General features: G+C 30.4%; 98 protein-coding genes and 1 riboswitch. Of the genes, 26 read left to right on the top strand and 72 right to left on the bottom strand.

The window, feature by feature from the left end:
- Positions 1-589 precede the first annotated feature (589 nt).
- From ACVHXK_RS07210 to ACVHXK_RS07185, 6 genes are all read right to left on the bottom strand, one after another.
- On the bottom strand, positions 590-1,507 hold the full coding sequence (locus ACVHXK_RS07210; RefSeq protein WP_461205700.1) for a hypothetical protein: 918 nt from the start codon (positions 1,505-1,507) through the stop codon (positions 590-592).
- A gap of 41 nt (positions 1,508-1,548) precedes the next feature.
- Positions 1,549-1,698, bottom strand: a complete 150-nt coding sequence (locus ACVHXK_RS07205) for a hypothetical protein (RefSeq protein ID WP_461205699.1) — start codon at positions 1,696-1,698, stop codon at positions 1,549-1,551.
- 130 nt (positions 1,699-1,828) lie between these two features.
- Positions 1,829-2,086, bottom strand: a complete 258-nt coding sequence (locus tag ACVHXK_RS07200; RefSeq protein WP_461205698.1) for a class I SAM-dependent methyltransferase — start codon at positions 2,084-2,086, stop codon at positions 1,829-1,831.
- Between the two features lie 209 nt (positions 2,087-2,295).
- Positions 2,296-3,129, bottom strand: coding sequence for a hypothetical protein (locus ACVHXK_RS07195; protein WP_461205697.1), 834 nt, complete (start codon positions 3,127-3,129; stop codon positions 2,296-2,298).
- A gap of 73 nt (positions 3,130-3,202) precedes the next feature.
- A complete protein-coding gene (locus ACVHXK_RS07190; RefSeq protein WP_461205696.1) occupies positions 3,203-4,183 on the bottom strand; it encodes an AEC family transporter in 981 nt (326 codons plus the stop codon).
- A 280-nt stretch (positions 4,184-4,463) separates the two neighbouring features.
- Complete coding sequence (locus ACVHXK_RS07185; RefSeq protein ID WP_461205695.1) at positions 4,464-5,696, bottom strand: EAL domain-containing protein; 1,233 nt, start codon at positions 5,694-5,696, stop codon at positions 4,464-4,466.
- A 243-nt stretch (positions 5,697-5,939) separates the two neighbouring features.
- Between ACVHXK_RS07185 and ACVHXK_RS07180 the strand changes: the two genes are divergently transcribed.
- Both ACVHXK_RS07180 and ACVHXK_RS07175 read left to right on the top strand, forming a co-directional pair.
- Complete coding sequence (locus ACVHXK_RS07180) at positions 5,940-6,524, top strand: TetR/AcrR family transcriptional regulator (protein ID WP_461205694.1); 585 nt, start codon at positions 5,940-5,942, stop codon at positions 6,522-6,524.
- 113 nt (positions 6,525-6,637) lie between these two features.
- Positions 6,638-7,618: a DUF5692 family protein gene (locus ACVHXK_RS07175; RefSeq protein ID WP_461205693.1), complete on the top strand. Its 981-nt coding sequence runs from the start codon at positions 6,638-6,640 to the stop codon at positions 7,616-7,618.
- 149 nt (positions 7,619-7,767) lie between these two features.
- Here ACVHXK_RS07175 and ACVHXK_RS07170 read toward each other — a convergent pair whose 3' ends face one another.
- The 6 genes from ACVHXK_RS07170 to ACVHXK_RS07145 all read right to left on the bottom strand — a co-directional run bounded on the left by ACVHXK_RS07170 (position 7,768) and on the right by ACVHXK_RS07145 (position 13,669).
- Positions 7,768-8,406, bottom strand: coding sequence for a lactate utilization protein (locus tag ACVHXK_RS07170; protein WP_461205692.1), 639 nt, complete (start codon positions 8,404-8,406; stop codon positions 7,768-7,770).
- Positions 8,407-8,685: 279 nt separating this feature from the next.
- On the bottom strand, positions 8,686-8,934 hold the full coding sequence (locus ACVHXK_RS07165) for a (2Fe-2S) ferredoxin domain-containing protein (protein ID WP_461205691.1): 249 nt from the start codon (positions 8,932-8,934) through the stop codon (positions 8,686-8,688).
- A 5-nt stretch (positions 8,935-8,939) separates the two neighbouring features.
- A complete protein-coding gene (locus ACVHXK_RS07160) occupies positions 8,940-10,628 on the bottom strand; it encodes a [FeFe] hydrogenase, group A (protein WP_461205690.1) in 1,689 nt (562 codons plus the stop codon).
- Positions 10,629-10,632: 4 nt separating this feature from the next.
- Complete coding sequence (gene nuoF / locus ACVHXK_RS07155; RefSeq protein ID WP_461205689.1) at positions 10,633-12,507, bottom strand: NADH-quinone oxidoreductase subunit NuoF; 1,875 nt, start codon at positions 12,505-12,507, stop codon at positions 10,633-10,635.
- A 1-nt stretch (position 12,508) separates the two neighbouring features.
- Positions 12,509-12,985 (bottom strand): complex I 24 kDa subunit family protein, encoded by a 477-nt coding sequence (locus ACVHXK_RS07150; RefSeq protein ID WP_461205688.1) that lies wholly within the window; start codon positions 12,983-12,985, stop codon positions 12,509-12,511.
- Between the two features lie 351 nt (positions 12,986-13,336).
- On the bottom strand, positions 13,337-13,669 hold the full coding sequence (locus ACVHXK_RS07145; protein ID WP_461205687.1) for a PadR family transcriptional regulator: 333 nt from the start codon (positions 13,667-13,669) through the stop codon (positions 13,337-13,339).
- Positions 13,670-13,845: 176 nt separating this feature from the next.
- Here ACVHXK_RS07145 and ACVHXK_RS07140 point away from each other — a divergent pair, with 176 nt between their 5' ends.
- Positions 13,846-14,460, top strand: a complete 615-nt coding sequence (locus ACVHXK_RS07140) for a DUF502 domain-containing protein (RefSeq protein WP_461205686.1) — start codon at positions 13,846-13,848, stop codon at positions 14,458-14,460.
- A 222-nt stretch (positions 14,461-14,682) separates the two neighbouring features.
- Here ACVHXK_RS07140 and ACVHXK_RS07135 read toward each other — a convergent pair whose 3' ends face one another.
- Positions 14,683-15,882 (bottom strand): chloride channel protein, encoded by a 1,200-nt coding sequence (locus tag ACVHXK_RS07135; RefSeq protein ID WP_461205685.1) that lies wholly within the window; start codon positions 15,880-15,882, stop codon positions 14,683-14,685.
- Between the two features lie 309 nt (positions 15,883-16,191).
- Here ACVHXK_RS07135 and ACVHXK_RS07130 point away from each other — a divergent pair, with 309 nt between their 5' ends.
- Both ACVHXK_RS07130 and ACVHXK_RS07125 read left to right on the top strand, forming a co-directional pair.
- Positions 16,192-16,848 (top strand): GntR family transcriptional regulator, encoded by a 657-nt coding sequence (locus ACVHXK_RS07130; protein WP_461205684.1) that lies wholly within the window; start codon positions 16,192-16,194, stop codon positions 16,846-16,848.
- A 109-nt stretch (positions 16,849-16,957) separates the two neighbouring features.
- Positions 16,958-17,923 (top strand): D-2-hydroxyacid dehydrogenase, encoded by a 966-nt coding sequence (locus tag ACVHXK_RS07125; protein WP_461205683.1) that lies wholly within the window; start codon positions 16,958-16,960, stop codon positions 17,921-17,923.
- Positions 17,924-18,044: 121 nt separating this feature from the next.
- Here the strand turns inward: ACVHXK_RS07125 and ACVHXK_RS07120 are convergent, their stop codons facing one another.
- From ACVHXK_RS07120 to ACVHXK_RS07100, 5 genes are all read right to left on the bottom strand, one after another.
- Positions 18,045-22,433 (bottom strand): hypothetical protein, encoded by a 4,389-nt coding sequence (locus ACVHXK_RS07120; RefSeq protein ID WP_461205682.1) that lies wholly within the window; start codon positions 22,431-22,433, stop codon positions 18,045-18,047.
- Positions 22,426-23,130 carry a DUF6063 family protein gene (locus ACVHXK_RS07115; protein WP_461205681.1) on the bottom strand — a complete coding sequence of 235 codons (705 nt, stop codon included), beginning with the start codon at positions 23,128-23,130 and terminating at the stop codon, positions 22,426-22,428. Before ACVHXK_RS07115 ends, ACVHXK_RS07120 begins: the two co-directional genes overlap by 8 nt.
- On the bottom strand, positions 23,130-24,752 hold the full coding sequence (locus tag ACVHXK_RS07110; RefSeq protein WP_461205680.1) for a hypothetical protein: 1,623 nt from the start codon (positions 24,750-24,752) through the stop codon (positions 23,130-23,132). The genes ACVHXK_RS07115 and ACVHXK_RS07110 overlap by 1 nt, the downstream gene beginning before the upstream one ends.
- Positions 24,753-24,922: 170 nt before the next feature.
- Complete coding sequence (locus tag ACVHXK_RS07105; RefSeq protein WP_461205679.1) at positions 24,923-25,930, bottom strand: Wadjet anti-phage system protein JetD domain-containing protein; 1,008 nt, start codon at positions 25,928-25,930, stop codon at positions 24,923-24,925.
- Between the two features lie 191 nt (positions 25,931-26,121).
- A complete protein-coding gene (locus tag ACVHXK_RS07100; RefSeq protein WP_461205678.1) occupies positions 26,122-26,289 on the bottom strand; it encodes a FeoB-associated Cys-rich membrane protein in 168 nt (55 codons plus the stop codon).
- Positions 26,290-26,524: 235 nt separating this feature from the next.
- On the opposite strand from ACVHXK_RS07100, the gene ACVHXK_RS07095 reads away from it, so the two are divergent.
- Positions 26,525-26,920 (top strand): (deoxy)nucleoside triphosphate pyrophosphohydrolase, encoded by a 396-nt coding sequence (locus tag ACVHXK_RS07095; protein WP_461205677.1) that lies wholly within the window; start codon positions 26,525-26,527, stop codon positions 26,918-26,920.
- Between the two features lie 10 nt (positions 26,921-26,930).
- On the opposite strand, the gene ACVHXK_RS07090 is transcribed toward ACVHXK_RS07095, so the two are convergent.
- From ACVHXK_RS07090 to ACVHXK_RS07055, 8 genes are all read right to left on the bottom strand, one after another.
- Entirely contained in the window at positions 26,931-29,876 is a 2,946-nt protein-coding gene (locus ACVHXK_RS07090; protein WP_461205676.1) for a DEAD/DEAH box helicase, read from the bottom strand.
- A 260-nt stretch (positions 29,877-30,136) separates the two neighbouring features.
- Positions 30,137-30,712: a hypothetical protein gene (locus ACVHXK_RS07085; protein ID WP_461205675.1), complete on the bottom strand. Its 576-nt coding sequence runs from the start codon at positions 30,710-30,712 to the stop codon at positions 30,137-30,139.
- Positions 30,713-30,724: 12 nt separating this feature from the next.
- Positions 30,725-31,504 carry a creatininase family protein gene (locus ACVHXK_RS07080; RefSeq protein ID WP_461205674.1) on the bottom strand — a complete coding sequence of 260 codons (780 nt, stop codon included), beginning with the start codon at positions 31,502-31,504 and terminating at the stop codon, positions 30,725-30,727.
- 85 nt (positions 31,505-31,589) lie between these two features.
- Positions 31,590-32,405 (bottom strand): energy-coupling factor transporter transmembrane component T family protein, encoded by an 816-nt coding sequence (locus ACVHXK_RS07075; RefSeq protein ID WP_461205673.1) that lies wholly within the window; start codon positions 32,403-32,405, stop codon positions 31,590-31,592.
- 55 nt (positions 32,406-32,460) lie between these two features.
- Positions 32,461-34,125 carry an ABC transporter ATP-binding protein gene (locus ACVHXK_RS07070; protein WP_461205672.1) on the bottom strand — a complete coding sequence of 555 codons (1,665 nt, stop codon included), beginning with the start codon at positions 34,123-34,125 and terminating at the stop codon, positions 32,461-32,463.
- A 34-nt stretch (positions 34,126-34,159) separates the two neighbouring features.
- Positions 34,160-34,711 carry a phosphoribosyltransferase family protein gene (locus tag ACVHXK_RS07065; protein WP_461205671.1) on the bottom strand — a complete coding sequence of 184 codons (552 nt, stop codon included), beginning with the start codon at positions 34,709-34,711 and terminating at the stop codon, positions 34,160-34,162.
- Between the two features lie 147 nt (positions 34,712-34,858).
- Positions 34,859-34,961, bottom strand: a riboswitch (purine riboswitch).
- Between the two features lie 844 nt (positions 34,962-35,805).
- Entirely contained in the window at positions 35,806-36,495 is a 690-nt protein-coding gene (locus tag ACVHXK_RS07060; protein WP_461205670.1) for an LrgB family protein, read from the bottom strand.
- Positions 36,492-36,842, bottom strand: a complete 351-nt coding sequence (locus ACVHXK_RS07055) for a CidA/LrgA family protein (RefSeq protein WP_461205669.1) — start codon at positions 36,840-36,842, stop codon at positions 36,492-36,494. Before ACVHXK_RS07055 ends, ACVHXK_RS07060 begins: the two co-directional genes overlap by 4 nt.
- Positions 36,843-37,314: 472 nt before the next feature.
- On the opposite strand from ACVHXK_RS07055, the gene ACVHXK_RS07050 reads away from it, so the two are divergent.
- Together ACVHXK_RS07050 and ACVHXK_RS07045 are read left to right on the top strand one after the other, a co-directional pair.
- The gene (locus ACVHXK_RS07050; RefSeq protein WP_461205668.1) at positions 37,315-37,518 is read left to right on the top strand and encodes a hypothetical protein; all 204 of its coding nucleotides are present in this window, start codon (positions 37,315-37,317) and stop codon (positions 37,516-37,518) included.
- A gap of 22 nt (positions 37,519-37,540) precedes the next feature.
- Positions 37,541-38,104, top strand: coding sequence for a hypothetical protein (locus ACVHXK_RS07045; RefSeq protein ID WP_461205667.1), 564 nt, complete (start codon positions 37,541-37,543; stop codon positions 38,102-38,104).
- Between the two features lie 141 nt (positions 38,105-38,245).
- On the opposite strand, the gene ACVHXK_RS07040 is transcribed toward ACVHXK_RS07045, so the two are convergent.
- The 6 genes from ACVHXK_RS07040 to ACVHXK_RS07015 all read right to left on the bottom strand — a co-directional run bounded on the left by ACVHXK_RS07040 (position 38,246) and on the right by ACVHXK_RS07015 (position 42,781).
- The gene (locus ACVHXK_RS07040) at positions 38,246-38,803 is read right to left on the bottom strand and encodes a DUF1097 domain-containing protein (protein WP_461205666.1); all 558 of its coding nucleotides are present in this window, start codon (positions 38,801-38,803) and stop codon (positions 38,246-38,248) included.
- A gap of 22 nt (positions 38,804-38,825) precedes the next feature.
- Complete coding sequence (lsrF, locus tag ACVHXK_RS07035; protein ID WP_461205665.1) at positions 38,826-39,698, bottom strand: 3-hydroxy-5-phosphonooxypentane-2,4-dione thiolase; 873 nt, start codon at positions 39,696-39,698, stop codon at positions 38,826-38,828.
- A 17-nt stretch (positions 39,699-39,715) separates the two neighbouring features.
- The gene (locus tag ACVHXK_RS07030; protein WP_461205664.1) at positions 39,716-40,714 is read right to left on the bottom strand and encodes a dihydroxyacetone kinase subunit DhaK; all 999 of its coding nucleotides are present in this window, start codon (positions 40,712-40,714) and stop codon (positions 39,716-39,718) included.
- A gap of 17 nt (positions 40,715-40,731) precedes the next feature.
- Positions 40,732-41,043, bottom strand: coding sequence for a hypothetical protein (locus ACVHXK_RS07025; RefSeq protein ID WP_461205663.1), 312 nt, complete (start codon positions 41,041-41,043; stop codon positions 40,732-40,734).
- 43 nt (positions 41,044-41,086) lie between these two features.
- The gene (gene dhaL / locus ACVHXK_RS07020; RefSeq protein WP_461205662.1) at positions 41,087-41,689 is read right to left on the bottom strand and encodes a dihydroxyacetone kinase subunit DhaL; all 603 of its coding nucleotides are present in this window, start codon (positions 41,687-41,689) and stop codon (positions 41,087-41,089) included.
- A 159-nt stretch (positions 41,690-41,848) separates the two neighbouring features.
- Positions 41,849-42,781, bottom strand: coding sequence for a sugar-binding transcriptional regulator (locus ACVHXK_RS07015; protein ID WP_461205661.1), 933 nt, complete (start codon positions 42,779-42,781; stop codon positions 41,849-41,851).
- A 342-nt stretch (positions 42,782-43,123) separates the two neighbouring features.
- On the opposite strand from ACVHXK_RS07015, the gene ACVHXK_RS07010 reads away from it, so the two are divergent.
- On the top strand, positions 43,124-45,202 hold the full coding sequence (locus ACVHXK_RS07010; protein WP_461205660.1) for an EAL domain-containing protein: 2,079 nt from the start codon (positions 43,124-43,126) through the stop codon (positions 45,200-45,202).
- A gap of 206 nt (positions 45,203-45,408) precedes the next feature.
- On the opposite strand, the gene ACVHXK_RS07005 is transcribed toward ACVHXK_RS07010, so the two are convergent.
- Positions 45,409-46,038, bottom strand: coding sequence for a YesL family protein (locus ACVHXK_RS07005; RefSeq protein ID WP_461205659.1), 630 nt, complete (start codon positions 46,036-46,038; stop codon positions 45,409-45,411).
- 295 nt (positions 46,039-46,333) lie between these two features.
- On the opposite strand from ACVHXK_RS07005, the gene ACVHXK_RS07000 reads away from it, so the two are divergent.
- The 4 genes from ACVHXK_RS07000 to ACVHXK_RS06985 all read left to right on the top strand — a co-directional run bounded on the left by ACVHXK_RS07000 (position 46,334) and on the right by ACVHXK_RS06985 (position 51,694).
- On the top strand, positions 46,334-47,437 hold the full coding sequence (locus ACVHXK_RS07000; RefSeq protein ID WP_461205658.1) for an aldo/keto reductase: 1,104 nt from the start codon (positions 46,334-46,336) through the stop codon (positions 47,435-47,437).
- A 61-nt stretch (positions 47,438-47,498) separates the two neighbouring features.
- The gene (locus tag ACVHXK_RS06995) at positions 47,499-49,244 is read left to right on the top strand and encodes an ABC-F family ATP-binding cassette domain-containing protein (protein WP_461205657.1); all 1,746 of its coding nucleotides are present in this window, start codon (positions 47,499-47,501) and stop codon (positions 49,242-49,244) included.
- 336 nt (positions 49,245-49,580) lie between these two features.
- The gene (locus ACVHXK_RS06990; protein ID WP_461205656.1) at positions 49,581-50,924 is read left to right on the top strand and encodes an MFS transporter; all 1,344 of its coding nucleotides are present in this window, start codon (positions 49,581-49,583) and stop codon (positions 50,922-50,924) included.
- A 23-nt stretch (positions 50,925-50,947) separates the two neighbouring features.
- The gene (locus ACVHXK_RS06985) at positions 50,948-51,694 is read left to right on the top strand and encodes a PIG-L deacetylase family protein (protein ID WP_461205655.1); all 747 of its coding nucleotides are present in this window, start codon (positions 50,948-50,950) and stop codon (positions 51,692-51,694) included.
- A 117-nt stretch (positions 51,695-51,811) separates the two neighbouring features.
- Here ACVHXK_RS06985 and ACVHXK_RS06980 read toward each other — a convergent pair whose 3' ends face one another.
- From ACVHXK_RS06980 to ACVHXK_RS06915, 14 genes are all read right to left on the bottom strand, one after another.
- Positions 51,812-52,210 (bottom strand): molybdenum cofactor biosynthesis protein MoaE, encoded by a 399-nt coding sequence (locus ACVHXK_RS06980; RefSeq protein WP_461205654.1) that lies wholly within the window; start codon positions 52,208-52,210, stop codon positions 51,812-51,814.
- A gap of 226 nt (positions 52,211-52,436) precedes the next feature.
- The gene (locus ACVHXK_RS06975; protein ID WP_461205653.1) at positions 52,437-53,246 is read right to left on the bottom strand and encodes an SDR family NAD(P)-dependent oxidoreductase; all 810 of its coding nucleotides are present in this window, start codon (positions 53,244-53,246) and stop codon (positions 52,437-52,439) included.
- Between the two features lie 239 nt (positions 53,247-53,485).
- A complete protein-coding gene (locus ACVHXK_RS06970; RefSeq protein ID WP_461205652.1) occupies positions 53,486-54,361 on the bottom strand; it encodes a radical SAM protein in 876 nt (291 codons plus the stop codon).
- 224 nt (positions 54,362-54,585) lie between these two features.
- On the bottom strand, positions 54,586-54,963 hold the full coding sequence (locus tag ACVHXK_RS06965; RefSeq protein ID WP_461205651.1) for a winged helix-turn-helix transcriptional regulator: 378 nt from the start codon (positions 54,961-54,963) through the stop codon (positions 54,586-54,588).
- Between the two features lie 24 nt (positions 54,964-54,987).
- On the bottom strand, positions 54,988-56,844 hold the full coding sequence (locus ACVHXK_RS06960) for a monovalent cation:proton antiporter-2 (CPA2) family protein (RefSeq protein ID WP_461205650.1): 1,857 nt from the start codon (positions 56,842-56,844) through the stop codon (positions 54,988-54,990).
- 3 nt (positions 56,845-56,847) lie between these two features.
- Positions 56,848-57,456 (bottom strand): NAD(P)H-dependent oxidoreductase, encoded by a 609-nt coding sequence (locus ACVHXK_RS06955; RefSeq protein ID WP_461205649.1) that lies wholly within the window; start codon positions 57,454-57,456, stop codon positions 56,848-56,850.
- Positions 57,457-57,739: 283 nt separating this feature from the next.
- Positions 57,740-58,357, bottom strand: a complete 618-nt coding sequence (locus tag ACVHXK_RS06950) for a hypothetical protein (protein ID WP_461205648.1) — start codon at positions 58,355-58,357, stop codon at positions 57,740-57,742.
- A gap of 185 nt (positions 58,358-58,542) precedes the next feature.
- Positions 58,543-58,704, bottom strand: a complete 162-nt coding sequence (locus tag ACVHXK_RS06945) for a hypothetical protein (RefSeq protein ID WP_461205647.1) — start codon at positions 58,702-58,704, stop codon at positions 58,543-58,545.
- Between the two features lie 2 nt (positions 58,705-58,706).
- Positions 58,707-59,417: an HAD family hydrolase gene (locus tag ACVHXK_RS06940; protein WP_461205646.1), complete on the bottom strand. Its 711-nt coding sequence runs from the start codon at positions 59,415-59,417 to the stop codon at positions 58,707-58,709.
- Positions 59,410-60,888 (bottom strand): CehA/McbA family metallohydrolase, encoded by a 1,479-nt coding sequence (locus ACVHXK_RS06935; RefSeq protein ID WP_461205645.1) that lies wholly within the window; start codon positions 60,886-60,888, stop codon positions 59,410-59,412. The genes ACVHXK_RS06940 and ACVHXK_RS06935 overlap by 8 nt, the downstream gene beginning before the upstream one ends.
- Before the next feature lie 59 nt (positions 60,889-60,947).
- On the bottom strand, positions 60,948-62,294 hold the full coding sequence (locus ACVHXK_RS06930) for an extracellular solute-binding protein (protein ID WP_461205644.1): 1,347 nt from the start codon (positions 62,292-62,294) through the stop codon (positions 60,948-60,950).
- 46 nt (positions 62,295-62,340) lie between these two features.
- Positions 62,341-63,180: a carbohydrate ABC transporter permease gene (locus tag ACVHXK_RS06925; RefSeq protein WP_461205643.1), complete on the bottom strand. Its 840-nt coding sequence runs from the start codon at positions 63,178-63,180 to the stop codon at positions 62,341-62,343.
- A gap of 12 nt (positions 63,181-63,192) precedes the next feature.
- The gene (locus ACVHXK_RS06920) at positions 63,193-64,062 is read right to left on the bottom strand and encodes a carbohydrate ABC transporter permease (protein WP_461205642.1); all 870 of its coding nucleotides are present in this window, start codon (positions 64,060-64,062) and stop codon (positions 63,193-63,195) included.
- A gap of 140 nt (positions 64,063-64,202) precedes the next feature.
- Positions 64,203-65,000 (bottom strand): DeoR/GlpR family DNA-binding transcription regulator, encoded by a 798-nt coding sequence (locus tag ACVHXK_RS06915; RefSeq protein ID WP_461205641.1) that lies wholly within the window; start codon positions 64,998-65,000, stop codon positions 64,203-64,205.
- A 239-nt stretch (positions 65,001-65,239) separates the two neighbouring features.
- Here ACVHXK_RS06915 and ACVHXK_RS06910 point away from each other — a divergent pair, with 239 nt between their 5' ends.
- A complete protein-coding gene (locus tag ACVHXK_RS06910; protein WP_461205640.1) occupies positions 65,240-65,995 on the top strand; it encodes a gamma-glutamyl-gamma-aminobutyrate hydrolase family protein in 756 nt (251 codons plus the stop codon).
- Between the two features lie 59 nt (positions 65,996-66,054).
- Here ACVHXK_RS06910 and ACVHXK_RS06905 read toward each other — a convergent pair whose 3' ends face one another.
- From ACVHXK_RS06905 to ACVHXK_RS06890, 4 genes are read right to left on the bottom strand one after another with little or no spacing between them, the layout of a single operon-like run.
- On the bottom strand, positions 66,055-66,486 hold the full coding sequence (locus tag ACVHXK_RS06905; protein ID WP_461205639.1) for an RbsD/FucU family protein: 432 nt from the start codon (positions 66,484-66,486) through the stop codon (positions 66,055-66,057).
- Between the two features lie 15 nt (positions 66,487-66,501).
- Positions 66,502-67,779, bottom strand: coding sequence for a TRAP transporter large permease (locus ACVHXK_RS06900; protein ID WP_461205638.1), 1,278 nt, complete (start codon positions 67,777-67,779; stop codon positions 66,502-66,504).
- Positions 67,780-67,813: 34 nt separating this feature from the next.
- Positions 67,814-68,293, bottom strand: coding sequence for a TRAP transporter small permease (locus ACVHXK_RS06895; RefSeq protein ID WP_461205637.1), 480 nt, complete (start codon positions 68,291-68,293; stop codon positions 67,814-67,816).
- A gap of 25 nt (positions 68,294-68,318) precedes the next feature.
- Positions 68,319-69,383, bottom strand: coding sequence for a TRAP transporter substrate-binding protein (locus ACVHXK_RS06890; RefSeq protein WP_461205636.1), 1,065 nt, complete (start codon positions 69,381-69,383; stop codon positions 68,319-68,321).
- Positions 69,384-69,811: 428 nt separating this feature from the next.
- On the opposite strand from ACVHXK_RS06890, the gene ACVHXK_RS06885 reads away from it, so the two are divergent.
- The 3 genes from ACVHXK_RS06885 (at position 69,812) to ACVHXK_RS06875 (ending at position 73,184) form a co-directional block, all read left to right on the top strand.
- Positions 69,812-70,948, top strand: coding sequence for an iron-containing alcohol dehydrogenase (locus ACVHXK_RS06885; protein WP_461205635.1), 1,137 nt, complete (start codon positions 69,812-69,814; stop codon positions 70,946-70,948).
- A 101-nt stretch (positions 70,949-71,049) separates the two neighbouring features.
- Entirely contained in the window at positions 71,050-72,156 is a 1,107-nt protein-coding gene (locus ACVHXK_RS06880; protein ID WP_461205634.1) for a substrate-binding domain-containing protein, read from the top strand.
- Positions 72,157-72,419: 263 nt separating this feature from the next.
- Positions 72,420-73,184 carry an HpcH/HpaI aldolase family protein gene (locus tag ACVHXK_RS06875; protein ID WP_461205633.1) on the top strand — a complete coding sequence of 255 codons (765 nt, stop codon included), beginning with the start codon at positions 72,420-72,422 and terminating at the stop codon, positions 73,182-73,184.
- Between the two features lie 150 nt (positions 73,185-73,334).
- On the opposite strand, the gene ACVHXK_RS06870 is transcribed toward ACVHXK_RS06875, so the two are convergent.
- From ACVHXK_RS06870 to ACVHXK_RS06835, 8 genes are all read right to left on the bottom strand, one after another.
- The gene (locus tag ACVHXK_RS06870; protein WP_461205632.1) at positions 73,335-75,308 is read right to left on the bottom strand and encodes a BglG family transcription antiterminator; all 1,974 of its coding nucleotides are present in this window, start codon (positions 75,306-75,308) and stop codon (positions 73,335-73,337) included.
- Positions 75,309-75,496: 188 nt separating this feature from the next.
- Positions 75,497-75,814: a PTS fructose-like transporter subunit IIB gene (locus ACVHXK_RS06865; RefSeq protein WP_461205631.1), complete on the bottom strand. Its 318-nt coding sequence runs from the start codon at positions 75,812-75,814 to the stop codon at positions 75,497-75,499.
- Positions 75,815-75,961: 147 nt separating this feature from the next.
- Positions 75,962-77,026 (bottom strand): PTS fructose transporter subunit IIC, encoded by a 1,065-nt coding sequence (locus tag ACVHXK_RS06860; RefSeq protein ID WP_461205630.1) that lies wholly within the window; start codon positions 77,024-77,026, stop codon positions 75,962-75,964.
- A gap of 130 nt (positions 77,027-77,156) precedes the next feature.
- Positions 77,157-77,621, bottom strand: coding sequence for a PTS sugar transporter subunit IIA (locus ACVHXK_RS06855; protein WP_461205629.1), 465 nt, complete (start codon positions 77,619-77,621; stop codon positions 77,157-77,159).
- Positions 77,622-77,867: 246 nt separating this feature from the next.
- On the bottom strand, positions 77,868-79,586 hold the full coding sequence (gene ilvD / locus ACVHXK_RS06850) for a dihydroxy-acid dehydratase (protein WP_461205628.1): 1,719 nt from the start codon (positions 79,584-79,586) through the stop codon (positions 77,868-77,870).
- A 427-nt stretch (positions 79,587-80,013) separates the two neighbouring features.
- On the bottom strand, positions 80,014-80,358 hold the full coding sequence (locus tag ACVHXK_RS06845; RefSeq protein ID WP_461205627.1) for a hypothetical protein: 345 nt from the start codon (positions 80,356-80,358) through the stop codon (positions 80,014-80,016).
- A gap of 4 nt (positions 80,359-80,362) precedes the next feature.
- Entirely contained in the window at positions 80,363-81,631 is a 1,269-nt protein-coding gene (locus ACVHXK_RS06840; protein ID WP_461205626.1) for a DUF1576 domain-containing protein, read from the bottom strand.
- A gap of 222 nt (positions 81,632-81,853) precedes the next feature.
- Positions 81,854-82,987 carry a mannitol-1-phosphate 5-dehydrogenase gene (locus ACVHXK_RS06835; protein WP_461205625.1) on the bottom strand — a complete coding sequence of 378 codons (1,134 nt, stop codon included), beginning with the start codon at positions 82,985-82,987 and terminating at the stop codon, positions 81,854-81,856.
- Positions 82,988-83,351: 364 nt separating this feature from the next.
- Here ACVHXK_RS06835 and ACVHXK_RS06830 point away from each other — a divergent pair, with 364 nt between their 5' ends.
- Both ACVHXK_RS06830 and ACVHXK_RS06825 read left to right on the top strand, forming a co-directional pair.
- Positions 83,352-84,842, top strand: coding sequence for a CotH kinase family protein (locus ACVHXK_RS06830; protein WP_461205624.1), 1,491 nt, complete (start codon positions 83,352-83,354; stop codon positions 84,840-84,842).
- A 182-nt stretch (positions 84,843-85,024) separates the two neighbouring features.
- Entirely contained in the window at positions 85,025-85,279 is a 255-nt protein-coding gene (locus ACVHXK_RS06825; protein WP_461205623.1) for a DUF2642 domain-containing protein, read from the top strand.
- Between the two features lie 139 nt (positions 85,280-85,418).
- On the opposite strand, the gene ACVHXK_RS06820 is transcribed toward ACVHXK_RS06825, so the two are convergent.
- Positions 85,419-86,237, bottom strand: a complete 819-nt coding sequence (locus tag ACVHXK_RS06820) for a methyl-accepting chemotaxis protein (RefSeq protein WP_461205622.1) — start codon at positions 86,235-86,237, stop codon at positions 85,419-85,421.
- A gap of 493 nt (positions 86,238-86,730) precedes the next feature.
- Between ACVHXK_RS06820 and ACVHXK_RS06815 the strand changes: the two genes are divergently transcribed.
- Genes ACVHXK_RS06815 through ACVHXK_RS06805 form a run of 3 tightly spaced genes read left to right on the top strand, consistent with a single transcriptional unit; the run spans position 86,731 to position 89,032 of the window.
- The gene (locus ACVHXK_RS06815; RefSeq protein ID WP_461205621.1) at positions 86,731-87,612 is read left to right on the top strand and encodes a substrate-binding periplasmic protein; all 882 of its coding nucleotides are present in this window, start codon (positions 86,731-86,733) and stop codon (positions 87,610-87,612) included.
- A gap of 38 nt (positions 87,613-87,650) precedes the next feature.
- A complete protein-coding gene (locus ACVHXK_RS06810) occupies positions 87,651-88,298 on the top strand; it encodes an amino acid ABC transporter permease (protein WP_461205620.1) in 648 nt (215 codons plus the stop codon).
- Entirely contained in the window at positions 88,295-89,032 is a 738-nt protein-coding gene (locus ACVHXK_RS06805) for an amino acid ABC transporter ATP-binding protein (RefSeq protein WP_461205619.1), read from the top strand. The genes ACVHXK_RS06810 and ACVHXK_RS06805 overlap by 4 nt, the downstream gene beginning before the upstream one ends.
- A gap of 157 nt (positions 89,033-89,189) precedes the next feature.
- Here the strand turns inward: ACVHXK_RS06805 and ACVHXK_RS06800 are convergent, their stop codons facing one another.
- The 3 genes from ACVHXK_RS06800 to ACVHXK_RS06790 form a co-directional block, all read right to left on the bottom strand.
- Positions 89,190-90,338 carry an iron-containing alcohol dehydrogenase gene (locus tag ACVHXK_RS06800; RefSeq protein WP_461205618.1) on the bottom strand — a complete coding sequence of 383 codons (1,149 nt, stop codon included), beginning with the start codon at positions 90,336-90,338 and terminating at the stop codon, positions 89,190-89,192.
- Between the two features lie 129 nt (positions 90,339-90,467).
- Positions 90,468-92,339, bottom strand: a complete 1,872-nt coding sequence (locus ACVHXK_RS06795) for a sigma-54-dependent Fis family transcriptional regulator (protein ID WP_461205617.1) — start codon at positions 92,337-92,339, stop codon at positions 90,468-90,470.
- A 205-nt stretch (positions 92,340-92,544) separates the two neighbouring features.
- On the bottom strand, positions 92,545-92,850 hold the full coding sequence (locus ACVHXK_RS06790) for a hypothetical protein (RefSeq protein ID WP_461205616.1): 306 nt from the start codon (positions 92,848-92,850) through the stop codon (positions 92,545-92,547).
- A 247-nt stretch (positions 92,851-93,097) separates the two neighbouring features.
- Between ACVHXK_RS06790 and gshB the strand changes: the two genes are divergently transcribed.
- The 3 genes from gshB (at position 93,098) to ACVHXK_RS06775 (ending at position 97,088) form a co-directional block, all read left to right on the top strand.
- Positions 93,098-94,147 (top strand): glutathione synthase, encoded by a 1,050-nt coding sequence (gene gshB, locus ACVHXK_RS06785; protein WP_461205615.1) that lies wholly within the window; start codon positions 93,098-93,100, stop codon positions 94,145-94,147.
- On the top strand, positions 94,140-96,143 hold the full coding sequence (locus tag ACVHXK_RS06780) for a flavohemoglobin expression-modulating QEGLA motif protein (RefSeq protein WP_461205614.1): 2,004 nt from the start codon (positions 94,140-94,142) through the stop codon (positions 96,141-96,143). The genes gshB and ACVHXK_RS06780 overlap by 8 nt, the downstream gene beginning before the upstream one ends.
- Before the next feature lie 78 nt (positions 96,144-96,221).
- Positions 96,222-97,088 (top strand): mechanosensitive ion channel family protein, encoded by an 867-nt coding sequence (locus tag ACVHXK_RS06775; protein WP_461205613.1) that lies wholly within the window; start codon positions 96,222-96,224, stop codon positions 97,086-97,088.
- Between the two features lie 133 nt (positions 97,089-97,221).
- On the opposite strand, the gene ACVHXK_RS06770 is transcribed toward ACVHXK_RS06775, so the two are convergent.
- The 6 genes from ACVHXK_RS06770 to ACVHXK_RS06745 form a co-directional block, all read right to left on the bottom strand.
- The gene (locus tag ACVHXK_RS06770; protein WP_461205612.1) at positions 97,222-98,352 is read right to left on the bottom strand and encodes a GerAB/ArcD/ProY family transporter; all 1,131 of its coding nucleotides are present in this window, start codon (positions 98,350-98,352) and stop codon (positions 97,222-97,224) included.
- Positions 98,353-98,354: 2 nt separating this feature from the next.
- The gene (locus ACVHXK_RS06765) at positions 98,355-99,551 is read right to left on the bottom strand and encodes a Ger(x)C family spore germination protein (RefSeq protein ID WP_461205611.1); all 1,197 of its coding nucleotides are present in this window, start codon (positions 99,549-99,551) and stop codon (positions 98,355-98,357) included.
- A gap of 13 nt (positions 99,552-99,564) precedes the next feature.
- Positions 99,565-101,088, bottom strand: coding sequence for a spore germination protein (locus ACVHXK_RS06760; protein WP_461205610.1), 1,524 nt, complete (start codon positions 101,086-101,088; stop codon positions 99,565-99,567).
- Positions 101,089-101,292: 204 nt separating this feature from the next.
- Positions 101,293-101,511 (bottom strand): DUF4351 domain-containing protein, encoded by a 219-nt coding sequence (locus ACVHXK_RS06755; RefSeq protein WP_461205609.1) that lies wholly within the window; start codon positions 101,509-101,511, stop codon positions 101,293-101,295.
- Positions 101,512-101,544: 33 nt separating this feature from the next.
- A complete protein-coding gene (locus ACVHXK_RS06750; RefSeq protein ID WP_461205608.1) occupies positions 101,545-101,766 on the bottom strand; it encodes a hypothetical protein in 222 nt (73 codons plus the stop codon).
- Between the two features lie 256 nt (positions 101,767-102,022).
- Positions 102,023-104,482: a PAS domain S-box protein gene (locus ACVHXK_RS06745; RefSeq protein ID WP_461205607.1), complete on the bottom strand. Its 2,460-nt coding sequence runs from the start codon at positions 104,480-104,482 to the stop codon at positions 102,023-102,025.
- A 398-nt stretch (positions 104,483-104,880) separates the two neighbouring features.
- Between ACVHXK_RS06745 and ACVHXK_RS06740 the strand changes: the two genes are divergently transcribed.
- Positions 104,881-105,141, top strand: a complete 261-nt coding sequence (locus ACVHXK_RS06740; protein WP_461205701.1) for a chitobiase/beta-hexosaminidase C-terminal domain-containing protein — start codon at positions 104,881-104,883, stop codon at positions 105,139-105,141.
- Between the two features lie 336 nt (positions 105,142-105,477).
- Here ACVHXK_RS06740 and ACVHXK_RS06735 read toward each other — a convergent pair whose 3' ends face one another.
- The 3 genes from ACVHXK_RS06735 to ACVHXK_RS06725 all read right to left on the bottom strand — a co-directional run bounded on the left by ACVHXK_RS06735 (position 105,478) and on the right by ACVHXK_RS06725 (position 110,271).
- Positions 105,478-108,183, bottom strand: a complete 2,706-nt coding sequence (locus ACVHXK_RS06735; protein ID WP_461205606.1) for a hypothetical protein — start codon at positions 108,181-108,183, stop codon at positions 105,478-105,480.
- A gap of 211 nt (positions 108,184-108,394) precedes the next feature.
- Positions 108,395-109,600, bottom strand: a complete 1,206-nt coding sequence (locus tag ACVHXK_RS06730; protein ID WP_461205605.1) for a sensor histidine kinase — start codon at positions 109,598-109,600, stop codon at positions 108,395-108,397.
- On the bottom strand, positions 109,597-110,271 hold the full coding sequence (locus ACVHXK_RS06725) for a response regulator transcription factor (RefSeq protein WP_461205604.1): 675 nt from the start codon (positions 110,269-110,271) through the stop codon (positions 109,597-109,599). Before ACVHXK_RS06725 ends, ACVHXK_RS06730 begins: the two co-directional genes overlap by 4 nt.
- Between the last annotated feature and the right edge of the window lie 255 nt (positions 110,272-110,526).

Genomic DNA, 110,526 nt, shown 5'->3' with positions numbered 1-110,526 from the left:
CTTTACTAATAATTATATAATATTTTATTACATTTTTGGATTAATTTATCTCGAAATATTTTTACTCGTTAAAGCTGTACATTTTACTTTAGATATAACATTATATACTTTTGACCTTATCAAAATCAATGCATAAAATAAAAATTTCTATACAAAACCCACTAGCACTACTATTTTTAGCGTTATCCTCTACTTCATCATTACTAATATTTTCATCTTTACCTTTATTATCATTTAAAGTAAAGTAAATAGGTTCCACTTCTGAAAGGGGGCTTTTAACCTACGTAATAGTCAGTGACATATTCGCCTATATTTGACTTACCTCTCCAATAATTTAGTTTTACCATCTAGTTCAGTGAATAAGTCGTTAAGGATTTTGTTAATTACTAAATTTAATTATCACTCACGCTCTTTTAATATTTCCACCAATGAAATTTTCTTTAAATGTTTGCCTATCATATAATTAACAATCAAATACGACAAAGTAATAATTATGATAATAAACACGTATGACCTTAATGATAAATATGCATTCATCCCAGCTGAAACATTAGACACCATAAATGGATATACTTTATTTATAATTATCTTACTTAAAGGTACCCCTATAATAGTTGTAACAACTACCGTATAAAACGCACTCCCAAGATATATCTTTTTCTATATCTAATTCAACATCCGACATTAAAGTATTATAATAATCTTCGTCTATTTCAAATAATTCTCTCATATTATTAATATCTATAAACATATAAAGTCCACTTGCAAAGTTTTCAATTCCCTTTATATTAAATGTATAATCCTTATCTTCAAGATTATCTCTTAAAATTATTTTGTCCCCTACTTCGTAACCAAATTTGTTGGCAACAGAGTTTGATATATATATATCCTTTTTCCCTCCTTCTAGAGAAAAATCAAAATAAGGATTATCATCTTCTATTCCTTGCAGCGACACTTCCATTTCTGATCCTGTCATATCATAATACACATCAAATACTTTGGTATAAGCCACATAAGAATTTTCTGGTACATTTTTTTCTGGATAATTCAAAATGTATAAATAGTTATAATTCACATCTGATATTGTATTTTTCACATAACTATCAACAGACCCATAAATACAAAAGCCAAAAACCATCAAAAGTATAGCAATAAACAAACCAACGAACATAGTAATGTTTACACGTACTTCTCTTATAAGTTGTCTTATCCGATAACGATTAATAAATCTCATATTTTTTAAATCTACATTTGCAAATTTATGTTGCTTTTTTTCTCTGCGTAGTAATTTTAATGGTGCTAATGAAAGTTTACCATTTATAACAATCAAATTAACTAGAGTCACTATAATAATAGGCAAAATCATAAAATGTTTAAGCAACTCTTTCTTTACATATCCTAAAGAGTATAATGCACCAATAACAGAGCTTTCTTTTTCAATACTGTGAATTACAAAAACAGAAATCATATAAGCAAGTAATATAATAATAATAACCCCTGCAATCAAAGCCCCTATTTTATTGATAAAAGCATCATCTTTACAACTTGTTATTCTTTGATTACTTCTGCTTCTAAAAAAGATACTAGATTACCATATTTACTAAGTTCATAAGTAATTTCATTCATACTTAAATTTACGATTTTTTCTTCATCAATCTCTAAATCTATCAAGTTATCTTTTAATTTTTCGGCTGTCATTTCACCCTTCAAAAGATAACAAGAATGATTAAAAAAGACAGAGCTCCATAACTCTTTTTAATCTCCTTAACTTCTAAAAACATATAAACCCTTCCTTCAACATAGCTTTGTTATGCTAACATTTTATTATCTATTTAACAGATACAACTTCCATCTTTTTAGCAATTCTACAAACCACATAATCTATTGCTTCCACTCTCTCAATTTTATCCGCTAAAAGTAGAGCTATATTACCTGTGGCTGTCCCTATTTCTAAAATTTTCCCTTTAGGATCTACGTCTGTTGTAATTCCAATTGCAATTTCCTCGTACAAATTTTTATCCTTCTTCATAAAAACATCATAAATACCAGACATACGATTCCATAATTTTTTATCATTACCACGCATTTCACTACCCCCCTTTTGAAATAATACCAAATCATTAATATTATCCCAACAATTTACATCCTCTTTAATTATAGTTATAAAAATACCTTTAGTCAATGAAAATGATTATCATTCTTGTTTCGAATTGCAATTTACTATAATAAAAAAATACATTACAAAACCCACTAGATTTAATCGCTAGTGGGTTCCTAAAATTTATATTTTGAGTACTAATAGCCACTGCCGTCCATGTATATTCCGTAGCCAATTTCAAACTCATCTTCATCAGTTTTATAGAGTTTTCGAAAACTTATAGTGCCTATTCCTTCTTTCATTTCTCTATCTTCATAATAGCTACTATCCATGTCTTCGTATCTTATAGTATAAATTTTTTTACCTTCATCTTCTTCGATTTTTTTTATAAAACAATTTAAAGTAACTTCATCACCATTTTTATTATTTATTTTTTGTTCCCAGGTGTTACCTACTTCTAAAGGCGTTTGAATTAACACAATTGAATCAAAATCAGAATCCATCATCATAGTTTCTTCTTTTTCTTGAGTCAATTTGCCATTTTCAATAATATATTTTTGTTTTATAGTATAATCACTCCCTGATTCTCCATCTGATAAATCATCAGCTTCTCCTTCTATACTATAAATTATTCTATTTTCTGTTTTTTCAATACTATTTAATGTAGCTACGTGTCCATAGTCCACTGAGCCATTGTAAATCCATTTGTACCCCTCTTTTTCAGGAAGCAATTTTGCAAGTATTTCTTGATTTTTAATATTATCATTATCTAAAGTTTCTTCTATGCTAGTATTATTATCTGTAGTGTTATCTTCCACTTCATCATTACTAATATTTTCATCATTACTAATATTTTCATCTTTACCTTCATTACTAGTATTAATATCGTTTTCTGAAGTTTTATTTGCCTCGTCTGTTACTTCATTTATATTGTCCGCAGTCTCTGAAGTATTATTACTACCATTACAAGCTACAAGTAAAAGGCATATAGCTATCAACCCAGCGTATAAAAATTTCTTTTTTCTAAGCATAAACTTCACTTCCTTTATAATATTTTATATAGAATATTATACCACCAATTATCCTATTATAGATTTATAATTATTAGCTCCCAAGGACACTCATCCAGAATGTAATAATAGGTAATAAAGTGATTACACACAACCCCGAACTCATTATGACAATATTACCTGCCAAAACAGGGTCACCTCCTAATTCGTTACCCATAGCAAAGCTACTAACAGCAGTAGGTCCACCTAGCAACACTATTATAAGAACAATATTCATAATATCAAAGCCTAATAAATACGCTGCAAAAGATGCTATCATAGGGATAATAATAAGCTTTATTGACACCACAACCATAGTTAATGTAAGTGATTTTTTAAATCCCTCAAAATGAAAGAAAGCCCCTATTGCAATTAACCCTAAAGGTGTGGCAAGACTTGAAGCCATATTTAAAACATTAACTAAAAATACTGGATAATCTTCATCAAATTTCAACCCTAATGCAGATGAAATAAATCCAAGTACAATACCTATAATTAAAGGATTTTTAATAATATTAAATATAATCTTCTTGTAACTACCTGAATCATTTTTCTTATCATTAGACGTTAATGCCAATATAGATAAAATATTAAAAGATGGTATAGCTACAAGGGTAAGTAGAGCTATATTAGCTACGACAGCATCACCATAAAGATTAAAAAGTATTGGATATCCAATAATAAGATAATTAGTTCTGAATCCACCTTGTATACATGTACCTAAAACATTAACTCCTTCTCTGCTTTTTTCTTTAAGAAACAATAGGAAAATAAGCTTTGTAAGATAATAAGCTCCCCAAATTGCAACAGCAGTAAATAACAAAAGTTTCAATTGAGTTGTACTAAAACTACTCTTCAAATCTATATTTGCTACTTTAGTAAATATCATTGTAGGCAGAAAAATTCTAAACACAAGACGACTAGCTTGATCACCAAAATCTTTTTTAATTATCCCTAGTACTTTTGCAACATAACCTAAAATAATCATAAAAAAAATAGGCATAACGGCATTAAATGCTATTTGAAACGGATTCATAATTTTTCCCCCACTATATTAAATTCATTCAATTTATAATATCTTATATCAATTTTAAAAATTATATTCACGTAGAATTTTAACACAAATACGATTTTGCTACAAGTTTGCTGCCCATTTAGAAATACTAGTGTACTATCATTTTATTTTGTTTGCTTATTTTGTTAATTTCTTTTGAATTTAATACCATTATATATGGAGGTAAAAAAATAAAATGTGATTGGAACCACATTCTACAAATCTTCGTTTCATTTTTCTATTTTAATATATTCCAAATTTATTATCCATCAAAATCAATGCACAAAATAAAACTTTCCCCTTCATTAGTAGTATATTTTTTTGAAAAAGTACAGCAAAGTTTTCCTGTAGCCATGGATAAATATGATTTAGACTGATAAACTTCATTATTATTTATAGTATTATAATAATAATGTTTAGTAGAATTGTTAGATCCTTTTTTAGCTGGATTAAAAATAGGATGTGTTTTTTCTATAATATTATTGTGTACCCCAACAGTATTACTTATTTGTATTCCACTTTTATTCATTATATATCCACATTGAATACATTCATAATTACTTAAGACATAAAAAAGTTCATTGTCATAATTACCTCTCGAAATCTTTACTAATCTATCTACCGCATAATTAAATATATCTAAAAAACTCTTGTTTCTTGAACGCTCGTTATTTATACATAACATATTGTATTTTCTAAATGTTTTAACTAAAGTTTCTACTAATTTATTAATATTTTCTAATTTATCTTTTGTAATTAAAACTGGTTTTAAAAAATAATATCCTTGGATTGCATTGCCACCTAATTGTAGAACTTTAAGCGCTTCTTCTTCAGTTTCAACACCTTCCACTATAATTACAGCACCTAATTTATTAGATAACTTTACTAAAGATTTCAAAACTTCTTGATTATAATAGTTATTATGAATGTTTTTAATCAATGCCCTATCTATTTTTATAATGTCTGGAAAAACAATAGATAGTCTATTTAAATTTGAAAAACCTGCACCAACATCATCAAGGGCAATTAAAAATCCATAGTCACGATATCTCTTAATGAACTTCTTAAGAATTTTTTCATTTCCACATTGTGATTCATTTACTTCTATAATTATCCTCGAAGGCTCTATATTATACCTCTTAACACTCTGCAATAGATAATTAGAATCAATACATTTTTCTAAAATAGATGTATCTATATTTAAAAAAAGAAGAATATCCTCATCTTCCTTATATAACTTAGAAAATGAACTTAAAGCTTTTTCCCTACAAAGCCTATCTAATTCAAGATTAAGATTTTTCTTCTTAGCTTCTTCAAAAAGTAATATTGGGGCAATAATTTCACCACTTTTCCCATCAGTACCACGTGACAACGCTTCAACACCTGTGACAGTATTACCTGAAATAGACACAATAGGTTGAAACATAGTAGTAATTAATTCTTTTTCGATAATTTCCTTTATATTAATTTGTTTTTCTTCAAAATATTTCTCCATATTTCCCCCTATATTTCTCTTTTTATAAAAATATATCATTAAATTAACATCTATTCAACTATTTTTTATTGATTTAATAAAATTTGCTATTCTATTTTAATAAAATAGAAATCAAAAATTGCCCAATTATTATTGGTTTGAAATTCTTTTCTTGACGTATTTTGTAATTCTCTGATATTATTTTATAAAGAGATATGGCTGATATTTCGCTTCATCACTAGACATAAATCGGAGGAACAGTTTATGAAACAATATGCTAAAACTGCAATACTCAATTCCTTTAAAACCCTACTAAGGGAACAATGCATAGATAAAATTACAGTAAAAAGAATTTGTGAACATGGTGCAGTGAATAGGCAAACTTTTTACTATTATTATCCCGATATTAGAGCTATATTCAAATATATGATTACAGAAGAACTGTTTGTAGAAATAGCACAAAATAGAACCATTGATACCTGGCAAAATGGATTTTTGGCTACTATGTATTATCTAAAGAAAAACTCAAAAATGATTTTACACATATACTATTCTTCTTATTGCCATGAGGCTAATGCCTATTTCGTAAACTTTTCCAATAAATTGCTTAATGATGTAGTAGAAGAATGTGCTCATAAAGCCAATGTACCTCTAGATGAAAAAGATAAAATGTTTATTGTTAATTTTTATACGCATGCATTTAATGGATTGATGCTAGATTGGCTAGTAGGTGGAATGGACGACCCTCCAGAAGTTATACTACGAAAGCTTCTACTAATCATAAAGGGTAATATTTGTCACTCAGTAATTGCTTTTGCAAAAGAATCAGCAGAAGAAAATTTAATATAATTATATCTAATAAATCCAATCAGACACTTTCATTTATCTGTCTATTGTATATCCCCTTAGAGAAATCTTATAATTAAATTGTTGTTATATATTATATTTTTAGGGGGTATTATATGTTTATTTTTAACTACTCCGAAGGTGCATCTACATTCGGTGTATGGGGAGTTTGGATATTAGTTTTTGCAGCACTTTTTGGTTTAAATGAAATAACAAGAAGATATAAGTATGTTGGTTTTTTCTTCTTTGTTGTTTTGCCAATAGGACTTTCCGTATTATGGTTTACAGTTTTAAAAGATACAACTTATACAGACTGGTTCCATTTAGCAAAAGTTTATTCTTGCACTGCTGGATGTATAGGCTTCTGGTGTATTAGACACCTTAAAGGTAAAAACAAGTCTACAGGTAAAGAATGGAAATTGTCTGAAAAAAAATGGGCGTTGTGTTTTCCTCCACTAATTCTCGCTGTTAATATCGCCGAAGCAATAGTTCGTGATTTCCAGATTGGCACGCAATATCAAAGTGGTGGAATGTTAGCAGATGAGGCTATGTATGTTATTGGCGGTTCTTGGAATTTTATGAATGGTATAGCTGGTATATTAAACATAATTGCTATTACAGGCTGGCTTGGAATTTGTATACGAAAGAAAACAGCTAAAGACAGTAGTATGGATATGTTGTGGCCTGATATGCTATGGTTTTGGATAATAGCTTATGATCTATGGAATTTCGCTTATACTTACAATTGTTTACCAGATCATGCTTGGTACTGTGGATTTGCCTTATTATTAGCTCCAACACTTTGTGCTTTTACTATTGGAAAAGGTGCTTGGTTACAACATCGTGCACAAACTTTATCCATATGGTGTATGTTTGCACAAACTTTCCCTGCATTCATTGATAAAGGTGCTTTTGCCGTTTCTTCAACTCACAATACTGCTCCTCTTTTTGCTTTTAGTTTAGCTGCTTTACTTGCCAATATAGCTGTGTTTGTATATATGATTTATAAAGTAGTTAAGACAAAGAGAAATCCTTATCTTGGTGAACTTTATATAGATTTGAATAAATATAAAGAAGTAAAAAATCTTGCACAATAATAATTTTTATAGTATAAAAAAGCCGAGAGGAAGTTTATTCATCTCGGTTTTTTTCAGTATTATCTGCTAAAATTTCAGTATCTTCAATTAAAAATTCAGTATTCTCTCATGAAGTCTAAGTATTACTCTCATTGTATACGATTTTAAATCTAATACCCTACCTCATCAGCCACAATAATGATAGTAAACCTATCATCAAATTTTCCACCTTGATTAACTACTGACATGTAATTACATATTCTTCCAGGTACCATGCAATCTTCACATTTACCAGTTTCCACACAAGGAGCTTCATGATTAATTCTCTTTGCGTTTAAAGGTGCAATTTTTCTTATCCTCTTAATAGCTTCGTCTAAATCCTCCACTACTTTATTAACTCCAGCTACAACAATAACCTTCTTAGGCCCAAAAATCATACCTGCTGCTCTATTTCCTGAACTATCCATATTAACTAATTCGCCATTTCTTGTTATTGCATTAGTTCCAGTAACCAAAAAATCTGCCAGCAATGACTGTCTCATAATTTCCACTCTTTCAGGCCAAGGTAAATCTTGATATCTGTCATATAGTTTATAGTCTTCACTTCTAAATATAGATAGTAAGTCCATTTCTCCTAAAGTAACAGAACCACCCATGGCAATACTTGAACCTTTAGGTATCAAATCTAAAACTTTTTCTCTTGCTTCTTGCAGATTTTCTACTACAATAACATTATACTTTTTTTCTATTAGTATTTTCGCTATTTCATTAGCAGTGCAGTCATAGGACCATTTTTTAGTTTTATCCATATTTCACCTCTCTATATACAGTTTAAAACTTGTTTAACAAATCTTCAATTGTCAAATCCACATAACTTTTAATCAATTTTCTGTTAAAATTACACAATTCTCCATTATACCGTTACTATCTATTAATAAAGATTCTATAAACTATCTTCTGTATTTTAAAAGGATTTATTTTTGCATCATATAAATAAGTTTTACGCATATAAACCCCACTAACAATAAAAGCTAGTGGGGTTTTTGGGGGGTTTTTGGGGGGTTATCGGTGGTTATTCCCACCTGTAGCTAACTTAACCTTGGTAATACATTCTCTTTAAAAAATTTCCTTGCAGTTATTCCTGTAACTGCGTATATTTCACCATCATCTATCTTTACAGAAACTCCTTCGGTGCACTTTCCTAAACAAAATATTGCTTTTACTACTACTTTATCAGAGAGATTCTCCTCTTCTATTATTTGCTGAAAAGTATTGATAACATTGTATGAACCCTTAACGTGACAAGCACTCCCTACACAAACGTGTAAATTTGTCATAAATATTACTCCTCTCCTTTATAGTTTACATGCAATAATTCGTGGACCTTTCCTTTTAATACTCCTGAATATAGCGACATCATTAAAGGATTTTCTTCAGAACGCTTGATGCTACTCATTTTATCTGCTTTATATAATCCTTCACTACGCTTTAATTTTCCTTCAGCTAAAGCAAATGGTTGACCTGCTCCACATACGCAACCGCCAGGACATGCCATTACTTCAACAAAATCATAATGAGCTTCGCCAGACTTAATTTTCTTGACTAAATTGTCTGCATTTCTAAGTCCACTTACTATGGCTATCTTAAGTTCACGGTCTCCTACAGTTACAGTAGTTTCTTTAACGCCTTCCATACCTCTGATTCCTTTAAATGCAAGAGTACGAAGACCTGCAGTAGATTTATCATCCATTACTCTACGTACAACAGCTTCAGTCACTCCACCTGTTACTCCAAAAATAACTCCCGCTCCACTACTCATACCAAAAGGCATGTCTACAGCTTCTGGCTCAATTTCTGAAAATACAATGCCAGCTTCTTCTATCATTTCAATAAGCTCTACTGTTGTAATTACATAATCTACACTCTGCTCACCATCTACTTTAAATTCATCTCTTTTAGCTTCATTTTTCTTTGCTGTGCAAGGCATAATGGCCACTGACACAATTTTCTCCTTTGAATAACTATAATGCTCTTTTATTACAGAAGAGAACATCTGCATAGGCGAACGACAAGTTGATACATTATTTAATAAATCTCTATGATTTTTTTCAACATAACTTACCCAAGCAGGACAACATGAAGTAAATAGAGGTAATTTTTCATTTTCTTCGAGTCTTTTTAGAAATTCATTTGTTTCCTCTAGTACTGTAAGATCAGCTCCAGTAGATGTATCAAATACTTGATCAAATCCCATTCTCTTTAGAGCTCCTACTATTTTGCCCATTACATTTTCGCCAATTTCTTCGCCTAATTTTTCTCCAATGCCCACTCGTACAGCAGGTGCTATTTGAACCATAACCTTTTTATTATTATCGCTTAGCTCTTTCCAAAGGCCCGTTTTATCTCTTTTAACAACAATAGCTCCTGTAGGACAAACTGCTGCACATTGGCCACAACCAACACAATTAGATTCCGCTAATGGTTCATTGTAAGCAGTTCCTACAGTCATTTTTGATCCTCTTTTTATAAAATCAATAGCCCCTACATTCTGAACTTCATGACATACCCTTACGCAATCGCCGCATAAAATACATTTACTTTTATCTGTTACAATACAAGATGAAGAATTATCTATTTGATTAATTTTGGCAGTATTTTCGAACCTAATTTTCTTTACTCCAAATTTATGAGCTAGGTCCTGAAGCTTACAGTGTCCACTTTTTTCACAAGAAGTACAATCACTACAGTGATTTGCAAGCAGTAATTCAAGAATCATTTTTCTATGTTTACGTATCTGAGCTGTGTTTGTATATATTTTCATACCTGCTTTAGGAGGTGTAGAACATGAAGCCATCATACCTCCCCACTCATTTTCTACCATACACATGCGACAAGCTCCATAAACTGAAAGCTCCGAGTAGTAGCAAAGAGTTGGTATTTCAATTCCTACTTTTCTTACTAATTCAAGAATATTTTTTTCTCCTTTAATCTCAACAGGCATGTCGTCTACAATCATAAACTGTCCATCCATATTATTAATCCTCCTTTATAGCTTTAAATGCACAAGCTTCTATACAAGCGCCGCACTTAATACATTTATCTTGGTCAATAGTAAAAGGTTGTTTGATTTTACCTGAAATTGCTCCTACAGGACAAATCCTAGAACACTTTGAACATCCTATACAGGTCTCTTTTTCTATATATATTGTTTTAAGCTTCTGACAAGTTTTTGATGGACATTTTTTATCTACTATATGAGCTTCATATTCTTCACGGAAATTTTTTATAGTGCTAACTACAGGTAGTGCAGCTGATTTTCCAAGACCGCAAAGTGCTGTTGATGAAATTGTGTCCGCAAGTTCTAGAAGTAAATCTAAATCAGAAAGTTCACCTTGTCCAGAAACTATTCTTTCGAGAATTTCAAGCATTCTCTTAGTTCCTTCACGGCAAGGAACACATTTACCACAAGATTCATTTTGAGTAAATTTCATAAAAAATCTTGCAACCTCGACCATACAAGTATTTTCATCCATTACCACAAGACCACCAGAACCTATCATTGCCCCAGCTTTTTTTAGTGAATCAAAATCTAATGGCAAGTCAAGGTCTTTTTTTGTAAGGCAACCTCCAGAAGGTCCTCCTATTTGGACAGCTTTAAATTCTACACCATCTCTCATACCTCCGCCTATATCAAATATTATCTCTCTTAGCGTTGTCCCCATTGGAACTTCAATGAGTCCTGTATTTTCAATATTTCCTGTTAACGCAAAAGCTTTTGTACCCGGACTATTTTCTGGTCCAATTGATTTGTACCAATCTGCACCCCTGTTAATTATGAATGGAACATTGGCAAAGGTTTCTACATTATTAAGTACTGTTGGTTTTGCAAATAGTCCCTGCTGTACTGTTCTTGGTGGTTTTACTCTAGGCATACCTCTTTTTCCTTCAATAGAAGCTGTAAGAGCACTGCCCTCACCACATACAAATGCACCAGCACCTCTGTTTATCTTAAAATCAAAATCAAAGCCTGTCCCAAGGATATTCTTACCTAAAAGTCCACAAGCTCTAGCACTAGCAATAGCCTCTTTAAGCCTACTTACTGCAAGTGGATACTCAGCACGAACATATATGTATCCTTCCTTAGCTCCACATGCAAAACCTGCTATCATCATCCCTTCGAGTACTCTGTGAGGATCTCCTTCCATTATACTTCTATCCATAAATGCACCTGGATCACCTTCATCACCATTACAAACAATATATTTATCTTCTGCTTTTTCTTTTTTAACGGAAGCCCATTTGCGACCAGTTTTAAATCCACCGCCGCCACGACCTCTTAGATTAGAATCTTGTATTTGACCTATAACCTCATCAGCCTTCATTTCAAATAAAACTTTTTCTAATGCAGAATATCCATTTACAGCAAAATATTCTTCTATTGAAGTTGCATCAATGTGCCCACAATGTTCAAGTACAAGTCTAGTTTGCTTTTCATAGAAAGGGATTTCCTCTTGCTTTTTATGTATCTTACCATCTTTTTTATAGGCAAGTCTCTCAACACATTCTTCCTCTATAATTGTCTTTTCTAATATTTCCAAACAATCTTCTTTTTTTACTTTAATATATAAATAGCCCCATGGTTCAATTCTCACTAGAGGACCCATTTCACAAAATCCATGACATCCACTTTTTTTAACACCCACTGATTCATCATGAGGTTCTTTTTCAAGACTTACTGCACAATTAATATTTTTTTCTTTCATTAGCTTAATGAACTCTTCATGTATTTCAAGGGCTCCCCCTGCAACGCAACCAGTACCAGCACAAATGATAATCCTTTTAGTTTGCTTATTAAGGCTCTCGCTATACGCATTTATAACATTATTTAAATCCTCTCTATTAAGAAGCATATTATTTTTCCTCCTTAAGTGTTTTTAGAAGTTCTGAGGTTTTGTCTGGTGTCATAGCACCGTAAACCTTGTCATTAACAGTAATAACAGGTGCAAGTCCACATGCCCCTAAGCAAGAAACCGTTTCTACAGTAAACATCAAATCCTCTGAAGTAGGTTTTTCTTCGGAAAGATTTAATTCTTTTCTTAGTCTTTCTAATATAGGTATAGACTTTCTTACATGACAAGCAGTTCCATCACAAATTTTTATAACATACTTACCCTTTGGTTCTAGAGAAAAATTATCGTAGAATGTTGCTACACTATATATTTGCGCCCTACTCATTCCTAACTTTTCGGACAAACGCGAGAATATCTCTTTTGGTAAATACCTGTATACATCTTGTGTATCTTGCAAAATTGCTATAATATTCTTAGCTTCAAACTGGTGTTTTTCTAATATCTTGTCCAATTGACCATAATCAAACGGGTTCTCCATTATAATACCTCCAATTACATTGTTAAATTATTGACATGTCTATATATTACTATAATATACTACTAATCGCAATAAAAATGATAAATTATTAACAATATTTTTTATGACTACAAATCACTTTTAAATATACAATAGCATCTTATAATAACCATATATGGATATTTACATATTATTTATTTAGATATAAAAAACTTCATAATTGTATACAATTTACAATATCATCTTGCAAATGGATTTTTTTGATATTTTTTTAACATTCCAAGAGCAACTTTAGCTTAAACTAATTCTATACCCAATTAAAAACACCAGCTCTTCTATATAGAGAACTGATGCTTCTAATAATTTCTTTATTCATGCTCTCCCCCCTGTGAATAAATCAACTATTTTCTTTGTTTTTTCCCACTCTTCACAGTATTTATAATATCTTTCTTTTCCTAGTTCAGTTAAATGATAATACCTTCTTTTACTACCACCATTAGTATTATTTGAATAATACGATTCGATTACTTGCTGTTTTTCTAGTCTTCTTAAGCTTGAATATAGGGTTGTTTCTTTCATATCATATCCGCCCGTTCTATTAAATATAACTTTTGAAATATCATAACCATACATATCTTTTTCTAATAATAGGCTTAAGATTATTGTATCTATATGTCCTCTAATAAAATCACTACTAATTTCCATAGTTCACCTCTTTACTATGTGAGACGTGGTAATTTTAGTATAGTTATAATTACTACGTGTGTCAAGGTAATTTTCTACTACCCCTAAATGATTGACAAAACCATTTGTCCATTTATAATATACTTAGGGGTAGTTGTTATTACGAAATATTACACATAAGGGGTTGTATTAATTAAATGATAAAGCACATTAAAAATAACTTTTTAACAGGATTAATTCTTCTATTGCCTATTTTTTTGACACTATGGATTTTAACAAGCATATTTAATACACTAGATGCTATTCTTGGTACATTAGTTACTAGATTATTAGGTTTTAAAATTCCTGGTTTGGGTTTGATATTAGTTATTGCTTTGATACTGGTTGTGGGATTAATTGCTAACAATGTGCTGGGTAAAAAAATAACTGAAATGGTTGAGAGGATGTTCGAAAAGGTACCTATAATAAAAGCTATATATTTGCCTATTCGAGATATACTAAAAAACTTTTCCAATAAGAAGTCTAACAATTTTAAAAAAGCAGTATTTGTAGAGTTTCCAAAAGAAAATATTTTAAGTATTGGCTTTATTACTAAAGAGGATATTACCTTTGAAGGTGAGCTAAAAACTGCAATCTTTATACCAACAACACCTAATCCTACTAATGGTTTTTTAGTATACTTGAAAAAAGGTGATTATAGAGAACTAGATATTCCCGTTGACGTAGCCTTAAAATCTATTATCTCCCTTGGTTCATTTTCCCCTGATATTATGAATTCTTGTGGGAAAAAAGATATTAATACAGATCGCTGATAAAGTAGAAACTTTATCCTATAAATAGTAATATAAACATCATCACTATTCTAAAACAGAGCCTAATAAAAAAATCATCATACTATTAAAAAAGCTGATGAATTCTGCAATTATAATAACAGAATTCATCAGCTTTGTTGTCATTTATATTTTAATACTGTCTAGGACTTTTTTTGTATCAACTATAATTCCATCACAGTAGTTGACCATCAAAATAATAACTTACATAGCAAGCAATTTTTGCTTAGGGTAAATTGTTTTATTTCCATTGCAAGAATAGGATACTGCACATACTAAAAAGAATATTGGAAGATATTCATATCCAAAAACTTCAACTCCAATAAAAACAGGAGCTAATAATGTATTAGTGGCACTGCTAAAAACAGCTGCATATCCTAAAGCAGCAATTAACATTACTGGTAGTCCAAAAATTCCGGCTAAAAACACACCTAAAGAAGCACCAATAGCAAATAATGGTGTAACTTCACCACCTTGATAACCCGCTGCTAATGTGATAACTGTAAGCAATAATTTGAGTATCCAATCATAAGCATGTATTGTTCCTCCATTAAAGCTATAGGAAATTAAATTTACACCAAGACCAGAATACCTACCTGAATATAATAAAAGTGAAACAATACTTATTCCTATTCCAAAAATCACTGCCCTTTTAGCCGCATCAGGTATTTTATTTGAAAGCGTATCCTTCAATTTATGTAATAGCGTTGAAAATAATCTCCCAGCAACACCAAAGGCTAGTCCTATCAATAGCAATTTAATAAAATTTTCAGGAGAATATTCAATTACATCTGTTAGATTTACAGTAAACTTTTCTAGCCCACATAAGGCACTTGTAATATAAGCACATAATGAAGCTAAAATTGTTGGAATGAGGGCTTTATATCTTAATTCACCGGCTACTAAAACTTCTAATGCAAAGAAAACTGCTGCCATAGGTGTCCTAAATAATCCCGAAAAACCAGCCGCCATACCAGCTACAAGCATAATTTTAGCAATTTCTTTATCATTAAAAAACAACCCAATTCTATGGCCAATAGTTCCCCCTATTTGCACAGAAACCCCTTCTCTACCTGCACTTCCTCCAAAAAGGTGTGTCATCCAAGTTCCTACCATTACAAGTGGGATCATTATAAGTGGAATTTCTCTATCAATACCATGTCCAGCTTCGAAAACAAGTACCATACCTTTAATACTTTCTCCACCCCATTTTTGATATGATTTAATAATTATGTATCCTGCAAGTCCAAGAAATGGAATTAAAAACATACTATGGTCATATCTAAAATTTGTTATTGCAAGCAAAATACGCCCAAAAAATGCCGCAATTGCGCCTGTTATAATTCCAGTAATGCATGCTGCTGCAATGACTTTTATAATATTTACTAAACGTTTATACTCCATGGTTTTCTCCTATTCAATATTAAATTAGTTTCTAATTTTCCATAAAAAAATAACCAACAACTTTATAAATATTGAAGTCATCAGCACTAAGCGTTTATTATAATACTTACCAAAGTAAACCTTCATTATCAGTAAAATATTATCATATCTAATTTTATGTGTCAATTTCACTCTAAAGAGATTTTTATGGTGCCTGGCACCGAATAAATATTTGCTGCCAAGCACGTGATATTCATATTTGACATATTATCAGTTAAATACTATAATTTATCTAAACTGATATATCAGATATCACAAGGAGAGATATCTATGAAAAATACTAATAATCTTATGACACAATCCCTTCGTGACCAAGTGGTAGATATAATTCGAGGTATGATAATGGATGGAGAATTAACTTCAGGCCAAAAAATAAATGAAAGAGAAATAAGCTCAAAACTTGGCATTAGTACAACTCCCATCAAAGAGGCCTTTCGCACACTTCAAGCTGACGGGCTTATTATAGTCAAACCCCGTAGTGGAACTTACGTTGCAGATTTCTCTAGAGAATCCCTGATGCAATTAATGTTTCTTCGAAGCTCAGTAGAAGGTGTAGGAGCTAGATTCGCAGCTGAGCATGCAAAGGCTAAAGAAATTACCTCTATGCAATTACTTTTAGATGAAATTGCTCTTCTTCTTGAAACAGAAGGAAACGATGAACTTATTATTAAAAAAAACAGTAAATTTCACGAAATACTACACAGTTCTTCTGGTAACGATTTTGTTTTGCGAATAATTGCCAATGTGAGTTCCGTTGAATCAGCCCTTAGAAGGCTAAATGTACACGATAAAGATCGTGCCATAGAATGTTTAAAAGAACATCAATTTATCTTAAATGCAATAAAAGCTAAAAATGCTGACAAGGCTGAAGAGCTCATGATTAAACATATACGTTCTTCTGCTAAATTTATAGTTTCAAAAAAATAGCCCCCTTATCAAATGGATATACAATGAGAATTGATTATTACAGTGCAATATGTAAAAATCACGAGAAACAGCTAGTATTACAATTAATTTAATTTTAGGAGGTATCATTATGAAAAAAATTAAGAACTTGCTTTGCGCTTATCCAGTACTAGATGAATACAAGGATGAAATTCAAAATCTTCTACCAGATGCTAAAATCCACTACAAAGACTTTTTATGTGATTCTAAAGAACTTGCAGAAGATGCCGATATAATCTTCGGTAATATTAAAACCCCAGACTACATAAAAAATAACAACAACCTACAATGGGTACATCTAGCCTCTGCTGGAACAGCAAATTGGAGTACTGAGCTTCCAGAAAATGTACTTCTTTCTAATAGCACAGGTGCATACGGAGAAGCTGTAAGTGAACATATGCTTACAATGACACTTGCCGTTATGAAATGTCTTCCATACTATGCAGAAGGTAAAGCAAAACACCACTGGCAGGACAGACGATTTGTAAAAGGTATAATGGGTAGTCGTGTGGTAGTATTCGGTTTAGGCGATATTGGCTGCGAATATGCAAAACGTATGAAAGCGCTTGGAGCTTATGTTATAGGTGTTCGTCGTAGTGATACTGAAAAGCCTGAATATATTGACGAACTACGTCTAACAGAAGACAGTGACGAGCTTATAAAATCTGCTGATGTTATCGCTATGTGTCTTCCAAAAACTCCAGCTACAATCAACTTTATGAGTAGAGAACGTATTGAATCTATGAAAGAGGACGCTATTTTAATTAATGCAGGACGTGGTGATTCAGTTGATGAAGAAGCACTTATTGAAGCCTTAAATGAAAACAAAATTTTTGGTGCTGGTCTAGATACTTTTATAACAGAACCACTTCCAGAAAACAGTCCTTTCTGGGATTGTCCTAATTTAGTTATTACTTCACACTCTGCCGGATTCTATACACTAAGAAAAACACAAGAGAACGTATGCGAAATATTTATTGAATCTTTAAAAGATTTTCTTGCAGGCAAAGAGCTATCAACTTCAGTTGATCGCATGACTGGATATAGAAAAAAATAATAGATTTTAGTAAATAAAAATATAAAAACTCTGATATGATGAATTGTTTCATCATATCAGAGTTTTTTTGTTACATCTCATTCGCAATAACATATGTATGAGTATTGCTCAAATTACAATATTAAAAAAGCCGTATCTGTTCTTCTTCTATTTTAAGCCTTGATGACACAATTACCTCTGTCTCATCATCGCCTTTCACATGGTCACTTACTAAATATTGAGTACCACTTCTTAATTTTGATTGAACAAGATTTAATACATATATATTATCAAATCTATTGTAAATAGAATCTCCACCTAAACCAGACAAACAAATTAATTGAGTATTACTTTTCTTTGCAATATCTATCAAAGGTTTTAATAAATGAGCTGAGCTTGTTTGAGCAAAAGGATTATCCATTATCAATACTTTTCCCTCTTCTTTTCTGCTAAATATGCTACTTTCGTCTTTTCTCATATAACTCATCAAACTTGAAAGAATAACAAACGCAGAAAGGAAACCTTCTCCCCCTGAGTTTTTAGATACATCGTTCCAACTTATTTGTCTTTGTTTATCTTCTTCTATTTTATAAAGCTTAATATTAATTGAACTAATAGATACCACTTCATCATAAAGCTTAATTATATTAATATTATTTCCTATTATATCTTCTATATTTTCATTTTTCTCTAAGGTAACAATGCACTGATTTCTCAATTGCTCAATATAATCCTTCAATCGAATTTTATAAACCTCTTTATTTTCTTCCCAATCAGTAGTCGTTATATTAAGCATTTTGACTCTTTTACTATGAATTGTAATAGTTGAGTTACTATCTATTTTGCCTATATTTTCATGTATATCCTTTATATATTCTAATAAATTTTCTAAAATATTTTCTTCTTCACTTTCTATTAATTCCAAATCATAAGCAATTTTCCCTATAAGCTTATTATAAGAATCTTGTATCATCAGTAATTGCTCTTTAAATTCTCTTGGTTTAGGCACTAAATTTATTAAATTTTCGATAGGTTTTTCAAAAAAATCTTCTCGTCTAAACTCTTCTTTATTTCTTATTCCAAACATTTTTTTCTGAAGATTACTTTCTTTCATAATTTCTTCACTTTTAACATTGGTTAAATCTCTTTTAAGCTTACCTACAGTTTCATTTAGATTATTCAAGTCAATTTCTAATTGGACTTCCTCTTTAATTTCTAAATTATTGTATTCACTTAAATTGTTCAAATTACTATTTATATTACCATTTAAACCAATTACAACCTTTTTCTCTTTTGTTTTTTCTTCAATTTGGATTTTTAATTTTGTCTCTTCTTCAAAATAATTTTTTTCATAAATCAAATTCCTATCTTTAGGCTCTTCTTTTTCAAATTTACTTTTAAGTTTCTCATAAAATTTCTTTAATTCATCGTTTGCAATAGTTAATTGGCTTTTAATTTCTCTTATACCATCTTTTAAATTATTTAATGTTTCTTCTTCTTTTGTTTTATTATTTTCTATTTCCGTTTCTTTATAATAATCATAAATAATAGTTGTGTATTCTTTTTCCTCTAGTTTGTATTCTTGCACTCTATGAGTAAGCTCATTTTCAACTTGATTAAATTTTTTAGTAGCTTTCTCAATTCCTTGCTTTAATTCCTCTTCTGAACTATCAATCTCTTTTCTAAGGGATCTATATTCTGAAAGCAAATCTTCTTTATCCTTATCAATTAAAGAACCAGTTTTATAAACTTGAAATTCTAATAATTCATTAGAAATCCTACTATTTTCGCTACCATAATATCTTATTCTCTCTTCACATTCAGTCAATTCTTTTTCAATAATCTCTACTCTTTTTTGCTCTTTCTCGATTGAATCCACATTAATTTTTATTCTTTCCTCAATTTTTATAAGATTTTCTTTATTTTTCTTATATTCCTCATACTCTCTTTTTAAATTTACAAAATCTTCTTTTTCCTTTTTACTTTTTTCAATTTTCTTCTCTATACTTATAATTTCTTCTTTTGTATTTTCAATTACATTATCACAAGTTGCTAATTCCTTTTCCAAACTAATTTCTAGAACTCTTAGTTTATCTTTTTTCTCTCTAAGCTCCATAATATCCTTATTTAAATCTTCATAATCTTTAAAAGTTATAGTAAACTTTTTTATAAAATTTTTCTTATCATCATAAAACTTTATATCCACTTCTTTTGAAATTATATCATCTTTCGATTTATCTAATTCATTTTTTTTATGCTGAATTAATTTTTGTAATTCTTTTTCATTTAAAAGTCTATTATTAAAAGCTATCAAAAACTTCACATTATTTAAATCTAAAAGACCTTCTGCCCTTTTCTTTAGATTATCTCTTAGAACTTCTCTTTTTATTATCGGAATAGGAAAAGAAGTAAATACGTCTATAGGTTCTTTATTTAAAATATCTATTTCTCTAGAATCTAATATTATTGAGTAAGGAATAAAAGGATTCTTCTTAACATATTCATCATTCTCTTCAAAAGACAAACCATTTTTCTTAAGCCATTCCATACCATAGATTATATTAATATCTTTCTTCTTAAAATACTCAATAATCTCCTTAGGTAATTCTATTACCTTTCCTCCTTCGAGTCTGCGTAATTCTTCTTCTGCTTTATCACTTATTCTTCTAATCTTTATTTCATTATCTTTAAGTATATTTATTTTTCTCTCAAAAGCTTCTGCAATATCATTAGTTTCAAAGACTTTATCTTCTTCGAAATCTATATACTTTATTACCTGCTTCCTTTTCTCTATTTCTTCGTTTATAACTATTAATTCTTTATTTTTATATTCTAATTTGTACTCTGTAGAATTTAATTCTTTAGAATTATTTTCCTTTTCTCTTTTTTTACTTTTTAATTCTTCTGTTTTATTTTGCAGTAGTTCCCCTTGTTTTTTTCTTTCTTTATTTAAATTAATTTCTTCATTATTAATTTTGTTTTCAAACTTAATAATAATCTCTTCATCTAAAAAACCTGCTATATTCCTATATAAGTTTTCTCCATAATCTTTATTAAATTTGTTTTCCTCTTTAGAATAACCTTTCACTAGAGTATTCAATGTTCCTTGCTGCTTACTTAAATTTACCGCCTTATTTCTATTTTCTTTTAATAACCCTTGTGTGCTTTCTTTTTCTTGTAACAGAGATTTTTTTATTTGAATTTTATTATTCTCTTCTTCTTTTATTTTAATTAGCTCGTTCTTTAATATTTCTTTTATTGTATATGCTAAATCATTTATTCGAGGAGTAACGTCCTCATTTTTTTTAAACAAAGCTTCAAGCTCATACTCAAGACTTTGCAACTCTTCTGAAGACTCTTTGTATTCTTTATGTAATTTTGCACAAGAGAGTATATGCAGGCTCTTTTTCAATCTATGGAGAGTCTCTTCACTATCACTCAATAAATTCATTTGTTTTTGTCTATCTTCTTCTAATTCATCTACATAATTTTGTTTTTCATGAATATCTTTTGAAAGTTTTTCATATTGTAATTCTTTTACCTTGTCATATAAATCCTGGATATCACTCTCTATTTCCTTTAATTTCAATTCTCCCTTATCAATACTTTCCTTTAAAAACTCCATAACATTAGCTATTGTGTTTTCTATATTTTCCTTATTATCAATACTATTTAAAAAATCATCTAATGCTGTAAAAACTTCTTCTGACAATTCATTAAATAATTCAATTTTTTTCTTCTTATCAATATTATTTTTATTTTTTTTATATTGTTTAATATAGCCATCTAACAACTGAGCGAATTTTTTAATTCTGTCTTCTTCTTTACTAAGCTTATTTTCAATAGAAGGGAGAAACCAATCTTTAACTAAGCCTTCACTACTTTTAGCCTTTGTGAATAATTCAGATAGCCCGGATTCTTTTAAATTTATTTTTTTAATAATTGTTTCCCATTCTCTATAATTAATCTTATATTCTCCTAATTTGCTAAAATATGCTCTTGAAGTTACTGAGTTATTCATATCATAATAACTAAATTTAATATCCTCTTTTTTCTTTAAATCTTCAAAAATCTTCTTAGCATTAGCAAAACTTTTTATTACTTTACCATTATTTTTTTCTTCTATTATGGGAATATTATTAATATCATTTTCGTTTTTATCCTTATACTCATGAATGAAATTTATTATATCTAGCTTTGACCTAGAATCTTCATCAGAAGTACTAATTTTTTTCCTGACCATCATTCCATTTAATAGATATCCAGCTCCATCTTCTAAGATCCATTCCACTAGAATAAATGTAGGTGTTGAAGTAGTAAAATAACTGTCAAATGTTCTATCCTTTAAATTTCTATGCCTTCCTGTTAAAAAAGGTGCCATCATCATTTGTACTAGTACAGACTTCCCTCCACCATTTCTTAGATTTAAAAGTGTATTATCTCCTTCTAAGTAATAATTTTCATCATCAATTTTCATATTGTTATTATTATAATTTAAGTTTATAAATCTAATTCTATTAATTTTACTCATTGATTTCCTCCCCTAAAGCCATCAAAACTCTATGGTAGTTATTTTTATTTAGTAAATTCCAGTCCATAAAATTATCTAATTTTTTAGTGGTTTTTATCATATCATCCACTTGTATATAATAAATTAATCCTTGATCATCTAAAAATTTAAGAATTGTATTTACAAATCCCTCTTTAGTTGTTTTCGACGTACTCTTCTTATCACTACTTTTTAAAGCTTCAAATCTTTCAAGTATATTACTAAAAGCAATACCACCATTTTCATCATTATTTCTTTTAGTTCCATCATTTAAACGTTCCGTTACTGTATTTAAAAATTCTCCAACTTTTAGATAATCTCTCGATTTACTAGATAGCCCTTGTGAATTATAAAAGGTTACAAGAAGAGTTAAAATTACGAATTGTGATAAATAGTAGTCTTTATCATTGGCAGAGGATTTACACAAAATTTTCTTTAATTCTGCTTTTGAATACCCTAGAAAGTCATTCTCCTCATTTGGAATAAGATATATAACACCTCCATACTTTTTAACATAACACTCCGAAGCTTCACCCATTTCCTTTACTAACTGAGTTATATACTCATTCTCAGAGTACGCCTTATATAAATCAATTTCTTTTTCTCTAAGTTCGCCATGCTTTAGTAAATAATAATAAATTTTATTGCTCATCTTTATGTCATCTATTAAATAGCTCATTATAATCTCAATCCTCCTTTTGTAACTTTAAAGGAAATATCAGAACATATAAAATTTTTCATATCCCCTTTTTCATCCCTTAATCCCTCTAACTTTATATCTTCACTGTCCACAATTTTTTCTACTTTAATTATTGATATTCTTTTAAAATTTCTATTTGTGTTTACTATTTCTAAAATACTTTTATTTAATTGAAATTCAATTTCTCCACTTTCAATAATATTTTCTCGCTCTTTTTTAATTTCCTCTATATCGATAATTCTATTTTTAAGCATCTCTATTATAACTTCTCTAAAAATCTCCACCTCTGGTACAAAGCTACTTTTTAGAGTAGGACTTTCTCCAATCATTAAGTTTATTTCTCCTAAGGAGATACTGCTGCTCTCAATTGCAAACTCTAATATAGTTTCTATTACACCTTTGTACTTCTCTAATCTTTCAAGTTTCTTTTTATTCTGCTTTTCTAAAAAATCATCCTCATTAAAGGTTAAAACTTCATCATTTTCTATTTCATTTTCTTTTATTGTCTTTTGATATTCTAAGGCCTTATTCATATTATAAAGCTTTCTAGGTTTCATCCTAAATAGTGGTCTTAAAAACACTTCTATATTCTCTAATTTCTCTGGATTATCTAAAATTTTATTGTATACTTCGTTCTTAAAATTAAATCTTTCTATCAAAGTCATGCTTGCTATGTTTTCGAGTTCTTTGCCATAGATGTCCTTTAAATCAAAGTGTTTTATTAATATTCTTTGATTTTCATCTATTGTTCTACTCAAATATTTCTCGATTATCTTTAAATTATTTAGACTTTGTTTTTCATCTTTATTTAATTCCTGTATATGTATGTCTTTTTCAATGAAATCTTGAATTATTTCTCCTATGTGTTCTCTATGTAATGCAAATTTCTTTTTACTCTCTCTTAAAATTTCTAAATTTCCTTGCATGATTTTCTTATAATCATCTGTAGAATAACTAAGTGGATTTTCCCTAATCTTTCTAATGGCCTCTTCCATATTTTGCACTCTACTTCTCAGCCCGTTAAAAATACTCTTAATATCATCTACTGCTTTATCGTAGGAAGCCTTTTCTAAATGCATTTTAAAAACTATTTCTTGAATAGTTATTTTTAAATTCTCTTCAATTTCAAGTGTAGATAAAAGTAGATCATACCCTTCTTCCGTTAATGAATAAGAAGCTCTCCTTACTCCATCTAAATACTCCATTCTATTTTTCACAAAACTTATATTTATATTTTCATATTCTCCTAGTTTAAAATTATAGGCATTAAAATACATAGCTTTTCCTTCATCGCACAAAACTGCATTTACGATAAATATAGCTAATTCTTTACAATCCTCATAAGTGACCATCTTTTTAAAATGAAGAGAATTAACCTCATCAATAAAATTCCCGATATTATCAATGGTACATATCTCTTCTTTTAAGGATTGCTCCATTATATAAAGAAGCACAGCAAAAATTAAATTATCCTGCTCATACCCTTCATTAAAACCGTATTTTTTCCAAGTGCCTTTTGATATGCTATTTCTAAAAAGCAATGCATAAGCACCTATTTTCCTCATTCTTATATGGTGTGCATCTAAAAAACTAAGGTCCATACTTTCCTCCATTATAAAATTTTATTATTTACAGTCTTCTTCAGAAATCTATTAATTAAATAATAGATTTTGCGTAGAAAAGCATCCTTAACTTCACACTGAACACTATTATTAAAATAAAAGCTTTATCCTATAAATATCAACAATATTTTAAATCATATCCTATATCCTTAAAGATCTGTTATATTGATTATTTCTTGTGGAATGTACAAATCATTTTCTAATATCTCAATAATTTTTGCCCTATACTCATTACTAAAATTATCTAAAAAGATATCTTTTATGTTCCTATTTTGACCATCTTTAGTCTTTGGTAATTTCATCTTAATTTCTTCATATTTATTAATCATCATCTCATAACCTTTTATAAATGGCTGTACATTGTAATCCTCTATGAAAAGCTTATAAAATCTTTCATAAATAATAATACCTTCATAGTCCAAATCACCAAAATAATATAATTTATTATCTTTATTAGAAACATATTCTTCAACAGAGATCTCAAAATCACTAAAAGCTTTATTAATACTTTTTCCACCGCCATATATTAATGTAGTAATATTTTGTCCTAATATTTCATCTCCACCATTAATAAGATGTCTTCTCATTGTATAATAAGTATCCTTATTTTCTAAAATTAATATATTTTGTGGTGTCTCCTTACCCTTTGAAAAATATGCTAATGGCTCTGTTGTATCGTAGTAATTCAAATACTCTTGGTCTAGACCCAAATTTTTAATTATTACTTTTCCTTCTTCTTTTTGAATGAATTTTTCTCTTCCCCATATCTGAAAAGCTCTTTCATTCATAGAAATACTTACCTTTAATAATTCTTTTCTATTCATTATAAATTCATTTAACAAAAGAATATATTTTCTATATTCTTTGTATTTTTCCAAATGATTTTTGTAATAAGTTATATCTAATTTAGGATGTATTTTATAATTCAATTCTTCTAATAAATCACTCTGTTCTTTTTTTTCTTTAAGTACTCTATATTTTTTATATAAAACAGGAGTTTTCCCGTTTCCTCCACTATTTTTAACGGGAATTAGTTGTTTGTTTTCTACCATATCATTAATCAAATTGTATAATTCTATATATTCCTTAGCTCCAATAATCTTTTCTAACTCTTCTAGAGTTATTATTCTTTTCTCAATTTTTTTTAATTTATTCATAATTATACCCCTCTTTATAAAACTATTATACAATATTTTGCATAATAAATCTTTTTGTGTACAAAAAAAACAACTCCAACTGAGTTGTTTTTTAACTTATTTAAATACTTAAGTAAATCAAAATTAAATTTATATACATATTTTTTCAAAATTTCTATCCATTTATTTAAGTATTTGTAATTATTATATCCTTACTCTTTTTTATCCACGCCTTTATGGCATCTTGACTTTTGCTGGATTGAGCAATTGCCTGTACATCCTATACAGCTACCATTATTCACATCTTTTCTCGTTTTAGTAACTACCCACATTACTACAATTAATGCAACTATTCCTATTATTTTCCCAACGATATCCATATCAATATCAACCCCTTATATTATTTGTAATCGATTATTAACTAATAATATAATTCTATAGATAATTATTATCCATGTCAATAGTATCTGCTAATTTATAGCAATATTTTATAAATTGGTTCTATACGGTTAATCTTACTTTATTTATATTTAATTTCATTATCTTAATTTTGTTATAGAATATTTCGTAGAACATTCCACCAATCTATGATAATCTATTTCATGGGGTGATTAAATGAAAAAATATATCAAAGTAGTGGGTGCAATAATTGAGAATAATAATAATGAAATACTATGTGCTTTAAGATCTCCTATAATGACTCTACCTAACCTTTGGGAATTTCCAGGGGGTAAGATTGAAAAAGGAGAAGAAATTAAAGATGCTATAGAAAGAGAAATAAAAGAGGAACTGGATTGTGAAGTTAAATTTAAAGAAGTGTTTTGCCAGCATACTCATGAATATGATAAATTCATAGTAAATCTTATAACAGTAAAATGTAGCCTAGTGAACAGCTCGCCTAAAGCCTCTGAGCATTCTAAGCTAATATGGCTAAAACGAGAAAATCTCATTTCATTAAAATGGGCACCAGCGGATATCCCTACAGTAGAAAAGTTATATAAAAAAGTATAGACTATATTATCTATACTTTTTTAACAAACTCGACATACAGCTTAACTGGTATTCTATTTTGTAATTTCAATATAACTGTGATAGGTTTTTCCCCACTATAGCTTGTAGCATCTCCCTTCCCTATGTAAATAAAGGGTTGTATTTTTTTATCTATTTCACGGTATTTTCTAACAAATAAATGTAACTTTATTTTTCGCTCTTTATTCTTGATAATATCCTGTCCTGTACTTGAAGTTGTAGTCGTATTATTTTGAGTTTGCCATTGAAAGGTGTTTCTATCAATAAATTTATCCTTATAATTAATGCTATCCTTAATATCCTCTTCCTTGTGTAAATCAATAAATAAGAAGAACTCATTGCCGTTTTTCAGTAACCCTGACCCCCTGAAAGAGCTATGAATTTTTCTATAATTAGAAAGCAAGGCTGTATCTTTCATCGAATATTGACTATAAAGATTAAAGAAAGGAACCCCAAAATACTTTTCACCAAACTCCTTCTTATACCTATTAATCCCATAGTAAATAACATCCTGTATGTATCTTTTATACTCTTTATTGGCAAGTATATTCTTAAATCTATCACTAATAATCAAGCTGTTATCGACCATATCGCAAAGCCTAATTTTTCTAGATATCTCACCACTATCTAAATAGTTTCCATTTAAACATTCCATAGCATGATAAACACTATCCTTGTCTACCTCTGTAATATATTTTAAAATCTCATTTTTAGCTTCCTCAAAACTCACTTCCCCATTTTCCATGAGATAGTTTAATATAGAAAACTCATACATTCTTTTCAAAGGCAAATAACTAGATAAATCTCTTAAAATATCATAAAAATTATTATCACTTAAAAGTTTATTAAGTTTATCATCTTTTTCAATCTTGGTGACAAAACCTGGGTAAGTCTTTGCCTTATCTATAAATTTAATAGGGTCTGGAGCCCCTTCATACTTTATGTAATCCATCAAGTAAAATGGAATTTTTCTGCCATTCATTCCTTTAAATTTCAAAAATTCTTCTTTAAGATATTTCATTGTATTGAAGTTTTCGTTGTTTAATTGGTCAAGTATTCTTTCTGTAGCTATTCTATCCATTTGAATATTTGTACAACCAGGTGCGTTAGCAAAAGACGTAGCAACAGCCACCTTCAAGCTATCTTTATCATAAAATCTAGAACCACACAAAGCTATGGCAATTAAAAAAGCTCTATTATGGTTTCCTATAAAATCAAGGACCGTAAGGAAACTTTTATTTTTATACTTTCTAAGTCCTCTTCCTAATTGTTGAATAAAAATCACTGGAGAATTTGTTGGTCTTAAAAGCAATATAGAATTTATAGAAGGAATATCCACACCTTCATTAAAGATATCCACAGTAAATATCACTTTTAAACTATCTTTATCATTTTCTAATCTATCAATTATTTTCCCTCTATAATCAACACTATCTTCACCTGTCAAACAAATACTCTGAATTCCTCTTTTGTTAAATTCATCTGCCATATAGTTAGCATGTTCTTTATTTGCGCAAAAACCTACACTTTTAAGCTTTTCCCCATCATAGTCATAAAACTTCATTTTCTCAATTATGAAATCAACTCTTCTATTTACCATCAATCTCTTACTAATCTCAGCAACATTATCTAGATTAACATCTTCTAGGTCTATACCATCAATATCAGTAATACCAAAGTAATGAAAAGGAATAATAAGCTCTTGCTCAAGGGCCTCATTTAGCCTAACTTCAATAGCAATGTTGTTATTAAATATTTCAAAAATATCTTCGTTATCCCCCCGCTCTGGTGTTGCAGTCATTCCCAGAAGAAATTTAGGTTTAAAATACTCAATTACTCTCCTATAACTCGGACTACTTGCATGATGGGCTTCATCTATAATTATATAATCAAATTCTTCACTACTAAATTCATCAAAATGCTTAGTCATAGTTTGCATAGTAGAAAATAAATAATCTGACTCAATTTCTTTTGAATTTCCAGTATATAAACCCGTTGTTTTAAAGTCGTTTTTTAGTAAACTTGTAAATGTATCCTTAGCCTTTCTAAGTATCTCTTCTCTATGTACTATAAATAATAATTTATTAGGCTTGTACTCATTAACGTCAAAAGCAGACATATAGGTCTTACCCGTTCCCGTTGCTGCAATAGCAAGAGCTTTTGTATCCCCATGCTCCCTTAATCTATTAAGGCTTTTTATAGCTTTTTTTTGCATTTGATTTGCTCGTATTGGCTTATAGCCTATTACATCTTTTTTTAATTCATTAATAAATCTAGAATACTCTTCTAAAAATTCATCATCAACAATATTAGTTAAATTCCAGAGATTATCATATTCTCTTAATACATCTCTAATAAAAACATCATCTGCTTTAGATATAACCTGAACATTCCATTCAACATTGCTTTTAAGTGCGCTTTGAGTAATATTCGAAGAGCCAATAATCACCTTGTAGTCATATTTATTTTCAAATATATAAGCCTTTGTGTGAAAACCCACCTCTTTGTCAGTAATAAATACCTTTACATCTATATTTTCAAATTCTTTGATCTTTTTTAGAGCCTTTGGCTCTGTAAAATTCAAATATGTAGATGTAATAATCTTCCCCTTAATACCCCTGTCCTCCAGTTCCTTAAAATTATCTAGTAGAAGCTGCAAACCACTAAAATTAATAAAGGCTACACTAAAATAAAAGCTCTGACATTCACTTAATGACCTTTGCAATTCGTAAAGTAGATTGCTGCTGTCGTTATTGGTGATAAGCTTATTTTTATTGTCTATAGATTCAATGGCTAATTCATCAATTTCTTTAGGATAAAAAGCTGGCAATGATTTATTTAGTTGTCGTGGAGTTTTCTCTTGTTGTTGGTTTTGTAATTGTTCTAATTCCTTGTTAATGATTTTTTCCTCTTCTATAATAGCTTGCTGTTCTTTCATAATATTTCTCCAAATAAGTTTATATTTTTGAATATTGACTACTTTTATAATAATTACTTATAAATTCTATTACTTTCTGTGGCATAATTATTTTTCACATCATAATTTTTACATATTATGATTTTCTACAATATTTCATATTATAACTTAATTTTACAATACTATCCTTAAAAGATCAAAATTTCTTTATACAACAAAAAAGTCCTTAGAGTAATTTCTCTCTAAAGACTTTTCTATCTTTTTTTTCACTATATCATAATTTAAATTCTAGGAATAATTGTCTGAATTTTTTTAAGTCTTGGGGCTAACATAAGAACTACAAATGGTGTAAGCGCAATTGGTACAACGTCAGCAATACCAATCCAAATAACACAATACCAATAGTCAAGACCCGTAAAGAAAGATAATGACAAACTTGTTGCAAGAATCATAAGACAACCAAAAAGTACAGACCAAAACATAGATTGCCAAATAAATTTACTTTTATTAGCTATTAATTCATCAATAGTTTTTCCTCTCATCATAACTATAGCTGGAAGTGCAGCACTTAAAGCAACAGTAATACCATCCATTAATAAAGTATGTGGAGCAATAAAATATCCTCCTAAAAGAGACCATACAAGTGTACCAATGTAGCCTGCAAAAAAACCAGTTACAGGACCAAATAAGAAACCAATTACAGGTATAATAAATGCAAATGTTCTAAAATGAACAGCTCCTGGAATTAATGGTATCGGGCTACCATAAGCCCATAGTACTCCTGTTAACACACCAAAAATAACAAAGAAAATAATGTTGACAAAAGAAAAATTGTTTTTTAAATCTTTAATAGACATTCTTCATCTCTCCTAATAATTTGTATTTGCAAAAGCATCTATAATATTTTTAAGTTCTTTGACCGCATAGTCAAACAGCTTTTTGCCTTTTTCTGCAGTAGCGTAAGTAGGCGCACCTATTACTCCACTCTTAGTTACATCACTAGTCTTCCATCCAGCATTATATGGACCAAAAACTGTTACAAAATCATTATCTCTTAGACATTCTACTGGATCTTCATCCACTGCTAACTCCATATGTACCCTCTCAGGACAAGCATATAACATCAATGATGTTTCTAATTCGCAAGCATGAAATACTCCATAAGTTCCTGATTGTTTTAATCCTTCAAGTCCTTTATTCCAAAATGGTGTAAACCACCAATCAAAAACAAAAACATCCATATCAAAATCAATTCTCAAATCACGGCTTATCATATTTAGCATATCAGTATTACCACCATGACTATTTAGTAGCACAAGTTTTTTAAAACCACTTTTAGCTATTGCTTCTACAATATCATGAAGCATTGAATAATAAGTTTGTGTACCAAAAGTCAATGTTCCTGCAAATCCCATATGCTCATTACTTTTACCAATAAAAAGTTGAGGAGCAAAAATTAAGCTACCTTTATCAAAAGTCTCCTTTTCAATAAATTTATCAATTAGTGTTGATAAAATAATTGAATCGGTCCCCACTGGCAAATGTGCACCATGTTGCTCTGTAGCACCTGTAGGTAAAAATACAATTGCACTATCTTTGTCAATAGCTTCAATCTCATCTCTTGTTAAATTTCCCCATTTTTCAATCATTAATAAAATCCCCTTTCTGAAATTTTAAAAGTCATCCACAGTTTTTATATTTGTCATTTTACAATCACCTGTATTAAAATGAATTTTATAAGGCAATATAAAACTTAAATTGAAGTATTACAGTAATAATCGTTGTGATTACTACTCCTACAGAAAAAACAGTGTCAAAATAAGATGGCTTAATTATTTTATAAGAAGTACGGTTAACTTTAAAATCAAGTTTATAATAGTGCATTGCTAAAGAAATAGCATGTCCTTTCCCTAAAACTCTAAACAAAAGTGGCAAAGAAACAATAACATAGTTCTTCAATTTTGCCATTGCACCACATTTTTCTATCTCAAGTCCTCTTGAACTTTGAGCTTCCATAATAGTAGAAAATTCTTTTACAATTATCGGTATTATCTGAAAAATCAATCCTATTCCGAAAGCTATGGCATAGGGTACTTTCCAAGAACGAAGACCCAATATAATCTGACTAAAGTTTGTAGATAATATAACTGTATAAAAAGCAGAAATCATAAGAAAAATCCTCATAGAGAAAACTCCACCTTTATAAAAATCAAACCAATCTAAACTAAAGGTAAAACTATGATTAAAAAGTGAAAATCCAGTTCTATAAATTACAGGTCCTTCGTTAACAGTAAACATTCCAAGTACTAGCCATAATAAAAAAATGAAAAGTAAAAGGACTTTTATTTTTTTTAAAAGTACTAAAATGTATTTTTCAATGTGACTTATCATCCAAATGGTCATAAATACAGCAAATAAAAATAGTAAGGCAACACCACTTTTAACGAATGAAGTTAGTATTGACATCACAATAAAAAACGAAAACTTTGTTCTTGGATCTAATCTATGTAAAAAAGACTCTATTTCAACATATTGTAAAAAATCACCCATTGTTCTTCCCCCATATAATACTAAAATTTAATGTACATAAAATATAAAATCAACATCAGTTCAATCTATTAATTACTTCCTGTACAAAAGAATCAACGTCACAGCATATTTTAGAGAATCCAAAATATTTTGATAGTATTACTACAGGTGGCAATGTAATATTACTCTTCTCAAAAATATTACTGGAATTTGCTAATATCTGTTTTGTATCTTGAGTTAATTTAATTCCTTCATTCAATATAAGAAGTTCGTCAGAAATTTTAAACACAAGTGGAATTTCATGACTTATTATAATTACAACTTTACCTTTGCTAATTAATAGTTTTATTATATCTTCTAATTTGTTTTTTATATGGAGATCCATGCCAAGAGTAGGTTCATCAAGAATAACTACTTCTGCACTAGAAAAAAGTACCGATAAAATTGTCAGTAAATGTTTTTTACCCATAGATAGATTAACTGGAAATTCTTCCTTGTATTCTAATAAATCATAATCTTCAAGTACCTTTAATGCCTCTTCTTCACTAAACTCAACGCCCTGAGCTCTTGCGCAAAAGGTAAGTTCTTTATAAACAGTTTCCTCAAACAACATGTGCTCTGGATGTTGAAAAACTAAAATAATGTCCTTACTAATTTGAGCAACAGACTTTCCTTCTGTTTCATTTCCTCTATATTTAATGGTTCCTTTTGTAGGCTTGTACAACCCATTAAGATGCTTAACAAAAGTAGTTTTACCAGAACCATTTTGACCAAGAATAGAAATAACTTTACCCGTATCAAAACTTGCATCCACGTCTATTAAAGCATTAAAACCATCTTGGAATGTTTTACAAATTCCTTTTGCTTCAATTACTTCCTCCGAATTTATAGGATTAAATTCATTTTGCAGTTCTTTTTCTACACTTTCTTCATTTTTCTTAATAACTTTGCCTATTTCAAGCTTTGCCTCTTCCAAAGTATAAAATTTATTTAACCCTTCTATTTTTTTAGAAAGCTCCCTATATACCTCTACCTCTTGTGGTATAGTTACTCCAAGCTTTTCTTGTATTTCAAAATTGTTAAAAAACTCATTTTTATCACCATCAAATACTACTTCCCCATCAATCAATCCAACTACATGGTCAACAATATCAGAAAACCAATCTAAATTATTATCTACAATAACAGTAGATTGTCCTGTTGCTCTTAATTGGTTAAGAACAGATTGAATCATCTTTTTTCCATTTGGATCTAGCGAACTTACTGGTTCATCCATAATTACAATATCCGGTTGCATTGCAAGTACAGAAGCTATACAAACTGCCTGACGCTGGCCTCCTGAAAGGGTTGCAATTGAGCGTTTTCTAAGATGCTGTATATTTAATAGATTTAAAACATATTCAACACGTTCAACTAGTTCTTCATTATTTAGTCCCATATTTTCAATTCCAAAAGAAATTGCATCCTCTACACCATAACCAAATAGTTGGTTTTCAGGTGATTGACTAACTACCGAAATGCTGACTTCTTTTCCTACTTCAAATGAGCCTTCATATTCACCAGCAGCCATAAGAGTAGGAATTACACCACTTAAAATACTAGTCAATGTTGTTTTTCCGCAACCACTAGGACCTACAATTGCAGTAACTTGTGTTTCTTTTATTTCAAAACTTACATTTTTAAGAACCGATTTTGCATCTGGGCTATACTTATAACTAACATTATTTACAATAAAACTCAAAGTACTATCTCCTAACTTAATTTATTGTATTTTTTTATCTTGACGGCTTAACTTCAAATATTGGAAGTTTCTCGAGATAAATGATATCTTTCCTATCTGCTGAATTACCCTCTGCAAGAATAGCTGCTTTCCCCACTATCTTTCCACCAGCTTTTTTTACTAAAGACTCCATTGCTTTAATAGATTCCCCTGTGCTGATTACATCATCTACAATCAAAACACGCTTACCTTTAATTAATTCGCTTTCTTCTTTTTCCAAACATAAAATCTGTTTCTTTTGTGTTGTAATAGAATAAACCTCTGTTACAAAAGGTTCTGTCATGTATGGTTTGATACTCTTTCTTGCAACAAAGTATCTTTTCATTTCTAATAAACGTGCAAGCTCTTGTACAAGAGGAATTCCTTTTGCTTCTGCAGTAATAAGATAATCTACTTCAGGAATTTTTTCTTTTAATTCTTTAGCTGCATTAACTACAAGTTCTGAATCCCCAAGGATAACAAAACTGGCAATTTCAATGTGATCCGTAATTCTAATAATTGGTAGTTTTCTTTCTAAATTAGCCACTTTTAAATTATAATATTTCATATCAACTACTCTCCTTTAATAAAATTCCAAAAAGAAAAATAGACAGAGGGCTAGTGCTCTCTGTCTATTTATATAAACAACCTGATAATATACAAATCAAAAAAACCTCTATATATAAATCCTATAAAAATTCTTAAAATTAATACTTAACAGAAAAAAGAACACCATAGCGTAGGTAATTTACGGTTACCACGTAGAAACTTACATACCTTATTTATGTACTAATATGGTTTTTATTTTTCGACATATTTCGATTTTTAATTTAGCTAGATTATAGCATACCAATTTCAAAATATCAATAAAATCCATTTATTCTTATTATGCCATTTGAAATTTCTACACATATAAGAAATACTTTTCTACTTGCTATTATCAAATACTTATTCTGCTTGGTTTTTATAACCTCGAACCTGTTCTACATAACTTAAAGTAAAATATAAATGCACAAGCTAAAGCAAAAATTACTCCAACAATATTTAAAAATTGCACCAACAAAACCTTCCAAGTTGGCATAGGCATAAAATCCACAAAAAACAAAAACCCCGTATTGAGTTATAACCTCAATACGGGGTTTCTTAATTTTATGAGCAAGTACTTCCGCCCTCTGCTCGAACTGAAAATCCTCTTCTATACCAATCATTAGAATAATCAATTTCAAAGTCATCATATTCTTGTAACAAAAACTTTTCTGCCACAAATTCTAATTCTTCTGTAGAATAAACTTCATCACTTTCTTTTTGCTCATCCAGAGCAATTCCAAATGTAGGGCCACCTCAGCCAATACCTGCTATATATAACCTTATTTTATCTTTACTCTTTTCTTTTTTACTATCAATTGCTTTTTTTAGTTCTTCAATAGCCTTTTCTGAAATTTCAACATTCATAATAAATATCCTCCTTATTTCTAAATTAATACTTTATCTCCTAGTATCTAATATATTTCGAGTTTATTATTTGTTAAATAAAACTCATGATGCGTACCAAATTATGTTGCTATATATTCTTTAGTTTATTATACCCCTAAGGGGTATAATGAGTCAAGTACTTTCATTTAATAATTTTTCTATATGATTTTCGGTAATAAATTTTACATTTTAAATAAAAATTAGTATTATAGGTATCAATATAACAGTTGCTATTCCAGCAAGTCCTATTGCTACGCCACTCATTGCCCCTTCTACTTCTCCCATTTCAATAGCCTTTGTTGTTCCTAGTGCATGAGAAGATGTCCCTATAGCAATTCCCTTTGCTACTTTATCATTAATTCTAAAAACTCTGCAAACCCATGGACTTACAATAGCCCCGAAAATACCAGTAATTGCAATGCCAGTAGCCGTAAGAGAAGGCATACCTCCTACTTTGTTTGAAAGCTCTATCCCTATAGGAGTTGTGATCGACTTCGGCATTAATGATAGAAGTATATCCGATGATACTCCAAACAATCTAGATAATACAACAACACTCATTATTGCAGTAAATGAACCTACAACTATGCCCACTAGTATTGGTAATGCATTTGATTTAAATATGTCAAATTTTTTATATAATGGTACTGCCAATATAACCGTGGCTGGAGTTAGAAAAAATGATATAAAGCTACCACCTATATTAAATACTTCAAATGAAATATTAAACTTCAATAGAAAAGCAATTGATAGAATCATGCTAATTAAAAGTGGATTAAATATCTCATTTTTAATTTTTCTACTAATAAATAAACCTATTTCAAAAGTAACTATAGATAAAATAATACCAAATAAAGGTGTATTTATAATTTGCATCATATCTTCATCCTCCTTTTAACAAATTGAATAGTCCATCCTGTTACAACCATTGTTATTATTGTAGATAGTACGCAAATTAAAAATATTGCTACCCAATTGGCCTTTAATAAATCCAAATTGCTAATTAGCCCTACCCCTGCTGGTATGAAAAAGAAAGGTAAATAACTTAACAGAAAATCACTTAAATCTTCAATCATTTCTAATTTTATAATCCCCATTGATAATAAAATCAATAAAATAATCATACCAAGCACATTACCCGGCACAGGAAGATTTAAAAATTTAGAAATTAATTCACCCAAAAATGCTATGATAAGTATTATTCCCATTTGTCTTAAGTATTTCATAATTCCCCCTGAATTTATCTTTATTTGAAATCACTAGCCTTTATTATACTAAATGCTATTAGTCTAGACAAGCACATATCTCTCCACTTCCACTCCTATCTTTTCATTTTCACTCCTAAAATCGTTCTTTATTTTTACTGTTAAATTTAATCTTGACTATCAAAAAAAAAGGCATATAATTAAGTTAAATTTAATAATTTTAAATAAGGATATGAATACAGAGGAGTTGGTTTTATCGCAAAAAAGCCACAATTATATAGGATAATTCAAAGCATGACCACTATTTTGCTAAGTAATTAGCACTTGAATATTATTAATAATGCATAGGTATTGTTATTGTTTAAGTTCACCATATAGAGGTGATGTTTTTTTAATACGTAAATGTATAGCTAGTACAACTAGTACGCTGAAGTTAGAGAATCAATAAAATAAATATCTTATAAAAATGAGTACTAAATAAAGGAGTTTAGAAATGGTTACTGAAAGAGTTCTAGAATACGATGATTTAATAAAATTAAAAGAAAAACGTCGTGTATCAATGCAAAAGGGAAAAAAATCTTCCCCTCATGATAATTTCGAAAGAAAAAAGACCAAAAAAAATAGAAATATCAGAAAAATGCAGTATTCTTCTGATATGGATTATGACACTTATGGTTATAATTATGATTTAGATTAAAAACAAAAAACATGGTGATGTGATGAAACTTAAAGAACTAAAAAAAATATATAAGTACGATATTGAAAGAGAGCAATTCATTATTGATGTTCAATTAGAAGATTATCGTGATGCCTATAGTGACTGGGATTTCTCACCCTTTATCAATAGAGATCTCGATGATGATTTGACAGAGTATTTACTTGAATGTTCTTTTGAAATACCAATTAAATCTCCTATGATCATAAACTTTCATATATTAAATCAAAAACAAAATCCTGCAAGAGAAGAAAGAAGTATTAAAGGTATGTATAACTATTTTGGATATGAAATTAGGAAACTAAAAAACTATCGCATGAGGGTTTTACGTCATACGCTTACTTTTTTTATTGTAGGAACTGTATTACTAGTACTAGGATCTTTATTGGATGAAATTATGGCAAATTCTATTTTTACAAAAGTATTATCTGAAGGTTTCTCTATAGGTGGTTGGGTCATGATATGGGAAATGTTTTCTACATGGTTTTTTGATATCAAGAAAGTGACCCACAAAGTAAAACATTTTATTAAACTTAAGTCTTCAAATATAATATACACCTATTCTTAATGGAGTTTTAACCTAAAAACCATGAATTATTAACCTCAATTTTTATTACTAAAAGCCATAAAGCTTAGTTAGCTTTATGGCTTTCATAAATTACTCTTGATATTTTTATCTTTTTTCTATAAAATATAATTGAGTTTATATTTAAATGTTCGATTGAACAGAGTCTGTTACAGCAGGCTCATTTTTTTTGACTGAAGCTTCATACATTCCTCTAAGTGTAATTGTCACATATCCATAGAATAAACCAATTGCACAATAGATCAATTCAGTTGTTATTGCTGCCGTATAAGTAGCTCCTGGTACATAAGACATAAATCCAAAGAATACCCCTGATCCTATAAATACAGAAGGAACAAAATCTGCCCAAGGTACTCTTTCTAAAGAAATTACTGGTACAACAACTATAAACACTGCCAATGGAAATGCAAAGAAACCTAATGAAGCTGACAGAGCAGCGCCTATTTCCATTATCAAGATAGATGCTATTATTCCATTTACATAACCTATTAGGGCTTTCACTCCACCTTTAACATTACACCCTGCTAAGAAATATACAGCCCATGATTGGAAAGCAATCCAACCAAAACCAACATTATTTGCAGGTGGTACTAACGGACAAAGTAACTGGTCAACAATTTGAATTGTAAATGCAAGCAAAGCAACTATTACTGGAATCCATATAAATTTTTTAAAACTCATTACTAATAACCTCCCAATATACTTATTTTATATCTAAATAAAAAGCATAAGCTTCTTCAGCACTAGATCCTTCATGAACTACTTTCTTAATTGCTTGTATCATCGCAATAGGATTATCCGCTTGGAATACATTTCTACCCATATCCACACCAGCTGCTCCTTTAGAAATAGCATTGAAAGCAAGCTCAAGAGCATCTTTTTCAGGTATTTTCTTACCACCTGCAACAACAATAGGTACAGGGCACGCTGCTACTATTTTTTCGAAATCCTCACAGTAATAAGTTTTTATAATGTGTGCTCCCATTTCAGCAACTAATCTTACAGCTGTTAAGAAAAACTGTGGTGTTCTTGACATGTCTTTACCTACACCAATTACCCCTAACACAGGCACCCCATATCTATTACCCATGTTTACTGCTTGAGATACATTTTGAATTGTTTGACATTCATTTTCAGAGCCGATATATGTTTGAACAGCAATACATGATGCATTCATCCTAATTGCGTCTTCTATATCAACTGCTATAACTTCTTTACTAATATCCTCGCGAAGTACTGAACTTCCTGAAGATACTCTTAATGCAATTGCTTTTTCTGACTCAGGATTAATACAAGTTCTTAAACCACCTCTTGTTGCCATTAATACATCTGCATGTTCAGCTATTGGAGGTATTGTAACATCTAATCTTTCAAGTCCACTAGTAGCACCCATAATATACCCATGGTCAAAAGCAAGCATAATAGTTCTTCCTGATTTTGGATTAAATATTTTGGATAATCTATGCTTCATTCCCCAATCGTAATTACTTGACCCCTTTAAGAAAAACCCTCCATTTTGTATTTCCTTATCTAAATAAAATTCTTTTCCTTCTTTTATCGAATCTCTATCTGCCATTTAAATCTCCTCTTTCTCTATTTTTTAAAGTAAGGTGTATAACATGGTTTATTCCAAAGTTCTATCATTTCATTATCCATTCTTCCAATACATAATTGGAAACCACCAGCTTCTTGAACTGTTAGTATTTCTCCAACCACATTAGCTACCACTTCTATATTTTTTTCTTTTAGTAAGTTATAGCATTTTCTATAAACAATTAATTGCTCCATAAGTGTAGTTGCTCCACTACCATTTACTAGAACCATTGCTTTTTCTCCATCTTTCATTTCTAAATCTTTAACTAATGCATTTGCCATAATTTCAGTAGTTTCATCAGCAGATAATAATTTTTGACGTCCACCGCCACCTTCTCCGTGTTGTCCCATACCAATTTCCATTTCATCTTCACCTAAAATAGAAATCATTTCACCAGTTGATGGATGAGTTGCTCCTGTTGCTGCTACTGCAATTGTTGCCATATTATCAGCGAATTTTTGTGCAATTTCAGTTACTTCATCAAGACTCTTGCCCATTGCTGCAGCTGCTCCTGCAACTTTATATACTGCAAAACAACCTACAAGACCTCTTCTATCATGTCCATTTTCTCTAGTTGCGTTTGAAATATCTTCTTGAGTATTAACTCTTTTAACGTTTAAACCTTCTTTTGCAGCACGTTTCATAACCATATCACCAGTAAGCATGTCTCCAGCATGATTAAGAACTACAAACAAAACTCCTTTTCCTTTATCAGCCATTCTTATAGCTTCTAAACATGGTCCAGGGCCAGGTGCAGCAAATACATCTCCAGCAACAGAAATATCAATCATTCCTTCACCAACAAAACCACTTATAGCTGGCTCATGACCTGTTCCACCTAAAGTTACAATAGTTACTCTATCAGCATCTTTAAGTTTTTTATTAACTACTAATTTTGAATCAGTTAATTCTATTAAATCTGAATTAGAAAGCGCTAAACCCTCTAATAATTCTTGAGTAAGATTTGCTGGATCATTAATAAACTTTTTCATTTTCATTTTAAATTCCCCCTTAATTAATTAAATTGCATTAATTCTAAAACTGCGCCATCCATTTTAATGAAAGCTATTGTCAATGAATCATCTATGTCTAAAGGTCCGTATAAAAGTTCATAGTCATTAATATAAGCATCTAAGCTATCAACTTTGTATGCTATGTGTACGTTTTCAACAATATCCTTATGCATTGGTGTATCTTCCTCGAACCTTAGATATTCAAATTTCATAGGATTAGTATCTGGTGATTCTATATACACCTTTAATCCCTCAGCATACTCCTCCTTATCTCTAGGCTCTTTTACTGGTACGCCTATGTGCATTATTTCCATCTCATATCCCCCTTCTTTTTATTTGGCTATGCTTATGCAAAGCCTATTCATTAAGTCCTTTTGCAATTCCTACATAAAGTAAACTAAAGGAAACTGCTCCAGGATCTTTATGCCCAATACTTTTTTCTTTCAGAGATTTTGCTCTACCAAACTTCGCTAACATATCTTTAGTATTTTCAGCACCTTCAGCTGCTGCTTTAGCTACATCATCAAAACTAGCCCCATCTTTAATAAGCATTGTTGCTGGGTAGATAGCATCCATCATAGTTTTTTCCCCTGGTTTAGCTCCTGATACTTGTGAAAAATTTTCATATGCTTTTACAAGTAAGTTTCTAACTAACTCTTCTTCATTAGAGAATTCTTCTTTAGCTCCACTAGCCATACCTTCAAAGAATGAACCCCACAAAGGACCAGCAGAACCACCACTAATATTCATCAAATCCCAAGATAAGTCATCCAAAACATCTGCTAGATCTTCATCACCAGATAGATTGTTAACATATTCTTTAATTTTATTTGCAATCTTAGCCATAGTCACACCATGGTCTCCATCTCCTGTTGCAGAATCTAATTCAGTAAGATAATGAATATTTTCATCAATTAAATCTACTGCAGGTAATAATATCTTCTTAAGAATTGATTCCATCTTAAGTCCTCCTTTCATTAATTTAACTTTGTAAATATAATATAACATATGTCATAACATTTGTAAAGTAATAATTGCAATAATTTTTTATAAAATTAAAACACCTTCTCGAGGTGTTTTCCCTGTATAAATAATAGACTTAAATTATATATTATTATGCTATCTTTTGCCTAAAACGGCTTTTGCTTTTTCATCAGTAATAATTATATGAGTTATATATCCAGTCTTAAGTGCACCTAAAACTGCTTTTGTATTTATTTCAGAAGGACAAATAGCAATAACTCTTTTTACCTTACCTAAAATATTTTTAGGTATTTGAATTGCATAATCATCGTCACTATCGATTATCCTACCATCTTTGTCAAAAAAATAAGATAAAAGCTTACCTACAGCTCCTTCCTTATGCAGCTTATCTCCAAATCGTAGTGCTGTAGCCTGGTCAGGTACAGAAGGATATGCTCCAATTGTAATAACCACAGTATCTAAATTGTTCCACAGATTCTCTATTTCTCTATAATTGTCTGTATTAGTATATAGTTCCGACTCCTGCTCTGATGTAGGAAATGCAGGTGCAAACATAAATTTAGGTTCTAAACCTGTCTTTTCTGATAATTCTCTTACTAATTCAGTAGGATGATATCCTTTATTAGGAATACTGGCACTTCCTATTAGAGGTACTATTTTACCTTCATTTGATTTATCAATAATATCCTCTGAAATTCCTCCAATAACCTCACCAATTAAATAACCCCAACCTACCCCTAATACTTTAGTGTCTTGCAGGGATTCTTTTATAAATAAAACACTTTGATTTATTATAGATTTTTCTGTGACATAGGGTGAATTTGATGTAGGAACTACAAAACCGCCATGGATATTAAAAATATTTTTTAACTGATTAAGCAGCAGCGAATTATTTTCATAAGGTTCCTTAATTTTTATTTCAACAATACCCAAATTTCTCGCTTTAGTAAGCATATTACTTATAAGCGGCCTTGAAACACCAAGTTTTTTGGCTATTTGTGATTGATTCAAATTTTCTTCATAGTATAATTTAGCTACTTGAATAAGATTGCTAGTGTCATTATCCATTATGTCTCTCCTAACATTATTTTTGACATTTGTTTATAATTAGCTTACTTTATTTACATGTAAATGTCAATTTATAATCAATTACTATTATTCTTTACGAATTGATTTGATAATATTAACTCTATTGTATATAATTTAATAAAGTAGACATATGTAATTTTAAGTCGAAATGAATTTATTAAAAAGAAGGTGATTAAAATAAAAAGATTTAATAACCCTTTAAACAGAAATAACGCTAAGTATCCAATATCTGCTCTACTCATATCCGGTGTCGTTTTTTCATTACTATCCTTTTCTTTTAATCTCTATAAAAAAAATTTATATGAAGATACTTTCGAAAACTTGAAACTATATTCAATTGAATACACAGATTTTTTTGAGAAAGAATTTAATACTAACGCAATTTATATTAGTTTACTTGGTGATTTACTTATAGATTCCATTGATTACGAAACTGGTGAAATTGACAATGAAGATTTTTCAACTATTGTAGAAAAAAGTAATAACTCTGACAATATTATAGATTCTTTATATTATATTAGCAACATCACTGGTAACGGCATAAATCATACTGGCAATATTCCTTTAGAGCAAATGCAAACGGATTTCAGAAAAAGAACATGGTATATAAATGCTCTTTTTTCACCTGAGGTAACTATTTCTGAAGTTTATAATGATTTATCTACATCAAAACCCTGTATAACAATTAGCTACAAAATAGAAAGAGAGGGAAAAAAACTTGGTGTTCTTTCTGGTGATATATTTTTAGAGAATCTAACTGATTACTATTTTAATATCACCGAAGAAGATGATTTTTGTGTCAATGTAATTTCGCCAAATGGCAGTGTAATTTTCAACGAAAATAAATCTTCTGTTGGAAAATCTTTTTCTTCAGTATTTGATGAAGGAAATCCCACTAGTCAATTAATAGATAAAAACCTATCTTGGGAAAATATATTAGAAAACACTTACGGTGATGTCGAATTTATTAGTTTTATGAACGAACACGTATACAGTCACTATAATACTAGTAGTTTACTTGGTTGGAAAGTTTTTTGCATAGCCAAAAACTCAACTATTATAAAAGACTTAAACCAATTTCTATTAATTTCAATACTTATAGGCATATTATCTTGTTTTATTATAATATTAATTTTCTATCTTTATTTCAACTATACAGATAACTATGATAAAGCAACTGGTCTTATTAATCTAAATCAATTCTTTAAATATATAAAATTAAAATATTCATTATCAAAAAATATAAAATTATTATTTGTAAGCATAAGTAATTTAGATATTGTAAAATCCCAAATGGGTGATACCTCTGTTAACGATATATTAAAATCATATTCTAATGTTTTAAAGTCAATAGTAGGTAAAGAATCAAAAATAGCTCTTGGGAATGAGAAAATTTTTATTATATCCTTTTATACTGATAAGAACAAAGATGAGCTAAAAGAAATAACAAATAATATTATAAAAGAAGCAACATCCATAAAAGTTAAAACAAAAGATGATTTTTTATCTCTTGATTCTACATTCCTATTAATAGATTTTCCAATTAAACATATTAAAGATCTTAGTACTAATATTCAATTAGCTGAAAATATTATCCAAAAAAAGCAATCTAATATATCAGAGTTAACTATACTAAATTTCAAAGACTTAGTACAAGAATCTAATGATACGAATATAAAACTAAAAACTATTAAAAAAGCTATAAATAATGACAGTATTGTGCCTTTTTATCAACCTATTTATAATATTAATAAAAACACTGTAGCAAAATATGAAGTTTTGATGAGAATTAAAACTAATGAAGAGTATTTAGCTCCCTATCCATATATCTTGATTGCAGAAAAATTTAATTTAATTGATGAACTAGATATGATTGTCTTAGAAAAAGCACTGAAATACAAAACGGAAATAGATCCAATGGACAAATTGGTCTTTTCCTTCAATGTTTCTGGTAACTGTTTAAATGATGATTACCATTTAAGCAAAGCATCAGCTCTTATCGATAGCTATAAAATTAATCATAAAAATATAGAATTTGAAATAACTGAAACCAAAAGTATTAATAATCTAGACTTTTTAGTACAAACTATAACTAAATATAATGCCAAAGGCTACAGTTTCTCAATAGATGATTTTGGAGTTGCCTATTCAAACATTGAGTATATTAAAAGGATACCTTGTACTTCTGTAAAAATAGATGGTTCATTCATTAAGGATATCAATGTATCTAAAGAAAACTTATATCTAGCTACTGCTATGGTTTCTATGGCAAAAGCATATCATAAAAAGACCGTTGCAGAATTCATTGAAAACAGAGAAGTTCTTGATACCGTAAAAAAAATTGGTGTAAACTATGGACAAGGTTTCTATCTAGGTAGACCCTCACAATATATTATTTGAACTAAACTAATTTACTTAGCTAAAATTATAATATAAATAATATTCTAAAATATAACCTTATTGTTAAATACCCCCCACTTACTATGTTGAAGTGGGGGGTATTTATTTAATATTCCTAACAGAAAAGTTTATCCAGGCTATCAAAGTCCAACCGACCTCTTATTATTACCAAATTATACATATAAACAATTAAATATACTCATACTCTATTGCTCCTTGTCTACCTTGTTTTCTTCACTTGCTTCCTGAATTTTTTTAAAAATCTTTTGCATCATCAAAGAAGTTATATATGCATAAAGGCTCACTGAAACCATTATAAATATAGGTGCAATGTAGAGTATAAAACTTCCTACTAATAATAATGCTACTGAAGCAAGAGTTACGAGTGCGTACTTTATCCATAGCACAAAGGAAGTTTTAATTGCATTCTTTATTGTGATATGGAACCTTGATACCAATGGATATATGTATATATTTATAAGTACCAAATTTATTAGTAAAAATACTTGTATAATTACTATCCAATTTATTTTTCCAGCCATATCATACATAGTTCTAATATTGAATATTAAAAGTAGCAAAAGTAATAGAGATGCTACACCGATAATAGTTCCTTGTTTAAAGTTTTCTTTAAAACTCTTCCAAAAGTCTGCTATAACATAATATCCTTCTTTTCTAACCATCTTACCCGTTACTGAATATAGCGCAGTGGTAGATGCCCCTATAGTAAATATAGGTATTGAAAAAACAAACCAAAGAATATTTAGCAAAATTATGTCAAATACTGCTGTTCCTATACTAAAAAAGGCACTATCTACACCAAAAAATTCTTTCATACACAATCACCTCTAGTTTTCGTCAATTAGTCTTTTAATATGATTTTATACTATATTGTTTGTTTTTTCAAAATTATTTTATATATCCTAATAATACTGTAACATTATGCTTTATTTTTTTGAATAATAATTACCCATATCATTTATGTGAAATTATATGAAATATCGTTTTTTTGAGCTTTTACTAGAAATTTTTCTCTTTCCTATGTTTTAAACTCAAATTCACCTATTTATTTTTATAATATGCTATAATTTAAATCTATTAAGTATTAATTTATTAAAGGAGTGAAATATTATGTTATATAACACATATGGGAAAACTGGAAAGAAAGTATCCGCAGTTGGTTTTGGTGGAATGCGTTTTGATACCAATAAATCTATAGAAGAAAATGCTCAATTGGTGCGCTATGCAAATAGCAAAGGCATCAACTACTTCGATACAGCTCCAGGGTATTGCAATGACACAAGTGAACTAATATACGGTGAAGCATTCAAAAATATGCCTGGACAATTCTATGTGTCTACCAAAGGTATGCCAACAAAATTTGATACAGCTGAAAAAGCCATTGCTGCAGTTAAAAAATCTATAGAACGCTTAGGTGTTAAAAAAATCGATTTTTATCATATTTGGTGTATTAGAAAAAAAGAACACTATGAATTAGCTATGAAACCAGGTGGACAATATGAAGGATTATTGCAATGTCAAAAAGAAGGACTTATAGATCATATTGTTTTATCTTCCCACCAAACTGGAAATGAAGTAAAAGAAATCCTTGAAGACAAGAAGATTGACGGAGTTCTACTAGGTGTTAATATTTTAAACTTTCCTTATCGTTGGGATGGAGTTCAAACAGCCTATGATATGGGGTATGGTGTAGTTGCTATGAATCCTCTTAGTGGTGGTGCTATACCAAAACACGAGAAAGAATTAGCTTTCTTAACAGACGGAGATGAAACAGCCACTGAAGCAGCTTTACGTTTCATAATTTCATGTCCTCAGATAACTATAGCTCTAAATGGGTTTACTACAAAAGAACATATAGATACCGCTTGCCGAATTGCAGATGAGTCAAAACCATTTACAGATGAAGAAATAGAAGCTATAAGCAAAAAAGTGGGTGCTTCTATGAATGAAGCTTGCACCGGTTGTGGCTATTGCAACGTATGTCCAAAAGGTATTGCAATACCAAGCTTTATGCAAGTTTATAATGAAAAACATGTTTTTAATAAAACAGAAGAAGAAATGAAATCTATTCTTAGTAGTTCATACGATTGGGGCCTACTAGCCGGCAAAAAAGGAACTGCTGAAGAATGTATAAGTTGTGGTTTATGCGAGAGAGAATGCACACAACATTTACCTATTATAGAGAGACTTAAAGAAATTAGTAAATGGTCGTAAAACACATATTGAAGAGCTTATTTTTATAGTGTCTTTTCAAGTAATAAAGAGAGGTAATACTATGCTAAAAATTAATAACTTGTCTTACTCATTTCCACAAAAAGACCTATATAATAAGATTTCCTTTACATTAGAAGAAGGTCAACATTGCGCTTTTATAGGAACAAGTGGTAGTGGAAAAAGCACACTGATAGATATAATTATGGACCCAGAAAAATATACTTTTGATGGCGAATTAGAGATTGACCCAGATTGTAGGATTGGATATGTAAGTCAGTTCTCAGAATTAGACAAAACAAATGCAACTACAGTTTTAGAATATATAGGTGAAGAATTCATTAAGCTTCAAAATGAAATAACAAATATCTGTACCCAAATGGAAACATCTTCAGATATTGATTCTTTGCTAGAAAAGTACCAGCAAACCTTAGACGCATTCAATGCCATTGATGGCGATGATTTTGAAAGCAATATTAATAAAAAATTAAGTCTTGCAAACTTAACAAAGTACAAAGACAGATTGATATCTGAACTTAGTGGTGGAGAATTTAAGCTTATTCAAGTAATTAAGGAAATGCTTAATAGTCCTGGATTAATGATTATGGATGAGCCCGATGTATTTTTAGACTTTGAAAACCTTAATTCTCTTAAAGATCTAATTAATTCTCACAAAGGAATAATGCTAATCATTACACACAATAGATATCTACTTAATAATTGTTTCAACAAAATTATACACCTTGAAAATATGGAGCTCCAAGAGTTTGATGGAAGATATATTGATTATAACTTCTCATTACTTCAAACTAAAATCGAACTGCAAGAACTAGCTATTGCTGATGATGAAGAAATCAAGAGAAACGAAAAACTTATCCATAAATTGAGAGATATCGCAACTGATAGAACTGAATCTGCTAAAGGAAAATCTCTAAGAGCTAGAGTTAAAATTCAAGAGAGATTAGAAGCACGTAGAATCAAAACACCTTTTGTAGAGATTAAACAACCTCATATCAATTTAACTACAAACAATAAAATTGAAGAAACTATTGCTTTAAAAGTTACTGACTACAGTGTCTCCTTTGATGAGATGCTTTTAGAAGAAGTTAACTTTGAGATTAAATCTACTGATAAAGTAGCTATTATAGGTTCAAACGGTGCTGGTAAAACTACGCTGCTCCGAGAAATCTTTAAAAACACTAGTGATTCCATTGAAGTAAATTCTGATATCAAAATGGCTTATTTATCTCAAAATCAAGAAGAAATACTAAATGTTTCTAACACAATACTCCAAGAATTTTTAGATGCTGGTTTTGAAACTCATAGTGATATTAAGGACTATATTTTAGACTATGGTTTTGAAGGCGAAATCCTTAATGAAAAGATAGAAACTTTGTCCGGTGGCGAAAAGACTATACTTCAACTAGCTAAGGTTTCTGCTAGTAGGGCAAATTTTTTACTTCTAGATGAACCCACAAGCCATCTAGATACCTATTCTCAAATAGCACTTGAGGAAGCTATAAAAAAATATAATGGTGCTATTCTAATGATTTCTCATGATTACTACTCTATAGTAAACTGTATGGACTATGTTTTAATCATCGAAAATAAAACAATTAGAAAAATGCGCATGAAAAAATTCAAAAAAATGATTTATGCAAAGCATTTTGATAGAGACTATTTAGAACTCGAAGAAAAGAAAAAATCTATTGAAACAAAAATAGAATTAGCTTTAAAAAATACTGATTTTGAACTTGCACAAGTTTTATCTCAAGAATTACAAGAGCTAATTAAATTAATATACAACTAATATTTTTTTGTGATTAATATTTCCAAGTAAAAATCCAGTGCTCAATTCTGAAGCTGGATTTTTTTGTTTTGCTATATATTTTATTAACCTTTAATGGCATAGTGTTAAATGCTTCTGAGCAATGCTAGCTTACTTATAATACTTATTGAAAAAGTTTACAATAAGATGTATAATTTAGAAAATGATTTTCATATAAAAACATATTCTCAATATATTTTTATTGTAGCCAATAATTGGACAAGTCTAATTTAAGTTTTCTATAAATATATCAGCGAATAATTATTTTAAAAACATAAAAAACTGCAATTAAAAAAAGCAGGAAGGAATGGTTACTCTATGAATACAAAGGTATCGGCACAAGAACGAATTTCTTATACCGGTGGATTGCTAGGCCAAAATATGCTATACAATTTTATGGCTATGTTCATCATGTTTTTTTTCACAGATATACTAGGTATACCAACTAAAAGCGTAACAATCATTGTTGTAATCGCAAGTTTATGGGATGCTATTAATGATCCGCTCATGGGATTAATTACAGATCGCACAAATACAAAATGGGGTAAGTTTAGACCCTATTTGATTTTTGGGCCTGTAATAATTGGCATTACCACTATACTATGCTTTGCAAATTTTGGTGGCTCCAAAACAGGTACAATTTTGGTAGGAGCTATTTCTTATATACTTTGGGGAATGTCTTATACCGTATGCGATATCCCTATTTGGGCAATTTCATCTGTAGTTTCCCCTGACCCTAACGAAAGAAATAAGATGATCTCATTAGGTAAAATCGGAGGAACTATCGGTACTGTAATCGTGTCTGTTGGTAGTGTATCACTGTTAACTGCTATGGGTGGTGAGCGTACTTTAAGTGCCTATACTAAATCAGCAACTTTAATTGCTATTGTTGGATGTGTTTTGATGATTATAGCAGGTTTTACACTAAAAGAGCGAATTAGGCCTGCAAAAGAGGCAGTTCATTTCAGACAGAATATACATACAATTACTGATAACAAGCCGCTTCTAGCACTTATGGTCTCTTTACTTCTAGCAAATATGGTCATTAATATTCGTCAAGTAAGCCAAGTATACTTTACTCTTTATGTTTGGGGCAGCGCAAGTTATATAACTCAAGTTGGTATTAGCCTAATCATTGGCATGTTACTTGGATTAATTATCTCACCTAAACTTATTCAACATTTTGATAAAAAGAAACTCTTTATTGTTTCTTGCATAGCAGGAGGGCTATCGAGTGCTATTCCATTTATAGTTGACCCTGCATCTATCTCTTTAGGCCTTGTATTTTTAGGCATCAGTTTTGCTTTTACTGGTGTAATCTCTATTGTTAGTACAGCAATGTTAATGGATGCTATTGATTATTCCGAATGGAAATTAGGTTTTCGTGGTGAAGGAATTGTTTTTTCAACAAACACTTTTCTTAACAAACTTAGCGCTACAATATCAAAGGCTACTCTTGGTATTGCCATGACGGCCATGCATTATATTAAAAACATGGAAATTAATCCAACTATCCAATTCGGTTTCAGCTTAATCATGTATATTATTCCGGCGCTATGTTTCCTACTAACTATAATCCCTTTACTTTACTATAAAATGTCGTCTTGTCAAGTGAAGGAAATCCGAGAACAGCTAGAAATGCGACGTGTTGCTGCAAAATAAATTATTGAAAGGATGCTATATATATGGATATTTCTAAATTTTTCTCTCCACCTGATATTACAAACATTAAAAGTGCACTATGTATTCAGCCACACCCCGATGACAACGAAGTTGGTATGGGCGGTATAATAGCCTCTCTTGTTAAAAAAGGCTGCACAATACACTATTTGACCGTTACCAATGGTGACCTTGGACTGCTAGACGAAGCATTTACCCATGAATCTTTGGCTACATTTCGTCATGACGAAACCATTGCTGCAGGTAAAAAACTTGGTGTTTCAGAATTTCATTTTCTTAATTACCCCGACGGTTCACTAGAAAGTATACCTGAACTTGCCGGTAAAATTGCTGAATTGATACGTACTATAAAACCAGAAGCTATTTTTTGCCCTGACCCTTGGTGCACTTATGAAGCACATAATGATCATATCATAACTGGGAAAGCTGCTGCTCAAGCATTTATCAATAGCTCATTAATAAAATATCCTCGTGGCACTACAACTACACCTTGGCAAGCTGGCGCTATAGGATATTATTTCACAGCCAAGCCTAATACAGTTATAGACATTACAGAGACCTTCGAGGATAAATTCACTGCTCTTGCAGAACATAAGACACAAATCAACGATGAACTACTTGGACTCTTCAAACTCTATTTTCAAATGCGTGGTGAAAAACTTGCCTTAAATCAGCCATTTTCTCTAGGTGCAGGTCTTAAAGTTTTAAGTCCAATGCACATGCATTGTTTTGTTGAAGCCAGTGAAATTTAGAGAAGTACTTCATTATTAATTGTTTGTTTTTGCACATAAATAAGAACCTCTTTATTTCGAGGTTCTTTGTATTTTTTGTTTTTTATAGAAATGTTATTAGAAATAGCTACGGATACTTTAATGTTCTTTTTTCTCTATCTCTGTAACGCATTTTGTTTTGACTTTTTCAACAAGATATTGGAGAGCATCAATAACGTGTGGTCTAATATCCCCACCAATAAGTATATACATAATATCATCACCAACTTCAAGCATACCTTCATTAAACCACAGCCTTATATAATAGATGCCTTCCATTTCATATGTTTCTTTAATTGCTTCATCTACTTTTTCTTGATTAAAAGAAAATTCCATGCCATTAACTATTGAACCATCCTCAATACCAAGGCGTACCTTAGCTTTTGGTGTTTGTCTTACAACGCCATTATGAACTAAATACATACCGACTTGTAGTGCCTTTGGGTCCTCTTTAGCTTCTTTTAACCACTGATCCATTGATGGTGATATTTTTTTCATTTTTTATCCCCCCATGATTTTATAATAAACATAAGATTACTAGCACTTTTATCTATTAATGTGCCAGGTACTTTAAATGATATCCAAATTATTATATCATAAAATAACTACTCTGAAATTTAGCATTACAATTACTAAGACAAAAAACTCCATCATTAAATACCATACGCAGTTCTGTTAATTATATTTTATAAAATTTTAAATTTATCCATAATTGGTAAGTACCTTACCAATTAGTTAATACTTCCTCAATACAATTAACTATTTCTTTACGTTTACCCTCATCCAATGCATCAGGATGAGGGCTTGCAAATCTACCTGTATCATTGTCAAAATACTTTCCTGAAGCATCTTTGAATTCATCAGATAAAGCTGCACGGCTCAAAATATCTGCTCCTATTCTAAGATCATGACCTGCTGTACCATAGGCTTTCTTCACCATTTTACTTCCTAAAAAGGACTTTGGATTGACAGCAATCACTGACGGTCCTTCTACACCATTCTTGAAATCTTTTGCCATCTGAAATGACCACATAGTTAGAGCAAGTTTACTTTGTGCATAGGCATCACCATCAGACATTCTTCCACCTTCAGCTAGTATGCCTATATCTACCGGAGATTGAGCTGCTGATGAAAGATTAACAACACGACCTGATGCATCCATTATAGGAAGCAACAGTTTTGTCAACAAATATGGTGCAATTGTATTTACAGCAAAACGTAGTTCCAATCCATCTTTTGTTATTGTATCTTCTGAAACAAATACTCCTGCATTATTTATTAATACATCTATTTTATTGTATTTAGCCATAATAGTCTCTGCCATAGTTCTGATATCACCCATATTAGAAAAATCTGCAACGAATCCATCAATTTCTGCATCTTTATCTATATCCTGAAGTAATACTTTTACTCGTTCAACTTTTTCAGAGTTTCTTCCATGAACAACAACTTTATGTCCCATCTCAACCAACATTTTTGCTGTTTCCAACCCGATACCATCTGTACACCCTGTAATCAATATTGTTTTACTCATAATATCCTCCTTTTTTCTAACTATTGTTCAACTATTGTTTAACCATCGTTTAACTATTGTTTAACCATCGTTTAACCATCGCTCAACTATTGTTTAACTATTGTTTAACTATTGTTTAACTATTGTTTAACTATTGTTTAACTATTGTTCAACTATTGTTCAACTATTGTTCAACTATTGTTCAACTATTGTTCAACTATTGTTCAACTATCGTTTCCCCATCATTAAAAATCTTCACTCTAAATAGCGTCTCTTTCCAAAACACTATTTAATAAATCATCATCCAACTCCATAATTTTCTTATCGATTACGTCAAGGATTTCCTGTTTATACTTTAGTTGTGCACTAACAGGAACTAGATTATAATTATGACTTCCAAAAAAATAAGCATCCTCAAACTCAAGCAGACGTAGTAGCATTTTTTCTTCTTCGAGCTTCTCAAGTTCTGTACAATCTACAAATTCTCCTTTGTCACGCAAAACTTCTAGTTCACTTCCTTTTGTAACTGAAGTAGGCATAACAGAAACCATATACGGTGGGAAGGTATTAATAAGCTTAGCTGTTTCCTCTATATGAATTTTACCATTTCCTTTGCCTGCAACTCCTGTCATTAAAAGGGCATCCCATTCAAAACCTGCATCAGTGAGTTTTTTCAAGTTTTCATAAGCTTCCTCTTTAGTGAACCCTTTGTTCATCTGTTTTAGCGCCGGGTCATAAGCAGATTCTAATCCTATATGAAGCTGATTGTATTTCAGGCTTCTTAGTTTTTTTAAGTCTTCAAGACTTTTATTCTTTAAATTCTTAATAGAAGCATAACAAGTAATTGTTTCTATCTCTGGGAAGTAACTATTTATTTTTTCACCTATTTCAATCAATTTTGCCGTTGACAAAACAAAAGGTTCTCCGTTAACTAAGAATATTCTTTTTATGGAACGCCCTCTACTTTTGAGTTCTTGTAAATCTTCCTCAACATAATCCTTTGGTGATATAGAAAAACATGTATCTCTATACATTGTGCAAAAAGTGCACTTATTATGTGAACAGCCAACGGTTACCTCAAGCAGGTCTGTTGCACCTTCAACTGGATGTCTGTATACTTGTCCTGTATAATGCATAATATCTCTCCTTTTCTTACTTAATTTTTAAATGTTAATCTCTGTTTTACCATATAGCTGATATTTATGTTATTAATAAACAACGTTTTAATTTTAATGTTATTTTCAAGTCAGCTCTTACCCATATTATATTGAGGTACAGAAAGCAAAACAAGTACTGACTTTATTGTCAGTACCTTTTTTATGCCGTAAAAGAAAAAAACCGCATCACTTAAGGTACGGTTTTAACAATGTTCATCATTATATTTATTTTGAAACTGAATTTCACCATAATCGAAATCTTTATTGTAGATTTTTGCCCACTCACCTAGGTCAATTATAATGGGTGATAGCGTCTTACCTCTTTCTGTTAAAAAATATTCAACTTTAGGTGGATTCTCATGATAGTCTTTCCTTTCGATAATCTTATGCTCCTGTAGTTCCCTTAACTGTCTCGCTAAAACCCTTTCATTCACATCTGGAATCAATCTTTTAAATTCTCCGAACCGTATAACTGGGATATTACTTAGATGATATACAATAAGAGGTTTCCATTTCCCTCCAACGATATCCAATGCTAATTCGATATTACAATGAAATACCTTATTCTTATTGACTGCCAATTTAGATCCCTCATTTCTTCAATATTATTTATCAGGATTGATACCCGTCCACGCCTTGTCTAATTCTTCAGACTCCATTTCCATATCTAATGTCATTAGTTCTTCTAAATTTTCCATTTGTTGTTTATAAATTGAAATATAGTTCTCCAAACTTTCTTTATGTTTTTTATGTAATTCAGGTATCATATCATCATCGTGCTTTCTAAAAATACGCATAAGGCGATATGCATCATAAGGGTCTCTGCCAATAAGCTTAAGCACATCTTGCCCCATAGTAAGAGCAGTTCCAGATGTCTCTCTTCTAACCTGTGTCACATTCATATCCATAAGTTCATAAACCGAGCTCATATCTGATGCATTAGCTACAATTTTAAGATGAGGGTAATACTTATTTACTAATTCCACTAATTTTCTGGATATTTCAACATCGCTCATTGTAAGTATGAGAAGTTCAGCTTCCCCTGCACCAGCAGCTTCAAGCAAATCAAGTCTTGTAACATCACCATAATATACCTCAAAACCAAATTTTCTAAGAAGGTCTATCTTCGCTGCATCATGATCTAATATAACAGGTTTTACCCCTGCCGATAATAAAAAACGTCCTATATCCGTACCCAATTGGCCAAAACCGGCTAGTATTATTTTGTGTCCTGTTTCTTCTATACTATCCATTTCACCCTTTGTCGTTTCCTCTACTTTTTTACCATCAAATATTTTTTCATATATCTTGAATATTACAGGTGCAAGGAACATAGAAATTGCAACAGCTGATATAAAAGGCTCTGTTATTTCCGCTTGTAGTACACCATTTGTTCTTGTAAGTTGGAATAATACAAAAGCAAATTCTCCTCCCTGAGCAAGAGAAATAGCAAAAAATGATTTGTCTTTCTTCTCCATTTTAAATAAATGACCAATAATGAAAAGCACAATAAACTTTAAGACAATTAAACCTACTGTTATACCTAGAATCAACAAAATGTTATGTCCAATCAAAGTAAAATTAAGGCTTGCTCCTATGGATATGAAGAAAATTCCAAGCAACAATCCTTTAAAAGGTTCTATATCACTTTCAAGCTCATGTCTATACTCACTATCAGCAAGAACTACACCTGCAATAAAGGTACCGAGAGCAGGCGACAAACCAACTACAGTCATAAGCAGCGAAATCCCTACCACCATTGCTAATGCAGCCCCTACAAAAATCTCTCGTACATGAGTTTCTGCAATTGCTCTAAAGATTGGTCTACTTGCATACTTCCCAATTATAAAAACAGTAAATATAGCAAGAAATATAATAATAAGTTGAATATATCCCGGTAAACCCGTTATGTCAATCAACGCAGATTCTATATGCTCGCCTTCACTATGTGCGCCTGTAGCAAGAAGAGGCATTAAAGCAAGCATAGGTATCACTGCTAGATCTTGAAATAGTAATACTGAAAATATTGACCTACCGGCTGTTGTATTCATAAGCCCTTTTTCTTTAAGGGTCTGCACCACAATTGCCGTAGATGAAAGTGCAAGAATAAGTCCTACAGCAAGAGCTTGCTGCCATGGTAAGAAAATATATGAAACTAACCCAATAGCTATAGCTGAAAAAATCACTTGCGCACCGCCCATACCAATAATAGGTACACGCATCTCCCATAATAATGAAGGTTTCAATTCAAGACCTACTAAGAAAAGCATCATAACAACACCAAACTCTGTAAAGTGCATTACAGATTCAACATCTGCAATCAGTGAAAAACCAAAAGGTCCAATTACAATTCCTGCTATAAGGTATCCAAGCACAGAACCTAACCCAAGTTTTTTTGCAATAGGAACTGCTATTGCCGAAGCTGCCAAAAATATAAAAAGTTGCAATAAAAATAATTCCATTATCTATTCCCTCCTAATGATATTATCTAAATTTGCACTACAATACTTGACTTCTTTAGCTTTTTCCATATTTACACTATTTTCTCGCAAAGCAACGATAAATCTACGATAGTTTTCTGCATGTAACCTTACTTTTTCTTCTGGTAATCCTCTGTGGATGCCTAGTACTGTAAAAGGAGGAATCCAATCCATTTTACATAAATTCACCATTGCCCTATAAGGTGAAGTTAATTCTGCGAAGGTGAATAAATTATCTCCATCCTTCTGATAAGAACTATCATCACCACCTGCTGTTATTGCTTGAACTAATAATTTACCTTTTAATGCATTACCTTCCTTTCCATATGCCCAACCATGTTCCAAAACAAGGTCTTGCCATTCCTTTACAATGGATGGTGCTTGATACCAATAGAACGGATACTGAAATACTATAATATCATGTTCTTCACATAGCTGTTGCTCTCTCTTTACATCGATCATAAAATCAGGATAGTTCGCATAAAGGTCATTGATAGTTACCCCTTCAAGATTTTGTATTGCATTTCTTAGGGCTATATTAATTTTCGACTTCGATTTTGCCGGATGTGCAAAATTAATTAGAATCTTCTTCATTAGCATTCATATAAGCAACTGCCTACTTTCCTCCTTAAATCAATTACTCAATTTCAAAATGATAAATTAAGTTCTTAATCATATTATATGTTTATAAATAATATACAACAAGTACTTACTTTTTTGTCAGTAATATATTATGTAGAAATATTAGTCCTGTTTGACGCCTTACCACCTATGAATTATTTTATGTTAATAGATTTATAAAAATACAATAAAGTACTAAGAACCCCACAATAAGTCTCTATTGTAGGGTTCTATGAAAAATCTATTATTTATTTTTTTATTGTAATACAGAAAGTTTTTCATCCATATTTGCTAAACTATCATTCATATGCTCTAGTATTGAATCAAGAGCAGCTAAAACAGCATCTTTATCTCCAGCTTCTATAGCCTCTTGAAGTTCATCCCATGAATTTGCTGGTCTATCGTTGTCCTCGTCCTTAGCTTCTTTAGAACCATTACCTCTTCCATCTATTTTGTCACCTTTAGTTTCTTGCATTTCTTCTCTTGTGATTTCTCCGCTTTCAACCTTTTCTCTTAAGGCATCTCTTTCTTCCTGTAAAGCATCTCGGGAATTTGACAATTCTTCTTGTACTGCTTCGATTTCATCAATAGAACCAGGTACTAGTGCCTCTGCATCTTCTAGTATTGCAGCTTGAGTTTCTTGTCTTTCAATTCTTTTACCTTCCCTATCTTCAGAATTCAAAGAGCCACCTTTTCCACCTCTTCCGCCTCTTCCTTCAACTCCTTCTTGTCCTTCTCCTTGAGTCATTTGTGTAGTAGTTGTATCCCCAGTATTATCAGTTGAAGTAGCATTACCTGCTGCAAAAACAGTTGAAGATCCTAATATTGTTAAAGCGATTGTTCCCGGTATTATAAATTTTTTGATATTTTTCATTTTCAAACACTCCTTTTATTTTTATAGTTTTTTTAATTTCTAATTTCTAATTCGTATTATCTATGTTTTTTGGGGATGTATCTTATGGGTTAATAATAATACTAGAATATCAAGAAATTATGAAGATTTATAATTAATAAAAAAATTGTTCTAAATAAAAAAATATAAAACCAGAAAAAGTATCTTTATTTAACTAGTGGAATAATAAAAGCAACACAACCAAAGAAAAAAAACAATCCTCCAATAAATGCAACTATATTACTAGCCATAAAGCTATCATACATATACAAAATACTACATATAGTAAAAAGTATCCAACCACTAATGTGAAAATGCTTCTCCTTCATTTTTATAATCCCTTCTCTTTTATTATATCTATTAAAGATTTAACCAAAACCACTTTATCCCCTTCAATTTGATGCAATCTATTATATTCCGTATCAATTCCTATAAATTCCGCACCTGAAGCTTTTGCAAAATTGTAATCATTAACACTATCACCTACAATTAAAAGTTCATCTTTACTAATTCCTACCAGTTCACAAAATCTATCAGCCATGTCCGTTGAAGGTTTTGCTCTCATTTCACCATCATCTGCTCCAATAAATGAAAAATACTGAAATATTTTTGCCTGACATAAACTATGAACTGCTGAAGATTTGGTATCTGCAGTTGCAATACCTAAATAGTACCCTTTTTTATAAAAATAGTCTAATGATTCCGCAACACCATCTAGTAAATTGACATCAATGTCTGCAAAAATAGCTACTTTTTCAAATATATCAAAAATTTCTTCAAAAACATTATCATTTATATTATCAGCATCTAAATGCTTCACCCATAACTCAATTATTTTTCTAGTTGAAACATACTGAATTACGCTCTCAGGTAAAAATCCTTCTTCAGTATAACCAGATATTCTTTTCAAATTCTGTATTTCTTCCCTTTTTAAACCGATTAACTCTTCAATCTGCTTAAAAACTTCTTTCATTATTCCATGCCACATACTTTCAAATTCTATCAATGTTCCATCTTTATCAAAAAGAATTCCTTTAATCATTTATAAAATTAAACTCCTTTATCAATCTGTCTAGTTTATATATATCACTATTTCGGCGCCCTTTGTAAATTGGATTAATAAAACCAATAACATGTCCTTTTATATCATATAACCCAAATCTCAACCACCAATAGTCTATATCTTTCAATAAAGAAGTATTTTTAACTAAATTGGCTCTCTTATTCTCATTATTCATATTCACTGTTTTAATAACTTCTCCATTAAGTATAAATTTTCCTATATACTCTTCATGCACATACTGGCTCCCAAAATTTTTTATCTCCACATAGTACTCTATATTATCCGTAGTACGCACTTCCTCACCAGGTAGTATTTGTCCATTATTAATGATTACATCTAACTCTTCATAACGAGTAACATATGCATTGCCCTTTTTTATCCCTTCAATTACATTATCAACGGATAATCCATTACAAAATACATAAGTAGAAGGGTCACCATAAATGCTAGGTTGTTTTGCTCCTTCATAAAAATCATTAATTTTATTATGACTATCGCTACCTCCTATACCATAAATATTCCATCCTATATTCCACAGAAAATCTAAAAATGCCACTGCCTTATCATTGGCTTCTTGACTACTTGGATAAGTAGGATCACATATAATTTCAATGGTATTTATTTTTCTAATATCAAAATTTTTTTCAGTAAAACTCCATTGGTCTAAAAACATATGATTAATGGATATATTAGAATAAGGATGATGTTTCTCTACAACCTTATTCATTAATTCACTAGTATCCTTTATTTGGTGAATACAATCCCCAAACAAATCAGGTTCATTTATTCTATGAATGTTGATATGACCGCTTGGTAATGTAAATTCAAAAGATGGCACCATCAATATATCCATCTTATTAAATCCAAAAGGTATACAATTATGGTCTGTCAACGCCATAAAGTCTAACCCCTGCTGATTTAAAACATTTCTTGCTTCTTCTCCACTTTGAGCACCATCTGAATAGACAGTATGTCCATGAAAATCACCTTTATAATATCTTTTCTCTTTATTTATTATTTCATTAAAATTCAATAATTCACCTTGTTTATGGAACCAAGGTATTTCTTGGAATACAGATTCACTTAATTCCTTAATAAGCTTCTCTTTAAAAGATTTACTTAGAGATGTTTCGACAGTTAAACTAATACTCAACTCTTCAGTAATTTTATATGGTTCTAACATAACTACAATAAAATGATATACTCCATTTTTTAATGAATGTGCTAATCCATTCATAGTTGTTTTAACTTCACTATAATAAATTTTATTAATAAAATTATGATACCCATAGAATATTTCACCAATGAAAACATTTGAAGGATTGTATACTCGGATAAATGCATTCATTTCTTTAGAAAATTTAGCTTCAATAAATAATTCGTCTACACAATCATTTACCTCAATTGAAATTTCAATTATTCCTGAACCAATATCTTTTTTAAGTTCCAATACAATCACCACCTATACTATTTTAGAATAAATTAGGGAGCATACGCTCCCTAATTTTATTAGTTCAATTTATCTAATTCTCGTTGTGCTTCTTCCGCAGCTACATCAAGAGCTTCTTTAGCAGAAATATTTTCAATTTCAACTTTGTCTACAGCATCATTTAAGGCATCTCTAATTGCTCCACCAGTTGGGTCAATGAACTCTGGTATTGCATATTCATCGATTTGTTTTAATGCAGCATCTGCATCAGGATTTGATGCTAAATATTCTTGATAGGAAGATAAATCTAATACAGAATTTCTTACTGCTGCATAACCTGTAGCAATTGAGAATTTAGCTGTGTTTTCAGTATTTGTAGCAAAAGTTACGAATTCTGCCGCTCCTTTCTTTTGTTCTTCAGATAGATTATCACATTTAGGAATATAGTACATTAAACTATAAAAATATGGTGATGGATCATTATCCTTCCATCCAGGTTGATTCACTACTGCAAATTCATTTTTGTGCCCCTCTTCAACAGCATTTTTGACAGCATCTAAAGCAATTGCATAATCTCCTGGAGAACCTGTATATCCTAATGACTTACCATAAACCCAGTCATCCATTGTTTTATACCAATATTCCCATCCTTGTCCACCTGAATGAATTGTCATTATTTTATCTTCATGAATCCATTTACGAATTTGCTCTAAAACTTCCACCCATTCCTCTGAATTAATTGTTACTGTTTTACCATCTTCTGAAATATAATCTCCACCTATACTTGCTACTATATCTGCAATATTGTCAGGTCCCCACATAGGTTCCCATATATATTCAATACTATTAATATTTGTGTCCATTCCAATTATATCTTTGCTTAATTCAGCTAATGATTGCCACGAAGATAAATCATCAACATCTTTACCAGCTTCATCAAGAATTGATTTATTGTAGTACATTACCTGAGATGTGCCATAAGCAGGTGCAAAATACATCTTATCTTCCATAACTGCTGCCTTCATAAATCCACTAACAATATCATCCTTATCATAATTTTCAGGCATATAATCTTCAAAAGCTTCTACTAAACCTTTATTATAAAAAACATCATAAGAACCACCTGCAACTAATGCCGGTGTTTGTTTAGCCGCATATCCAGCCTGAAGTTTTTCATCAATTTCAGAATAACTCCCTATAACAACAGGTTTTACTACATATTTGTCTTGAGATGAATTGAATTCTTCAATAATTTCGTTCATTCCATCGCCTAAACCACCACCTAGTGCATGCCAAAATTCAACTTCTACAATCTCACCATTACCTGAAACCTCTGCTTCTTCATTTTCTGAATTGTTATTTGTAGCTGTTGTGCAACCTGTTAAAAACATTGTCACTAATAATATGATTGATAAAATTCGTTTCATTATTATTCCTCCTGGTATTTTATTTAACCTGTTTTAAATAATTCTTTTATTTTAAGCCACTATCCTGTTTTATTCCTGTAATAAACCACTTTTGGCAAATCATAAATACAATAATTACTGGTACAATGGTAACAGTACTAGCTAGCATTACCTCTGCCCAATTCATGCCATAGGCCCCATCTTGAATAAAGAACTGTCTTAACCCTTGAGATATGAGGTATTTCTCTTCACTTTTAACCATAATGCTAGGCCACATATAGTTATTGTATTGCTGAACAAAAGTCAGAACAAAAACAGTATAGAAGGCTGATTTATTTAACGGGAATACTACATGCAGTAATATCTTAAGGTGTCCTGCACCATCAATTCGTGCAGCTTCAATATAATCTTTACTCATCTTCATAAATGATTGTCTGAAATAAAATACTGCAAATACACTAGCTAAACCAGAAAAAATTAACCCATTTAGCTTATCCAACATTCCAATTCTAGCTAATATCACATATGAAGGAACATAAGTAACTGCTGCTGGCAACATATATGTTGCCATAACTAAGCCAAACAATTTTTCTGTATATTTATCTTTCATAAATACTATTACGTAAGTAAATAATGTTGCTACTAATATCATAAGTATTGCACCGAATACACCTACATAAAAACTATTAAAAATATATCTATCAAAATGAATATTTCCTAAACTTTCTATAATGATTTTAAAATCCCAATTATCCGGCAGTAGTTTATATGGTTCTTGCCATATTTCATTATTTGTCTTAAATGACCCTAATACCATCCAAAGGAAAGGAAAGATAAATATAATCGAAATACATATCAAAAAAATATGTTTTATAATATTATAAATATTATTTTTCCATCTATTCATTTATTTACTCCTCTACTCATAATGTACAAATTTGCGACTTGCATATGAACTAAGCATTGATAATACTAATATAATTACTAAAATTACCATTGCAACAGCATTAGCGGCTCCCATCTGAAAGTTCTGAAATGCCTTTTCATAATATAAATAAAGCAATGTTGTAGTACTTCCACTTGGTCCCCCCTGCGTCATAATTTGAATTTGATCATAAACTTGGATTGATGAAATTAAGTTTATAATAGTTAAAAAATAAGTAGTAGGTGAAATCAATGGTAATGTTATATGGAAAAATTCCTTGAATTTATTACATCCATCTAATGTAGCTGCTTCATAAGCGCTTTGAGGTACTCTCTCTAATGCCCCAATATAAAAAAGCATTGTCCATCCTATAGACTTCCATATTGTAAAAATAATAACTCCTAACATTGCTGTTTCCGAACTATGAAGCCACTCTAGTGGTTGAATTCCAATCAGTCCTAATAAAAAGTTTGCAAATCCTCTATCAGGTTCATATATCCAAGACCATACAAGAGCAACTGCTACAGTAGGCGTAATCCAAGGACTAAAGATAACCATTTGATAAATTTTAGACCCCATAAACTCTTTTTTAAATAATAGCGCAAATAATAATCCTAAAACTATAGTAGGAATAATTGTACCTATTCCAAAAACAAAAGTATTCATTAATGCATTAACAAAATCTGGATCAGTAAAAATATCTACATAGTTATACAACCCAACTATATTTATATTCGGAGAAATATAATCCCAATCGGTAAAACTTATTCCAAATGCTGTTATTAAAGGTATAATCCAAAACATAACTAAAGGAATCATAAACGGTAATAAAAAAAGTATTTTTGTTAATTTTTGTTTAGACATTTCTTATTCTCCTTTCCGTAATAAGATTATCAAAGTTATGTTAAGACAAAATTAAGACCAAGTTAAGTCCATGTTAATTCAGGATTTAATTTGGTCTTTTAAGATATTTATTTGGTTTTAATTTTGTTTTTCTCTTTTAACTACGCTTTTATATATTGTATACCTAATTTTTCTATATGATTTATCCAGTCCTTTTGAAAAGATTTATCTGTAATTATGTAATCTAGCCTTTTCCAATCTAGAACTCTATAGTTAGCAATTAATTCAAACTTTGATTCGTCCGCAAGAAGTATTTTTTTGTATGAATTTTTAGCTACTTTCTTTATAATATCATATGAAACTTCGTCTGAATTAGAAATACCACCGTTTATGTCTACAGCATCTACGGAAAAAATCATTTTATCAAAATTAAAATCTTCTATAGATCGGTCAAAAAAAGGACCAAACGTCGTAAGTATATTTGAATTTATCTGTCCTCCTGCAAATATGAGTTTGTGGTTATTTTCCCTAAAAATATGTTCATAGCCATCCATTACATACTTCATTAGAAGTGCGATAGATGGAGTCACCAATGTTATTTCTTTTTTTCTATTTAGAAAATTTAATAAATAAGATACTGTAGAGCCTGCATCAACATAAATGTAATCACCGTCTTCTAGTATGTCCACAGCCTTGTAACATATACGTTTTTTCTCTTCAACATTTATTAGTTTCTTTTCTTGATACTGATAACTTCTATTATATATTTCCTGTTGGTCTTTTTTAACACCACCGTGAATTCGCAATAGCCCGTAGTTATCTGCTAAATAATCAAAATCGGTTCTAATTGTTTCTTTAGTAACTTCAAATAGTGTTGCCATTTCGCCTATATAAGCTCTTGCCTCATTATTTACAATGTTTAAAATTTCCCGACGTCTCTTATCAACTTTCAATGACATGTTTAAACCTCCTAGATTATGAACACTACTCTATATTAATTTAACATCACCCTAATATAAAAGTATTGTAACATATTATTTTCAAGAAACTAATATTTAATTATATTTATGTAAACTATCAAGGCAAAAGTTTAATTACCTTTTTACCTAGAATAATTCGAATATAAGTTGATAATTCGAATGTTTTATATTATAATTCTCCGTATATTATCTCGCGCGAAAATTTTAAGGAGGAACATATGAAACCAATTATCGGAATTGTAACTAATTACGTAGAAGCCCATGAGTTCAAAGAGCAAAGAATTAGAGGTGTTGATGGGCAAGATATGTATATGTCCTCTATGGATTATCCAGAATCTATATATGCTGCAGGTGGTATTCCCCTTGGTATTATTCCAATAGATTCAGATGATTACCTTGATAGAATGATTGATGAAATAGATGGCCTTCTATTAACAGGTGGTGCTGATGTTAACCCTGAACTTTATGGACAACCTTTCAAAAAAGGATTAAGAACTGTAGATTATAAAAGAGATATTCTAGAAATGAAACTACTTAAAAAAGCATATAAAAAAGACATACCTATCTTTGGTATATGCAGAGGCTTTCAGCTTATTAATGTATTTTTTGGTGGTACTTTAATTCAAGATATAGATAACTATTTTGATACATCTATTGAGCATCTAGGGCTTATGGCTCCTAGATATTCATTTGTTCATAAAGTAAATTTAATTAAAGGGTCTAATATAAGAGACTGTTTTAACCAAGAAATAATTCAAGTCAATAGCTTCCACCATCAAATAGTTGATTCTTTAGGTAAAGACCTTGAGGTCAGTGGTATCTCAGAAGATGGAGTAGTAGAAGCATATTTCCATCCAAAAAAACCACACATTTTTGCAGTTCAATGGCATCCTGAAATGATGGCAAATATTCATAAAAAGCAGCTTAAAGTATTTGAAATGTTTATAGACTATGCTACTAATAAAAGCATATAAATAAATTCAGCTTCATGATTTACGAAGCTGAATTTTTCATTCTTTAAATAAGATACTCTTTACGATCTAATTATACCTTTTCGAATTATTATATTTGCAAATCTTTCGCTTTCACCTGTAGCAACAATAGCATAAGCCCTTGCCGCTCTATCATAAAAATCTTGTCTCTTTTCAAAATTTAATTCTATTGCAAAATCTTCAGTTGCATCCTGAGCGATTTTTTTATACTCATTAGAAATATCACCCTTATAATCACTATCTTTTGGTATCTCCATCAAAGTAACAGGCTCTTTCAAATAATCAAGTGGAAAAAGTTTTAACACTTCTTCTAATAAAGGCTTCACTCCTACACCGTCATATCTAATTAACCTTTTAGCATTAGATGCACCTGGAAAATTTCTATCTCCAAATACAATTTCATCTCCATGTCCCATCTCCATCAAAACCTTAACAAGGTCTGGAGAAAGAATTGCTGGTATTCCTTTTAACATAATACATCCTCTTCTCTACATCAAATTAGGGAAAAACATAACTATTTGTGGGAAATAAGTAACTATCATAAGTACAACTAACATCGCTATAAAAAACGGTATAAATGCCCTTATGGACTCTGCAATACTTATTCCTCCTATTCCACAAGATACAAACAAGCAAACTCCCACTGGCGGTGTAAATAATCCTATAGCCAAATTCATTATCATAATAATACCGAAATGCACTGGATCAATGCCCAATGATGTTACAACTGGCAATAGTATTGGCGTAAATATTATTACTGCAGGGCTTAAGTCTAGCCATGTTCCAACAAACAACAAAAGAATATTTATCATAAGAAGAATTAATAATTTATTAGTAGTTATTCCTAATATTAAATTAGCAAGCATTTGTGGTACCCCTTCACTTGCAAAAAGATATCCTAATGCACTTGCTGTTGCTATCATTATAGCAACCATACCTGTAGTTACCGCTACTTCTACAAAAATTCCGCCTATATCGGCTATTTTCAATTCTTTATAATATAACGTTCCTAACAAAAATGAATATAATGCTGCTATTCCAGCCGCTTCTGTAGGAGTAAAGAATCCTGTAATAATTCCACCTAAAATAATAATAATAGTCATTAGTGCTGGTATACTTTTTAAAACAATTTTAAAAGCATCTTTCGCAGGAATTTTAACATCAATCGGATAATCTCTTTTCCTAGCAATCCACCAAGTAACAGCCATAAGTGCTAATCCTACTAATATCCCTGGGACCATTCCGCCTAAAAACAATTTAGCAATAGATGCTCCAGATGCAACTCCATAAACTACCATAGGAATACTCGGTGGTATTAAAACCCCAATAGTAGATGAAGTAGCCGTTACTGCCACTGAAAAATCTCTATCATATCCATTATCAATCATTGTAGGTATTAATATTCCACCAACTGATGCAGTATCAGAAGTTGCAGAACCAGTAATTCCTGCAAAGAACATACTAGATACAATATTGATATAAGCAAGTCCACCTCTTAAAAATCCAACCATAACTCTAGATAAATTTATCAAATCTGTTGTAATACCACCAAGTGCCATAAAACGACCTGTCAAAATAAATAGTGGCACAGCAATCAAAGTAAAAGAATCCATTCCAACATACATTCTTTGAACACTGGCAATCATCGGTACCGCACCACCTGTGCAAATTATACCTGCCATTGCCGCAAGTCCTGTACAAATTGCAATAGGTACATTAAAAAACATCAAGAAAATCATCACTAAAAACGCTATTAAAGCTACCATTCTTATTCATCCTCCTCAATCAATTATTATAAGATTATTTCTTTAAACTTTTTTGTTTTAACAATTCTAGCAAGAAATATACGGCTAATATTAAGAACAAAAATCCCATTAAAGGAATAACCGCATAAAAATATGACATTGGAATTCTCATAACTGAAGATACTTGTTTATGCATAATTAATGATATTTTCATTCCATAATAGAATAAAATAGAACCAAAGCAAGCAATTATTAAGTAGATTACTACTTCGTTAACAAACCTGGCCTTTGGGCCAAGCTTGTTAACAAAATAATCAATACCTAAATGAGCTTTTTGTTTCATTGCCATTCCACTACCTAAGAAACAAAACCACATAAATGTTATACGTGCTAACTCTTCAGTCCATGAAAATGGAACCTTCATAAATGCTCTTGAGAATATTTGTAACAAAATAGTGAGTGCCATTATTACACCTATTATCTTAATTAAGTTACCAATTATTACATCATATAGTATGTGAATTAATTTTTCCATTTACATGTCCTCCTAAATTAGCTTTCTATTTCAAGAAAGCATCAATAATATCTTGTCCGATTTCTTCAGAATATTCTTCATATAAAGGTTGTAATGCTTCAACAAAAGATGCTTTATCTTCAACTTCTACTACAGTCATTCCTTCTGCTTCTAATGCTTCTAATGTTTCAACTAATCCATCAGCATCTAATTTTTGAGCATATATGCCAGCTTCCTCTGATTTTTCTAAAACTATTTCTTTAAGGTCATCTGGTAGGCTATCTAAAAAGTTTTTATCAAATACAATTGCATTTGGTGTACAGAAATGCTCTGTTAATGATAGGTAATCTGTAACTTCATATTCTTTTTCTGATAAAACTATAGCAGGAGAGTTCTCTGCTGCGTCAACAACTTTTGTTTGTAGTGCCATGTATCTTTCAGAAGCAGAAACTGGTACTGGAGTTGCTTCTAATAATTCCATAGTTCTTATCATAATAGGGCTATCCATAACTCTAATTTTTAATCCTTTAAAATCTTCAGCGCTGTTTATAGGACCTTTTGAGCTATAAACACTTCTTGGAGCTCTAATCATCCATCCAGTAACTACTAAATTAGATGCTTCTTCAAGGTTATCTGATAAAGTTTGTCCTATACCTGAATCTATTACTTCTCTCTCATGATCCATTCCTTTAACTATATAAGGTAAATCAAATACCATAAATGAAGTATCTAAAGAGTTTAAAACTGATGTATTAATTTCAGCTGCTTGTATACTTCCCATTTGTAAACTTGCTATATAATCTTTATGATCTCCTAATTGCCCACTATCAAATACTTGAACATCTATTCTTCCATCAGTTGCTGCTTCAACTTGTTCTTCGAAATAATAAAAAGCTTTTACGTTATTATCTTCAGAATTACTTGGAGAAGCCATTTTAATAACAAATTCTGCTTCTTTAGCTTCACCTTCATCTTCAGCTGTTTCAGTATTATCTGTTGCATCGTTTACATTTGCGTTATCATTAGCTGATGATCCGCATGCACTTAGTGATAATATAAGCATACTTCCCATAATCATTGATACAATCTTCTTTACCATTTTCTTTTTCATTATTTTTCAACCCCCTAGTATTCAGATACATGTTTGTAACATGTTCTAAGGCTATATTAACATATCCTGATATCGGTTGCAATACTAATTTGATTTTTTTTTAACTAAAAATCTATATTTTTCTAGCAATATTATTGGTCATAGGCTATATAATCATGCATATAATGTAAGTAAATTTCATATTGTTTTAAAAGCCTGCCTTTGGGCCCCTTGTAACGCTATACACCAATACCTTTTGTTCTTTTTATGTGTTATTTTCCACTTAATCTACTGACATGATAAAAGAATAAAAAATATTAAAATTGTCATTGACACCCCTCACTAGATGGTTTATTATGTAGATACATGTATCATATTATTTAAAACACCTGTATGCTATATGTATATACATATTGACTATAGGTAATTATAAAAGGAGATGTTTTAATATGGAATTACTAAACAACAGACAGGTTTTTTACGGGGAAAATACTATTAAAGAACTAACTACAATACTTAATACTAACAAACTAAAAAAAGCTTTTCTTACTATTTTTGATGCATCAAATAAAATATGTGTAGACATAATGGAAGATTTAAAAAGTAACGGTATAGATTATTTTTCTTATCAAGTAAATACCGAGCCCGATTTATTCATAATCAATAAAGGAAGAGATGCTTATCTAGAAAACGATTGTGATTGTGTTGTTGCAGTTGGAGGAGGAAGTGTTTTAGATACTGCAAAAGCTATAGGAATGTTGTCTACAAATGGTGGACTTATTGAAGAATACCAAATGGATGGTAAACAAGTTACCGAACTATGCCCTACTCTAATTTCTGTACCAACCACTTCCGGAACAGGCGCTGAAGCTACAAAGGTTAGTGTTATAACAAACAATTATAACAAATTAAAGAAAAGTGTTTATCACACTAATATGATTGCTGATATAGTAATTTTAGACCCTACATTAACTGCTGGCCTTAACAAAAAAATAACTTCTGCTACAGGTATGGATGCCTTAAGTCATGCAATCGAATCTTACGTTTCATTAAACGCAAACCATTTTTCTGAAATGGCCGGACTTAAAGCAATAGAATTAATAAACAAAAATCTAATTACATGTTGTAATGAACCTGATAATTTAGACGCTAGACTAGAAATGCTTTTAGGTAGCTACTTTGGCGGATGTGCTATTGCAGCTGGTATAGGAATTGCTCATATTATCGCGCAACCATTAGGTGCTATGTTAAAAATCCCTCATGGAGATGCATGTTCTATACTAATTACAACTGCAATGGAATTAAATCTTGAATACTCTACTAAAAAATATGTTGATATCTCTAAAGCATTAGATGTTTATAATCACGAACTTTCAGATTTGGAAAATGCTAAACTCGCTATAGAGAGAGTTAAAGAAATTAGAAGTGCGATCGGCGCTCCTGACAGTCTTACTCCATATTTACCAGAAAATCTAGATATGGATGAAGTTCTAGAAAATATTAAAAATTCTACAGGACACATAACTTGTAATCCAAGACCTGTAACAAACGATCTTTTAGTCGAAGCAATTAATATGAGTAAATAATTATCAAATAAAACAATTATGTTAATCATATAATAATAAATTGTATTTTAATATTTATTTTTGTATAATAAAATTAATGATATTTGGAAAGGTGTTCTTTTATGCGTAATGATAACCTAAGTAAAAAATACAGATATGTAGCTGTATACGAAGACTTGTTAGAAAAAATATACAATAACGTATTTACTATAAATTCTCTTCTACCAAGCGAAAGAGAAATAGGAACTATGTATTCTGTAGAAAGAACAACGGTACGTAAGGCACTAGATTTGCTTGTATCTGACGGCATAATAGTCAAACAACCAGGTATAGGAGCAAAAATAATTAGTAAGAATAAAACTTCTTCTAACAACGATGACTCCTCTGATAGTGATACAATATTGTTCTTTTTAGCAAAAACGAAAAATAACGCCGATAGACTTACTCAACCTTTCTATTCTTCATTGTTTTATTATATCGAAAATGAATTAAAGAAAAAAGGTTATAAAACTATTTATTCTACTATCAGCCCTGAAGACAACATAGAAGAGCTATTAAAAAAATACTCCTTTGCAGGAATAATTTTTGCTAGTTTTGGTGTAGAAAAAAACCATATTGATTATGTGGCTTCAACAGATATACCTTTTGTAGTAGTAAATAATGAGTATGACAACGGAGTACTTGTTATCCCAAATAATTTTTCTGGTGGATATGAAGCTACAAAACATTTAATTGATTTGGGGCATAAAAAAATCGGAGTTTTAAAAGGATTGCCTCAAGATAAATCTTGTTACTACAGATTCCTAGGATTTAGGGCAGCTTTAGATGAGTATGATATTAAATTTAACGAAGATTTTATTAGAACCACTACTTGGGAAGCAGAGTCTGGCTTTCTCCAAATGAAAGATATACTCTCTAATAACAGTGAACTTCCTACAGCAATATTTGCATTTAACGATGCAACTGCACTAGGTGCCATTAGAGCTATAAATGAGAAAGGCTTAAAAGTACCAGATGACATTAGCGTAATAGGCTTTGATAATATATCACAATCAGAATATATATTTCCTCAACTCAGTACCATAGATACTAATGTTAAAGCAATAAGCGAAACTACAGTTACAACTTTGCATCAAATAATAACAAATCAAGAACTTCATAATATGCGCATGGTTATCCCTGTAACTTTAGTACCTAGAGCTTCAACTGCAAAACCTAAGAATAAATAGCTTTATAAAAATTAAATGCTTTTATAAAAATGATGGCTATACAATTACTCGTAATTAGTATAAATGCCATCTTTTTTTTTAGAAAAATAATGTTTTATTCCATATAAAATTATCCTTTTTCCCAATAAATAAATTGAAATTAACCACAATTTCCTATATTATGATATTGAGAAATCAATACCATAATATAGAATAAATTATCATATAAAGATATGATGTTTTTATTGAAAGTAAAAAAGAATTCGAAAAGGGAGGAATATTAAATGTTTAAAAACAAACTAAAAAAAGCATTAAAAAATGGCGAAACAAAATTTGGCACATTTACAATGTTAAATTCTCCAGAAGTAGTAGAACTAATCGCTTTATCCGGCTTCGATTTTGTCATCATTGATACTGAACACGGTCCTGGAAGTATTGAAAGCTCAATAGGATTAATAAGAGCTGCAGAATCAAAAGGAATAACACCAATAGTTAGAATTACGGAACCTTCTACAACAACAATCTTAAGAAACTTAGATATTGGAGCCCACGGTATTCTAGTACCACAGGTAAATGATAAAAAAGTCGCAGAACATATAGTATCCTCAACTAAATACTTTCCTCTTGGTACTAGAGGTGTAACATTAGCAAGAGCTGCCGACTACGGAACTGGAAATGACCCTTTAGAATACTTCAAAAGTTCAAATAATGAAACAATGATAATAGTTCAATGTGAATCAAAGGAAGGATTAGATAACCTAGCAGAAATCGCTAAAACACCTGAAGTAGATGTAATATTCTTTGGTCCTTTTGATATGTCACAATCTTTAGGCATCCCAGGCCAATTATCTTCAGAGCCTATTGAAGAAGCAGCAGAAAAAATCCTGAAAATATGCAAAGAAAATGGCAAAGCTGCAGGAGTATTCGCTATGAATGGAGAGCAAGCCAAAATAAGAGTTGAACAAGGATTTCAATTCATTGCTCTTGGAATAGAATCTATATTCTTCTGCAATGCATTAAAAAAAGAATTAACTGTCGCAAGGAAATAGTTTAGAAAACTTCTATAAAAATCAGTAATCTTTCGTATCACCGATACATCGGTATTGATCACATATAACAGTCTTATACATGGTCTATCTCAAAACACACAATTGAGATAGACCATTTAAATAAAGTAAAAAGTATCGAATTGGACCACACTAACTTTCTAAATTATTTAACATACCTTCTAGTATTGTATGAGCTTTATCTGTACCTTTTCTCAAATTATGGATAAACTCTGTATCATCCATATTATCACTTAAATTTTTAAAGAACTTTCTTGCATACTTTAAATCTTTTTCAGTTAAACATATCATAAATATAAACTCAACTTTCTCCTTATCCCATAAAATTGGTTTTTTTAATATAGTTAGGGATACACAAGATTTTTCAACTTCGCTAGGTTTGCCATGAGGTATAACAATTCCTTGACCTACCTCCGTTGCCATTATATTTTCTCTTTCAATAACATCATCTTTAAATCCTTTATATATATATTGTCTTTTTTCTAAGCTTTTACATATATCATTAATCAATTCATTTCTATTAGAAAATTTTTTACTCCTACTGAATACTTCCTTTGCAATAATTTCTTTAGGATTTTTCGTATTCTTCTTTGCCTCAAAGATATCTATCATTCTCTGCACCTTGTTAATATCAACTTTTGTAAATAAAGGACTTATAATTAGTACAGGTTTATTTGTTTTTAAAGGTATTGTAGATATAATAATCTCAGCCTTTTGGTATTTTTCATCGAATAAATTTACTGATGAAGTTATTCCTATAATTTCTAATTCTTTAAAGCTTCTTTCCAATCTGGCTGATAAAAGTTGGGAAGTCCCTATTCCACTATGGCAAACCACTAAAATTTTTATTCTTTTTCTATTTCTTTCAATAGATGCTCCAAGATGCATAGCTATATAGCCAATTTCTGCTTCTGGTACTTTTACATCTAAGTATTTTTCAAACACTCTACTTGTAATCCAAGCTATTCCAAAAATATCTGGATAATTTATTTTTATTTCTTCTAATATTGGATTCCTCAAGGTTAATCCATATTTTAACCTATTAATCGTAGGTCTAAGATGGAGTATTAACCCGTTTAGCAAAATTTTATCCTCTTTTAAATTCATATGTAGGGCATCACTAGCAACTTGAATAATATTATTAGCAATTTCTACTTCTAGGTCCACTTCATCCTGATTTCCCATGGAAAAAGTCAATTCTGCTAAATCTTTTTCTCCTATTTTAGTTCCTATTATATGTAAGGTTATATATCCAATTTCCTGTTCAGGTATTTTAATATTAAAATTTCGCTCTATTTCTTCGCTTATTTCATTAGCACCTTTGAATTCTTTTGTTCTCTTTAATTTATCTAATATTTCCGAGGATAGCAATACGTCTTTACCACTTTTTATCCTTTTTATTGCTATTGCTATATGAATTATTAAACAAATATAAGCTTCTTGTGAAAACTTGAAGGAAAGCTTTCTTTCTAAATTGTTTAGACACTCTTCTAGTTTCAAATAATCTAAATTCATAAGTGTACGCAATTGATTCATAGTACTTTGGTCTATTCTACTTGTATATTCATATTTTGTTATAGGAACATGTTGAATTTCTTCCGATGATTGAAAAATCAAGCTAGCAATTGCATTTCTATAGTTTTTTTCCGTTCCAACTATATCTAATGAATGATTACTCTTTTTAACAAGCTCCAAGTCAAAATCAGTTATTTTTTCTTTTACATATTTTAAATCTTTATTAATTGTAGCCACGCAAACAAAAAGCTCATCTGCAAGTTTGCTAGCAGTAATATTCTGGTTTCCCATGAAAAGTCTTTTAAGTATATAGTTTTGTCTTCCTTCTTTGGAAAAAGGCTCTACACCGTCTACTTCCTTATTTAAACTTTGCAGTAATTGATTTTTATTTTTATCCGGCCCTTCTATTGAATTGCCTACTCCAGTTTTTTTATTTAACTTTAATCCTTCTCTCTCTATGATATCCTGAAGTTTATTTAAATCATTTCTTATAGTTTTATTTGATACATTTAGTTCTGACGCTATTTTAGCTGTAGTAATAGGAGCTTTGCTTTTTAATATAAGCATAGTTATTTTCATTAATCGGTCCATCGGTACCTCCTTTGCTGTAAGGATTGAAATATAATTTTGAAAACTTAAATTAACTCCTCCAGCGAACTTGAAAATATACTATATACAAAAAGAACCACCTCTATTAAAATTAAATGTGGTCTTTTTATAAATTTAACAAAATCTTTATTTTCGGTTAATATTTTACTTATTTATTTAACTTTATTTATTTATTTAAGTTTATTTATGTGTGCTATAACTTTATCTAATAATGGGTTTGTGTTTTTTATAATATCAGTTATCTTTACATTAACTACAGGTATACCATTAAATCTATCTTTGCCTTTTATAGCAATATCCTTTGAAAGTATAACTACATCTGCTCCCACTATATCTTCCTTAGTTATTTCATTTTCTATTCCAATTGAACCTTGAGTTTCAACTTTAACTTCATAACCTCGAGCTTTGCAAGCTTTCTCTAATGCTTCTGCTGCCATGTAAGTATGGGCAACTCCTGTTGGACATGCTGTTATCCCTAATATTTTCATATATATTATCCTCTCTTTTTTTAATTATAAATTTTTAACTATTTCTTTGAATTTACAACGTTTAATTAATCCAAAGACTTTCACAGCAATGGCAAGAAAGTCTTTGGATTAATTATATATTATTCATTGTATTATAGTAAAGTATTATTAGTTAAAATCTATTTCGATTTCTTCTGTAGTATTTTCTTCTACTTTTTCATCTCCAGTGTATTCCTTTTTCAAGAAATTAACCATTAATGCAGCTACTGCTACACCTACTACTACAGCTATAATAAACATAATTCTGTTATCTACTACAGGAAGTACAATCGGTCCACCATGTGGTGCGTGGTCTCCTACTTTTCCAATAGCTGCTATTGCTGCACCTACTGCTGACCCTACAACTATTGAAGGTATAACTCTTATTGGGTCTGCTGCTGCAAAAGGAATTGCTCCTTCTGTAATACCGATAAATCCCATTAAGAATGATCCTTTTCCTGCTTCTAATTCAGATGGTGAATATTTCTTAGGTTTTAAGAATGTTGCAACTCCCATTGCTAAAGGCGGAATACAGATAGCAACTGCTACTGGTCCCATTACTGTATATACTCCTTCTGAAATCATCGCTGCTGCGAATAAGAAAGCAACTTTATTAACAGGACCACCCATATCAAAGGCAATCATAGCTCCCATTACTACCGCTAATAAAACAGCGTTTCCTTCTCCCATTGTTTTAAGTCCTTCAGTCATTGATGCCATTAAACTACTTATTGGAGCTCCAACAATATACATTACTACACCAACAATTAAAGATCCTAAAAGTGGAATTACGAATATAGGCATTATTGCTCTTACTTGCTTAGGAACTTTCCATGTTTTCATCCATCTTGCAGCATATCCAGCTACAAAACCTGCTAATATACCACCTAAAAATCCAGCTCCTAATTCAGCTGAAAGTGCTCCACCTACTAAACCTGGAGCTAATCCTGGTCTATCAGCAATACCAAAGGCAATAAATCCTGCTAATATAGGAACCATAAGTCCGAAAGATTTTACACCAATATTAAGCATTTTACTTAAAGTCGGGTCAGTAACATTAGCACCAGTACCTGCTTCCACACCACTTAAAGCAATAGCTAAAGCAATAAGTACTCCACCAATTACAACCATAGGTATCATATAAGATACACCCGTCATGAGATACCCTCTTAAATTTTTCAATTCATTTTTCATTATTATTCCTCCCATTTAATTAATTATTATAATTTCAATTAAATATATATCAATTAATTTAGCTTCAATTTAAAATATCATATAATAAAGATAATGATTATCTTAAATAATAGCCATTTAATTAAATATTCTATTTTTCAACATTGTCCAATATTTCTTGTAATTCATTAATTAAAGCCTCTTCATCTTGAGTATTTAATAGCATTTCCCTAAATTCATCATTCATTAATTTTCGAGAAAGTGCTGCTAATATTTTTAAATGTTGATTTGATGCTGCTGCTTCTGGTATAGCTAGTAAAAACACTAAATTTACTAATGCCTCATCTGTATCATCCCATTTGATACCTTTTGTACTTCTGCCAAAAACCACAGAGGGAATTTTTACTGAATTACTTTTTCCATGGGGTATCCCTACTCCAAATCCTACAGCTGTACTCGTTAATTCTTCTCTTTCTAAAACCGCCTTAATGTATTTTTCCTTTTCATTTAATCTACCTTCGTTATATAACAAATCAGCCATGAAACCGATTACTTCAATTTTACTAGTTTCCTCTAAATTTAATTCAATCAAATTATCATTGATTATTTTATCCATATTCTCTGCTCCTTTTCTCGTCTAATATTATTGTCTAAATCTTTGTATTTAGTATTTCAATCTTTAAATCAATAATATCATACTATACTTAGGCTTATTGCTATTAGTATTACCAGATTGATGTGGTAAATAGTTATCCAAATTTAAATTAAACAAAAATCCAACTTCAAATTTTATGAAGCTGGATTTTTGTTTAATTACAGTTTTTTATTTATAACAAATTTTATATCTACGAAACGGTTTTTATTATTCTATATATGCACCCTTCATAGGTGAAACAGCCAATTTTGTATATATACCTAGTGTTCCAGATTTATATTTAGCCTCTGGTTTTACCCATTTTTCTTTTCTTGCCTTTAATATATTTTTAATTTCTTCTTCTGTCTTTTCTTCACCCTTTACTCCAATAATGTTCAGCTTCCTATTTGGAATATCTATTTCAATAAGGTCGTCTTCTTCAACAAGTGCAATTGCACCACCTTCTGAAGCTTCTGGCGAAACGTGTCCAATTGCAGGTCCTCTTGTTGCTCCTGAATATCTTCCATCAGTTATTAATGCTATAGTTTCCACTAATTCTGGGTCTGATGCAATAGCTTCTGTGGTATAAAACATTTCAGGCATTCCTGTTCCTTTTGGCCCTTCATATCTTATAAATACAGCATCACCAGGTTTAATTTCTTTTGTTAAAACTGCTTTCATAGCGTCTTCTTCACAATCAAAAGGTTTAGCTTTTAAAACCACATTCATTAACTTTTTAGAAATAGCTGAATGTTTAACTACAGAACCCTCTTCTGCTAAGTTCCCTTTTAAAATTGCAACTGCGCCTTCTTTTTGTATTGGATTCACTTTTGATTTTATAATATCTTCTGGTTTTAAGTTTAATTTTTCTAAATATTTATGGCAAGTTTCATAATATCCACTTTCTTTTAATTCCTCTAGATTCTCTCCTAAAGTTTTTCCTGTAACAGTCAAAACATCTAAATGTAAGAATTCTTTAATTTCTTCCATTACAGCAGGAACTCCACCGGCGTACCAAAAATATTCTGCAGGATATTTACCGCTTGGTCTTATATTTAATATATAAGGTATTTTTCTATGAATTTTGTCAAACATATCCGGATTGATTTCAATACCCAATTGATGAGCTATGGCAGGTATATGTAACAAAGTATTAGTAGAACCAGCTATAGCTGCATGTACCATTATTGCATTTTCAAAAGCTTTCATAGTCATAATTTCTGATGGTTTTATTCCCATCTCAACTAGTTTCAAGGCATGCTTACCTGCATTTTCTGCAGCAATTTTTAAATGTTTATCTACTGCAGGTATTAGTGCTGTACCTGGCATGGCCATTCCCAAAGCTTCTGCCATAACTTGCATAGTGGACGCTGTCCCCATGAATGAACAAGCCCCACAGCTTGGACAAGCATTATGTTTATAATATTTAAATTTTTCTTCTGTTATCTCTTTTCTTTCATACATAGCACTATAAGTTCCAATTTGCTCTAAAGTAAGCATATCAGGGCCAGCACTCATAACCCCTCCTGGTACTATAACTGTTGGCATATTTATTCTTCCAGCTGCCATCAAATGAGCTGGCATTGATTTATCACAACTTGTGATAAAAACCCCTGCATCAAAAGGTGTTGCATTAACTTGAAGTTCAATCATATTAGTAATCATTTCTCTTGATGCCAAAGAATAATTCATTCCATCATGTCCTTGTGCCTCTCCATCACACATATCTGTTACGAAATATTTTGCTGGTCGTCCACCTTTCTCAACTATTCCAGCGCAAGCTTTTTCTACTAAAGTGTCTAAATGGGCACTTCCAGGATGACTATGTCCAAAAGTACTTTCAACGATAATCTGTGGTCTACTAAGTTCTTCAATCTTCCATCCTGACCCAATTCTCAAAGAATCTATCTCTGGTGCTTTTTTTCTTAATTCTTGGCTTATTAACATTTTACCTCGCCCACCTTTTATAATTATAGTACAAATTATTAATACTTGTATTACAACTAATATATTTTCGCTACATATTTACTCTATATATACTGCAATATTGTTTTTATTACTATTTTTATATGTTTTATATATAAAATTTGTATTACAAATTCATTTTATAATGTAAACGTTGCTTTGTCAATATGTAATAACATGATTAAAGCATATTATTATTTTCAAAATAAAAAAGCCCCTAATTTTTTTATTAAAGGCTTTACTTTACAATATATTTTTAATGGCATCCAAAATAGTTTTATACTATCAACCTCAGTTATAAGTTTAAATTCTAAAATCTACATATAATTATCCTTGTCCAAAGTAAACATAGGTACTAATTTGTTAAAATAGATAATATTTATTTTCAGGACAACTCTGGAATTTTTCTTTATTTTTTATATCTTACTAATTTTATTTTAAACGAAGGACATTTAAATTCAATAAAAACTTCATCTACCATCATTCCAACTAAATTTAATTCTCCTCCTTTAATGTCTTCTCCTGCTAACTGCCAATAATATTCTTCCATTTCCCTTTGTCTTTGAACATTAAGCAAATCTTTAATTCTCTCTATTTTTTCAATACTGCAATCCACTTGATGTGACTCAGCAACTATAATAAAAGCATCTTCTTTATCTTCAATAGATATATTCATTTTCTTTGATGAATTTAAAAAACAAAAGTTTATAATTTCATCAACTATCTTTGCAACTTTTTGAACTTCATGTCTCATAAAATCAATCTCCCTTCTTGAAAGCATCTATAAGAGGTACTAATATGGCTGCAACAAGTCCTCCTGAAAAACCATTATTATATAAATTTATGCCTCCATGGACTACCCCTACATTCATAACAACTGACAAATGTAAAAAACCAGCCACCATTCCCATAATCGGACCATACTCTCCAGCTATAGGAGCCAGTGTAGTACCAAACAATCCAGCCAATATTACTCCAGTAGAATCAATATCCCATATTTTCAAAATAGCTGCTAGAAATACTCCAATCATAATAGGCAGTGCATTTTTAGGGTGTTTTCCAAAAGCTCCAAATCCAACAACCGTTAATAAGGCGCCAACAATAGGTCCATTTAATACTCCACCTAAAACTATCACATAAGCCAATGATATTATACCCATAATGCCCATATTTATATACGTTGTACCATATCCTCTAAGTTGTGTAAAATCAGCAACCAATCTTCCTGAAAATCTAAAAATTTTCTTGTATCCTTTAAAGGTTTTCCCATTAATAAAATATCCTAATACTATTAAAATAATAAATAGTATTAAAAAGAATATTTTCAAAAACAAATCATATTCAGTTGATAAAATATTCTGTGGTTCTATAACAAGGCCAAAACTTTTTAATAATGAGTTAATGAGCATACCTAAAATTCCTGCTGTAAAACCAAGATTATATAAATTATAACCATCATGAACTCTAAGCATATGAGATGATAACGGTGTTATAACAAAGCCTATAAATACCCCAACAAGTATTCCTATGGGCATGGAAATTTGAATCGGTAATTGTAATCCAAAAGCCATTTCACTTACTATTGGAGCAAGAGCTGTAGAAAACATAATAGCAACTAAAACATTTTTAAATTCAATTTTCTGATATCTAACATACAAATATCCACCTAAATATACAGGCCAAATATTAAATATATTTTTCCCGAAAAATGAAAATCCAGTTATAGTAAAAATAGCTGCAATAAAAGCTCCATTCACCTTCAAGTTTAATTTATATATTATAAAAATATTAATTGCAGATAACAAGGCTGCATTTACAAAAGTAGCCCCTATACCTCCTACTTCCAAATAATCTGTCAACAATATATCTGGTGCTAAAATTATGTCATATAGCCCTCCAAAAATATTAGCAGGAGTATCCAGTAAAAATGCCGAAATGATCAAAATTGCTGGTAAAAATGATAGAATTAATAAATTCTCTTTTCTCCCTATATTAATTTCTTTTGTATCTCTTTCTAACTTTTGCAATAAGTATCAGCCCTCCATATATCAAATATAAATTTAAAAGTTTATTTTAATTTATTAAACCATTTCTCTTACTTTTATTCAAGTTACACTGGCAAGTAAAAAAGCTTTAAAATCAAAAATTCAGCTCCAAATTATATCAAGCTGGATTTTTCAGTTTTGTTGGCAAGCACTTTTGGGAGTATTTAATACACGGTACCTTTCTAAATTTTGCAAGAGACCTTACTAAATCTTTCTTACAATGTCGTCTGCTAAATACTCTTTATCTTCTAGCCCTGAAAATTTTAGTACGGCTTCTTTTATACCAAATTTATCAATATAACTTTGTATTTCTTTAGCTTTTTCGTCTTTTTCATACTCGAAGGAATACCCTGCAGCTAATATAGTAGTAATACAACTTGATTCCAAATTATATTTATCACACAATTTTAGAAGAGTAATCAATCTATCATTGTAGCCTAATTTTCTAACAGGATCTCTTCCTACACGAGTAACTTCATCTTTAAGATATTTATTTTCAAATCTCTTAATTATTCTCTTTGAATATTCATTTAAATTTTCTGCTTCCTTACCATACTTATTTTTAAGTGCATGAATGGCTTCAGCATGATAACATAAAACAGTACTCTTAAGTTCACTATCCTTTATGGCTTCATGGATATACTTATAAGATTTTTTATATCCTAAATAAGCAGTAGCAGCATGTGCTCCATTTAGCAGAAAAAGTTTTCTTTCCATATAAAACTCAATATTATTAACGTAGCTTGCACCATTAATATTACTATTAACTTTTACTTTGTCTTTTTCAATATCCCATTCAAAAAACTTTTCAACGGCTACATCAATATCTAATTCCTTTTCTATCTCTATATTAGGCACTATTCTATCAACAGTACAATTAGGGAATCCTACAGTTTCCTCAACATAGTCTATAAATTCTTTATCTTCACCCTCTAATAGAGCTTCTTTTAAAATATTTGTCGCAAACAAAAGATTTTCACAAGCTATTATATCTAATTTAGAATTGTTTTTATCCATTTTATATCTTAATGCATCCTTTAGAGCCTTTGCAACGTACTTTAGATTATTTACCCCAACGGCAGTTGTTATCAAATCAGCATCTAAAACTGTTTCTCTTAAAAGCTCCATATCCTTCATATCTATAGCAGAAACATCTTTAATCGTCTCCCTCTCTATCTCATCTCCTACGGTTATTACAGAATATTCCTTATGCTCATTTATAGAATTTACCACTGCTTCATTTACGTCTACGAAAAAAACTTTATAACCAGATTTATTTATCAAATACCCAATAAATCCTCTTCCTATATTACCTGCTCCAAAATTAATAGCTTTCATAATAAACACCCCTTCATCAATAGTTTTAATTTATAGTTTAGCTTATAACATTAATTTCTTCATTACTATGATTTACATATTCAATTGCTTATAAACTTATTTCTTAAATTAATTATATCATAGTTTTTATTAATCGATAATAGTTATCATTATTTTAACTGAAAAATTCAACAATTATTAATAATTTATATATACAAACAAACGCTCTTAGTCTAACCCCAGAGTGAAACAATCAATATAGATTTTTTCTTTAAGCTTATTTTAAGGTTTATCCTTTATTATTTAACTAATATATCATTCAAATAATAAATGCTACCTTAAAAATTTAAAATATAATTCATAATAAAAAAGGAGAAGTGATAAAATGACTATTTCAAAGAAAAAGAGTGTATACTCATTAATACTAATAATGGCTCTATTAACATCTTTACTAAGTGTAGGATGCTCAAGCACTACAGAAGATACTACAAACACAGAAGTAACACAAACAACAGACCTAGCAGAAAAAACGGAAGAAACAGAAGAATCGGAAACTACTACACAAAATTCCAATCCAGAGGATGAAAATGCAACTGTGGACAGTGTAATTTTCCCACACGATGAAGTTGTAGATGTAAATATAGAAATTGATGAAGATGTATACCAAGGAATGCTTGATAACGCTACGGCCGAAGAATATGTTATGGCTGATATAACTTATAACGGATATACCTTCGACAGCATAGCTATAAGACCAAAGGGTAATTCTAGCTTAAGTTCAGTAGCTAAAAGTGACAGTGATAGATATAGTTTCAAAATTGACTTCAATTATTATGAAGATGACCAAGACTTTTTAGGCGTTAAAAAAATCAATCTTAATAATATCTTCAAAGACCCTACAATGATGGCTGAGTATATAGGATATGAAATGCTTGACGATTTGGATGCCGTAGCTTCAAAAACTACTTATGTTGCTTTATCTATAAATGGAGAATATTATGGTTTGTATTTAGCAGTAGAACAAGTTAATAATTCATTTTTAGAAGAAAATTTCGGCAATGATTCTGGTGAATTATACAAACCTGAACAAGGTGTAGGCTCAGATTTATCATATATCTCTGATGATGGTATGGATTATACAGGAATGGTACCTGACGATATGGACGAATATGATAACGCAGCTTTAGCAGATTTAATAAAAGCAATAGATACTGGTGAAGATTTAGATTCAATATTTAATGTGGATTCTTATTTAAAATATTTGGCTGTTAGTACAATGACTATCAATTATGATAGTTATCAAGGTGGAATGTTCCATAACTATTATCTTTATAATAACGATGGAGTTTTTGAATGGATTGCTTGGGATTTAAATGAGATATTTAATGGATTTTCAAAATCATCTGGTTCTGATATAGACGCAATACAGCACTTTATTGATGAGCCTGTATCAGGTGCAATGTCAAACTATCCACTAGTTGAAGCAATATTTGAAAATGAAGAATATGTAGAGAAATACCATGAATATCTACAAATTCTAACAGAAGGATATTTAGCAGAAGACACTATAAATGATAAAATAGAATCTGTTTACAATATGATAAAAGATTATGTTGAAGAAGACCCAAGTGCTTTCTTCTCTTACCAAGAATTTGAAACAGCTTTATTCGAAGATCAAGGAACCTCTTTAAGTTTAATAAGTTTTATAGAGGGAAGAGTAGAAAATGTAACTCAGCAACTTTCAGGAGAAATCCCTAGCACCAATGACGGACAGGGTAATGGTTCTAGTATGGGTAATGTAGGCGGAATACCTGGAGAAGTGGACGGAGAAGTGCAGGGACAAATGCCTCAAGGAAATAGGCCAGCGAGACAATAATAATTATGAAAACAGATAAATTTGTAGAAATCCAAATTTATCTGTTTTTTAGCTAATTTATTAATTCGACTAGGCTCATACTTCGTTTTATTACTATAGTTTTATAATGATTGGGTGTAACATTAGTTATCCTCTTAAATATTATAATAAAAGAAAACATTTTATTATTTAGGAGCTGAGAGATGAAGAATAATTGCTATAAAATCCCACCGTTTCAAAACAATCAATCTTTACAATACACAATAGAAGTAGAGCCTTATTTTACAGAAAAATTATGTGAAATGGTAGGTCAATCATTACTTATTGAAACCATTAGAGGAAACCTTCAAGGGGTCCTTGTAGATGTAAAACCTGACCATATCGTTATCAAATCCTATGATAGCGATACTATGTTTTATGTTCGCTTGAAGGAAATTGTTCAAGTAATGACGCTGTGATAACAAATTAGTCGCCTGTGTCTCCTTGCAAATACCCTTTTGGATAATAAATATTGGTTTTTATTCTTAAAAATTAACTTGTATCAACTAAAAAAATCCAGTCTCAAAATTTATGAGGCTGGATTTTTTGTATTGTCATTTAAAGTTTATGCGCAAATTCATTCAATTTATCTGCTAACTTAGATAATTCATTTATTTCTACAGTAATTTTTTCAGTACCTGCAGCTTGCTCTTGTGTTAAAGATCCATTTTTCTCAAGCATTTCAAATATTTGCGAGATACTTTTTTGAATTTCTTCTAGTACATAACCAATCTTTTTTACTGATGCATCACTTGAAACTGCAAGATTTCGTATTTCATTTGCTACAACCTCAAAACCTCTACCAGCACTTCCAGCTCTAGCAGCTTCAATTGCGGCATTTAAACCTAATAGATTAGTTTGTCTTGCAATTTGTTGTACATTTCTTACTATTTCATCAGTTTCTTTTGCCTTTGCTAAAGAATTATTAACATAAGAGAGCATCTCTTCTCCTGAAATTGCTATTTTATCAGCACTAGAAGATATTTGGGATGTTGAATTTGACATTTCATTTAAGGAACTTGCTAATGTTTTAATAATAGCATAAAGCTCTTCTTTGTCTTGAACACTTTTCACTGTAGCAATAGCTCCTACAATTTCTCCTTCTTCATCTTTAAGAGGAATTGCTGTAGCTAATGTGGACTCAACATCTTTTCTATTCGATATTAGAACCGTAACTTTTTTACTTTCCTTTATTGATTGAAATAATGCTAGGTCATCATTCAGTAATTGTCCTTCTGAAACACGTAGCGTAATATTATCACCTGGTATACACTTTATAACCTTTTCTGTATCACTTATTGCAACAGCTAAATCATCTTCAGTGAAATCGTTGACATAAGGTGCTATATCCATATATCTTTTTAGTAATTCGTGCATTATTCTTATACCCCCTAAAAATTTAATTAATTCTATATTGCTATCACTACGATTTTTATAAGTTTAAAATTATATTTAATTCAATTTAGACGATACTTTCACTTAAATTATATATAAATTAAAGCAATCTCATTTATTATATTCGACAATAGTTATGTATATCCTTTTCTTTTTAGCTTTGTTTTAAAAAATTGTCAATTTATAAGATATTGTTTAAATAGTTAGTTTTTATTTATAAAATATGGGCAATATTCAATTCATAATTTAGTATAGTTTCCAATCACTTTTCCTTTATTATGAAAACGTTTATCTAATTATATTTTTATTAACATATTTGCAGTTTTAGTGACTAATATTTGACAAATTAATAATTTTTGCTATAATATACTCATGCATTAACAATTATAAACTTAATTACAACAACAAAAACAAAGTGTTCTTTGACAATAAAAGGTTCAAAGAAGGCTCAATAAAATATCAGGAGGGATTTAGTATGAAATTAAAAAAATTAACAATTATCTTATGTATGGTACTAACAGCAGTATTTATGGTGACAGGATGTAGTGAGAAAAGTAATAATGAAGAAGTAAACACAGAAGCTTCTACCGAGAACGCTTCAGAGGAAACTTCAGAAGAACCCGAAGGCATTGAAGGTGCATTAGAAGGTGAAGTACTTAAAGTAGGAACTTCAGGATTGTTTGCTCCATTTTCATACTATGATGAAGAGGGAAAAACATTAATAGGTTATGACTTAGACTTTTTATATGCTTTGCAAGATATATTAGGATTTGAAATAGATAATGATACTGTTCAGGCAATGGATTATTCAGCCTTAACAACTTCTGTTGCAGAAGGTAAATTAGATATAGCTATGGCCGCTTTATGTGCAACAGATACAAGAAAAGAAGTTATGAATTTTTCAGATACTTATTATGATTCTGGTCAAATAACAGTTATTAATACAGAAAGTAGCCCAGAAGGAATTGATGGAATAGAAGCTCTAGCATCAGGAGACTTTTTAGTAGCAGTAGAAAAAGGAACAGCTTCACATTTATATGCTCAAGCTAATATTCCTGAAAAAAGTATTGAAGTTCACGATACAATTACAACTGCATATGAATCATTAGAACAAGGTAAAGTTGATGCACTACTACAAGATACACCAGGAATTGCCTTTTATATTAAAACAAAAGAAGGTACAAAGTTAGAAATGGTAGGAGACGAGTTTAACCAAGGTCAAGCACCTTATGCAGTAGCTGTTTCATTTGATGCCTCAGAAGAAAATGCTGATTTAGTAGATATATTAAATGAAGCAATTGAAGAATTAACAGCTAATGGTACAATGGATGAAATTAACACTAAATGGTGTAAGTAATATAACTACAGAAATAAAAGCGAATGGGATGTGATGACATGGAATTCTTAGAAATATTATTACCGATGCTATTTAGAGGATTATCTGTTACATTATTAATTGCAATTACAGGAATTTTACTTGGTTTTATCATTGGAGCATTAGGTGGCTATTCATTACAATGTGAAAATAAAATAGCTAAAACCATAGCCAATATATATATATGGATTATTCGAGGAACACCTCTTATTGTTCAAGCTTTATATGTATATTACGTTGTTCCGAGGATAACTCATATTGATTTATCAAGCAATATTGCTGGTATTGTAGTTATCTCACTTAATTCTGGAGCTTTTATTTCCGAAATTGTAAGAGGTGCTCTGCAAGGAGTAGATGATGGCCAAAGGGAAGCTGGTGCTGCCCTTGGGCTTTCAAAGAGGCAGATATTATGGCATTTAATAGTACCTCCTGCCTTTAAATCAATGCTGCCAGCATTATTTAATCAATTCATTATTACAGTTAAAGACACAGCATTGTTATCAGTGATAGTTGTAAATGAAGTCACAAAGCAAATACAAAATTATGCTGCATTAAGCTACAAAACTATAGAAGCTTATACAACAGGTGCTGTTTTCTACCTTGCATTAATTTCATTGCTTATTGTGCTTCAAAAATCTGTTGAAATGAAATTGGGAGGAACAAAATGATACGTATAGAAAAATTGTCAAAAAAATTTGGTGAATTAGAAGTATTAAAGGATATTAATGTAGACGTTGATGAAGGCGAAGTTGTTTGTATAATTGGACCTTCTGGGTCTGGAAAAAGTACCTTTTTAAGATGTATTAATCAATTAGAAAGCTCAACTTCTGGAAATATATACTATAATGACGAAAATATGATGGATAAATCTTTTGATATACAATTATCTAGACAAGACTTAGGAATGGTTTTTCAAAAGTTTAACTTATTTCCTATGAAAACCGTAATAGAAAATATTATGTTAGCACCCCTTTTAACAAAAGGTATTAGCAAAAATGAAGCAAGAGAAAAAGCAATGAAGTTATTAGAAAAAGTTGGATTAGTTGATAAAGCAGATGTAATGCCTCATGCACTTTCTGGTGGACAACAGCAAAGGGTTGCTATTGCAAGAGCACTAGCCATGGAACCTAAAGTATTACTTTTCGATGAGCCAACTTCTGCACTTGACCCAGAGTTAGTTGGTGAAGTTTTAGAAGTTATGAAAAACCTAGCTGACGATGGCATGACAATGATTATTGTTACCCATGAGATGGCATTTGCCAAAGAAGTAGCTGACCGTGTTATCTTCATGGATGGAGGATATGTTGTAGAAGATAATGTACCTGAAGAAATTTTCTCTAATCCTAAAAATAAAAGAACTAGATCTTTTCTATCTAGAGTATTGTTAGCAAAACCAGCCTAAAGGCTTCTAAGAAAGTGCTTCAATATCACTTGCTTTAATCAACAAATTTAATCGTTAAATATTCATATTTTTTTAAAAAAAGTAGCTCACTATGAGCTACTTTAATATCTTATCTATAACTTCAAATCTTTGATATTAGAAATATTTAAACCGGACTTTAAAAAACCTTCTTATACAACTCCATAATATCTTCTTTACTTGGTATTCTTGGATTTCCTGGAGTACAAGCATCCACCATTGCCAAATCCGCTAGAGTTTCAATATCTTTTTTATCTACTCCTAATTCTTTAAAATCTTCTGGAATTCCTACAGCTTTAGAAAGAGTCTTGATTGCTTCTATACAAGCTTTATTAGCTTCATCTGTATTCATTCCTACTGTATTTACACCCATAGCTTCTGCAACGGCTCTTAACTTATCCCCTGCTTCACTGACATTATACTCAGTTACATATGGAAGAATTATAGCATTACATACACCATGAGGAAGATCATAAAAACCACCTAATTGATGTGCCATTGAATGAACTATACCTAATCCACCATTGCTAAATCCCATTCCTGTTACAAATTGTCCATAAGCCATTGCTTCACGTGCCTTTATATCGCCTCCATTAATAACGGCATCTTTAAGACTAGCTGAAATTGCCTTTATAGCCTCTAAGTTAAACATATCTGTAAATGGAGTAGCTCCTTTTGTAATGTATCCTTCTATAGCGTGAGTCAATGCATCCATTCCAGTTGCTGCAGTCAAAGAAGCTGGCATACCCACCATAAGGTCTGCATCATTTACAGCTACAGTTGCAATAGAATTGGCATCAACTATTACCATTTTTACTTTTCTCTCTTCATCAGTAATTACGTAGTTAATAGTAGCTTCACTTGCTGTTCCTGCAGTTGTATTTATTGCAACAATAGGAATAGCTTTATTTTTAGTTTTATTTACACCTTCATAATCAACTATGTTTCCTGGATTAGTTGCTAAAATTGCAACTCCTTTACCAGTATCTTGTGGAGAACCTCCACCTATGCTTACTACAAAATCACATTGGTTTTCTTTAAGACATTGATATGCATCATTAACATTTTTAACAGTAGGATTAGGTTTAACGTCAGAAAAAACGCAATATTCGATATTAGCTTTATCTAATACTTCTAAAACTTTACCTACAACACCAATTTTCACTAGAATCTCATCTGTAACAACGATTGCTTTTTTTACATTTAATTTCTGAACTTCATTTGGAATTAATTGTATTGCTCCAGAACCCATTAAAACATTTGATGGAAAATAATACGCTTGTGCCATAATACCACTCCTCAATTTGTTAAATATTTAACTTCTACTTTAATTTTAACTTATTTTAAAAGCTTTACAATATTCCCTTGACAATAAAGTGTACACATTTTTGAATATAAAAAAGATAGTGTCCAATAATTAAACACTATCTTTTTTATTGATTTTCTTCAGTTTATTATATAAAGTCGTTCTGCTTATACCTAGTTTTTTTGCAGATAATTTATAATTGTAATTATTATTTTTAAGACAATTCTTAATAGCAATCTCTTCTATCTTATCAATTGTTAGTTGCTCTATTTTAAAATTAATAATTTCTTTTTCTGTATATTGGTTTTCCTTAAGAGTAAGGTCAAACTCCAATTCACCATTTAAACTAACTATTCTCTCTACAATTTTCTCAAGTTCAGTAATATTCCCTCCATAATTGTAGGAATATAAAACATCTAAAACTTCCTGCTTTGGTTGTACAAGTTTCTTTTTATGTCTATTAGATATTACTTTCAAATAATATGCTATTAAAGCTTTCACATCCGCTTGTCTTTCCCTTAATGGTGGAATATTTATAGGTATTACAGATAGTTCATAAAATAATTCTATATTGAAATTTCCAATCTCAACTTCCCTCTTTAAATCTATACTAGTTGTGCTAATTATTCTTGTTTTAATGATAGAGTTATTAGATTTCGTTGATTTTATATAATTCAATAATTTCTTTTGCACAGCTAAAGACATGTAATTAACTCCCTCAATAAGAATTGTGCCACTAAAAAACGAGTTAAGTTTACCTAAGTACTTACTTTTTCTTTCATCTATATTTTTATTATTTCCAAATAAATCATATAGCAATTCTTCTTCTGTCTTAATCTCACAATTTACTTCAACAAAAGGCATTTTTGATTTATTGCTTTCATTGTGAATTGCTTCTGCAAGCATTGTCTTCCCAACGCCATTCTCCCCTGTTATCAATATTGCAGAAGGACTATTGGCAATTTTTTTACTATATCGAATTATATTTCTCATAATACTATCTTCGCAAACCATATCTTTAAAGTAATAATTTGCTTGAAGGTTTGAATACTTATTCGCTATATGTATTATATCGTCAACAGTTTTTATTATCATTACATAACCATTAGAGGACCCGTCAATATTTATTATATAATGGCTGTCTATAACCATCTCCATATTAGATGATTTTAATAAAAAATGTTCATTTTCAAGTTCCTTTGAGTCTATTATATTTTGCTTAAATTGATTTCCTACAAAATAATCATATATGTAGTAACCTATAGCCATGGAATCTTTTAAAAATTTAGTTGCAAAGGAGTTTATAAATACTATTTTACCCCTTTTATCTGTAGTAACTATTCCCAAATTTATGGATTCAATAACTGAATTAGTTACTCTATTGGCTATGTCAATTTTCTGCAAGCTACTTTCATACAGAAGGTGGTTCTTTATTGAATTAACCGCTGCTACCACTAGCCCTAATGTATGCTTATGAACATTTTCTGAGTAACCATTTAAATTAACAAAACCTATTATTTTTTCATTTTGATCATGTATAGAAGCACAAGAACAAGTGAATTTATTAAAAATAAATAGAAAATGATCACTACCTTCCAATTGACAAGGTAAATCTTCACCTAAACAAACAGAAATAGCATTAGTTCCAGCGCTTTCTATACTCATATCAGCTCCAGTCTTCATACCATAACTTTCAGCCATTTCAACTATAGCATCGTCACCTACCATATGAAGAATTACACCATTTTCATCTAGTAGCTCTAGAAAAAAACCTGTGTTTTCGACAAAATGATATAATTCATATAAAAATGGCTCTGCTACCTTAATAAGATAGTTTTTCCTAGCAAAAATCTCAACTATTTCGTTTTGACTAACACTACATTTAATGTTTGTGTCTTCTCGTTTTAATCCAGCCTTCTCTGATTTTTTATTATAATAATCAATTACATTTGGTTTGATATGTGTTACCGATGAAGAATACATATAGACTCCTCTTTTCATTATTTAATAAATGATAAATTTATTCTAAAAAATTCCACAATCTTTCAATTTCTTTCTATAAATTTATAATATAATAATTTAAAACTATATTCAAATAGATTTCAAAAGGAAAACCCATATTTTATACGAACTTTTGTTCTTTTTTTAAGTAAATAAAAAGTACCTTCTATATCAATAAAAGGTACTATTATTTTGCTGCTTTTAATTTTGCTATATCTGCATAGTTATTTGCTGTAACTATCTCAACAGTTGACAAATCTTTTCTTAGTGCTTCAATTTCACCTTTAATATGTACTATATCATTAGCCATTTTATCGTGTTCAGCCTTATTTACCTCCGCTGAATGTTCTAGCGCTTTCACTATTTGATAAGTTTCATTTTGTTTTATTTTAACCTCTTTGATGTCACTCTGCATATTCTTCATGTCACTCTGCATATTCTTCATGTCACTCTGCATATTTTTCAATATTTCTAGTATTTCTTTTTCCACCATATCACCACCTACCAATATTATATCATATTATTAGTCATAAACTACTTTTAAATAATGGAAATTTTTATTCTTAATCTTATGTTGAAAACTACCAGCCTTAGCATAAAAATAATATTTAATTTGCTAAAAATTATTGTTTTGAATTTTCCAAAAATTTGATTGACGATAGGTATGTTATTCAATATAATTAATCCAAAGATATATTAGATTTTCAATTTATCTAACTAATAAAAGTGAGGTTAATTTTATGAATATTTGTTTTATAATTAATAGCTGGGATACTATAGTTCCAGAAACTGAGTCTACTTTAAGAATGATTCATGAAGCTTACAAAAGAAATCATAATGTAGGAATACTTTATACTCAAAATCTTACAATAAGAAATAATGAAACTTATGGATTTATGAAGATGATAAAAAAAGGTATTGTTGTATCAGAAAATATGGTTACATTTTATAAGAAAGTTCAATTTACTGAACAAATGTTACCACTAAAAGGCTTTGATGTTGTGTTTTTAAGAAAAAATCCTCCATTAGACAACTTGCTATTGAATTTCTTAGACTCAATTAATGATGAGGTTTTCATCGTTAATGATTTAAATGGACTTAGAAAAGCAAATAATAAACTGTATACTTCTACTTTTTATGATCCAGAAAATACATATATCCCTAAAACATATGTATCTAAAAATGTTGATTATTTAAAAAGGATAGTTTCTGAGAGCAAAGATTCAAAGATGATCCTAAAGCCCGTTGATGGTTATGGTGGAAGTGGAGTTATTATAATTGAAAAAGCAGCTACACAAAATTTAAATTCTCTGCTAGATTATTATATCAATACAGACAAAGGTAAAAAATACGTTATGCTCCAAGAGTACATTGAAGGTGCAGAAAATGGAGATGTAAGAGTCTTAATCCTAAACGGAAAAGTAATAGGTGCCTATAGAAGAATACCTTCATCAGATGATATTAGATCAAACATACATGCTGGTGGTTCTGCAGAAAAATATACATTAACTCATGAAGAGAAAGTTATATGCAATAAAATAGCAAAAAAACTAAAAGCAGATGGAATATATTTTGCAGGAATAGATGTTATTAATAAGAAGCTTTTAGAAGTAAATGTACAAAGTCCAGGAGGCATCGTAAACATAAATAAATTTAATAAAGTAAAACTTCAAAAGGATATAATAGATTTTGTAGAAGAAGTAGCTGAAGAAAAAGAAAATATGCTAAAAGAAAAATCTCATAATATAAAAAACAGACAATCTTCTAAAAACGAGGTAGATAATGCTTAAGCTATCCATTGAAGAAATAATAAAAAAAATAAAAAAGGAAGAGCTATTAGATGTAACAGTAGATGATGGGTCTTTTAGTATAGTTATTGAAAAATATGTCCCATTTATTTGTACAGCCATCCATAATGGTAGTAATTTTAGTAAGGAATTACAAGAGAAAAGTATTTTAAATAAACAAGATAGATGGAATGAGGAAGATCCTTTAACGGGAGATTTTATTGATTCTTTGCCTATCAATATAATTGTTAATGACTCTAGATATGAATATGATCTAAACAGAGAAGAAAAAGACTGTATTTATGATACAGCCTGGGGAAAACAAGTTTGGATTGAAAAACTACCTGAAGATATGAAGAAACAAGGAATAGAAAAGCACAGAAATTTTTACAAAGTATTAGATGCATTAGTTCTTAAAATCGAAGAAAAGTTTAATACTTGTATAATATATGATGTTCACTCTTATAATTATAAGAGAGATAAAGTTCACAATGAATATCCTGTTTTCAATCTAGGTACAGAAAGAATAAACACGCCAAAGAACCGCAGATATATATCAAAATTTATAAGTGAACTTAATAAAATTAAATTTGAAGACTTTGATAATCTAGTTGCTGAAAATGAAGTGTTTTTTGGAAGAGGCTATTTAGCAAAACATGTACAGAGTATTTATAGCAATACTATAGTAATGCCTTTAGAAGTAAAGAAAATTTACTGTAATGAAAACACAGGAGATATATATCCTAGTGTAGTCAATACCTTAAAAGAAGGTCTTAAAAATGCAATAATCACAAATTCTTTATATTATATAAATAAGGAAGCTAATACAAAGATAAAAAACAAAACTGATTTATTATCAAATATTGAAGACCCGATACTTAAAAAAGTAGATGCAAAGTTATATTCTTTGCTTAAAAACTTTGAGACACTAACTTATGTTAATCCAAAAAACTTAGAACGTTGCAGAAGGCAATTTTTCGATTCAGGATATAGGCATATTCCAGAGTTTAGTTATATACCACTTAAAGTAGATACTTACGATTTAAAGAAAAACTTATATGCATTACCCATTACAGACATCTCAGATGTATCAGTACAATTAATGTATAAAGAGATAATTAATGAATACTCCACTACCATAGATATGTTAACCTCAAGGGGAACTGAGGATTTCTTATATAATTCTATGAAATTATACGGTAAGCCAAGTAAGGATGACGTAAAGAATGCTAATTATGTTATACAATCTTATGGATTAGACGACGACGAGGATAAGAATTTAACTAAAGAAAAAGTATTAAAATTATTGAAAAATGAGATAGATAACTGGGGAATGGGTGGTAAGATTACCTTCTCAAAAAATATGGCAGCTAGAATTATGGTTAATTCATCAAAACGCACACTTGTAGTTAATGACAAAGCTAAATTTAATTCCAATGATATTAAATTGCTTTCTCAACATGAATTAGGCGTACATATGCTAACTACCATGAACGCTATAAAACAACCTTTAAAGTTTTTGCAATTAGGAACTCCAAATAATGTTGAAACTCAAGAAGGACTAGCAGTATTAGCTGAATGTTTGACTGGAAATATTCATATAAATAGATTAAAAGATTTAGCATATAGAGTAGTCGCTGTAAATTTAATGGTTAAGGGATATGGATTTAAAGATATATTCGAATATTTAATGGATGAGCATAACTTTGATAAAGATTCTGCCTTTAACTTAACTGCAAGAGTTATGAGAGGTGGCGGTTTCACAAAAGATTATATATACTTAAAAGGATTTATAAAAGTATATAATTACTATATAGAAGGAAATTCCTTAGAAGAATTGCTCATAGGGAAAACATCTTTAGAATATATTGATTTATTTAAGGAGTTAATTAATAGAGGTCATTTAAAAAAGCCTACATTTAAAAACAATATATATAAAGAAGGAGAACTTGATAATAAAATTATTGAGTATATATTAAAAAGCACAAAAAACTATTAATAATTATTAATGATAAGCTTTGAAATCTAAACAATTTCAAAGTTTTGATTTATACTTATATAACTGAAAGGGGTAAAAATGGAAGAGTTTTTAGAAATTATTGTCACTAGTCGATATAGCCTGAAGATAGTCTGGAGTTTAATGTGTTTAGTGATTGTTATAGTTATAGCAAGATTACTTAAAAATATCCTTTATAAGAGTATTGATGATAATAACAAATACTACCTAGTAAAACAAAGGATTAATTATATTATTGGTTTTATAATAATTATTATTAATGTCTTTATCTGGGCAGATGACTCTAAAAACCTAACAACTTATATTGGATTATTATCTGCAGGTATTGCAATTGCTCTTAAAGAGCTGATTACCAATATTTCAGGATGGCTATTTATAGAAGTAAGAAGACCTTTTGATGTAGGCCATAGGATATTGATTGGTGAACAAAAGGGCGATGTTATTGATAAAAGATTATTCCAATTTACCCTTATGGAAGTAAGTTCTGCAGAATCAGGGGAACAAAGCACCGGTAGAATAATAGATGTGCCAAACAGCTTTGTATTTGTTCATCCATTAACTAATTATACAAAAGGATTTGAATATATTTGGAATGAGATTAGCGTATTATTAACCTTTGAAAGCGACTGGGAACTAGCAAAGAAATTACTTAGAGAGATTGTAGACAAAGATACTAAAGTAATTACATCTGAAGTAGCAAAACAACTTAAGGATGCTACAAAAAAGTATATGATTCACTATAAAAATCTGACTCCAATTGTTTATACTGATGTAAAAGAAAGTGGTATTCAAATGACTATACGGTATTTATGTGCACCAAAACATAGGCGTGGTACTACAAATAATATATGGGAAGATATCTTGAAGATGGTTGACACCCACGAAAATATAGATCTAGCATACCCTACTAAAAGAGTGATAAATTAATAAGCAAACATAAATTCATATTTAAAACACAAAACCAACATCAAATACGATGCTGGTTTTTTTATATACAAGCTCTTAAATTTCCACATATATCGGGAAGTACCTAGTACCCTTGTGGGAGAACGTTAGTCATTTATTTATTGGGTAATAATTTGCTAGTTGCTAACAACGTTTTTCTCCTAAAAAAATACACAATAAGTACTATAGATGGAATAATAAAATTAACTGTAAAAATAATAAGATAAGCATAATCTTTAATCAGCGATTTCAATATCGCATAGTGAGAAATATTTGTTAGAAGAATAATAATTACAATAATAAAATTCATCGGTATGACAAATGGCTTATATGATTTGACCTTGAACACTTGTGCCATAATCATAGCGGCAGCCAGTATTGTAGAGGAAATTTTAAAAAAGAATACTATAATCCATCCAATTACATTAAAAAACTCTATTCGTTGAATAATATTAAATACATTGATTTGTTGTATACTGCTATAATACGGAAATTTCATTATTCTTGCAAGACCTACTCCAAGAACAGCCTGAGTTACTATGGTTATGAAAGTATTCGTCAATATAAAAGCACTAACTAAAATTATTAGTATTTTTGTAATGGAGTGGTTTTTAGTCTTTTTAACATAGGGAATAAACGAAAAGAAAAGAAAGCAATCGCAAAATCTAGTGGCATTATTAAAACAACTAAAAGTAATTTCAGAAATACTTGTATCACTTAGTATTGGAAGAAATACTTTAAAATCCATATTATTGAAATTTAAAATTGCATAAATTACGATTATAAAAAGTACAAATATAGTCATTGTAACAGCTGTTCTGCATATACACTGAAGACCCTTATATGTAGCATAACAACAAGGAATAATCATAAATAAAAGGATAGCATAATCTGGTGTTTCAGGTAAAACTGCTGATAACAAAAAATCTGATAGAAGCAAAACCGTTATTAATGAGATAAAAATCAAATAAATAGAATATACTACACTTACTAATTTACCTAATTTTTTACCTAGAATAACTTGATAATATTCATTAAAAGCCATATTTGGAAATCTACTTGACAAAATAAGCAAAGGTATAGCGAAAAATATAATCATAGGCCCTGAGAGTATATCTACAATCCATGCATCCTGATTTGCAGGTGCCATAGTTACTGTAGGCATAAAAGAAAATCCAAACAAAATACGATTTAATAAAATTAACGAAATTAGTTGAATTGCTGATATTTTCTCGTTTTTAACCATAACTATTTATTCTCCTTTGCTTCTAATTGTGAATTAGAAACTCCTGATTTCTCAATATTAGTTTTTACTGTAACTTCAATTTCTAAGTTAGAAAAATCTTCATTCCATTCGTTTTTGATTTCACTCCAATTTTCGGGGTATTTTCTGTGGATTAACTGACCAAATCCGAAAATATCTGTTTTGTATCCCTGTACTATTTTTATACAATCTTCAACTTCCTTTTTTATTATATCTGAAGTATTACGCTCAATTTGACTAATTGCTCGAATATTGGAAATATCTTCTTCTCCTGTTTCTTCTCCAATAACTCCACTTATTTCAATATCTACATATCCATAATAAACCTCATCCTTTATTTCTATATTCATTTTACTCTGAGCTTTAATAATTTCCACAGAGTTTATACCCTTTCTATCTGGTGATTTTGATACAATAACACCACTTTTTAATTTGCCCGTAATTAAATTAAAAGCTCTTGTTTCAATCCCATCAAGAAATCCCACTAACTTATCGTCTCTCAAAACAGCCGCCCCTTCTATTGAAGGTATATATTTTTCATTTTTCTTTTCATCTATTTTTAATTTATCATCACTTCTTTTTACAACTTCGATAACTCCTACCACCGGTTCTATTCCTTCTGCATAATATGCTTTTAAAAAATCTATTATTTTTACGGATACTCCCTTACCGTTATATATATTATTTTCATATAATTTTTCAATAAATAACGATGGTATTCCTTCCTTTCCACTATTGATCCCCATAACTTCATAAGCAGGGCTTCCTTTTGTAATTGTGAGATTTATATATCTTCTAAATTCATGATCTCTATTAACTATATCTAAATATTGTGCTAACCCTTTGTACGCCGCCTTTTCATTAAAGAATAAAACATTAGTGTGAGGCCAATATAACTTTTTGTCGAATTTTAATGTTGCATTTCTAATTGCATCCAAAATAGATGCTCCTTCACTTTGCAAATAAGAAACATTCTCTTGATCTGTTCCCTTCGTGTTTATACTTTTAGGTTCCATTATTTCATAGGAGAGTTTTACTTTATCTTCTTCTTCATCAATTGCAATAGCACCAACAATACCAAGTTCATTTAGTTCTTTTTTGTTCCAGCACCCAGTAGCAAATGATAACATAAAAATCATTAAAATAAGAAGACTTCTTTTTATAAAATAAGAATGCTCCATTTAACCACCTCCCTCAACTTTGCTTTCTTTTGTTTCTACCTGAAATAAACTCAGGTCTTTTTTTCATTGTCCATAAAGGGAAGCGAATAAGAAAGTCTTTTAATCCTTCAATATTTACAGGCGCCAAAGGAGATAAATAAGGGACCCCAAAAGACGTTAAAGAATTAGCATGTATTATCATTACAAATGTTCCAGCAGTTATTCCGTATATGCCCATACTTCCTGCTAATATCAGTAATATAAACCTATATAAGGTAACCATTTCATTAAGAGATGGTACTATAAAAGTAGCTACAGCTGTAAAAGCAATAACGACAATTAAATCTGCGCTCACTATCCCTGCCTGAACAGCAGCCTCCCCTAGCACCAAAGCTCCTACTATACTAACAGCTGAACCTAAAGCTTTGGGCATCCTTGTGCCTGATTCTTTTAACAATTCAAATGCAATAACCATTAATAGCGCTTCAAGAAATGACGACAAAGGTGTTCCTATATTTGCACCCGCCATAGTAAGCAAAAATACTGTGGGAATCATTTCTTGATGAAAAGTTTCCAGAGCAACATAAAATGCTGGAAAAAAAATGCTAGCAATAATAGCATTCATCCGTACAAACCTCATCACCGTTGCAATATATGGTCTACTATAATAATCCTCACTGGTGTGAATTGTTTCAATAAATAAATGTGGTACTGTAATCACCTGAGGTGATCCGTCACACAATATTGCCACTCTTCCCTCCAAAATCTTTGCAGCAACAATATCTGGTTTTTGTGTATTTCCTACTGTTGAAACAGGTGATATATGACTATCTTCAATATATTCCTCCAAAGATCCGGTATCTAAAATTGCATCAATATCAATGTTAGATAGTCTTTTCCTAACCTCTGCTAACACTTCAAGACTTACTATCCCATTTATATACACAATATTCACTTTCGTCTTAGTTTGCCTACCAATACTCATCTCTTCAAAAACAAGGTTTTCATTTTTAATCTTTCTTCGAATTAAAGCTCTGTTTATATTTATACTTTCGATAAATCCTTCCTTTGGCCCTTTGATTACCATTTCAGATGCAGGCTCGGCAACAGCTCTTTTTTCCCATCCAATACAAGAAATTGATAGTGCAAAGGTTACCCCTTCAATAAATATAATTGTATTACCATCTGCAATATTAGTAATAACTTCCGGCAAATCATTGATTTTTTTTGTATTTGTAACTGGAAACAGTTTTTTAATAGTTTCAAAAGTAAGGTCTTTATTAGTTTCTTCATTACTTGCTTTTAATATAAAAGGATTGATAATATCTCTATCTAGTATCTCCTTTTTCACAATATCTTCTATATAAATCACAAGAGCTTTCATGCCAGAAATCGTCTCGAATTCATAAAAAACAACATCTATACTATTGTTAAAGCTATTTTGTAATATTTTTTTATTCTGCTTAATATTATCCGATATACTATCCATATTGGCTTGTTTATTGTCTTTTGCTTTTTCGCCTACTTCGCTTTCTTTATTAATGTCTATTTTTTTCATTATATTATTTTCACTCCTGATTTTTCCTAAACAATATATATATTAATTTCCCCCATATTTTAAATATATATTCCGAAACAAGTTCATCGATTTTGTATCTAGAGTTTTTAAGAACATCCTATATATGAGAGGTACTGCAATATATCTGTAAATAAAAATAATTCAGCCTCAAAGTTGCGAGGCTGAATTATTTAGTATTTGAATTTAAAAATATTTTTCAAAATCATTTAAACTCTCCAGTTCAAAAATATCCACTAATATTATATCAATAACTCTATTTGATAAATTCTTGATTTTTTTCTCATCTTCCTCAGTAATATTACCAAATTTCTTTGTAAGCTGTTTTATTAGTATTTCTGATTTTCCTTCTTTAATTCCCTCTTTTATACCCTCTTCTCTTATCATTCTACCTATCTCTGTCATCTCAAACACGTCCTTAAACTTATTTTTACTTTTTTAATCTCCGAATTTTTCTAATAATGAATATAGTAATGTTACGCATTGTAATTTAGTATCACTATCCTTTATGTTTTCAGCTAGTTCTATGCTCTCTATTGCTCTTTTGTCCCTATTTACGCTACCTTTCATAAGTGGTAGAAAACTTAATGATAATAAATCTTCATCTGTGAGTTTTAATCCCTTTTCTATCTTCTTTCCTATTGATTGTTTGAAACTCAAAATGCAAATAATTATCATCCTCTGTATAAAATAAATAGTTTATTTTGAAAATCTACTTTTGACTGAAGCTCAAGCAAAAGTTCTTTAGTGCATGTATTATTTTTCTAATAATAAACAGATTAATTAAACAAAAATTTCATCTTTAAGGACACAAATCCAGCACCAAATACGGTGCTGGATTTCTATAAAATATTTTTTATACAAGTTCTTGAACTTCTACATAAAACGGGAAGTACCTGGTACCCTTGTTACATTTTTATTGAATAATTTCAACAAATATTTTTGCTATTCGAGGTTCAAATTGTATTCCTGCACATTTCTTAATTTCATCAATTGCTTCAGTTTTTGACATAGCTTTTCTATAAGTACGATCTTGTGTCATTGCATCATAAGCATCTGCAACAGATATTATTCGCGACAATAGCGGAATTTGTTCACCACTTAACCCTTGTGGATATCCACTTCCATCCCATTTTTCATGATGAGAAAGTATATAGCTTGCTACATGAGATAGTTCTGGTGTAGATTGTGCTATCCTATATCCGATTTCAGAATGTTTTTTCATCTCAATCCACTCTTCATCAGAAAGTGAACCCTTTTTAAGAAGAATCTGATTATTAATGGCTATCTTACCTATATCATGCAACATTGAAAATAGTTTAATTTGATTGAGTTCATCTTCTGATAAATTTAATGCTTTACCAATCATAATAGATATTTCTGTCATTCTAGTAGCATGTTCTTGTGTTTCGTGGCTTTTTTCATATAATGTACTTTTCATAGATTCAATAATTGAATTATGCATGCTTCTACTTTCAAGCAACTTACTGTTATACATATGCCTCTCTGCTATTTTCATTGTTTCAATGATAGATTCATTTATATTTTCTTTTGTTGCACATCCTAAAGAAATGCTATGTATAATTTCATCATTTCCTAAATCCAATTTTTCCTTTTGACATGCACATTTAATTCTCTTCTGGATTTCATTGACCGTCTTTTCGCTAGTTTTGGGTAATAATAAAACAAATTCATCGCCTCCCCATCTCACAGCAATATCTTCAGCACGACAATTATTCACAAATATATTTGCAATTGACTTAAGTAACTTATCGCCAGAATAATGTCCAAATACGTCGTTTGTAAGTTTTAATCCATTTACATCACCCATAATAATTGAAATAGGTAAATTACATTCATTGTCAATATCTTTTATGCATTTTTCAAAAAATTCTCTATTGAAAACCCCTGTCAATGTATCATGATAGCTTAAATACTCAACTTTTTCTTTGCTCTCCTTTAATTCAGTAATATCAGTTAATACAATAAATGTATTTCTTTCACCCATATAGGTTATCGTATCTGCAGATACTAATCCATAGAAATGATTTTCATCAGTTTTTATCTTTATAATTAACTTATCTACCTTGCCAGTATCCTTTATCATTTTTAATATCTTTTCAGCTGCCGTCATCTCATCTGAACTTAAAAAATCAATAAACCGCTTTCCGATAAATTTACTTTCATCAGCTTTAAAAATGTTTTTACATGCATTATTCACTTGTGTAATTGTCAAACTATCTGTTTTACATACCATAATTGGTGATGGATTACTGTCAAAAAGCCTTTCAAATTTATCTAATGCCGCTTGTTGAGCTGATAAATCTTTCGAAATACCAAACAAAACTTCTTCTCCATTCCAAATACCAGACCATATCCTTGTTTCAACTGGAATCAGTCTTCCTTCTTTAGACTGAAGTGGTAGTGGACAAGCATCCCTTTTCCCCATAATCATCATTCCAACTATTTCTTGTGCTTCTTCACGATATTGTTGTGGATGAAGTTCAAGAACATGCATACTATGTAATTCTTTTTCAGAATAGCCCAATTTCATTTTCGTTGCTTTATTGGTATATATTACATATCCAGCTTTATCCAAAATTATCAGTAAATCATCTAATGTATTGAACAAATCACGAAAATTAGCTTCACTTTCAGCAATCTTTCTTCTAGCTTCATTAGTCTCAGTGATATCATTCATTACAGTGAGAAGGTATTTCTGGTTTTCTATATCTATAGTATCAATAGAAAATAAGCCATCTAAAATATTACCCGTTTTAGTTCTTACTTTGACTTCATAATTATTGACCTTCCCATGCTTTTTAAAAGTGCTAAGAACTCTATTTCTGTCATCAATGTTCACAAACAAATTTAAATCAGATGATTTTGTCCCTATCACTTCTTCCCTAGTATAGCCTGTCTTTTCAAAGAATGACTTATTGGCTTCAATATACCTTCCCGTTTCAATCTCACTAATTGCCATTAATGATGAATTATCATTAAATGCTTTTGAGAATCGATTATTGGCGCTAACTAATTTGGATACATCTTTGCATATTAAAAATATTACTTTTTTGTTCTGCCATATGCCCGCTTCCCTCTTTGTTATAACAGGTATAACTTTATCTTTTCTAAGACATAACATTTCTAAACAAGAATCATCCTGCCCTTCAATGTTTAAAGAATTGCAATCTTTTTCTCCTTTGTTAAAAGCAAGGAGAAAGTCAGAAATTTTCATCTCTATTAATTCATCTTCCGAATATCCTAAAGTAGAAATTGCATATTTATTTGCAGCTAATATGTTTTCTTTTTCCCCTAATATAAAACATAAATCATCCAACATATTAAACAGTTGAAAAAATGAACTTTTATCCATACTCAACCTCCAATATTTTTCCTAAATTGCTTCAACAAGACTCATCCTTTGTTGGTTTATATTCTAATTATATATGATTTTCGACAAAATTTATAGCTTCCAATCATTTCTTTATCAACTATTCGATTAGATAACAAGTTTGTCGCCCATGTCTCCTCACAAAGACCTCCAGGGTAATAAACATTTCATTAAAATTGTAAGTATTTGTTCATACCACCCGATGGTATTTGTCTGACATTAATATGAAAGGTAATTCAAATAGATCTGTATATAAATTACATTCATTTTAGTTTAACTCCTTTCATAAACACATAAATTAATTGATATTTTTTAAGCTTTCTATATATTCATCTATTTCTATCCTTATAATATTTACAGTTGGCCCATATATTACTTGAATATATTTACCCCTAACGATTACATTAATTGATGGTTCCCAACCAACTGAAAAAAGTAACAAATATATATCTGAAATAGAAATTGCTGAGACAAGCACTCTGAAATATTTTGCAATAGACAAGGTTGCTGAGGTAACTCTTGATGCAAACAAAACCACTATAGTTCTTGGTAAAAACTCTGATAAATTAGCTGAAGTACTTAAAGTTCTAAGTGACGACGAAGGAATTAAGTGGACGTTCAATGGGGAAAATATCAAATAATCCTCTAGCGAAATTCACTAGGGGATTATTTATTGACTATTTTTCACCAATGCTTAATAATTCCATTATACTTAAGATAGTTTGTAGACTTACAATATTTTTCAAATTTTCTTTATACTTTATTAGTTACTCTTTTAACCATAAGTACATGATAAAATTGCCCTATCTATCTTTTTTATCATAATTTGGATTACTCACATACAATGCAAACCATTAAATGTGTTGAAAAAGCAGACGTTTTAGGTTAACCCTAAAACGTCTGCTTTTAAACTAATGGGTCAGTAGATAGATTTGTGTTTACACAAATCTATCTACTGACCCAGACTAATTTATTTATTACTCATATTTCACTGATGACCTGCCACTATCTGCATATGTGTCAGTAGGTAAATTATTTGCAAATGTAGTTGCGTTGTCAAGAATAACATTTCCTGCATTACTTGCAACTATAGCTGCATCTGTAGACGAGTTACCATCAAAGCTTGAATTAACTATTTTACCATAACTTCCTTCATAAACATAAAGCGCTCCACCGTTTGTGCCTGCTTTGTTATTAGTAAATGAACAACTGTCTACATAAACTGATGAGTAGATGTCTATCAATAGCTCCCATGAATCATCTATTAAATCGAAGTCTGTTTCATTTGGTACTGCTTGAGATGCACGGTCTATAACATATATTGCACCACCAGCTGTTTCTGATTCATTATTATCAAATATACAGTCTGTGAAAGTAGACATTGCACCGTAATCAGTAAATGCTGCTCCACCTTTATAGCTTGCATAGTTATCTGCAAAAGTACAATCTGTATAAATTGCATTAGTACCTGCCCTATCTAATGTAGCTCCACCATATTGTGCTGTATTATTTGTAAATGTACAATTATCATATACTGGATTACCGCCATGGTAAGTATAAGTTGCGCCACCTTCTTCAGCATAGTTATCATCAAATACGCAATTATAAACCTCTGTGTCAAATCCTAAAGTTGGCTCTTCGTCAGGTCTTACTCTGTTTCCTGCTAAGTAGTTCAGCAAACCGCCACCTTTATTATCATATACATAACCATCTATACCATCTGCGTATCCGCCTGTAATAGTAACTCCATCGATTATAGCTTCATCAGCTCCGATAAGAACATGATAGCTATTGTCAGTTTTTATTGTAGTATCACCAATTTCACCACTTAAAATAGTTTCATTGTTTTCATAATCTCTTTCATCAGCATTTGCTTCTGTTCCATCAAATCCACCATATACATTAACGCCTGATCTTAAAACGAATGAATCTTCTCTATTTTCACCTGTGTAATATATACCCTCTGCTACCCAAACATCAACATCTGTAGCATTTAATTCGTAAGCTGCATTAGCGTAATTTATAGCATCTTGTAATGATGTAAACGCATCTGCCCAACTGCTACCATTTCCATTACTAGTTGCATCTGCATCTACATATACAACTACTCCAATATCACTAGCATCCTCTGAAGCTACAGGATTTGTAAGGTCCATTTGAGTTGGCTCATCATTTCCTTCAATTGAATATAAATACTCAATTATTTCTTCATAATCTTCATCTGTTCTAGTTTTAATAATATCTGCATTAAATCCGATTTCTCCACCATCAATAGCTGCTGACTCTGCAGGAGAACCACTTTCTAAACTAAAGTCCATATTGTCTGCATCAACAAACATTGGGTCAGTATCTAATACAGCCTCACCATTATATCCACCTTGGACAATTGAGTATTCAACCTTTGGATTACACTCATTCCAGTTGTATACAGCAATTTTATCTTGGTCACAATAGTTACCCCATATGATAGAATCTATCAATATTGGATCATTAAATGGACCTGTTCCTTGATATAATGCAGCTCCAGCTTCACTTGCTGTATTATTATAGAATGTAGTGTTTGAAATTACAGGATTAGAAACACCATCATTACCTAAAGCAGCACCTGATTGTGCATAGTTATTAATGAATAAACAGTTTTCAAGTAAAGGACTTCCTCCGAAATCATTATAAATAGCTCCACCTTTACCATCTGTACATTCATTTCCGTCAAATATACAATCAATAAAAATCGCTTGTGACATCATATCAATAGAAACTCCGCCACCTCTTCCGACAGCTACATTATTACTAATAGTTGTATTAATAAATGTTGGAAGATCATCTAAGTCACCAGTTCCCATGATGTATACACCTGCACCTTTACCACTTGAGTTGTTAGTAATAGTACAGTTTTTAATTGTTGGTGCAACTTCCCAGATTATAATACCGTTACCGTTTGATGAAGATGAAGCATCTCCTTCTGTAACTGCATCTGGTGTAGAGTGACCTGTTGAAACGCTGTCACTATCTGACGAGTCTGACTCACCAGTTGGTAGTTCACTATCTGCGCTACCGTCGGTAGTTGGTGGCATCATTTTCTCGTCACTTTCTCCATCTGTTGGAGGTGTCATACCCTCTTGACCTTCTCCATCTGTTGGAGGTGCCATTTTTTCCTCACCAGCATCTTCTCCACTAGCATCTGAAGGTGGTCCCATCATTGTTTGAGTAAATGCACCGTCTGAAATTGTAAACCCATCAATTAGAGCATTAGCTGCAATAACTACTTTAACTGAATTATCAGATGAATCATCCTTAACCCCAATATCTCCTGAAAGAATAGTTACATTATTTTCCCAATCTCTTGCATCTAAACTTTTTTCATCACCTTCAAATCCACCATAAACTGCAACATCATCAACCATTGTAAAACTCACTGAAGTATCTTCATCCTCTGTAGGATAATATGTCCCCTCAGCAACCCAAATTTCATTGACATCAGTTGCTACTTCTAGTGCATCTTGTAATGAAGTATATGCATTATCCCAACTTGAACCATCATTATTTCCAGTAGCATCAGTATCTACATATATAACTTCTCCGCCACCAGTAGTTGCTGAATTCTCTGCACTATCTGTGCCGCACCCTACTAAGGTTACAAACAAACTGCAAACCATCAATAAAGAAATAATCTTTTTTTTCATATTCTTTTCTCCTTTATAAATAATAAATTATGTATTATATGATTAAACCACAAAAAGTAAGTTGAACTAATTTCAGGCACAATATCTACTGCATATTGAACATTTATGACACTATACATTGTGCCTGAAGTTCAACTAAAATACCTTTTGTGAAATAACCATTATATATATAATACATAACGAACCTTAAAGAAACATTGAAAAAATCACATTACCCTCGCAATGTGATTTTAAAAACAATATATTCATTTGGAATACTTTCTACATGAATCTTACCTTTATGCATATCTACTATATTTTTAACAATAGATAATCCTATACCATGTCCCCCTGTCTCTCCATTTCTCGAAGCATCAGCCCTATAGAATTTATCAAATATCTTATCTTTCTGCTCTTTTGTAACACCTATACCTTCATTAAACATTTCTATTATTTTAATATCACCTTTTGTATGAAGACTAGCTTTAATGATAGAATCCTTCTTTGAATACTTAATAGCATTTTCCATTAGTGCTCCTATCATTTTACGAAGGCCCTCTTCATAGCCCTTAAACATAATATTCTCTTCTATTGTAGTTTCTATACGATTTCCTTGCTCATACGCTATAACTTCTAGAGGTAATATAGTACTTTCCATTATATTACTAAGGTTAAAGGAAAGAAAAGTATAATTCTTTTGTTCTGTTCGTGCTAGTAGTAATAAATCTTGAATCAAATTACTCATCCTCTTTATACCTTCACTCATTGCACTTGTTCTGTTACTTTTGCCTTTTTCTATCTCTAACATATCTAGGTTAGCCGAAATAATAGATAATGGTGTCTTTAATTCGTGACTAGAATCGGAAATGAATCGTTTTTGTTTTTGAAAAGCTACTTCAACTGGTTTTGTGATGTATCTAGAAAGAATCGTAATCAGAATAAATAAAACTCCAACGCTTAGAAACCCAATGCCAATGGACAAGGATAGTAGTTTCTCAAGCATACCCTCTTGAACTACCGTGTCTGCAAACACAACAATATATCCATACTCTATTTTCTTCACCCGGTATCTATATCCTTCTATAGTACCGACAAAGTCTTTATTATTAATAATCTTATTTACAATCTCATCAATATCAGCCATAGGCATTTTTTCATCATTAAATATAACTTCACTTATCTCACCCTCAGATGTTACCTTAAGGGAAACTCCTTTAATCATTTGTATTTGACTAGGGGGACCATCGGGTCTGCCTACTATATGTTCTGACTCTATCAATTTACCATTATTATAAGTTATACTTTCAAGAAATGCATCAGTATCTTGTAATGCGATCTGTCCCATAAAAATGTTTATAGTTATAAATATAGCAGATAATAAGATAATTAGAGCAGTCATAGCAACTACAACAATTTTAATACGCATTTTTTTAATCATAACTGGTCCTCCAATGAATATCCCAGTCCTCTTGACGCCTTTATCTTAACATTAGAACGAATAAACTTCAGTTTCTTACGTACAAAAGAAATATATACTTCAACCGAATTGTATTCACCCTCATAGTTATAGCCCCATATTTTTTCAACAATTTTATCTTTAGTTATGATTTGTTTTGGATTTTCCATTAAGATTTCGAGTATTTGATATTCTTTCAAACTTAGCTTAACTTCTCCTTCATCTGTAGAGGCCTTTAAACATTCTTTTTCCACACTGAGGTCTGCAAAGGTTAATACATCTCCCGTAAAGATACCTTTCCTTCGTGTAGCCGAACGGATTCTAGCCATCAATTCTATTGTTTGAAATGGTTTTGTAATATAATCATCTGCTCCACAATCGAGGCCCATGACTTTGTCTTCTACCTCAGATATAGCCGTTAACATTATAATAGGTGTAGAAATTTCCTGCTTGCGTAAATTTTTCAGCACTTCAATACCATTCATTTTCGGCAACATAATATCTAAAATAATAAGGTCGTAAATGCCTGAAAGCCCGTATTCAAGTCCATCCTCACCATCATATACTGCATCAACGATATATTTATCTTTTTTTAGCAGTTCCATAACAATATCCGACAAAGACCTCTCATCTTCAACAAGTAAAATTCTCATCTGATATCTTCACCACCTTTCTCGTTTATTATAACAAACTATAAGGTAATTCTGTACCATTGAGTGGCCATAAATAATATTTATTTGCTTACAAAAAACAAAGACTAGTTCTCAGCGCTAGTCTTTGTCTTATACATTTATTTATTTGGCAAAACCTCTAAAAGAGGTTTCCCTTCATCTAAAGTACAATATCAGTAACAGTCTTCTCTTCAATGTAAGCAGAATCTTTAGCTGCATAATCACCAGAAGAAGTAT

Source organism: Clostridium sp. DL1XJH146 (assembly GCF_054819755.1).
The sequence above is the reverse complement of the archived record's forward strand: the minus strand, read 5'-3'. Positions and strand labels throughout refer to the sequence as shown.

Coding starts and splice junctions, on each gene's coding strand:
- gshB (WP_461205615.1), top strand. CDS start 93,098: ATGAATATTTGTTTTATAATTAATAGCTGGGATACTATAGTTCCAGAA.
- ACVHXK_RS06950 (WP_461205648.1), bottom strand. CDS start 58,357: ATGAAAAATATCAAAAAATTTATAATACCGGGAACAATCGCTTTAACA.
- ACVHXK_RS06770 (WP_461205612.1), bottom strand. CDS start 98,352: ATGGTTAAAAACGAGAAAATATCAGCAATTCAACTAATTTCGTTAATT.
- ACVHXK_RS06790 (WP_461205616.1), bottom strand. CDS start 92,850: ATGGTGGAAAAAGAAATACTAGAAATATTGAAAAATATGCAGAGTGAC.
- ACVHXK_RS06745 (WP_461205607.1), bottom strand. CDS start 104,482: ATGGATAAAAGTTCATTTTTTCAACTGTTTAATATGTTGGATGATTTA.
- ACVHXK_RS06755 (WP_461205609.1), bottom strand. CDS start 101,511: ATGACAGAGATAGGTAGAATGATAAGAGAAGAGGGTATAAAAGAGGGA.
- ACVHXK_RS07025 (WP_461205663.1), bottom strand. CDS start 41,043: ATGGAAATAATGCACATAGGCGTACCAGTAAAAGAGCCTAGAGATAAG.
- ACVHXK_RS07050 (WP_461205668.1), top strand. CDS start 37,315: ATGGTTACTGAAAGAGTTCTAGAATACGATGATTTAATAAAATTAAAA.
- ACVHXK_RS07120 (WP_461205682.1), bottom strand. CDS start 22,433: ATGAGTAAAATTAATAGAATTAGATTTATAAACTTAAATTATAATAAT.
- ACVHXK_RS07165 (WP_461205691.1), bottom strand. CDS start 8,934: ATGACAAATTTACACGTTTGTGTAGGGAGTGCTTGTCACGTTAAGGGT.
- lsrF (WP_461205665.1), bottom strand. CDS start 39,698: ATGGCAGATAGAGATTCGATAAAAGAAGGAAAAGAATTTTATTTAGAT.
- ACVHXK_RS07185 (WP_461205695.1), bottom strand. CDS start 5,696: ATGGAGAAATATTTTGAAGAAAAACAAATTAATATAAAGGAAATTATC.
- ACVHXK_RS06895 (WP_461205637.1), bottom strand. CDS start 68,293: ATGGAAAAATTAATTCACATACTATATGATGTAATAATTGGTAACTTA.
- ACVHXK_RS07160 (WP_461205690.1), bottom strand. CDS start 10,628: ATGGATGGACAGTTTATGATTGTAGACGACATGCCTGTTGAGATTAAA.
- ACVHXK_RS07125 (WP_461205683.1), top strand. CDS start 16,958: ATGAAAAAAATTAAGAACTTGCTTTGCGCTTATCCAGTACTAGATGAA.
- ACVHXK_RS06910 (WP_461205640.1), top strand. CDS start 65,240: ATGAAACCAATTATCGGAATTGTAACTAATTACGTAGAAGCCCATGAG.
- ACVHXK_RS06845 (WP_461205627.1), bottom strand. CDS start 80,358: ATGAGACATGAAGTTCAAAAAGTTGCAAAGATAGTTGATGAAATTATA.
- ACVHXK_RS07015 (WP_461205661.1), bottom strand. CDS start 42,781: ATGGATAATGACACTAGCAATCTTATTCAAGTAGCTAAATTATACTAT.
- ACVHXK_RS06765 (WP_461205611.1), bottom strand. CDS start 99,551: ATGGAGCATTCTTATTTTATAAAAAGAAGTCTTCTTATTTTAATGATT.
- ACVHXK_RS06945 (WP_461205647.1), bottom strand. CDS start 58,704: ATGAAGGAGAAGCATTTTCACATTAGTGGTTGGATACTTTTTACTATA.
- ACVHXK_RS06870 (WP_461205632.1), bottom strand. CDS start 75,308: ATGGACCGATTAATGAAAATAACTATGCTTATATTAAAAAGCAAAGCT.
- ACVHXK_RS07030 (WP_461205664.1), bottom strand. CDS start 40,714: ATGAAAATGAAAAAGTTTATTAATGATCCAGCAAATCTTACTCAAGAA.
- ACVHXK_RS07075 (WP_461205673.1), bottom strand. CDS start 32,405: ATGGGTGATTTTTTACAATATGTTGAAATAGAGTCTTTTTTACATAGA.
- ACVHXK_RS06760 (WP_461205610.1), bottom strand. CDS start 101,088: ATGAAAAAAATAGACATTAATAAAGAAAGCGAAGTAGGCGAAAAAGCA.
- ACVHXK_RS06820 (WP_461205622.1), bottom strand. CDS start 86,237: ATGCACGAATTACTAAAAAGATATATGGATATAGCACCTTATGTCAAC.
- ACVHXK_RS06900 (WP_461205638.1), bottom strand. CDS start 67,779: ATGGTAGCTTTAATAGCGTTTTTAGTGATGATTTTCTTGATGTTTTTT.
- ACVHXK_RS06730 (WP_461205605.1), bottom strand. CDS start 109,600: ATGATTAAAAAAATGCGTATTAAAATTGTTGTAGTTGCTATGACTGCT.
- ACVHXK_RS06830 (WP_461205624.1), top strand. CDS start 83,352: ATGACTATTTCAAAGAAAAAGAGTGTATACTCATTAATACTAATAATG.
- ACVHXK_RS06885 (WP_461205635.1), top strand. CDS start 69,812: ATGGAATTACTAAACAACAGACAGGTTTTTTACGGGGAAAATACTATT.
- ACVHXK_RS06890 (WP_461205636.1), bottom strand. CDS start 69,383: ATGAAAAAGAAAATGGTAAAGAAGATTGTATCAATGATTATGGGAAGT.
- ACVHXK_RS06795 (WP_461205617.1), bottom strand. CDS start 92,339: ATGTATTCTTCATCGGTAACACATATCAAACCAAATGTAATTGATTAT.
- ACVHXK_RS07045 (WP_461205667.1), top strand. CDS start 37,541: ATGAAACTTAAAGAACTAAAAAAAATATATAAGTACGATATTGAAAGA.
- ACVHXK_RS07100 (WP_461205678.1), bottom strand. CDS start 26,289: ATGGATATCGTTGGGAAAATAATAGGAATAGTTGCATTAATTGTAGTA.
- ACVHXK_RS06865 (WP_461205631.1), bottom strand. CDS start 75,814: ATGAAAATATTAGGGATAACAGCATGTCCAACAGGAGTTGCCCATACT.
- ACVHXK_RS06875 (WP_461205633.1), top strand. CDS start 72,420: ATGTTTAAAAACAAACTAAAAAAAGCATTAAAAAATGGCGAAACAAAA.
- ACVHXK_RS07195 (WP_461205697.1), bottom strand. CDS start 3,129: ATGCTTAGAAAAAAGAAATTTTTATACGCTGGGTTGATAGCTATATGC.
- ACVHXK_RS06880 (WP_461205634.1), top strand. CDS start 71,050: ATGCGTAATGATAACCTAAGTAAAAAATACAGATATGTAGCTGTATAC.
- ACVHXK_RS07205 (WP_461205699.1), bottom strand. CDS start 1,698: ATGACAGCCGAAAAATTAAAAGATAACTTGATAGATTTAGAGATTGAT.
- ACVHXK_RS06815 (WP_461205621.1), top strand. CDS start 86,731: ATGAAATTAAAAAAATTAACAATTATCTTATGTATGGTACTAACAGCA.
- ACVHXK_RS07060 (WP_461205670.1), bottom strand. CDS start 36,495: ATGATGCAAATTATAAATACACCTTTATTTGGTATTATTTTATCTATA.
- ACVHXK_RS07180 (WP_461205694.1), top strand. CDS start 5,940: ATGAAACAATATGCTAAAACTGCAATACTCAATTCCTTTAAAACCCTA.
- ACVHXK_RS06960 (WP_461205650.1), bottom strand. CDS start 56,844: ATGGAATTATTTTTATTGCAACTTTTTATATTTTTGGCAGCTTCGGCA.
- ACVHXK_RS06995 (WP_461205657.1), top strand. CDS start 47,499: ATGCTAAAAATTAATAACTTGTCTTACTCATTTCCACAAAAAGACCTA.
- ACVHXK_RS06990 (WP_461205656.1), top strand. CDS start 49,581: ATGAATACAAAGGTATCGGCACAAGAACGAATTTCTTATACCGGTGGA.
- ACVHXK_RS07085 (WP_461205675.1), bottom strand. CDS start 30,712: ATGTCTATTAAAGATTTAAAAAACAATTTTTCTTTTGTCAACATTATT.
- ACVHXK_RS07175 (WP_461205693.1), top strand. CDS start 6,638: ATGTTTATTTTTAACTACTCCGAAGGTGCATCTACATTCGGTGTATGG.
- ACVHXK_RS06955 (WP_461205649.1), bottom strand. CDS start 57,456: ATGAAGAAGATTCTAATTAATTTTGCACATCCGGCAAAATCGAAGTCG.
- ACVHXK_RS06980 (WP_461205654.1), bottom strand. CDS start 52,210: ATGAAAAAAATATCACCATCAATGGATCAGTGGTTAAAAGAAGCTAAA.
- ACVHXK_RS07000 (WP_461205658.1), top strand. CDS start 46,334: ATGTTATATAACACATATGGGAAAACTGGAAAGAAAGTATCCGCAGTT.
- ACVHXK_RS07080 (WP_461205674.1), bottom strand. CDS start 31,504: ATGATTGAAAAATGGGGAAATTTAACAAGAGATGAGATTGAAGCTATT.
- ACVHXK_RS06855 (WP_461205629.1), bottom strand. CDS start 77,621: ATGGATAAAATAATCAATGATAATTTGATTGAATTAAATTTAGAGGAA.
- dhaL (WP_461205662.1), bottom strand. CDS start 41,689: ATGGAATCAATTCTTAAGAAGATATTATTACCTGCAGTAGATTTAATT.
- ACVHXK_RS06860 (WP_461205630.1), bottom strand. CDS start 77,026: ATGAAAAATGAATTGAAAAATTTAAGAGGGTATCTCATGACGGGTGTA.
- ACVHXK_RS07095 (WP_461205677.1), top strand. CDS start 26,525: ATGAAAAAATATATCAAAGTAGTGGGTGCAATAATTGAGAATAATAAT.
- ACVHXK_RS07130 (WP_461205684.1), top strand. CDS start 16,192: ATGAAAAATACTAATAATCTTATGACACAATCCCTTCGTGACCAAGTG.
- ACVHXK_RS07150 (WP_461205688.1), bottom strand. CDS start 12,985: ATGGAGAACCCGTTTGATTATGGTCAATTGGACAAGATATTAGAAAAA.
- ACVHXK_RS06925 (WP_461205643.1), bottom strand. CDS start 63,180: ATGAATAGATGGAAAAATAATATTTATAATATTATAAAACATATTTTT.
- ACVHXK_RS07145 (WP_461205687.1), bottom strand. CDS start 13,669: ATGGAAATTAGTAGTGATTTTATTAGAGGACATATAGATACAATAATC.
- ACVHXK_RS07040 (WP_461205666.1), bottom strand. CDS start 38,803: ATGAGTTTTAAAAAATTTATATGGATTCCAGTAATAGTTGCTTTGCTT.
- ACVHXK_RS06825 (WP_461205623.1), top strand. CDS start 85,025: ATGAAGAATAATTGCTATAAAATCCCACCGTTTCAAAACAATCAATCT.
- ACVHXK_RS06735 (WP_461205606.1), bottom strand. CDS start 108,183: ATGAAAAAAAAGATTATTTCTTTATTGATGGTTTGCAGTTTGTTTGTA.
- ACVHXK_RS06915 (WP_461205641.1), bottom strand. CDS start 65,000: ATGTCATTGAAAGTTGATAAGAGACGTCGGGAAATTTTAAACATTGTA.
- ilvD (WP_461205628.1), bottom strand. CDS start 79,586: ATGTTAATAAGCCAAGAATTAAGAAAAAAAGCACCAGAGATAGATTCT.
- ACVHXK_RS06835 (WP_461205625.1), bottom strand. CDS start 82,987: ATGAAAGCTATTAATTTTGGAGCAGGTAATATAGGAAGAGGATTTATT.
- ACVHXK_RS06975 (WP_461205653.1), bottom strand. CDS start 53,246: ATGAGTAAAACAATATTGATTACAGGGTGTACAGATGGTATCGGGTTG.
- ACVHXK_RS06725 (WP_461205604.1), bottom strand. CDS start 110,271: ATGAGAATTTTACTTGTTGAAGATGAGAGGTCTTTGTCGGATATTGTT.
- ACVHXK_RS07135 (WP_461205685.1), bottom strand. CDS start 15,882: ATGGAGTATAAACGTTTAGTAAATATTATAAAAGTCATTGCAGCAGCA.
- ACVHXK_RS06805 (WP_461205619.1), top strand. CDS start 88,295: ATGATACGTATAGAAAAATTGTCAAAAAAATTTGGTGAATTAGAAGTA.
- ACVHXK_RS06940 (WP_461205646.1), bottom strand. CDS start 59,417: ATGATTAAAGGAATTCTTTTTGATAAAGATGGAACATTGATAGAATTT.
- ACVHXK_RS07055 (WP_461205669.1), bottom strand. CDS start 36,842: ATGAAATACTTAAGACAAATGGGAATAATACTTATCATAGCATTTTTG.
- ACVHXK_RS07170 (WP_461205692.1), bottom strand. CDS start 8,406: ATGGATAAAACTAAAAAATGGTCCTATGACTGCACTGCTAATGAAATA.
- ACVHXK_RS07090 (WP_461205676.1), bottom strand. CDS start 29,876: ATGAAAGAACAGCAAGCTATTATAGAAGAGGAAAAAATCATTAACAAG.
- ACVHXK_RS06800 (WP_461205618.1), bottom strand. CDS start 90,338: ATGGCACAAGCGTATTATTTTCCATCAAATGTTTTAATGGGTTCTGGA.
- ACVHXK_RS07105 (WP_461205679.1), bottom strand. CDS start 25,930: ATGAATAAATTAAAAAAAATTGAGAAAAGAATAATAACTCTAGAAGAG.
- ACVHXK_RS06970 (WP_461205652.1), bottom strand. CDS start 54,361: ATGCATTATACAGGACAAGTATACAGACATCCAGTTGAAGGTGCAACA.
- ACVHXK_RS06810 (WP_461205620.1), top strand. CDS start 87,651: ATGGAATTCTTAGAAATATTATTACCGATGCTATTTAGAGGATTATCT.
- ACVHXK_RS07140 (WP_461205686.1), top strand. CDS start 13,846: ATGATAAAGCACATTAAAAATAACTTTTTAACAGGATTAATTCTTCTA.
- ACVHXK_RS06780 (WP_461205614.1), top strand. CDS start 94,140: ATGCTTAAGCTATCCATTGAAGAAATAATAAAAAAAATAAAAAAGGAA.
- ACVHXK_RS07065 (WP_461205671.1), bottom strand. CDS start 34,711: ATGAAATATTATAATTTAAAAGTGGCTAATTTAGAAAGAAAACTACCA.
- ACVHXK_RS06930 (WP_461205644.1), bottom strand. CDS start 62,294: ATGAAACGAATTTTATCAATCATATTATTAGTGACAATGTTTTTAACA.
- ACVHXK_RS07110 (WP_461205680.1), bottom strand. CDS start 24,752: ATGGACCTTAGTTTTTTAGATGCACACCATATAAGAATGAGGAAAATA.
- ACVHXK_RS07200 (WP_461205698.1), bottom strand. CDS start 2,086: ATGCGTGGTAATGATAAAAAATTATGGAATCGTATGTCTGGTATTTAT.
- nuoF (WP_461205689.1), bottom strand. CDS start 12,507: ATGCTTCTTAATAGAGAGGATTTAAATAATGTTATAAATGCGTATAGC.
- ACVHXK_RS06775 (WP_461205613.1), top strand. CDS start 96,222: ATGGAAGAGTTTTTAGAAATTATTGTCACTAGTCGATATAGCCTGAAG.
- ACVHXK_RS06985 (WP_461205655.1), top strand. CDS start 50,948: ATGGATATTTCTAAATTTTTCTCTCCACCTGATATTACAAACATTAAA.
- ACVHXK_RS07115 (WP_461205681.1), bottom strand. CDS start 23,130: ATGAGCTATTTAATAGATGACATAAAGATGAGCAATAAAATTTATTAT.
- ACVHXK_RS06920 (WP_461205642.1), bottom strand. CDS start 64,062: ATGTCTAAACAAAAATTAACAAAAATACTTTTTTTATTACCGTTTATG.
- ACVHXK_RS07005 (WP_461205659.1), bottom strand. CDS start 46,038: ATGAAAGAATTTTTTGGTGTAGATAGTGCCTTTTTTAGTATAGGAACA.
- ACVHXK_RS06905 (WP_461205639.1), bottom strand. CDS start 66,486: ATGTTAAAAGGAATACCAGCAATTCTTTCTCCAGACCTTGTTAAGGTT.
- ACVHXK_RS07190 (WP_461205696.1), bottom strand. CDS start 4,183: ATGAATCCGTTTCAAATAGCATTTAATGCCGTTATGCCTATTTTTTTT.